Origin of the sequence: Agrobacterium sp. SORGH_AS_0745 (assembly GCF_030818995.1) — a bacterium.
Lineage (GTDB): Bacteria > Pseudomonadota > Alphaproteobacteria > Rhizobiales > Rhizobiaceae > Agrobacterium > Agrobacterium tumefaciens.
This window is the reverse complement of record NZ_JAUTBI010000001.1, coordinates 837397-922500: the sequence shown is the minus strand read 5'-3', so window position 1 is coordinate 922500 and position 85104 is coordinate 837397. Positions and strand designations below refer to the sequence as shown.

The window sequence follows — 85104 nt, the reverse complement described above, 5'->3', positions numbered from 1 at the left end:
CCACCAATCGCTAGCGCGATTGGTGAGGTTATGTCTTGAGGCTGTCGCGGCTTTGCCGCTGCGCTCCAGACGGGCCGGCCAATGATGGCCGACGGCCGACCGGCCTGTGTGGGTGGATTGATCGGTGAGTTGAATATCCTTTTGAAGAAATAAAAGTTTGCATCTTCTGCTAAGGAAGATGCCTGTTCTGAATACATTGTGAAGAGAAGATATGTCTGGAAGCGTCCAGGTGTTTTGGGTTTATGCCTGAAACGTCCGAGACCAATCCTTGTGAAACCATGTGATGGCTTAGTCGGCCGGAATTGGTGGAGGGGTTGGAGGTAGGAAGGATCGCTTGTCCGAGGCATTTTTGTTGTTGGAGCATTTGCTCCTCTGATGGGAATGCTGGATTGATGTTGCCTGACCGCGCATCACCGGATGATATCTCGAGAAGCTGGTCTTAATGATACGACCTCGAAGTGCACCGGCGTGCCTTCAAAGAGGATTGTATCGAACACGTCGATGTCATCAGGAGATGATCTGGTTGTAAAAGGTAACCGGATTTTGCTGGTTTGCGGCTACCGAGAGGTGACCGTATGGCCGGATTTGGAACCCCTTCGAGCGCAAGCGAGGAGGATCAAGAATTCCAAATCAAGCAAATATGGATGAGCATAGACAATGAGAACGAAGAAGTGAATTAAGGGCATTTGGTGGATGCCTTGGCATGCACAGGCGAAGAAGGACGTGATACGCTGCGAAAAGCCGTGGGGAGCTGCGAATAAGCTTTGATCCATGGATCTCCGAATGGGGCAACCCACCTTAAATGCTTGGAAAATCCAGTCTGTTTTATGAACGGCCTGGGTTTCCAAGCATTGTTATAAGGTATCTTACTTTCGAATACATAGGGGTAAGAAGCGAACGCAGGGAACTGAAACATCTAAGTACCTGCAGGAAAGGACATCAACCGAGACTCCGTAAGTAGTGGCGAGCGAACGCGGACCAGGCCAGTGGCAATGATGAATAAAGCGGAACGATTTGGAAAAGTCGGCCATAGAGGGTGATAGCCCCTTACGCGTAGAACAGTCATTGTCCTTGAGTAGGGCGGGGCACGTGAAATCCTGTCTGAACATGGGGAGACCACTCTCCAAGCCTAAGTACTCGTGCATGACCGATAGCGAACAAGTACCGTGAGGGAAAGGTGAAAAGCACCCCGACGAGGGGAGTGAAATAGAACCTGAAACCGGATGCCTACAAACAGTCGGAGCCCGCAAGGGTGACGGCGTACCTTTTGTATAATGGGTCAACGACTTAGTGTAACTAGCAAGCTTAAGCCGGTAGGTGTAGGCGCAGCGAAAGCGAGTCTGAATAGGGCGATTGAGTTAGTTGCATTAGACCCGAAACCGAGTGATCTAGCCATGAGCAGGCTGAAGGTTGGGTAACACCAACTGGAGGGCCGAACCCGTATCTGTTGCAATAGATTGGGATGACTTGTGGCTAGGGGTGAAAGGCCAATCAAACTCGGAAATAGCTGGTTCTCCGCGAAATCTATTTAGGTAGAGCGTCGACCGAATACCCTCGGGGGTAGAGCACTGGATGGGCTATGGGGACTCACCGTCTTACTGATCCTAACCAAACTCCGAATACCGAGGAGTACTAGTCGGCAGACACACGGCGGGTGCTAACGTCCGTCGTGAAAAGGGCAACAACCCTGACCTCCAGCTAAGGTCCCCAAGTCATGGCTAAGTGGGAAAGGATGTGAGGATCCCAAAACAACCAGGATGTTGGCTTAGAAGCAGCCATCATTTAAAGAAAGCGTAACAGCTCACTGGTCTAAATAAGGGTCTTTGCGCCGAAAATGTAACGGGGCTAAAGCCATGCACCGAAGCTGAGGATGTGACAGTTGTAGTGACTGTTGCGTGGTAGCGGAGCGTTCCGTAAGTCTGTGAAGGCGGACCCGTGAGGGCTGCTGGAGATATCGGAAGTGCGAATGTTGACATGAGTAACGATAAAGGGAGTGAGAGACTCCCTCGCCGAAAGACCAAGGGTTCCTGCTTAAAGTTAATCTGAGCAGGGTTAGCCGGCCCCTAAGACGAGGCGGACACGCGTAGTCGATGGGAACCACGTTAATATTCGTGGGCCTGGTGGTAGTGACGGATCTCGTGTGTTGTACATTCTTACTGGATTGAATGTGCGGCGAAGAGGTTCCAGGAAATAGCTCCACCGTATAGACCGTACCCGAAACCGACACAGGTGGTCAGGTAGAGTATACCAAGGCGCTTGAGAGAACTATGTTGAAGGAACTCGGCAAATTGCACGCGTAACTTCGGAAGAAGCGTGACCCCATTTTACGCAAGTATGATGGGGTGGCACAGACCAGGGGGTAGCGACTGTTTATCAAAAACACAGGGCTCTGCGAAGTAGCAATACGACGTATAGGGTCTGACGCCTGCCCGGTGCTGGAAGGTTAAAGGGAGGGGTGCAAGCTCTGAACTGAAGCCCCAGTAAACGGCGGCCGTAACTATAACGGTCCTAAGGTAGCGAAATTCCTTGTCGGGTAAGTTCCGACCTGCACGAATGGCGTAACGACTTCCCCGCTGTCTCCAACATAGACTCAGTGAAATTGAATTCCCCGTGAAGATGCGGGGTTCCTGCGGTCAGACGGAAAGACCCCGTGCACCTTTACTATAGCTTTACACTGGCATTCGCCAAGGCATGTGTAGGATAGGTGGTAGGCTTTGAAGCAGGGACGCCAGTTCTTGTGGAGCCATCCTTGAAATACCACCCTTATCTTCGTGGATGTCTAACCGCGGTCCGTTATCCGGATCCGGGACAGTGTATGGTGGGTAGTTTGACTGGGGCGGTCGCCTCCGAAAGAGTAACGGAGGCGCGCGATGGTGGGCTCAGACCGGTCGGAAATCGGTCGTCGAGTGCAATGGCATAAGCCCGCCTGACTGCGAGACTGACAAGTCGAGCAGAGACGAAAGTCGGTCATAGTGATCCGGTGGTCCCGTGTGGAAGGGCCATCGCTCAACGGATAAAAGGTACGCCGGGGATAACAGGCTGATGACCCCCAAGAGTCCATATCGACGGGGTTGTTTGGCACCTCGATGTCGACTCATCGCATCCTGGGGCTGGAGCAGGTCCCAAGGGTATGGCTGTTCGCCATTTAAAGCGGTACGTGAGTTGGGTTCAGAACGTCGTGAGACAGTTCGGTCCCTATCTGCCGTGGGTGTAGGAATATTGACAGGATCTGTCCCTAGTACGAGAGGACCGGGATGGACGTATCTCTGGTGGATCTGTTGTCCTGCCAAGGGCATAGCAGAGTAGCTATATACGGAATGGATAACCGCTGAAGGCATCTAAGCGGGAAACCAACCTGAAAACGAGTGTTCCCTATCAGAGCCGTGGAAGACGACCACGTTGATAGGACGGGTGTGGAAGCATGGCAACATGTGAAGCTTACCGTTACTAATAGCTCGATCGACTTCTTCGTTCCCATTGTTCATGCTCATCAAAGACGAGCATCATCTGTTCTGTCCTGACGCGCATAGCGCTCCGGACGGGCCGCGCCACAGGGCGCGACGACCTCTGGTCTGTATGGCAAACATACGGGAAAGGTCGCAGAAAGACGTGTTAAATTAAATGAAGCGCAAGCTTCCCAGCTTCTCGAAACAACACTCATGTGAAAACATGAACTGTGTTGCGTTTTGCCGACCTGGTGGTTATCGCGGGGCGGCTGCACCCGTTCCCATTCCGAACACGGCCGTGAAACGCCCCAGCGCCAATGGTACTCCGTCTCAAGACGCGGGAGAGTAGGTCGCTGCCAGGTCTGCAAAACGCAACAAATATCTTCTCAAGCAAACTCTTCGGCCCAGCCGATACAAAGGGCCGCTCAAAGCGGCCTTTTTGCATTGCGGAACATGAAAACATAAGGAAAACGCAACGTGCGTCCCTTAAAGGAGACAAATCGCCTTCGGCAATTTGCTCCGGAACTATACATCACAGCGTCCCTGTGATGCAGTCGCGATAAATCCAATACGGATTTACGCTGGTCGCGATAAATCCCATAGGGATTTACGCTGGTCGCGATAAATCCAATAGGGATTTACGCTGGTAACGCGGGGTGGAGCAGCCCGGTAGCTCGTCAGGCTCATAACCTGAAGGCCGCAGGTTCAAATCCTGCCCCCGCAACCAATATCTTCAAGACTATCAACAACAAAGCCCTCCCATCCCCGAGGGCACTTTGCGTTTAGGGCCTTGGATACCGCAAATGACTTGCTGGTGGTACAGCCCCGTGGGGCTCTGATGGCGTGCAGCGGTCGATCCATTACGCACACTCGAGCTTCGCGAACTCAACGGGCTCACGGCCCCTATTCATTGAACACCTCCATCAAAAGTTCTTCTGACCCCATCAAACAGCCTATCGTGCTAGGTCTAAGGCAGCCGAAAGTGACCCCGATCGTGCGGGATTACCGGGTGGCTTTGGACAATGCCGAGTACGCTTATGGACCTGCCAAAGATAAAGACGCTGATTGATTTTGTCGGACGAACGAACGTCACCGAACTCATGGTGACAGAGAAAAGCGTAACTGTGCGGATATTCAAAACCGCACCTCGAACAGAGACTGGCAGCAATGTCTCGGTCAAAGCCGAGGATGACGCCCTGATCGATCAGTCGGAGTCGATCCTTCCTGCCACCATATCGGCGACCTCCGTTCATGCTCCGATTTTTGGCGTTTTGCATCGCGCTTCCGCGCCAGGACAACCTTCATTTGTCGAGGCTGGAGATGTGGTCGAAGAGGGGCAGGCCCTCTTCATTATCGAAGCCATGAAAGTCTTCAATAAAATTGTTGCGCCACGCGCTGGCCGGATCACCTATCTGACGGAGGTTGATGGTGGCGAGGTTGAGGCAAATGATTTGCTGGCGGAGATCGCGTAATGGCGGAAGGTCTCAATACCACATCGGATATGCCGGGTTTCGACACGGTCCTGATTGCCAACCGGGGTGAAATTGCTGCACGCATTCAGCGCGCCTGCCGCGAATTGGGCTTGAAGACCGTGGCCATCTGCTCTGAGGCGGACAGGCAGGCTCTATATGGTCAAACGGCTGATACCTTCCTTTGTGTTGGCCCGGCGAATGCTGCCAAGAGCTATCTCAATCAGAATGCCATCTTAATCGCTGCCCGTCTGACGGGTGCGGGTGCGATCCATCCCGGTTATGGATTTCTGTCCGAAAATGCCGCCTTTTCTCAGGCTGTCGAAGATGCCGGTCTCGTATTCATCGGTCCGGACGCAAGGTCGATCTCCACGATGGGCGACAAGATCGCTGCCAAACGGGCAATGATTGCGGCCGGTGTGCCATGTGTACCTGGACCGGATACAGCGCTTCCCGAGGATGCCGCAACGGTTGAGCGTATCGCGAATGAGATCGGCTATCCAATCATCATCAAGGCTGCGGGTGGTGGTGGCGGGCGTGGAATGCGAGTAGTGCAGGAAGCTGCCTTGCTTCATGAAGCCATTACCTTGACGGGGGAGGAGGCGAGGCAGGCTTTTGGCTCTGCTGTCCTCTACATGGAGAAGTTTCTCCAGCATCCCCGTCATATCGAGATACAGGTCTTGTGCGACACGCACGGCAATGCCGTCTGGCTTGGTCACCGCGACTGTTCGATGCAACGTCGTCATCAAAAAGTGGTCGAAGAAGCGCCAGCGCCTGGAATTTCGGTCGATGTGATCCAGCCGGTTGGTATGGCTTGCGTCGAGGCTTGCCGACAGATTGGCTATCGCGGGGTGGGAACTTTCGAATTCCTGTTTGAAGACGGCAAGTTCTATTTCATCGAGATGAATACGCGCTTGCAGGTCGAACATCCCGTCACGGAAATGACGAGCGGCATCGACATCGTTCAGGCCCAGATCAAGGCGGCGCAGGGTAAGCCTCTGGACTTTCGGCAGGCAGATGTTGTCTGCGACGGACATTCTTTCGAATGCCGGATCAATGCCGAAGATCCTGATAAGTTTCTCCCCTCGGCAGGCATCGTGACCGATCTTGTGCTGCCGGAAGGAGAGGGGATTCGCGTCGATACGCATATCCATGTCGGCTACCGGGTGTCACCCTATTATGATTCCTTGATCGCCAAGTTGATCGTACATGCGCCGACCCGTGCTGAAGCCATGGTTAGGATGCGCCAAGCGCTTGCGGGTACACGGGTGGAGGGTATTTCGACCAATCTTCCGCTCCTGCGCGCCCTGTTTGAGGACGACGCTTTTGCGCAGGGCGAAACAGACATTCACTATCTTGAACAATGGCTAAAAGAACGGAGCGCAGCATGAGCAGGCCCGACTTTAGCGACCCCGTCTTACTCACAGCTTTGACCGATATGCTGACGGATGCAGGCGTGGATGGCGTGGAAATCACGACGCCTGAGGGTCAGGTACGCATTATTGTTTCTGCTTCGGCAAGATCTGCAATTTCCGTCGCTGGCACTGTTTGCTCACCAAAGGCCGCTGTTTCGAAAGTGGTGGCAAAAGCGCCGATTGCCGGTCTCTTCTGCTCTTCTAAGCCTGCTCTGCCTGCAAAAACGCAAAATCTTCCGCGTTTGGTTGCTGCAGATGACGTGATTGGATTTATCCGGATCGACCACATTCTCATCCCCGTTGTCGCGGGTCGTAACGGTTCGCTCGTCAATCAGCTTGCCGTGCAGGATGCTCTGGTTGGTTTTGGTGATCCGCTGTTCGAAATCGAGCTTCAATCATGATTGCGACATCGAACACTCTAGCAACTCGTCACGAAATCCAGCCCGTCATAAAAGGCCAGGCGCGCGTTTCGTTCATAGGCTCCCGGTCATTCTTGCTCGAAGCATCCGGCGAATTTGATCTGCCAGCACAACGCTGGATCTGGGCGCTTTCGCAAACGGTAAATGTCTGGGCAGGTGTTGCGGAAGTCATTCCCGGCATGACGAACCTTTTGGCGATTTTTAAGGAAACGCCTGAAGATCCAGAGTTCATCGTGTCCCAGTTGCTCGATGCCTGGGATAAAGCAGCCAGTCTGGATATTGTCGGGAAGACAGTTGAAATACCGGTACATTATGGGGGCGAATACGCTGCCGACCTTCCAGCCCTCTGTGATTTTTCAGGGCTGAGCGACCGCGAAGTCGTGCGGATTCACCATGAGGCGACCTACCGCGTCTTCGCGCTTGGGAGCGCGCCGGGCTTTGGTTATCTGCATGGTCTTGATGCGCGCATCTATATGCCCCGAAAAACCGTGCCATCGATCAAGATGGAAAAGGGTTGCGTGACGATCGGTGGAATGCAGACGGGTGTGGCGATGTTGACCGGACCGAATGGGTGGAATTCCATCGGTTACGCCGATTTGCAGATGTTCGATCCCGCCTCTTCTGCGCCAGCTCTTTTGGCACCCGGAGATACGGTTCGCTTCATACCTACAGGGATCGAGCTATGATCGAAATCATCGAAACCGGCCCCTTCAACACCGTGCAAGACCTCGGTCGCCCCGGTTACCGTGACATCGGGGTTTCTGCTGGCGGTGCCATGGATCCTCTGTCGCTCAAGATCGGCAATATTCTGACCGGTAATGCCGCAGATGCTGCCGTCATCGAGGTCCAGACTTTTCCATTCAAATTGCGTTTTACGAAAACAGCAACATTTGCCGTTACCGGGACGGATGGGCGCCCGTTGCTTGACGGGAAAGAGCTGCTTTCCTGGTGCGCTCATATCGGCAAGGAAGGTCAGATACTGGAACTGAGGCAGCCGCCGAAACTCGCCCGCGCTTATGTCGCGGTTACGGGCGGGGTGGACGTTCCGGTTTTGATGGGATCTCGAAGCACGGCACTGCGCGGCAGTTTCGGCGGTCACGATGGGCGACCGCTTGCAAAAGGTGACAGGCTGGAAATAGGGGCTTCCGCCGATCTTTTACCACTACCATCAAACGGGCTTGGTGTAGTTGAGCCTTCCGTGGCTTTGAGCGATATTTTTCCGCCTGTGGTGGACGGCGTTTTGCCGATACGTGCTATTCCGGCCGGTGAACAAAAGCTGTTTGCCAATGATGGCGAGGAATTCTGGAGCCAGATCTGGCGCATATCCTCCCGCAGCGACCGGACCGGTTACCGGCTGTCGGGTGATCCTATAAAACCGACGGAAACCATCGAAATGCGTTCCCACGGTGTGATGCCGGGCGTTGTACAGGTGCCGCCAGGTGGCGAGCCGATCATCCAGATGAGCGATGCAAATACGGCGGGCGGTTATCCAAAGATTGCCGGCGTGATCGAAGCCGACCTGTGGCGGTTAGGACAGGCACGCCCGGGTGGGAAGATCAAATTCGTGAAGTCCAATCACGAGGAAGCGCGTGTGGCCGAGCGGGCAGTTGCGAAATACGTCGATGATGTTCGCCAGACCTCACAAATGGTCAAGCGAGCGCTGAATGCGATGGGTTGACGGACAACCAGGGAGCAAAGGGAGGAAACGATGAAGATCGATCTGAACTCCGACATGGGCGAAGGCTTCGGTCCTTACCGGCTCTGTGACGACGAAGCGATGATGAAGATCGTATCGTCGGCTAATATTGCCTGTGGTTTTCATGGCGGCGAGCCAGATACCATGGCGCGAATGGTTCGCCTTGCCAAAGAAAATGGCGTTGGCATTGGCGCGCATCCGGGATTGCCTGATAGGGCAGGCTTCGGCCGACGCGAAATGCCCTTTCAGCCGGATGAGTTGAGACAGCAGATGCTCTATCAGCTCGGGGCCTTGATCGCGATTGCCAAAAGCGAAGGCGTCGAAGTGGGGCACTTCAGTTTTCATGCGGCCATGGGCAATATGGTCAATCGCGACCCGGCGCTTGCCGATATGATGATGAATGCCATTTCTGCCGTTGATCCGAAGCTTGTGGTGTTCGTAACGCCGGACAGCGAAATCGAGAGAGCGGCAAAACGCGCTGGATTGAAGACCCTGGCATTGTTTTTGGCCGATCGCGCCTATGACGCCAAGGGAAGCCTTGTCGCGCGGGGTCTTCCCGGCGCGCTGGTCAAGGATGAACCATCGGTGCGCGCCCGTGTCCGCCGGTTCCTGACCGATGGCACGGTCAAAGCCATCGATGGCACGATCATCACAATGCCGGCTCGCTCCATCCTCGTCCACAGCGATACGCCCGGTTCACTGGAGCTGGCGCGTATCGTGCGTAGTGAAATCAGCGCCTCCGGCGCAACGCTCGCGCCTGCCGCAGAACTCGCGTCTTAATGGGCCTCTGGTTGGCCCGTTCTCTAAATCTTACTGAAAGATCATGCAGATGCCCTCTACATCAGACCGCCTGAAAAACGTTTCCATCTCCGCTTCCGCCGCCATGACCCAACGCGCCAGAGAGCTGGCCGCGCAGGGTGTCAAGGTGGTCAGCCTCTCCTCAGGTGAACCGGACTTCCCGACGCCTGCTCACGCAATCGAGGCAGCGCACGAAGCAGCCCTTGGCGGGCAGACGAAATATCCACCGATGGATGGCACGCCTGCGCTGAAAGCCGCGATCGCCAGAAAGTTCAAGCGGGACAATAATCTGACCTACGATGCCAGCCAGATCATCGTTTCCGCAGGCGGCAAACAGGTAATTTTCAACGCCATGCTTGCAACCTGCAATCCCGGCGACGAGGTCGTTATTCCCACCCCGTCATGGGTCAGCTATGCGGATATCGTCAAATTCGCAGGGGGTGTTCCCGTCGCTGTGCCGTGCGTCGAACAAACCGGTTTCAAACTGCGTGCCGAAGATTTGGAAGCTGCGATTACGCCACGTACGAAGTGGCTCATTCTCAATTTTCCCAACAACCCCACCGGCGCCGCCTGTTCCCGCGCGGAGATGAAAGCAATCGCAGAGGTTATGCTGCGTCATCCCCATGTCTGGATCCTGACTGACGATATTTACGAGCATCTTGTCTATGATGGCTTCGAATTCGGCACAATTGCCGATGTGGAGCCGCGGCTTTATGACCGCGTTCTGACAATGAACGGCGTGTCGAAGGCTTACGCCATGACGGGATGGCGTCTGGGCTATTGCGCCAGCGGCTCGAAGGAACTTATCGCCGCAATAAGCAATGTAAACGGTCAGAACGGCGGTGGCATTGCCACTGTTTCGCAGGCGGCAGCGATTGCAGCGCTGGACGGTCCCCAGGATCTTCTTAAAGAACGCGCCGCTATCTATCGCGACCGTCGCGATTTTGTTCTGAGCAAACTCGGCGAGATTGACGGTTTGCGCTGCCATAAGCCGGAAGGCGCTTTTTACCTCTATCCCAATATGTCTGGGCTTATCGGCAAGACCACCAAGGGCGGACGCAAAATCGAAGGTGATGTGGATTTTGTGATGGCGCTGGTGGATGAGCATCACGTGGCAACGGTACAGGGCGCCGCCTATGGTATGAGCCCATACTTCCGGATCTCCTATGCAACGAGCATGGAGATGTTGAGCGAAGGTTGCGCCCGCATTGCGCAGTTCTGCCAGGATATGCGTTGATCCTGAAAACGATCCTTTGGCTCGGCTGCCGGGCCAAAGGATACTCTAAAGTTTCAATTTTTCCGTCAGTTCCACCAGAATATCCTTGACGGCAAAAGCCGGCTCAGACAGCGAATTCTGGTCGGACATGCAGAGCGACAGTGTTTCTTCGATCCGTGGCGACAGCAGCCGGCAAATAAGTGGTTCGCTCGTTTCCGAGACGATCCGGTTGGCTATCGCTTTTGGCATGATGGTTGCGCCGAGACCACTGGCAACGGCGCGGGCAAGCGTCCTGACGATTTCCACTTCCGCGACGACCTTCAGATTGATCCGGCTGCGGGTAAATGCCGTGTCTACAGCGCGCCGGACAAAATTATACGCGGGTGGCATCAGCATGGGCATGCCATCAAGCGCGGCGATCGGCACCGGTTTTGAATCCGCTTCGATTGCGAAATCGCGATGTGCGACAAGATAAAATTCTTCGCTGAGCATGGGCTCGAATTTTACGCCCTTGATTGGTCCGACCCCATGGATCAAAGCCAGTTCCAGACGTCCATTCATGATCATCTGGCTATAGGTTTGTCCCACACTTTCCGTCAGGTGGATCAATATCCCCGGATGTCGCTTGCGCGTTTCCGCCAACAGTTCCACGGAAAGCGTTGCAGCGCTGCTGAATGGGACAAGACCGACAGAGACGCGTCCCGCAATTGAGTTACCCGCCGCCGATACGTCGACCTGCGCCTGTTCCATCTGGCGCAATATGATCTGTGCATGGCGGTAAACGGCATGTCCCGCATCCGTCATCGTCACGCCCTGCTGGCTGCGGATGAGCAATTTCTGGCCGAAATGATCTTCGAGCGCGGCTAGTTGCTGGCTGAGTGCCGGTTGCGCCAGATGCAGAATATCTGCGGCGCGCGTGATGCTGCCACTGTCTACGATGACGATGAATGATTTGAGACGTCTTATATCCATGCTTGGCGCAGCTTACAGGCTCGCACGCGTTTTGCAATCTGGGCGCCAGAGCGGAAAGCTCCTGCCTGGAACAAGAACATCCTGGAATCCCGTCTCTAATTGCCTGTTTGCGGGTCTCCATAAAACTTACTTATTACTCCAAAAATAATCGGTCTTAGGCAAGCAGGGAAAGCTTCGCTAGTGTTGATGGTAACAAAAAAGGGGATCAGAATGCCATTCTCCGATTACAAGACCGCTTTGGTCACCGGTGCTTCATCCGGTATCGGTGCCGCTGTCGTCGAGCGGTTTTGCCGCGAAAACATTGAAGTCCACGCGGTTGCCCGCAGCGCCGGCGCCCTGAATGAACTCGCCGAACGCACCGGCTGCATACCGCACGCGATCGACGTTACCGATCGCGCTGCAATTGCCGATCTTGCAAACAAGGTGCAGTTCGACATTCTCGTGAACAATGCCGGCGTCGACAGGCCGAAGAAGTTCCTTCAGGCTGATGCGGAGGATATCGACCTTTTGATCGATGTGAATCTCCGTGCCGTTCTCCACATCTGCCGGCTGATTGTTCCGGGCATGGTGGAGCGTGATCGCGGGCATGTCGTCAATATCTCGTCCATCGCCGGAAACTATAATTTCGGCGGCAACTCGACCTATCATGCCGTTAAAGCTGGTGTCGCCATGCTTTCGAACCAGTTGAGGCTGGATGCATTCGGCAGACGCGTCCGCGTAACGGAGATCTGCCCCGGCCGCGTGGCGACGGATATCTTCACTCACGTTCACGGCAACGATCCGAGCGTGCGCGAGCGCTTCATCGATGGTTTCGAGTTGCCGAAAGCGGAAGATATTGCCGACGCGATAGCCTTTGCCGTCGCCGCGCCAGTTTCCATGAATATCGGCCATATGGAAATCACCCCGACATTGCAGGTTATGGGCGGACTTCAGACGGCCAAACCGCAGACTGGGGCGCAAGCTGACGCAGCGAAGGAACAAAAGCCGTGAGCGGTTTCGACCTGTCGGCAATCCTGAGCGACCCGCAGTATATTGCAATGCTCTGGCACGGATTGCAGATGACCTTCGTCATCTTTATCGGGTCCTGGTCTCTCGCGATGACGCTTGCGCTGGTCCTGTTATGCGTGCGGTTTTCATCGTCGCGTTTTGCTGATCGCGCCGTGGCGGCCTATGTTTCCTACCACCGCAATGTGCCCACACTCGTGCAATTGATGCTGTGGTACTTCGGGATATTCACGCTCCTGCCTTCAGGTTTGACGGACTGGCTGATCGGTCACAATGCCGAAGCGATCTTTGCCGTGGTGGGTCTTGGTCTCTGTCAGGCAGCCTATTTCAGTGAGGATCTGCGTTCAGGCCTGCGCTCCGTCAGCCCGGGACAGATGGAAGCGGCCAAGGCATTGGGCCACGGTTATCTCTCCGCGATGCGCTTCATCATCATGCCGCAAGGCGTGCGCAATGCCCTGCCGCCGCTCATCAATCACAGTGTCTCCTTGTTCAAGAACAGCAGCCTCGCCCTCATTATCGGCGCTTCCGAATTGACGCATGCCATCAAGGAAATTGAAAATCTCAGCTTCCAGACCTTCGAGATCTATCTTGTCGGAACTGTTCTGTACCTCTTCTTCTCGCTGTTGATCATGGGTGCCGGTGCGTATCTTTCGATGCGCCTTGATCCGGCGTGGAGGGCACGCGGATGATCGGCGACATGATTACCATCGTTCATGACAACTGGTTGCTGCTGCTGATCGGGCAATATCCGAACGGCCCGCTTGGAGGGCTTGCGAACACGATCATCCTGTCTGCCCTTGCCATCGCACTGGCCTTTCCTGTCAGCATCCTTATGGCGATGGCGCGCCTGTCCAAGTGGCGGCTCCTGCGGTGGCCGGTCACGGGGCTGGTCTATGTCACGCGCGGCGTGCCTTTGCTCATGCTCATCCTGTGGAGTTATTTCCTCGTTCCGCTCTGGACCGGCGCAGACGTGCCGAGCTTCGTCATCATGTTGACGACGCTTGTCATCTATCAGGGCGCATTTCTCAGCGAAGTCGTAAGAGCGGGTATTGTCGCTCTTGGTGCCGGGCAGATGGATGCGGCGAGAGCGCTTGGCCACAGCTATCTCGGTGCAATGCGCTTCATCATCTTGCCGCAGGCGCTTTACAACATGATCCCCAGCATGATCTCGACATTCGTCGCCACGATCAAGGATACGACGCTCGGTTACGTCATCAACGTACCCGACCTCACCTTTGCGGCAAGTCAGGTCAATAATCAGCTTCTGACCCAACCATTCCAGGTCTTCCTCATCCTCGCGGTTGTCTACTACGCCATTTGCTGGAGCTTGACGTATCTCGCAAATGCCGTCGAGCGGCGTATCGCCAAACGCCGTGCCGGTGTGGTCGGTCGCCGGCAACAGGCATTGCAGGCGCAGGCGAAAATCATAACGGAGCAGCCATGACAAACACGGCATCATCAACACAGCAGACCATCCGCATTTCCAATGTCTGCAAGAGTTATGGCGACTACGAGGTTTTGAAGAATGTCGACGCCGAAGTCGCGCGGGGCGAGGTTATCGTCATCTGCGGCCCTTCCGGCTCCGGCAAATCCACATTGATCCGTACCGTCAATCGTCTCGAAGAGATCAACAGCGGATCCATCACGCTCGATGGGCAGGATATTCACGCGGCAACCAAGACAAAGGAACTCAATCTTCTGCGCAGCAGAGTTGGTTTTGTGTTCCAGAATTTCAATCTCTTTCCGCACCTGTCTGTTGTCGAAAATGTCACGATTTCCCCGATCCGGGTGAAAGGCGTCGCACCTGATGTTGCCCGCCAGAAAGCTTTGAAGCTTCTGGATCGGGTAGGCCTCTCCGACAAGGCCGGGGCCTATCCGGGGCAATTGTCTGGCGGTCAGCAGCAGCGCGTGGCAATTGCGCGTGCGCTGGCCATGGAGCCGCCCGTCATGTTGTTCGATGAACCGACAAGCGCTCTCGACCCGGAAATGGTTGGAGAGGTGCTGGCCGTCATGAAGGGGCTCGCGGCAGAGGGCATGACCATGCTTTGCGTGACCCACGAAATGGGCTTTGCCCGTGAAGTTGCCGACCGCATCTGGTTCATCGACGCCGGCGAAATTCTCGAAAAAGCGACGCCGGAAGAGTTTTTCACAGCACCACGCCATCCGCGCGCGCAGCGGTTCCTTTCCGATCTGCGCCACTGATACCAATCAATCATAAGAGGAGAACTGACCATGAACTGGAAATGCCTGACACTTACCGTTGCACTGGCTGGAACCGCTCTCGCGTCACCAGCGGCGGCTGATCAACTCGATACGATCATGGCGAACAAGGTGCTTCGTTGCGCAACCTTTGCTGATGTCGTGCCATTCGCGGCACCCGATCCGAAGACCCGTGAAATGGCCGGTTTTGACGTTGATCTTTGCAACGCGATCGCCAAGGAACTGGGCGTGAAGGCCGAAGTCAAACCGGTGTCGGTGGAAGCCCGTGTGCCGGAAGTCAAGCTTGGCCGCGTCGATATCACCGTCGCCAATCTCGCCTACACACAAAGCCGCGCCGAGCAGATTCAGTTCAGCGATCCCTATTATCTCGCCAAGGAAATGCTCATCGTGCCGGTTGATGATGCCGGCAAGAAGAAGTCGGATTACGAAGGCCAGCGTGTCGCCTCCACCAAGGGCTCGACCTCTGAAATGTCTATCAAGCTCAACAAGTCCGAGCCGCTGACCTTCCAGGATACTGCCTCTGCCTATCTTGCCGTTCAGCAGGGCAAGGCGCGGGGTATGGTGGCCAACACCATGACCACCACCAAGTTCGTCAATGAATCGAAGACCAAGGGCAAACCGATGCGCATGATCGAGGAGCCTATGCTCTATCAGCCGATCGGTGTCGGCATGGCAAAGGACAATCCTGCCCTGACAGCGAAAATCAATGAAGTGCTGCGCACACTCGACGCCTCCGGCGAGATAAACAAAATCTGGGACAAGTGGCTTGGCCCGAATACCGAATACAAAATGACCCGTACGGACAAGGTCGTCCCGCTCTCCGAGCTGAAATTCGACCCGATCCCCTGATCCCGCCTGGCTTCAAGCCACGGCAACGATTGACACATGACAATTAAACTCAATGCGAGTGGCGGGACGTTCCCGCCGCCAGCCTTACCGTGGGAGGTTTTATGATCCACATTAAAGATATAGCAGAACGGCCAAGCAAGGCAGACATCGAAGCCCTTTCGAAGTTTTCGCCGGCAACCATCCACGAGGCACAGGGTCGCAGGGGCGCACTTTCCTCCCGCATCAAGCCTGTCGATTACCGCATGAAACTGTGTGGTCCCGCTTTTACCGTCAAATGCGCGCCGCGTGACAACATCATGTTGCAGCTGGCCATTAATTACGCCAAGCCCGGCGACATCATCGTGGTTTCAGCTGGTGAGTACGAAGAGGCTGGTTCCTTTGGCGACGTGCTGGCAAATGCCTGCCTTGCAAAGGGGATCGGTGGTCTGGTGACGGATACCGGTGTGCGTGACACCTTGCAGCTTCGAGACCTTGGCTTCCCTGTATTCTCGTTCAGCGTCTGCATCAAGGGTACCGTCAAGGAAACGATTGCCGCAGTAAACGATACGATCATCATTGGCGATGAGATCGTCAATCCCGGCGACATCATTGTTGGCGATGCGGACGGTTTGGTGGTTGTGCGTCGTGCTGACGCTCAGGAATCGGCACGTCTTTCGCAAATTCGCGAAGATGCTGAAGCGGGCTTCATTGAAGCTTACAAGCAGGGCAAATCCGTTATCGAGGTTAGCAATCTGGAGCCCGTCCTGAAGGCAAAGGGGCTTGTCGTCGATATCTGATTTTTGTGTGGTGCAGCGAGGCGCGTTTGGCGTTTCGGGACTTTTAAAACCGTCGCAACCATAGCTACAATCAATGCAAACAAAAGCCCTCCCCCCGCGGAGGGCTTTTGGCTTCACGTCTGACGAGACCATCGAACTCCAGGAAGCCCCAAGGGCGGCCCTTCTTGCCCGCTGCGTGGCCAAGGATCCAGTATCGGCGGATCGCGGTTTTTTATGCGTTCCGAGCTATGAAGATACGTCCGATCGTGTTGAGTAGAATCTGTGCAGCCAGAATGGCGGTTGAGCCGGTGTGATCGTAATCAGGCGCGACCTCGACCAGATCAATGCCGACGATCTCGCCACGCTTTGCAAGACCTGCAATCAGTTCCAGTACCTCGTAATAGATGAAGCCGCCATGGCTCGGGGTCCCGGTTCCTGGCGCGATGGACGGGTCGAAGCCATCGATATCGATCGAAAGATAATAGCGCTTGCCCGCGGGGATGCGCTCCACTACGGCGTCCACGCCGAGTTTGCGGATCTGGCGCACGGAGAGAATATCCGAGCCCTGGGAGCGGGCATAGTCGTATCCTTCCTTTGCGGTGGAGGAGACGTTGCGGATACCGAGCTGGGTCATTCCGGTGACCCACGGTTTTTCCGAGGCGCGGCGCATGGGGCTGCCATGTCCGAAGCGGACGCCGTGACGCTCATCGACGAAATCCAGATGCGCGTCGATCTGCACCAGATGGATCGGCTCCTGATCGCTGAAGGCATTGATGCAGGGGATATTGATGGAGTGGTCTCCGCCAAGCACCACAGGCAGTGCGCCGGCTTTAAGGATCTTGCGGACGCCGAACTCGATATTCGCGTGGCTGTTCACCGTATCGGTATGAACAATGTCGGCGTCGCCTATATCGACGATCTTCACGCCTTCCAGATATGTGACGTCGTCCTCGTGATCGTAGGCGCCCGCGTGGCCGAAGGAAAACAGGGTGGAGGCCTCACGGATGCTGCGCGGCCCGAAGCGGGCGCCGGGGCGCCATTGCGTCCCAAAATCGAACGGGGCACCGAGAACCGCAACATCCGCGTCGATCGCGTCCCAGTTTTCAACGTAGGGACTTTTGGCAAAGGTGGAAATACCGACGAATGGCAGGTTCAATCGTCCGCCGTCATAGCCGTGGGCAGTCATGAAAATGTCCTTTCAGATATCAAAGTGCGCGCTCGCGCCAGGTTTGCAGAAATTGTGAAAGGCGTTCGCTCTTCGGATTACTGAAAAGCGTCTGCGGCGCGCCTTCCTCAACGATCTTGCCGTCATCCATAAAGACGACACGGTTGGCCGCATGCGCGGCAAAACCCATTTCGTGCGTGACGATGACCATGGTCATTCCTTCCGCCGCGAGCGTCTTCATGACGGAAAGCACTTCACCGACAAGTTCGGGATCGAGTGCGGAGGTCGGTTCGTCGAACAGCATGGCGCGGGGGTTCACCGCCAGTGCGCGGGCGATGGCGACGCGTTGCTTCTGCCCACCGGACAGGCCGTCGGGTCGGCGGTCAGCGAAAGCGGCAAGCCCGACTTTATCCAGCATGGCGCGGCCGCGCTTTATCGCTTCGGCCTGGGGAAGACCATGGACGAGCCTGAGCGCCAATGTCACGTTTTTGATGACGCTCATATGCGGCCACAGATGAAAGTGCTGAAAGACCATTCCAAGCGGGCGGCGCGTCTCTGCCAGTTCTTTCGGACCGGCGCGTTCGCGGCCAAGCGGGGTTTCACGCCAGCCGATCAGGCGGCCGAAGACATCGACATCACCCGCGTCATAGGGATCGAGAAATGCAAGCGAGCGCAGAAGCGTGCTCTTGCCCGATCCCGAAGGTCCGATGATGCACAAGACATCACCCATATGAATGTCGAGATCGATGCCTTTCAGAACGGTCTTGTCACCGAACCGTTTCTCCAGGCCGCGCGCGGAAATAACAACTGTTCGTTCGCTCATGTCAGGAGCCTTCGGTGGAAAGGCGGCGTTCGAGATAGAGGCCGAGCCGCGACAGGATTTCGACGATTGCCCAGTAGAGCAGGGCAATGGTGAGATAAGGGGTTACGACCGCGAAGGTGATCGAGCTGATCGTACCGGCGACCTTGGTCAGCTCGCTGAGCGTGATGACGGACAGAACGGCGGATTCCTTGACGAGATTAATGGCCTGGCCGACGGAAGCCGGCAGCGTCAGTGCCAGCGCCTGCGGCATCTGGATGTGGAGAAAGGTGTCGCCGGAGGTAATGCCCAGCATTCCCGCCGCTTCGATCTCGCCTCTTGGAACGGCATTGAAACCGGCGCGGAAAATCTCCGCAAAGGGGCCAGCGCCATAGAGGCCGAGACCGACGATGCCGGCGGCATAGGGGCTGAGGATCAGCCCCAATTGCGGGCCGCCATAATAGAAAAGAAACAGGATCAGCGCGAGCGGTGCGCCGCGGGCAAACTCCACATAAAGCCTTACCGGCAGGGAGATGGCCATGTACCGCGACCGTAGCGCCGCAGCCAGCACGATACCGATGATGATGGCCAGTGCGATACCCGCAATGGAAACTGTCAGTGTTGTGAACAACCCGGCCGCATAGAGAGGAATATCGTTCAGGAAGCCGGAAATCATCGCGTCGCTTCCTTTGTCAGGTGCCGTTCGACAAGGAGGCCTATTCCCGCAAGCAGCGCTCCAACAGCGACATAAAGCAGGAGAGCCGAGAGATAGGCGTCGAGTGGCCGGAAGGTGGTGGCTGCATATTGCTGGGCACGGCGCGTCAAGTCGGTGACGGCGATGACCGAAACGAGTGAGGAGTTCTTCACGAGAGCCTGTATCTCGCCGACAAGTGCCGGCAACATCGTTCTGAAGGCCTGAGGCACTTCAATGTGCAGGAATGTACGACCTGCGGAAAGGCCGAGCATGGCGGCGGCTTCCCGCTCTCCCTTTGGAATGGATTGCAGGCCTGCCCTGTATATCTCCGACTGGAAGGCGGCTGTGTTTAGCGCCAGCGCCAAAGTTGCGGCAGCAACCGGCGTCAGATCCAGCCCCAGAAGTGGCAGGACGTAGAAGACGATCAGCAGCTGGACTAGAATGGGCGTGCCTCGCCAGAAGGAGATGTAGAGACCGGATGCCAGGCGGGGCAGGCGGCCGCTGCGACCGCAGGCCGCGAGGAGAAGGGCCAGCGGCGCTCCCAGAAAAAGCGCCGAAAGGCTGACGGTCAGCGTGGTGAAGAGGCCGTCCAGAAGAACCGGCCAGATGGCAAAAGATATCTTGTCCATGACCGGTTCGACCTGCCGGTCACTCAGTCGCCGGCAGAGTGGCGGGCAGCTCCATCTGCGCGCCGAACCATTTCTTCTGGAATTCGGCCAGTTTGCCGGATGCATTGAGCTTTGCCAATTCACTGTCCATGAAGGCATTTAGTGTCGCACTGTCAGTATCGTTGCGGCCCGCCCATGAGAAATAGGTCTTCGGTCCGAAGGTCGGCAGAACGACTTCAAAAGCATCCGGCCGCTGGCGTGCAGCTTCCAGAAGGTTTGGAAGCGAGTTGACGACGGCGCGCAGGCGCCCGGCACCGAGGTCGGCATAAGCTTCCGAGAAATCCGTGTAGCTGGAGACCGTCGTGGCATCCTTGCCGGCAGCCTTAAGTTCGGCGGAAAACGTCTCAAGCGCCTTGAGCTGCGCGGAGCCCGCCTGCGAGCCGACGGGCTTACCCGCGATATCTTCCGGCTTGGAGATCTCGGCATCGCCCTTGCGTTTCAGGATTGCCATCGTCGCATCGGCAACGGGTGCTGAGAGCTTGTAGGCCTTCATGCGTTCCGGCGTCACGGTGACCGAGGTCACGACATAATCGAAGCGGCTGGCGGCAAGGCCTGGCAGGATGCCCTGCCAGGGCAGATCGAGACGCTTCAGCTCAACGCCCGGCAAGGCTTTCATGACTTCTTGCATGATGTCAGCGGAATAACCGACGATCTTGCCGTCCTCGACAAATTCGAACGGCGCAAACCGGGCCTCGGTTGCGACAGTGAAAACCTTATCGGCCTTGATCTTTTCCAGAAGATCGGCGGCATGGGCGGATGCGCCGAGGCTGACGGCGAAAGCTGCGCAGAGTGCGAGAGATTTCAGAGTGGGCAGGTTTTGCATGGTTTCGTTCCCTTATTGGTTTGTGATTGGGGAGGAGGAAACCATGGACATTATTCCAGAAAAATAGGAAACTGATGGAGTTTATATTTGTAAAATTGATGTAACGGTTCCCATGCAGCTCGCGCAATCCGACCTTCGTTCTCTCGCCGTCTTCCGCGCCGTCGTGGAGCACAAGAGTTTTCTCGGCGCGCAAATCACGCTCGGGCTGAGCCAGTCCGCTGTCAGTTTCCATATCAAGGCGCTGGAAGACAGGCTCGGTTTCAAGCTGTGTCGGCGAGGGCGATCCGGTTTTGAATTGACGGATCGCGGCGCGCTCGTACATGAGCGTTCGAAAGTGCTGTTCCTGGCGCTGAACGCCTTCGAAAGCGATATCGGTACGCTCAAGAACCGTATTACCGGTACGTTGCGACTGGGACTTGTGGACAACACGATTACCGATCACGACCTGCCCATTCACCGGATCATCGCCCGCATCAGCGAAAAGGCGCCGGAAGCACGTATCGAGCTGGTGATCGACACGCCGGACGCCCTGTTGTCGGAAATTGCCAATGGCGGCCTGGACATCGCACTTTTACCGGAAACGCTGCCGTATCAGGGCCTGAAGCTTTCGCGCTTCAGGGAAGAGGCGCATTCACTGTATTGCGCGAAGGGACACCAGCTCTTTCATCTTCCCGATGCCGAACTTTCCGTCGAGCGCATCGAATCCTTCGATTTTGTCGTGCGGCCCTATGCCAATATGCGTGAGCTGCAATATTTTCCGCAGGCACGGGCGCGCGCTTCGGCCTCCAACATGGAGGCGCAGGCGATGTTCGTGATGTCCGGCCACTATGTTGGGTATCTGCCTGATCATTATGCGGATGATTGGGTCCAGAAAGGAATTTTCCGGCCGTTGATGGCAGCAAAGACCCGTATCCAGTCCACCTTCGTTATTGCCACGCGGTCCGCTGAAAAGCCGTCGACGGTGCTCGATTTCTTCATTCGCGAACTCGCCGGTTTCGCATCAGAGGCGTTTCACAAGAACGCGCGCAAGGCGTAGAGCATACGCCGCTCATAGCCCCGTCGCCGCGAACGCCTACGTATGTTCCAGAGGGGCAAGTTTGATCTCGGAAGAAATTGCCTTGCCGATGGCATCGCTGTTCGCTATCCATACTTCAATAATTCAAGGATTATTGAAGTATGGATCAGCATCAGGCTCTTTCGGCATTTGCTGCCCTCTCTCAGGAGACGCGCCTCGCGATCGTTCGAGCACTTGTCGTTGCCGGTCCTGACGGACTGGCCGCCGGTGCAATCGCCGAGCGCATGGGCGTCTCGGCGACGAACGTGTCGTTTCATCTCAAGGAACTGGAGCGGTCTGGCCTCGTCTCGCAACGACGAATATCGAGGTCTATCCTTTACAGCGCCAGCTACGACACTTTGGCCGAGCTTGTGAAATTCCTGGTAGAAGACTGTTGTGCCGAACATCCGGCGATTCTGGAGAATGTCGAGCGAAGCGATGGATGCGCCAGTCCGGCCGGCACTTCCTCCGATGGGGGCAATATCGTTGCATAATTCGAAAGTACCCGCTGGCATCGTCTCAGCGCTTGGCCTCACGCAGATCATCGGTTACGGCACTCTCTATTACAGTTTCAGTATTCTTGCCCCCGGCATGGCGGAAGACCTCGGCCTGACATTGGCGGAGGTATTTGGCGTCTTCTCGGTGTCGCTATTCATCGGAGGTCTGTCGGCAACCTATATCGGCAGGCAGATGGATAGGATCGGAGCCGCCACGGTGATGACGGTCGGCTCAGGCCTTGCGGCCTTGATGCTGTCGCTCTGTGCCTGGTCACCGTCAGTCGCAATCTTTGCCGCTGCCATCATCCTGCTCGAGGTATCGTCCGGAATGGTGCAGTATCAGGCCGCATTCGCGACGCTGGTCGAAAGCGATCCCAGAACCGCATCCCGGAGCATCACCTACCTCACGCTGATCGGCGGGTTCGCATCGACGATCTTCTGGCCGATCTCGGCCGCGCTTTCCGAATGGATGTCGTGGCGTGAGATCTATCTGGTCTTTGCAGCGCTGAACCTGTTCCTTTGCATGCCTCTACACGTCTGGATCATGCGCGTCGGCAAGACCGGACCGAATGCGGATGCGGCCGTCCCTCGCGAAGCCATAATCGGAGCAATCCCCCACGATGCGCGCCGCCGAAGCATGATCATGGTGTCGTTCGCCTTCGCGCTTCTCGGATTTACGCTTGCCGCGATCCTCGCGCACATGGTGCCGATGCTCGGTTCCATCGGGCTAGGTGGCGCGGCAGTAGTTATAGGATCTCTGTTCGGTCCGGCACAGGTCGCAAGCCGCCTGATCAACATGGTCTTCGGAAAGAACCTGTCGCCGCCAGCGCTTGCCGTCCTGTCGGCGGTGCTGATCGTGTTCGGCATCCTGATCTTGCTGGCAACGCGAGACTGGCTACCGGGGGCAGTCGCGTTCGCAATCTGCCTCGGGCTTGGGTCAGGCATCAACAGCATCGCGCAGGGCAGCCTGCCACTCTATCTGTTCGGATCGGAAGGGTATGGCGCGATCACGGGCAAGATGGCGGCAGCTCGACTGGCGCTCGGAGCCGGGGCACCCTTCGCGTTCGCGGCGTCCATGGAAAACTTTGGCCTGAGCCTGTCACTCATTGGAAACGCATGTCTCGGCGCGGTCAGCATCACGGCATTCGTTGCGGTGGCAGCATCCTGTCGGCGGCCAGCCACCGCAACAACCTAGGTCGTCAGATCGACTTCAGGGAGACCCGCTTCTCCAACTCGACCGCTTCTTCCTTCCGCTCGCTGAAGCGGTCGGTCAAATAGGCCGAGGCATCGCGGGTCATGATGGTGAACTTCACCAGCTCCTCGCAGACATCCACCACCCGGTCGTAATAGGGAGACGGCTTCATCCGTCCGCTAGCATCGAACTCCTGATACGCCCTTGCGACCGACGACTGGTTGGGGATGGTGATCATCCGCATCCATCGCCCGAGGATACGCATCTGGTTCACAGCATTGAAGGACTGGCTGCCGCCGGAAACCTCCATGACGGCGAGCGTCTTGCCCTGTGTCGGGCGAACAGATCCGAGCGAGAGAGGAATCCAGTCGATCTGCGACTTCATGATGCCGGTCATCGCGCCGTGGCGCTCGGGGCTTACCCAAACCTGCCCTTCCGACCATTGCGAGAGCTCACGCAATTCCTGCACCTTCGGGTGGCTCACCGGTGCTTCGTCGGGCAAAGGCAGGCCCTTCGGATCGAATATCCGAACTTCGCATCCAAGCCGTTCGAGCAGCCGCCCTGCTTCGAAGGCAAGCAAACGACTATAGGATACCTCGCGTAGCGAACCGTAGAGGATCAGAATGCGGGGCTTATGTGTCGAAAAGGCCGGACGCAGAGCATCGAGATCAATCGCGTGCAGGTGCTGGCCCTCAAGTGCGGGGAATGTGTCAGGCAATGCGCTTTCCTTCATCATCGAGGACCTGTTCGCCGTCTTCTTTGGTAAACGGCCCCTTGAATGCGTCTGCCGGAAGTATATCCAGAACCACTTCCGAGGGGCGCGACAACCGCGTACCCATTGGGGTGATGACGAATGGCCGGTTGATCAGGATTGGTGTCTCGAGCATGGCATCGATCAACTGGTCATCGGTCAGTTCAGGATATCCAAGCCCAAGCACCGTATAGGGCGTGCCCTTCTCGCGGATCGCCTCGCGGACGGTCAGCCCGGCGTCGGCGATCATCTTGACGAGTTGCTCGCGGCTCGGCGGGGTTTTCAGATACTCGATCACAGTGGGTTGAATACCGGCGTGCTCAATGAGTGCGAGGGTGTTGCGCGAAGTGCCGCAATCCGGGTTGTGATAGATGGTGACGTCCATGCTCATTGCCTTTCGGTAATTGTGTTTCGAGAAACGGCTGGGGCCGCCTCGTACCAATCCTTCGAGCGGTTCACGATCCAGACGACCGAGAGCATGACTGGAACCTCGATGAGGACACCGACGACGGTTGCCAGTGCTGCGCCTGATTGAAAACCGAACAGGCTAATAGCGGCCGCAACCGCGAGTTCGAAGAAATTGCTTGCACCGATCAGTGCCGACGGACCGGCAATGCAGTGCCGTTCGCCGCTCATCCGGTTCAGAAGATAGGCGAGCCCGGAGTTCAGATAGACCTGGATAAGGATGGGGATTGCAAGCAAGCCGATGACGGCTGGTTGGGCGATAATCTGCTCGCCCTGGAAGGCGAAGAGAAGAACCAGTGTTGCAAGCAGCGCTAGCAGCGAAATCGGCTGCAGCCTTGCGAGAATGCGATCGAGCATCCGTGACGTTCCGTCCGCCATGAGCCGGTGCCGGATGAACTGCGCGAGGAAGACGGGCACGACGATATAGAGGGTAACGGAGAGGACGAGCGTGTCCCACGGAACGGTGATTGCGGACAGGCCAAGCAAAAGGCCGACAATGGGAGCAAAGGCGATGACCATGATCGCATCGTTGAGTGCGACCTGCGAGAGCGTGAACAGTGGTTCGCCGCGTGTCAGGTTAGACCACACAAAGACCATTGCAGTGCAGGGCGCTGCGGCAAGAATGATCAGTCCCGCGATATAGGAGTCGATCTGGTCAGCGGGAAGATAGGGGCGGAACAGCCAGCCGATGAAGAGCCAGCCCAACAGCGCCATCGAGAACGGCTTGACGGCCCAGTTGATGAACAGCGTGACGCCGATACCCCGCCAGTAGGTGCCGACCTGCGTGAGAGAGCGGAAATCGATCTTCAGCAGCATCGGAATGATCATCAGCCAGATCAGGATTGCGACCGGGATATTCACCTTGGCAATCTCGGCCGCGCCAATGAGCTGGAAGACGCCGGGCAGCAAATGGCCGAGGGCGACACCGACGATGATGCACAGAAACACCCAGACGGTTAGGTAACGTTCAAATGTGGACATCAGGCGGACTTTCCCGCGTGTGGAGTGCAGCAGGGCGTCAACTCGGCGATCAGCGGAGCGCAAAGCTCTGCCGATCCACCACAACAATCTTTCAGGAGAAACAGCGTCATGTCGCGAAGCTGTTCTATCTGCGCGCGATACATGATGATTCTGCTCTGGCGTTGCGATGATACGAGGCCCGCGCGTGACAGAACATTCAGATGCGCGGACATGGTGTTTTGCGGCACCACCAGCGCGCGCGCGATGTCACCCGCCGGCAAGCCTTCCGGTGCGTGCCGCACAAGCAGCCGAAAAGTTTCGAGACGGGTTGGCTGCGCAAGCGCCGCCAAAGCGAGAATAGCCTGTTCTTGTTCCATATATCCAGATTAATGGAAATATAGGCATAGTCAATGTGTTTTTGCGGGTGTTACCAAACACCACAAACTCCAGGGAATCATTTTACGAATATCGACAGAAACCCATTTCGGGCCGGTTTTTAGTGCGGGAAAATCGTCGGCCCAGTCGCTTCGGCGACTTGGTATTATTGTACATGCGAGTCCGCCTGCATGAGTGGGACGCCACCCATGCAGGCTTGCTTCAAGGCATTGCGGACGAAACCGGCAAGCGTTCTGTTCGGCTCACGCGCCCGAACGGTCTCTCTGTTCGCGCCATACGGCGAAAGCCTTCTGGTGTTCGTCCTTCGTGCAGGGATAAAGACCGATGATGGTTGCGCCGCCCTTCACCTGTTCGACCACGAAATCCTCGTAAGCGGTCATTTCCACCGCTTCTGTCGCGATTTCGTCGGCAATTCCGGCGGGGATGACGATGACGCAATCCGCATCGCCGACAATGATATCCCCGGGGAAAATCGGGGCATCGCCGCAGCCAATCGGGCCGTTGATTTCAATTGCTTCGTGTTTCGTGAGGTTTGTAGGGCTGGATGGTCGGGTGTGGTAGGCTGGAATATCCAGCTCCGCAATCGTCGCAGCATCGCGGAAACCGCCATCCGTAACGACGCCGGCAGCACCGCGCACCATCAGGCGGGTGATAAGAATATCACCAGCAGATGCGGCGCTCGGGTCTTTGCGGCTGTCCATGACCAGTACGTGGCCGGGCGGGCAGGTCTCAATGGCGACGCGCTGGGGATGTGCTGGGTTGCGGAATTCCACCAGCTGGTTGCGGTCTTCGCGGGCGGGCATGTAACGCAGCGTGAATGCAGGCCCGACCATGTTCGCGCCCTTGTGGCCAAGCGGGTGGACGCCCTGAATGACCTGGTTGCGCAGGCCGCGCTTGTAGAGTGCGGTTGCGAGGGTGGCGACGGAAACCGTCATCAATTTTTCCCTGGTTTCTGTATTCATCTTATTCTCCTCGAATAGCGTGAGTGTCTGCACATCAGTTTTTGTGGATCGGTTCGTCTATGAAAACGCCGCCCTGGTATTTCGCGATTGCGGCATCCGGATCAGGGCGAGGGACATCCCGTTCGATATCGGCCCGGAAGCGTGCGGCATTATCCCGCCGCTGCCAGCCGAGAAAATCGACGTGGGAATTATCCCACCAGCTGTCGTCATTGGCAGAGACGCCCCAGATGACCAGGCAACCGAGTTTTGGCGCGTGAAATACGGCCTCTACCAGGGAGACCAGATCGTCATGGCTGAGCCAGGTGGATAACATGCGCCAGTTGGTGGGCTTCTCTTCGCAGGAGCCAATGCGGACGATGGCCGTTTCCTGTCCGAATTTGGAATGGTAGAGGCTCGCCATTGCCTCGCCGAAAATCTTCGAGACGCCGTAAAGGCCATCCGGCAAAAACGGCGTCTGCGGCGATAGCTGCTCACCCTGCGGATAATATCCGATGGTGTGGTTGCTGGAGGCAAACAGGATGCGTGGCATGCCAGCAAGCCTTGCTGCCTCGTAAAGATTATAGACACCGCGCAGATTGGCGGCCTCGATGGGATCGTAAGCCTTTTCGACGGAGATGCCGCCGAGATGGACGATGCCGTCGCAATCCTTCACCAGCGCATGGACGGCGCCACCGTCCTCCAGAGAGCAGCGGATGATCTCTTCATTCGCTGCCGCCGCACCCATATCAACCACATCCGAAAGGCGGATGATCTCCGCGAGGTGGCCGAGCCTGCCGCGCAACATGCTGCCCAGCTTGCCGCCGGCGCCCGTAATCAGCAAACGTTTCATCATTTTGCGCGCTCCCGTCTCAGAATATGTCGGGTTCGCCAGCGGTGCGGCCGAAATCCGTCTGCAGGAAATCGAAATCGCATCCGGCATCCGCCTGGGTAACGTGTTTCGAGAAGATGTAGCCATAACCACGCTCGTAACGCGGCGGCGGCGCCTGCCATGCGGCCCGACGCTGGGCGATCTCCTCTTCGCTGACCAGCATGTCGAGACGGCGCTGGGGCAGATCGAGCCGCACGATATCGCCGGTCTTCAGCAGGGCAAGCGGCCCGCCGACGAAGCTTTCCGGCGCGACATGAAGAACGCAGGCGCCATAGGAGGTGCCGGACATGCGGGCATCGGAGATGCGCACCATATCGCGGTGACCCTTCTTGATCAGCGCCTTGGGGATGGGCAACATGCCCCATTCGGGAAAGCCTGGGCCGCCAAGCGGGCCCGCATTACGCAGAACCAGAACGTGATCGGGCGTCACATCCAGATTTTCATCGTCGATTGCCGCCTTCATCTCGGGGTAGCTATCGAAGACCAGCGCCGGACCTTCATGGAAATGGAGTTTCGGATCGCAGGCGGCGGGCTTGATCACAGCACCATCCGGGCAGAGATTGCCGCGTAGAACGGCAAGCGATCCTTCAGCGTAAACAGGGTTATCCAGCGAGCGGATGACGTCGTCATTATAGACCCGCGCGCCTTCGAGGTTTTCGCCCATGCTGCGGCCGGTAACGGTGAGCACGGAACAGTCCAGACGGCTTTCGATCTGCTTCATCAGGGCTCGCAGACCGCCCGCATAATAAAAATCCTCCATCAGGTAATCTTTGCCGGAGGGGCGGACATTGGCGATAAGCGGCGTCACGCGGCCGAGTTCGTCCAGCTCGTCCAGCGTCATCGGTACACCGGCGCGGCGCGCCATGGCAATCAGATGCACGACGGCATTGGTGGAACAACCGGTCGCCATGGCAACGATGGCCGCATTCCGAAACGCGGCCGCAGTAAGAATACGATCCGGGGTCAGCTCCTCGGCCACCATTTCCACAATGCGACGGCCACAGCCTGCCGACATGCGCTGGTGTTCGGCGTCCACCGCCGGGATGGAGGAAGCGCCGGGCAAAGTGAGACCGAGCGCATCGGTGATTGCCGTCATGGTCGATGCCGTACCCATGGTCATGCAGACGCCGGCGGAGCGGGCAATGCCGCCCTGCACGCCGCGCCATTCTTCATCGGTCACGTTACCGGCCCGGCGCTCGTCCCAGTATTTCCAGGCATCGGAGCCGGAGCCCAGCACCTTGCCGGCATAGTTGCCGCGCAGCATCGGCCCGGCTGGAAGATAGATCATCGGCACGCCGGCCGAGATCGCTCCCATGACGAGGCCGGGGGTGGTCTTGTCGCAACCACCCATCAGCACCACGCCATCCAGCGGATGCGAACGGATCATTTCCTCCGTCTCCATGGCGAGCATGTTGCGATAGAGCATGGAGGTCGGCTTGGTGAAACTCTCATCGACCGAAAGCGAGGGCATCTCGACCGGGAAGCCACCTGCCTGTAGGACGCCGCGCTTCACATCCTTCACACGTTCGGGAAAATGCGAGTGACAGGTATTCAGCTCCGACCAGGTGTTGAGAATGCCGATGACGGGTTTGCCGGCAAAATCCTCCTCCGAATAGCCAAGCTGCATCATGCGTGAGCGGTGGCCGAAACTGCGCAGATCGTCAGGCGCGAACCAGCGGGAGGAACGGAGTTTTTTGTCGGTCATGTCAAAGGTCCTGCTTTACGGGGGCGTGGCGACGAAGGCTTAGTCCTGCTTCAGCGTCTGCCCGCTTTTCGTATCGAAGAGGTGGATATGTTGGAGCGGCGCCGACATGCGGATGACTTCGCCAGCCGATGTCGATGTCTGCCCCGCAAGATGCAGGGTGACGTGGCTGCCGTCACCGAGGTTGCCATAGAGATAGGATTCCCCGCCGAGCTGCTCTGCCGTGCGCACGGACATGGTCACCGCACCATCCGGTGTGGGCTGCACATGGTTGGGGCGAATGCCGAGCGTGACCTTCTGGCCGGGTGCGTAGGAAAAGCCGCTCTGCGGCAACGGGATCAATTCGCCGGTCGCGATTTTAAGGGACGGCTGACCGTCTGCTACTACTTCGCCGGCGAAGAAGTTCATCTTCGGCGAACCGATGAAGCCTGCTACGAAAAGGTTTGCGGGGCGATTATAAAGATCGAGGGGAACGCCGAACTGCTCGAGCTTTCCGGCGCGCAGCACGGCAATCTTGTCGGCCATCGTCATGGCCTCGACCTGATCGTGGGTCACATAGATCATGGTATTGCCAAGACGCCGATGCAGGCTGGAGATCTCGCCGCGCATATCCACGCGCAGTTCCGCATCGAGGTTCGACAGCGGCTCGTCAAACAGGAAAACCCGCGGTTCGCGCACGACAGCGCGACCGATCGCGACGCGCTGTCGCTGGCCGCCCGACAGATCCTTCGGCCGCCGCTCAAGCAGCTGGTCGATCTGCAGCATCTTGGACACCTGTGAGACCTTCTCGACGATGTCTTTTTTCGGCGTGCCGATATTTTCCAGGCCGAAGGACAGGTTTTCCCGGACCGTCATATGCGGGTAGAGCGCATAGGACTGGAACACCATGGCAAGCCCGCGATCGGCAGCCGGAACCGCGTTCACCACGTCGCCGCCGATGACGATATCGCCGCCGCTCAGCTCTTCAAGACCGGAGATCATGCGCAGCAGCGTCGATTTTCCGCAACCGGACGGGCCGACGAAAACACAGAACTCACCGTGCTTGATATCGAGATCGATACCCTTGATGACGTCGAGGGCGCCATATGTTTTTTTGACCTGACGAAGCTCTATACTTGCCATTGTGTCATTCCCTCCCTTGAGGATCATTTTCCGCCGGTCGATGCGATGCCGGTGGCGATATATTTTTGCAGGAACATGAAGACCAGCGCGATTGGCGCCAATGTCAGCACCGTCATGGCCAGCAGGTTGCTCCACTCTGTCGTCATTTCTCCCTGGAAGGAGTTGAGCGCCAGTTGCAGGGTGAAATTGTCGTTGCGCGTCAGCACGATAAGCGGCCACAGGAAGTCGTTCCAACGCCACATGATGGCGAGGATGGCCAGCACCGCTAGCGCCGGTGCAGACAGTGGCAGGATGATGCGCCAGTAGATTTTCCATTCGCTGGCCTTGTCCATGCGTGCCGCATCGAGGATTTCATCCGGGATGGTCAGCATGTATTGGCGCAGCAGAAATACCCCTGTCGGTGTGGCCGCTCCTGGAATGATCACACCCCACAGGCTGTTGATCATGCCGAGCTGGCTGGTGATGAGAAAAAGCGGAACGAGCACGACGGTCTGCGGGATCATCAACGTTCCGACGACGAGTGCCAGAACCACGCCTCTTCCCTTGAAGCTGTATTTCGACAGTGCAAAGGCCGCCATGGAGTTCACGATCAGCATGATGACGGTCGACGTCACGGTGATGAAGGTCGAGTTCCAGAAATAAAGCGGAAAGTTGAAGCGCTGGAAAAGCTCGGTGTAGTTCTCCGTCGCCAGTGCAACCTTCTCGGCCGGGCGCAGCTCGTTGAACGGCATCTTCATGACTTCGCCGGGCTTTGCCGGATCCACCACCTGGGCGACGAGCCCGACGCGCCTGATCATGCCGAGCTTGCGGCCTTCCTTGTCGACAAAGGCCGGCAAAGGTGCGGCCTGACCGTCAATGACCACCGTTTCCTGCGCATAGGGAAGCAGGCGCGGCGGAAACCGCTGGAGGTCGGCTTCCGTCTTGAAGGAGGAGAGAACGAGCCAGAGAACGGGTCCGAACATCATCAGAACGGCAACGCCGAGATAGGCGTAGGACAGCCAGTCGGTCCAGTGCAATTTGCCGTTTCTGCCGCGTGTGCGGGTTAGAAATGCGCCAATCCTAGCCATCGACTTTGCTCCTGTTGGCCCGGAATTGCAGGGCAGTCAGCACCACGAGAACCACGGCAAGCAGCAGCGAAGCGGCCGCGGCCAGTCCGAAGTTGCGGGGTGTTCCGGCAAAACCAGTCTGATAGATGAATTGAATGATGAAGGTCGTCGCAGAACCCGGCCCACCGCCGGTAAATGCGAAGACTTCATCGAAGGTCTGTACGCCCTTGATGAGGGACAATACGAGAACCACGAGCATGGTCGGGGCGAGAAGCGGCATTGTGATCCGGCGGAAAATCCGCCACGGGCTTGCCTTGTCCAGCTGTGCCGCCTCATAGACGTCACGCGGAATGGCTTGAAGGCCGGCAAGCAGGATGAGCGTGTAAAAGCCCATATGCGCCCAGACGGACAGGAATACCGACCATCCAAAGGCAAGGTTGGCCTCCAGCAGCCAGTCCACCGAACCGATGCCGAGGGAATCGAGCGCAGCGTTCAGGACGCCGAAACGCTGCAATATCCACTTCCATATCAGCGCCACGACCACCGGTGAAAGCAGCACGGGAAAGAAGAAGACGGCGCGGAAGAAACCGCGTGCCCTGATGTCACGATTGAGCACGACCGCCGTAATCAGCGAGAAGCCCACCATGAACCCGACCTGCAGCACCACGAAGAAAAGCGTGTTCCAGACGGAGCGCCAGAAAAGATCGCGCTGACAGGAATTGGGATCGAAATAGTTCTGGCACGAGAGAAGGACCGAGAAGTTTTCGCCGCCCACGGAAGGACGTTCCGACAGCAGGATATGCTCGCTGCCGGTCACTGAATAAGCCATGTTGAGAACGATCGGCAAAAACGCGAAGACCGCAAACAACAGGAGGTTGGGCGTCAGAAACACCCATGCGATGCGCCGATGCCCGAGCATTTTCTGCAAGAGGGCGAAAGGCAGCTCTATGATGCCCATGACGGGCGCAAGAAGTCTGTACATTGATGGTCCTCCTTCGATCCGGCGCGGCGCGGCAAGGCCGCGCCGGAAGGCGATGGATCACTTCGCCTGTTTCAACGCTTCCTCAAGATCGGCCTTCGCACGTGTCATGGCGTCGTCAACCGAGCTTTCGCCAACAATCGCCTGCGTGACGCGCTGGACGGAGATGTTGAACATCGCACGGTTGTTCTTGTAGCCCTGATAGGCGTAGGCGATGGGGCTGATACCGGGGACCTGATCCAGCCACGCGTTCATGGCCTTCTGGGTCGCCGGCGTTGCGCCGGTGTAGTCGATAGGCTTTGCGCCGACGGCCTTGTGAGCCGGGACGTTGCGGGTACGGACGGTGAAATCGAGGTAATTTTCGTCCTGCGCGAGGAAGTTCAGAATATCCGCGACGATCTTGGGGTTCTTGGTCTGTTTGAAGCCCACGATACCCGTTCCGCCCGGCATGCCGGTGCATGCGGCCGGTCCGCATGGCTGCGACACGACTTCCCAGTCGAAAGCATCGCCGACCTGACTGTCGAAGCGCGCTGTCTGCCAGCTGCCGGAATAATAATAGACGAGCTGACCGTTGATGAATTCCTGCGCCGCATCGCGGTAGGTGTTGCCACCCTGACCGGCCCAGACGTCGCGCGCCATGGTACCGTCCTTGTTCCACTCGACGAATTTCTTCACGAAAGTGGTGAAGCCCTCGTCGACCAGGATCGGCTTGCCGTCGGCGTCGAAAAGTTTCGCACCGTAGGAAATAGCCGGACCGGCGATACGGTGACCGGAGCGGTCGATCGCCATGGGGTATGGCGAGCCGGTGGCCTTGGCCACTTCATTTGCTGCCTTCGCCCAGTCGTCAAAAGTCGCATCCTTGCCGGGAACGGCGACTTTCGCCTGATCGAACAAGGTGCGGTTGATGAAGGCGCCGGTAATGGTAAGCTGCGTCTGCATACCATAGATGCCCTTGTCGTCCGGGCCGCTACGATACCATTTCAGCACGTCGCCGAAATTGTCCTGCCAGTATTTCGCATCCACGTAGGGCGTCAGGTCGAGATAATAGCGATTGAGGCCGCCAAGATCGGTGACGGTTGCGAAATCCGGGCCGCTGCCGCCAGCGAGCTGCACCGGCAGGCCTTCGAGAAGCGCCTTGTAGGGCACGATATCCGTAACGATCTTGACGTCAGGATGCTGTTTTTCGTAACGCGACAGGATGTCCTTCAGGACTTCGCAGCCGTTGCCGTCATAGGCGCAGGTGAAGCGAACTTCCTGTGCCTCAGCGGCACCGGCAAAAGATGCCGTCCCGAGGGCCAAGGCAAACGCCAGGCTGTATTTTCTGCTCATCTGGTTTCCTCCCTTTAGATGATTATGCCGTGGCGGACGCGCGCGGAGCCCAACCCTTGAGCCGCTCATTGTCAGCGGTCAGCGGCAGGCGAACGGCCGTGCCTTCCTGTACCGATGTGTAGATCGCGGTTACGAGTTCGATGGACTGCAAGCCGTCCGTAATCGTCACTTCCTTGCCCGCGCGACCCTCCATCGCATTGGCAATCGCCTCGACAAAACCGGTGAAGCCGTTTTCGCCATCTTTAACCGTTGCGAGGACGGCGTCGATCTGGTCCTGCGTGGTCGGCGCCCGCGCCGTAAAGTGCCATTTATCTTCCGCCGGACGATAGGGCAGCGTTCCGCTTTCGGCCGTGAAGCCTTCGAAGCAGAACCGCAGACGGGACGTGTCGTCGGCTGCACCAAGCGTGACCGAGCTGGTGGCGAGCGCGCCGCTCTTCATGCGGAAGCTGATGGCGGCGCAGTCTTCCGTCTCGATCCTGTTCACCCGGGTGTCGGCCATGGCGAAGACCTGTTCCACCGGACCTAGGACATGGCACAGAAGGTCGTGGGCATGGATGGCGTGACCGAGGATCGCGCCGCCGCATTCACCCTTCCAGGTGCCGCGCCAGGGAATGTCGTAGTAGCTCGCGCCACGGTTCCAGTGAACTTCCGAGCTTGCCACATAGGCTTTGCCAGCAAGTCCGGCGTCGATGAGGGCGCGCAGCTGCCGTAGGGCGGGACCAAAACGATACTGGAAAACCGGAAAGACGCGCCGTCCGGTCTTCTTGACAGAGTCCATCAGCGCATTTGCTTCCTCCAGCGAACGCACCAGCGGCTTTTCGCAGACCACGTCCTTGCCGGCCGCGTGGGCCTTCAGCATTACGGGGAAATGCAGATGCGGCGGCAGGCAGACGTCTATGAGCGAAATGCTTTCATCGGCGAGGACTTCTTCGAGATCCGCCGTGATGCGGATGGAAGAATTTTCGCCAGCCACCGCCCGTGCCCGCTCCACATCAAGATCGCAGATCGCCTTGACGGTGAAACGTTCCGGCAGCGCCAGATAACCGGTGAGATGCTGTGCGCCGATACCGGCGCCGATAATGGCGACGCCGATCATGCTGCGGTTCCTTCAGCCTTGGCCTGCGCCTGAAGCGAGAGGTCACAAACCTTGAAGACGTGTTCCTGCGTCATGGCAGTTTCCGTGCGGTTGCGGATATCGTCGCATACACGGGCGAAGTAGGGCAGGCCGGCACCGGATGCGTCGATATATTCGCAACGGTCGCCATTGACGAGGATCAGACGGTCTGTGCCCTCGGTGTTGCCGACATCGACGTATTTGCGCAGTTCGATGTAACCTTCGGTACCGAGGATCGTCAGGCGGCCATCACCCCATGTCGGCAGTGCATCGGGTGTGTACCAGTCGACGCGGATATACCCATGGCCCTTGTCGCCGCGCAGCACGACTTCGCCGAAATCCTGCAGGCCCGGATCGCCCGGATTGGCGTAATTGGCAACGGTGGCAGATACGATCTCAACCTCGGTGGAGCCGGTAAAGAACATGAACTGGTCGATCTGGTGGCTGGCAATATCGGTGAGAATGCCGCCATAGGCCTCGCGTTCGAAGAACCATGTCGGGCGAATTTGTCGGTTCAGGCGGTGCGGACCAAGGCCAACCGTCTGGATGACGCGGCCGATGGCACCCTGTGCAACCAGCTCGGCGGCTTTCGTGACGCTCGGGACTTCGAAGCGCTCGGAAAAATCGACGGTCCAGATTCTTTTGGTCTTGGCAACGGTCTGGCGCAGGCGCTCAAGCTGGTCGAACGTGGTGCAGCCCGGCTTGTCGGACATGACGTCCTTGCCCGCTTCCATGGCAGCGATGGCAAGATCGGCACGCTTGGACGGAATGTCGGCAATGATGACGAGATCGATGGTTTGGTCAGCCAGCAAATCCTCCTTGGAGGCAGCACGCGGCACGTCCGGGAAGCGCTTTACGAAACCTTCAACCACGTCCGGCTCGCCTTGCGTCCACCAGCCCGCAAATTGCGCACCGGCATCCAGCATGTTCTGCGCCATGCCGAAAATGTGCCTGTGCTCTATGCCGAGAGCCACGAACTTGATTGGTTTACTCATCCTGCAGTTCCACTTCCTTGCCGGTTTCGGCTGAGTTGATGATCGCGTCGATCAGTCTGTGAGACAAAAGAGCTGCTTCACCGGTGACGACCGGCGGGCGCCCTGAAGAAATGGCGTCGACGAAATCGTCGAAAACGCCCTGATGCCATTCATGCGTGAAAGCCATAGGATCGGCGCCGCCGCCGGTGCCGGAAGCGGCACCACCGAAGGTTTCCTGGCGGCCGTCGCGCCAGTCGACATGCAGCAGGCCGGATGCGAGCCGCAGGCTTGCCTTGTCGAAATGGAGTAGAATGGATTCAGGCGCACCGGGAAAGCTTGCGGTGCTCGCGACGAGCGAGCCGACGGCGCCGTTTTTGAAACGAAGGCCGGCCGATACGTAATCCTCGGTTTCCATCTTGTGAAAACGCGTCGTTGCCGCCATGGCCTGCACGCGGGCCACGGGGCCTGCAAGGCTCAGGGCCAGATCGATCGTGTGGATTGCCTGCGATATCAGAACGCCGCCGCCGTCACGCGCAAGCGTGCCGCGTCCCGGCTCATCATAATAGGCCTGGGTACGCCACCACGGCACCGAAATCTCGCAAAGGCCTAGTTCGCCGAGCGTGCCGGATGCGACCAGTTCGCGTGCCTTTTGCGATGCGGCGCGCATGCGGTGCTGGAAAATGATACCGAGCGTTACACCCGCATCGCGGCAGAGCGCTACCAGATCGGCCGCTTCCCGCGTGTTGCGGGCGACAGGCTTTTCGAGAAGAATGTGTTTGCCGGCTCTTGCAAGCGGACCGACGATATCGGCGCGGGCATTGGGCGGCGTTGCGATGATGGCGAAATCGACATCCCGGTCACGCGCGGCTTCCTCGAATGACGCGTATACGGCAACGTGGTGACCGGTGTGTTTTGCCGCTTCCGAAGCCAGCGCTTTCGCGCGGCCGGAGCCACCGTCGACAATCGCTTTCAGGCGGATTTTTTCAGGGCTTGCCGCACAGGCAAGCACGTGCGTCTTCGCTACCATTCCGGCACCAACGATGACGCAGGTCTTGATATTTTGCATTCGGGAGCCTCCTTCCCATGGCCATTCAATTGCATACCGGTATGCCGGTTGTCAACACACCAGTGTTCCGGTATACCGGTTACAGAGAAAGACATTTGGAGAGCGTATGCCAAAGATCCCGATGACAGGCGGCACGGTGCCGATGATGGAACGACTGGATTTCAACCGACCGGTTGTGGACCAGATCTATTCGGCGCTGAAATCTGCCATCCTTTCGCGGGAGCTGTTTCCGGGCCAGGCCGTGTCGGAAAACGAGATTGGCCAGTCCTTCAACTCCAGCCGCACCCCGGTGCGCGAGGCGTTGAGCCGGCTGCGAGATGACGGTTTGATCGTCACCCTGCCGAGCCGCGGGACCTATGTCTCCAGACTGTCGGACAAAAATATCCGCAGCGCGCAGTTCATTCGTGAGGCGCTGGAGGTTGCCGCTGCCCGCAGGCTCTGCCAGACCGGCATCCCGGCCGAAGCGGACCAGGAAATCCTGCATGCGCTGGAAGGCCAGCGTGTGGCGATGGAGCTTGGCGACAAAAAGGCCTTCCGTATCCATGACGACCAGTTCCACAGCGCCCTTGCCGCCGCAACCGGCCTCGAAAGGCTGGAGACCCTGTTGATCCGGGAAAAGGCTGGGCTAGACCGCCTGCGAGCGCTGGCGATTACCGACGAAGCACACATGGCCAGACTGCTGACGGAGCATGAGGCCGTCTACAATGCAATAAAGGCGCGTGAGGAGGAGAGCGCGGTGGATTATCTGCGCCAGCATCTGCGCCGCGTCCTCGGCATTCTGTCGCAGATCTTCGAAGCACATCAGGAATATTTCGAATAACGCCACGCTGCGCAATTCAACGGTTCAGACAGAAAATGACAACAGCAAATTTCGACAACGCGCCTGCGATCGATCAGGCAGGACTCCTGTGCGACGAAATCAGCATTCTTGCGGAAAGCCCGGTGTGGGACGAAAAACGTCAGGTCCTGTTCTGGTGCGACATTCTTGGCAAGAAGCTACGTTCAGCTGGGCTGGGTGGCGTCCAGTATCGTGAATGGACGTTCCCGGAAACCGTCTCCAGTCTTGGGCTCTGTCAGAGCGGTGATCTGATTGCCGCTTGCGGGATGGATATACTCATCCTCAATCCGGAAAGCGGCGCGCGGCGCACCCTTCATTCCATTCCCGCACCTGAAGGCATCGCCTGCCGGCTGAATGACGGACGTGTCGGTCCGGATGGAGCTTTCTGGGTTGGTACCATGCACAATGTCCCGCTCTCGCAGATGCAGCCCCATGGAGAGCTCTGGCGTATTACGAATAACGGGGCCGAACGTATCCAGACCGGACTGACATGTCCCAACGGCCTCGCTTTTTCGCAGGACGGTTCCGTCATGTGGCAAAGCGATTCCGTGCAGAAATGGATACGCAGGCGGAATTTCGACAAAACCAACGGTGTATTTGATGAAGGTGTGCTCGTCGCACAAATGCAGGAAGAGACCGGAAGGCCCGATGGTGGATGTCTTGACATAAGCGGCCGATATTGGAGCGCGGGTGTCTCTGCCGGCGTTTTGAACATTTTCTCGGAAGACGGCAGTCAACAGATCGGGACGGTAAGGATGCCTGTTCCGCATCCAACGATGCCCTGCTTTGGCGGGCCGGATTTCGGCTCGCTTTTCGTGACATCGCACCGCCATAACATGACGCAAGACAGGCTGAGCGAGGTACCTCTTTCCGGTGGCGTTTGGGTCATTCCGTCCGACATCAAGGGCTTTCCCGCATTCCGTTTTGAGGATGGCAGGTGAAGCCCAAATCGTAAGTCTTTGATCTTTGTTGCCCAACGCAAGTGATGGGTTTCGGCCAGTCTACGTCAGACAAATTCGTCCTGTTGATCCTGTAGTCTGGCCGTAATCAGCATCGCTTCCGCATTGGTAGATATTGCGGTCGAGATCAGCGTGTTCCGTGCTTTTCCTGCAAAAGCCGGATGGTGAGGTGCTGCAGCAGAATGATGGTCTTGGCGTCGCGAATATCGCCGCGGCTGATCATCTGCATAGCGTCTGGCAGAGCGATTTCCAGCACGTCTATGTCTTCTCCCTCGTCCGCGGAGCCGCCGCCTGTGCCCACTTTATGGTTCTCGGCATATTCGCCGTAGAAAAAGGCGAGGTATTCGGTGACCGATCCGGGGCTCATATAGATATCGAACAGATGGGTGAGTTCGGAAACCTCATAACCGGTCTCCTCCATCAGTTCCGCACGCATGCGCGCTGCCGGTTCAGCGCCTTCCAGCAGCCCCGCCGGTGTCTCGATCAGCGACTCGAGGCCGCCGTTCAAGAGAACCGGCAAACGGAACTGGCGGGTGAGCAAAACATGGTCGTTTGCGGAGTTGTACAACAGGCATGTCGCTCCGTTGCCGCGATCATAAGCCTCCCGGGTCTGCCGTTGCCAGCTTCCGTCCCTTAGCTGAAGTTCATACTCATATTTGGTCAGCCGTCCCCAATCTTCCGCCAATACGCGTTGCGAAATCGGGCGGTAAACACTGCTATTCATCAAGTCACCTCGTCATTATCTGTCTTTTCAAAGGCCGTGCAGCCGGCCTTCGACTTGCGTGCGTGTCTCGCCGCCGACCCATATCTGGCCGGTATCATCGCGGGTCAGGTAAATGCGGCCTTGACGGCCAAGACGTGTGCCCTGGGCGGCGACATAGTCTTCCGCGACCACGCCTGTCGCAAACAGCCATTGCGCCAGCGAGGCGTTGAGGCTTCCGGTGACAGGATCCTCGGCGATGGCGCCCAGATGATCGCTGAAGAAGGCGCGAACCTCGAAGGCGGCTTCGCCGCCATTTGCGTGCGGACCAACGACGCCAACGTCAATGCGGCCGGGCCAGCTGCGGACCGGCTCAAGGGCAAGCACCTTCTCAGCCGATGCCAGCCTGATCCCCAACCAGCCGGGGCCATTGTCGATCCATGCGGCATCAACGATATCGCGTGTCTCTATTCCCAGCAGCTGCCGGGCCTCTTCCAGCTCTGCGGGTGTCGGCGCGCCGGAACGGATAAGGGGCGGAGCGGCAAAGGAAAGTCGACCATGCGCGTGCCGGATCGTCACCAGACCGGCACCGCACTCCTGAACGATGCCCATTTCGCTTTTGGGCAGGCCGTTTTCGGAAAGCCAGGCATGGCAAGTGCCGAGCGTAGGGTGTCCGGCAAAAGGCATCTCCCGGTCCAGTGAGAATATCCGGACACGGTAATCAGCCTGGGGGTGGGTGGGCGGCAGCAGAAACGTGGTTTCGGACAGATTGAACCACCGCGTCAATCGCTGCATGTCATCCGTGGTCAAGGTGTCTGCACCCGTGACGACCGCCAGCGGATTGCCAGAAAGCGGGCCGGAGCCGAATACATCGATCATATGGATAGCAAAGGTCATGGCATCGTTCTTTCAGTTCGGATCAATTGTCGGCGCGCACTGTCTACTGCGTAATCCGTTCCAGCACGCGGCTCAATGCCCGCTTCAATGCGCTCGAACCGCCATAGCCGTCAAAGTCCTGAAGAACCTGCTCGTTCAGGCCACCTTTGGTGGCGAATTCGCGGCTGAGATCGGTAAAGTCCGTGTCCTTGCCGGCAAGCAGCGCCACTTCGGAGAGGCCGGCGAAGAGGGGTGCAAGATAGGCGCGGCCCTTTTCTTCCGGCAGGCCGTTTTCGGCCAACCACTCCGTCGTCTGTTGCAGAATGCCGAAATAGGTTGCCATCAGGGCGCTTGCGGCGGCGAGAAGGTCGTATTCCGCCTTTGTTTCACATTCCACCGCATTGCCGAGCACGTTGAAGATCGCGGCGGTATCCGCATCGGAGGGGTAAACGGCCGTGACGCCTTTGCGGCGGGCGACAAAAGGCAGCGGGATCGCCTGGGTCAGGCACACATCCGCGCCGATCCAGTCAAGCAGTGCCTGTCGACCGGTTGCGGCAACGACGCTTATGACCTTCTGCCCCTTGCGAAACCGCAGCGGCCGGATGACGTCCTCGGCGATCTGTGGGCGGATGGCCAGAACGACGGTATCGCAGCCGTCGACAATCGCCTGATTGTCGCTGGAGACGATCACCTGCGGGAAATCGGCGGCAAGCCTGGCCGAGATATCCGCGCTGCGTTGGGACACCATGACATGCGGCACGGCGGCAGGCGTGCTGAGGAGCCCCCGCACCATCGCATCGGTGATAGCGCCGGTTCCGATAAAGCCGATTTTCTGGGGAAGGGACATGATGACTCCATTGCATTGATAGGAAGGACGATACATCGGTACGGTTGACGCAGGAAGGCAATGAAACAATCTCGAGATTGCCGGGGGCTGGCATATCTGCCGAAGAAATGGCGTGGCAACCGGATCGGCCACTTCACATACCCTTCAAATCTCTCCGAACCAACGGGCTGCTGCCCTTGCGAATTTCTCCTTGTCCGGAACAGACTCCGTGGCCCAGGCGACGATACCATCGGGGCGCACCAGGACTGTGCTCAAGCCCAATTGATCGATGGCATTGCCGGCGACATAAAAGATCCGGCCGTTCCAGCGGCCTGCCAGCGCTTCAAGCGATGCGTCCGCGCTAAAATTCAAAAGCAGACCTTTGCCCTCTCTCAGAAGTTCGCCGGTCCTCCTCCCGTCCCCCAGTGCGAAGTCCGGAACGCTGCAGCCCACCAGCGGATGGTTGCCGCCTAGCTCATAGCGGAGGGAAATGCCCCATACGCGCTCGGCGAAATATGTCGCGCCATCGCGGGTCTCGATGAGATCGCGGATAATGGCTTCCAGCGCCCGTGTGCTCCGGCTTGGGCGCATCAGTGCGACCTGGGCGCGCGACCAGTCAAGGACCTGTGCACCCACTGGGTGTCGCTCACAGTCACGGTCGATGTTCCCGGAAAGCGGCGGCCAGTGTGCGCAGCGCCTCACGGGATCTGCTGTCGGTAAGGGTCGAGAACATCACGATCTCGGTGGAAGGCAGCGGCGGGAGGCTGAAACGCTGGCTGACCTCGATTGTACCGGGTGGCGCCAGGCGGCAGGAGAATGCCGAAATGGCGAGACCTGCCGAAACGGCCGCGGTCACCATCGATGAGGTGCCGCCAAGAAAGACTTCCGTCCACGCGATGGCGGCGGAATCAAGAGCACGGGCGGCGATGTCGCGTACACCGCAGGCGGGCGAAAGCGCCGCCAGTCGCAGCGGCTCGCCCTGACGATGCTCGAATTGCGGGGCTGCGAACCAGCCGAAATGCTCTGGCCCGAGCACTTCGCCATCACGCCTGTCATCCTCGCGCCGGATGATTGCAGCATCGATCTCGCCGCGGTCGAAGGCATCCAGCAACGTGCGGGAATTGTCCATCCGCACTTCTATCGTCAGTCCCGGATCGTGCGCGTTGAGCCGCGCCAGCAGCGTTGGCACTTCCGGCCCGGCAACATGGGCGGCGATGCCAAGGCCAAAGCGTCGGCGCGTGGAAAAAAGCCCTGCCATGGCGCGATCGTGCGCGGCAAGGAATTCGCGCGCTGGTGTGAGAAACACGGCGCCTTGCGCGGAAAGCCGCACCGAACGCGGCGTCCGCTCAAGAAGCCGCTGGCCGAGCCGGTCTTCCAGCCGCTTGAGCTTGACGCTGATGGCACCCTGCGTGGTTCCGAGCATTTCGGCAGCGCGGGTGAAGCTCTGCAGATCGGCGATGGTGACGAAAGCCTGAACGGCATCCACATCCAGAGTGGTCACTTTTAATAATCCAAATTTGTTGTCTCTAAAATATCCAAGCATCCAATTCAGTTATGGTCAAGCTTTCACTAATTTGCCTTGGACTCTGCAAAACACGGATCGAAGCGTGCATGTCTTCTGATGCTTCAGTCCGAATCACGAAAGGCTGAAGAATGACCCTTGCCGTTACCGCCCCAACCCGGAGTAGAAGTGCCATTGCGCTCGCTGCCGTCTGTCTCTCCGCTCTGATGTTCGGGCTGGAAATCTCCAGCGTGCCGGCGATCCTGCCGACGCTCGAGCAGGTGCTGCACGCGGATTTCCGGCAGCTTCAGTGGATCATGAACGCCTATACGATCGGCGTGACGATGGTGCTGATGGCAACCGGCGCGTTGGCCGACCGCTTCGGTCGCAAACGCGTCTTCATCGCGACCATCGTCGCTTTCGCCATTTCCTCCCTCGCCTGCGGCATGACTGAAAGCGTGGCGGTGCTGATCGGCGCACGTTTCCTTCAGGGACTAAGCGGTGGAGCGATGCTGGTATGCCAGATCGCCATTCTGTCACATCAGTTCCGCACGGCCCGCGAGCGTGGAATGGCTTTCGGCTGGTGGGGTATTGTCTCCGGCGTCGGGCTGGGTTTCGGGCCGATCATCGGCGGAGCCATCGTTGCGCTGTGGAGCTGGGAGTGGGTATTCCTCGTTCACGTGGCTCTCGGCATCCTGACACTGTTCCTTGCCGCAAGCGGTGTGGAAGAATCGCGTGATCCGGATGCGACCCGTCTTGATCTTGCCGGTATCGCCACACTCTCGGTTGCCGTGTTCTGCCTTGCGTTTTTCATCACCCAGGGACCGGAACTCGGCTTTGCCAGTTCAAAGGCACTTCTGATCCTTGGTCTATCAGTCGCGAGTTTCATCGCCTTCGTGATCGTCGAAAAGCTCACGCCAAGGCCGATGTTTGATTTCTCCGTATTCCGCATCCGGCCATTTTCCGGCGCGATTATCGGCTCGGCGGCGATGAACATCAGCTTCTGGCCGTTCATGATCTATCTGCCGATCTGGTTTCAGGCGGGCCTTGGTTATGACAGCGTCACCGCCGGTCTCGGTCTGCTTGCCTATACGCTGCCAGCGCTGGTCGTACCGCCGTTGGCCGAGCGTCTGTCGCTGCGTTATCAACCCCGTCTTGTCGTCCCGGCCGGGCTGTTCACCATCGGTCTCGGTTTCATGCTGATGAAACTTGGCAGCAGTGTCGCAGATGCGAGCTGGCTCACCATGCTGCCCGGCTGCATCCTGTCCGGTGTCGGGCTTGGCCTCACCAACACGCCGGTCACCAATACGACAACCGGTGCCGTTCCCGCTGCCCGTTCCGGCATGGCCTCCGGCATCGACATGAGCGCGCGAATGATCTCGCTTGCCATCAACATCCCGATCATGGGCTTCATTCTGGTTGAGGGCGTCTGGTCGTCGCTTAGGGCCAACCTGCCGTCCGGCGCGGATCTGCCCGCCCTGCGTTCGCTCGCGGAGAAGATCGCGGCGGGAACCGCGGGATCGTCGGTGGAGCGTGTTTCGGATGCACTCGTCCATCAGGCACTCGCAGACGGTTTCGGTCTGGTCATGCTTTATGCCGGCATCAGTGTCTGGTTGCTCGCCGCTCTGAGCTTTGTGGTTTTCGGCCCGGCGCGAAAGCTTGCCCACGGTTAGTGGTGCCCTGGCGCTGGGACGATAGTCAGGCGGATTTCAGGATTTGCAGTCCTGCCGAAGGTTGGGCGGCCGCAGTCTCCTCGCGGCTCCAGCGGCCAAAGGCGGAGCGGCCCAAAATCGCAATCGACGTATCCTCCTGCGGCGCATGGACCAGCACCGTCTGGATGTCGCGGAAATGTCGTTCGAGGCCCAGTTCGCTACCAAGACCTGGATTGCCGATGCCGCGCACTGCGATCTCGACGGCATCACGCAGCTGCCGGCCGGCAAGCAGCCTTGCCCTGATGAATCCTTCCGCATCGCCATTGTTGTTTTCGAGCGTGCCGAAAATGATCTGGCGGGCGCCTGAGACCAGAAGATCGATTTCGCCTGAAAGCGTTATGAAACGTTCCGTGCGGGCGATGGGATGGCCGAGATTGGCCGGCACACGCTCATGCGCGAAGCGGATGAACTTGGCCTGAGCGGCTTCTGCTACGCCGAGGTAAAGCGCTGTCAAAGCCAGCGTGAGTGCCGCATGCGCCCGGTTGTCCTGCTGGGCGACCGATGGATCGACGAGGTCGATGACGTTTTCCGCCGGGATTTCGACATTGGCATATTCGACATCGTGCGATCCAGTAGCGCGCATGCCGAGGCTCTGCCAGTTCTCGATGACCTTGATGCCCGGCAACCCATTCGGCACCACGAATGTTCCCACCCGCGCCGGCGTTTCGTCAGTATGCGCCCAGACGAGGAAATGCGTGAGACCATATGCGCCCGTCACGAAGCGTTTTCGGCCCGTGATAGACCAGCCATTGTTTGTCCGGCGGGCGAGCGTCGCGGGCAGGCCACCGCGCGCCGGCGACCCCAGCTCCGGCTCGACACGCGCGGCATTGAGCAGCAACGGCCGTTGTTTGGCGTCCGTCAGAAGCCGCCGATAGAGATCTTCGGGCCAGTGGTTTTTCGCGGCCTGGGCGAGATGTGTAAAGATCGTCATGGCGCTGATCAGCGCCACGGAAGGATCGCCCCGGCCAAGTGCCGCCAGAATTCGAGCAGTATCGGCAAGCGTCGCTCCTTGGCCGCCATAACGTGTCGCAACCGTGCTTTCGAGGAGGCCGTTTTCGTGAACGGCACGGATACCCGTCCAGGGAAACTGGCCAGTCTGGTCCGCATCCGGTGCGGCCTGTTCAAGGATGCGAGCGGTTGCGTCTAGGACAGTTGGGTCATGAGACATGCGTGGTCGAGGCTCTCTGTCTGTGGGGAATACCATTTCCCCATCAGGGGCGATTGGCTCCGTCCGCACTTCAAAAAAATGCCCGGTCAGGCGACCGGGCCGGATCGCGGCATCATGCAGCGGTCTTTTTCTTCGCATCTTCCCGTTCGCGAATGCCTTCGCGGACAAGCGGCAGGATGTAGCGGCCATAATCCACCGCGTCGTTGTAATTGTCGTAGCCGCGGATCGAGATCAGGTCAGCGCCAAGATCGATGTAGTCGAGGATGGAATCCGCAATGGTGCGTGGCGAACCGACCAGCGCAGTGGTGGCGCCGCTGGCATTGGTGGCGGTGACCGTCGGATACCAGAGGGCGCGATCATGCACATCGCCGCGTGCGGCGATTTCCAGAAGCCGTTGCGAACCGACATTGGCCGGGCGCGGCGCGTTGAGCGGTGCGCGTGTTACGCCTTTCTGGCGGTTCTCGTTCAACCGATCCAGAGTTCTGTGAGCCTTTTCCCAGGCAAGCTCGTCCGTCTCGGCGACGATCGGCCGGAATGTGACCCAGATCCGGGGGCGATCCGTGCGGCCCGCTTTTGCGGCTTCCGCATAGACCCGCTCGATCTGCTGCTTGGTTTCGGCAAGCGGCTCTCCCCACAGGCCGAAGATATCGCAGAGCGAACCACCGATGCGATAGGCGGCGTCCGAGGAGCCACCGAGCGAAATCGGAATAAGCCCGTTTGTGGGCCGCACCGCGCTGCGGAATTGCTTGAACTGGTAATATTTTCCGTCGAAGTCGAAGGGCTCTTTCGAGGTCCAGGCCAGGCGCAGGATGCGGATATATTCCTCTTGGCGCTCATAGCGTTCTTCCTTGTTGAGGAAGTCGCCTTCACGCGCCTGTTCTTCATCGCTGCCGCCGGCAATGAAGTGCACCACGACACGTCCACCACTCAACTGATCGAGCGTCGCGAGCGACTTGGCCGCAACTGTGGGATAAACCGTGTTCGGCCGCAGGGCGACGATGATCTTGATGTTTTTCGTGTGCGCGAGCACCGTGGCGCCCAGCGTGAAAGGATCGAAAGACGATGAGGAGTAGGGGATCAGCGTATAGTTGAAACCGTAATCATCAAGGGCGCGGGCATAGCGCTCCAGAAAAACAGGATCCACAGGTGCGTCTGGAACGGGGTTTAGATCGTTCGATGCATTGGGAAAGCTTACGCTGATAAATTCCGCGGACATGGGCGCTCCTTCAGGTTCAATGCAAGCATGTTAGGGCGCGGCGTAGGAACGAGGAAGACAGGTCTTTCTTTTTCTATCGAATATGTAGAAAATATTCCCTGTGACGGCCTTCGATATAGGACCAGCAACCGCCGCCGCGTTTCCGTCTTCAAGTCGCGGCCACGAAGTGGCAATCGCTCGGTGCCCTAACGGTTAAAAGGTGGGCGACCAGCCCAGGCTCGGAGCCACCGTGTCCGCCAGATCGGTCAGCAGTTGTATGTTTTCGGCGAGACCGAAGGCAGGCGGCAAAAACAGTACGACCTCATCGGCTGCTGCAAGGCCCGGATCGTTGAATACCGATTCCAGCACCTGATCGGGCGTGCCCTGGAAAACGGGCGAAATTTGAAACCCCGCTGGCTGGGCTGCCTGTTCGAGAGCGCCTTTGGGGCGAGATGCGGCAATACCCTTGGTACGCCGCTCCAGATCATAGGCGGCGTATTTTTCGCGAAGCTCGGCTGTGGTGCCAACCAGGATGGAGGCGGCGACGGCGACCGACGGCGGTTCCGTTGTCCATGTCTTTCGCCATGTGGAACGGAAGGCCTCGATGATTCGGGCCTGATATTCCCCGAAGCTCTCGCCTTCTGCCTGATCGTGCTGGACGGTTCCCGAGATAAGGCCGATGCCGAGTTCCGCCGCCTGCACAGCCGAAGCAATGCTTGCTGCACCCTGCCGGATGCGCGAACGCAGTGTCGGGCTATGCGGCGTGACACGCAGTGCCGTGCCCTCCGGGTTGGATTGGCCGCCTTCGACACGGTGCAGGACATCGCCAGCGATTGCCGAGAGGAAGCGGGCCTGACGACGCCTGGCCTCTGTGCGGGCATCGGTGTCGACCGTGCCGAATACCGCGTCAAAGGCGGCGTTTGCGCCGGTCGAAATGGCAAGTTCCAGTCGCCCATCAATCAAAAGATCGGTCGTGCCGGCCGCCTCGGCAAGCAGGATCGGATCCTGATAGCGCATGGGGATGACCGCAGAACCGAGCGTAATATGCCGGGTATGCTGGCCGGCAGCGGCGAAGAACGGAAGTGGCGAGGACAGATAGTGATCGAAATGCCGCTGATAGGCCCAGCCGGACTGGTAGCCCAGTTGTTCGGCAACCTTGAACAGTTCGATACCCTCACGCAGCCCCTGCGCCGGCCCGGCATCGTCGCTGAAGGATACACGGGTATTGAAGCCGAGCCGCTGTTTGGGGCGGAAGGACGTAGACGCAGTATCGATGGGTGCAGCGATGGTCATGCGATCTTTTCCTTATCGTGAACCCGCCGGGGCAGCGGCTGTGGCGCACGGGCGATGGTTGCGGCACCGGATGGGATCGATTCCAGCAGCGACGCGGTATAGGGATGCTGCGGATTGTCGAAGATATCGACGACCGTTCCATGTTCGACGATACGCCCGCGCTGCATCACCGAAACGGTGTGGGCGAGCTGGCGTACCAGTGCCAGATCATGCGACACGAAAACATAGGTCAGGCCGAGCTTCGCCTGCAGCGAGAGCAGCACATCGACGATGTCTGCCTGGACGCTGACATCAAGTGCGGAGGTCGGCTCGTCGAGCACGATCACATCCGGTCGGAGAACCAGCGCCCTTGCAATGGCAACGCGCTGGCGCTGGCCACCCGAAAGGGCCGTCGGCTTGCGGTTGAGAAGGTGTTCGCTCAAGCCCACATTGGCCAAAGCCTCACGAACAGTTTCGAGCCGTTCCGCACGGGTTCCGATCTTGAAACGATCAAGCGGCTCGCGCACCAGCTGTTCGACGCTCCAGGTGGGATCAAGCGAGGTAAACGGGTTCTGGTAAACGAACTGAAGATGGCGCCATGTTGAACGCAGCGACGTGCGGGAGCGACCGGTCAATTCTTCGCCGGCTACCGATATCGTGCCGGTGTCGGGTTCCTCGAGGCCAAGCAGCAGCCGAATGGTTGTCGTCTTGCCAGAGCCGGACTCGCCAACCAGCGCATGGGTGGTACCTGCAGGCACGTTGAAGGAGACGTTGTTGACCGCCGTCAACACCCTGTCGCCGACCCTGAAATTCTTGGTGACGGCATTGACCGCGATCTTTGGCGTCGTGGTGGACTCTGCCTTCAGCAGACGGAAACCCGGATCGCGCAGCCGGGCGTAGCGATCCGGATTGAGTGCCGGCACGTCCGCATGCAGCTTCCTTGCATAGGCAGAGGCCGGTGCGGAAAACACCGATGCGGTGCTTCCGGCTTCCTGAACCTTGCCACCCTTCAGGACTACCAGCGAATCCGCCCGTTCGGCGGCGATCGCCAGATCGTGTGTGATGAGGAGCAGGCTGATATCCAGCTCGTGCTGCAACCGCGAGAGCAGATCGAGGATCCGCTTCTGGATCGTCACATCGAGCGCAGACGTTGGCTCGTCTGCGACCAGAAGTGACGGGCGCGGCAGAACCGCAAGGCCTATGAGCACCCGCTGCAACATGCCGCCGGATAATTGGTGCGGGTAGGACTCGTAGACAACACCCGGGTTGTCCAATCCCACCTGCGCGAAGGTCTCGAGAATGAGGGCCTTGCGGATCGCCTTGTCAGGCTCGTCGAGAAGTGCGGCCGCCTCCATGGCCTGCGCGCCGATTGTCCGCACCGGATTGAGCGAATTGCCTGGATCCTGCGGGACAAAGCCGATGGCGCGTCCCCGCAGCGGTCGGAAGCTGCGCTCTGGCAGTCCCAATATCTCCTGATCACCAAAGGTGACGTGGCCGGTGGCATGTCCCCCGCTTGGCAAAAGCCGCAGGACCGCACGGGCGATTGTCGATTTGCCGGAGCCGGACTCGCCAATAAGGGCAAGGCTCTTGCCACGGCCGAGTTCGAAACCGACATTGCTGACGACCTCCTGGCCTCCATAGGCGACCGAAAGATCGTTGACCCGGAGAAGCGGGACAGGAGCCTGCTGCGGCTGCGGTCTGGCCGCAAAGGTAACGGGGCGGGCGATAGTGGTGGTCAGTCTGTCTTGCGTAGCCATCGGCTGATCCTGTTTACAGAGAGGACGGTCGCGATTGTGACGAAGGCGGGGGCGTATACGAGCCACGGCCATTTGAGGTAATCCTTGCCGATCGAGATCAGCAGGCCCCAGTCGGAGGCGGGCGGCGGGTCGCCGTATCCGAGAAAGGCAAGGCTTGCGATCACGAGGATCGACTCGCCGAACTGCAACACGGCAAGCGGCAGCACCGAGCGCGACGCGTTAGGCAGAACGTGGCGCAGAAGGATGAACCAGCGCGAGCCGCCGAGCAGGTACGAAGCCTCCACGAATGTCGCCTGTCTGGTCTTGATGACCTCCGCACGCGTGACGCGGGCAAAGACCGCCACGGCGGAGACGCCGGTGGCGATGGCGGCATTGATGGTCTCGAAACCGATGGCGGTGACCACGATCACCGCCAGCAGAAACTTTGGAATTGCCAAGAGCACATCGACCAGCCGGGCAAGTGTGATATCGACCCAGCCGCCGAGAAAGCCCGCAAGAAGCCCGATGAGACCGCCAGCGAAGACGCCGATCACGACCGCGACGAGTGCGCTGGAGACGGAAGAGGACGTGCCATAAACGACGCGTGCATAGACATCGCGGCCGAGGTGGTCGGTGCCGAACCAATGCGCAAGACTTGGGCCGAGCAATTTGTTCGTCGGCACCCCGACGACCGGGCTGTGACTGGTAAACAGGCCGGGCGCCAGTGACCAGGCGACGACGAGCGCGATAATGGCGAAGGACAAGGCGACGGTCAGCGGTATCCGCAGGCCTGTCAGCCTGTTTGCAGGGGTCGCACCCGGCAGGGAAGCGTTCGAGGCGAAAGTCATGGTGTCACCGCCTTGGTGGTGGTGGAGGAATCCTCTGTAATGGCCAAGCGAGGCTTTCGCGCGCCGAGAATTTGCACGCGTGGATCGAGCAGGGGATAAAGAAGATCGGCAATCAGGTTGACGAGCACGAACACCACGGCTCCCAGCGAAACGATCGCTTGCAGGACGGGCAGGTCCTGCGTGCTCACGGAGCGCTGCACCAGGCTGCCGAGACCGGTTCGCCCAAAGACAGACTCGGTGATGAGTGAATTGCCAAGCAGTTCACCGACGGTGATGGCGATCACGGTGACGACGGGCAACGAGGCAGGCTTGAGCAGATGCTGTGCAAACAGCCGCGCCTGTCCGATGCCGCGGCTGCGGGCGACGGCCGCGTATTCCTGTTCTGCCTCCCTGTCGAGGTTCGCTATAAGCACCTCGGCGATTTGCGCAGAGAAAGGAATTCCGATTGTGATTGCGGCAAACACCGTTGCCCAGAAGCTATCTGGTTCGATAACGCGGAAGAGGCGCAGCTGAAAGCCGAAGAGATGGATCAGTATCAGACCAATCACAAAATTCGGTGTCGAGAGAAACAGCGATGGGAAAGCTCTTAGCAATCCCTGGCCGTAGCGCTTTGGTACCACCTGGGTTCCGTAAGCAACGGCCATTGCCAGAATCAAGGCGACGGCAAGTCCCGTGGATGCAAGGATCAGTGTCGATGGCAGCACTTCAGCGATGAGGGTCGCCACCGGCCGGTTGGAGCGCATCGACATGCCCAGATCACCAGTCAGAAACCCCGACAGGGACGACCACAGCTGCACGAGAACCGGTCTGTCGAGGCCCTGCGCGGCGATGATTTCCGCGATCTCCTGCTCGGTAAACCCGTTTTGCGGGTTCCTGAGCACGCTGGTGATCGGGTCGCCAGGCAGGATACTGACGACCACGAAGGTGAAGACATAGGCCAGCAGTATGACGACGACCGCCTGGCCAAGCCGCTTTGCGGCGTAGGTTAGGTAGGCATTGCTCATGCCGGTGACCTCCTTCAACGTTGCCTTGTTGTGCGCGTCAGTCGCTGATGGAGGCGGTGTAGTAGCTGGCATAAGCCACGCCGTTATACACTTCGCCCTTCAGCTTCGGGGACTGCACGTAGATCCGCTGCACGATCTGCGTTCGCGGAATGAAATAGCCCTGCTCAAGGACATATTTCTGCAGCTCATCGAGAAGCGGGCTGCGCTCGTCGACAGAGCCGGCGCCGGCGATCTTGTCGCGCAATCCGTTGAGCGTCGCGTCACGGTCGTCAAGGGCGAACCAGTTCTCGCCATTGTTGGCGTTGGTGAGAATGCTGGCGACGGTGCCTGCATCGATGAAGCTGCGCGTCACCTCATAGGTCGGGATGGCCGCACCGCCGAATTTGACCTTTTCACCAAAGGTCACGACGTCGTAAGCGCGGATAGCGACTTTCCAGCCGAGCTTGCCGAGTTGCTGGGCGATGAGTTCATCGACCGACTTGGATGTCGCGAGATAGGGATTGGAGTGGATCGTCAGCGACAGCGGTTTGCCGTCTTTGGTCCTGATACCATCGGCACCCTTGACCCAGCCCGCCTCGTCGAGCAGCTTTTCGGCCTTGGCGGGATCGTAAGCGAGAAGTGCGCTGTGGTCGGTCGCGCCCGGCACGTTGCTTTGGATGAAGGACGTGGCGAGCTTCCAGTCTGGCGTATAGACGGTGTCGATGATTTCCTGACGGTTCACGCCGGCCTGCAGCGCCTGGCGAACCTTCACATCATCATAGGGCGGAAGCTTGGTGTTGACCGCCCAGCCGTTGACGAAGCCGAGATAACGCGGCGTTGCGACGGTAAAGCCCTCTTCGTGCAGTGACTTCAGCTCCTGCGGCGAAGCATTATAGGCGACATCGGCCTGGCCGGACTGGACCGAGGCGACACGCAACGACGGTTCCGACACCAGCTTATAGGTGATGGAATCGAGGAAGGCCGGGCCGGTGTGGCCAACGGCGGCAGGACCCCAATTGTAATCCTTGCGCTTGACCAGCTTGACGTAATCTCCCTCCTTCCAGGATTCGACCACATAGGGGCCGCTGCCGGAAGTCTTGCTGAGATCGGCCTGCTGGGTGGCGGGCTGGGCGATGGTCTTCGGCGAGATCAGGATCGAGCCGTGGTAACCGAGCGTCGGAATAAAGCCGAGCGTCGGCTTCTTGAAGAAGACCTTCACCGTGGATGCGTCCACCGCTTCAGCATGGTCGTAGGTCTTGGGGAAAAGACCGATCGGGTTGATGCCTTCGCTCTTGCGTCCGGCATACCAGATGTCGAGATTGGCGACGACCGCCGCTGCATCCAGCGGTGTGCCATCGGAGAAGGTCACGCCGTTTTTGAGGTGAAGCGTGAATTCGGTGGCATTGTCGTTCTGCTCCCAGCGCTCGGCAAGCCAGGGGCTGACCTTACCGTCGGCATCGACATAAAGCAGCTTGTCGGCGACATGGCCCCAGATATGGCCCTGAAAGCTGGAAATGGCGCTGTTGTTCGGGATCCAGGTGTCGCCGAGAGAATCGATGAGGAAGGTAATGTCGCCGCCATTGCGTGGGGTATCGGCTGCCTCAACCGGAGCAGGCCCCATCGTCGTCAGAAGCGCGATTGCCCCTGCGAGAGTGGTGGTCAGCAGACCCCGACGGGAGAAGGAAAAAAGCGAAGAACGTATCGTCATTAAGAAATCCTGATTGGTCGCGTTGTTTCTTGTCTTTGTGATTTCAGGAACTATCGCCGCTCTGCGCCGGTCTTTTGCGGCCACACGAAAGGCTTCACACGACAGCGTTGCCGGTGGTTTCAATGTCCTGAAATCGGGAAAAATGTGCCTGCTTTACCTCTTGGAGGGTCCGACCGATGTTACGGCTTAGCCGTTACTTTCAGCCATTGACGGCTCGTTCGATCGCAGGCCGTGCTTGCTGATACATCGTGCGGTCATGACGCGGTCCCTTGTTTCGAAATTCGGTTCTTGATGTCTAACGTAGCAGGGTGGCCAGAAGGAGAAAGACCAGTTGTTCTTTTTCTATCGAATTAATGGATTATTTTGCCGCGGTTTCCGAAGGTGGTAGGATCAGCTTTTCCGACGCCCGAAATACGTTGGCGGTGCGATTTTTCAGGCAGTGCCGGAACACCCGTCCCCCACTTATTTTGCAAATGCCATCTTTTCGAAAATCCGCACCGGAGGCGCCTCACCGGCAAAACGTTCCACCTCCACTCTGGTAATCTGACCGGTCGATCCCTGCGCCAGTTTCGAGGTGCCGATGTCGCGCGTCAGGATGTTCGGATTGCCGTGAATGCACGTCGCTTGCTCTGCATGCCGGTCATGCGGTTCGAACCACGCACCCGTTGCCAGCTGCATCACGCCGTTGCGCACATCCGTGCTCAGGACGGCTGCGGCGAGGCAGCTGCCACGACTGTTGAACAGCCTGATGATATCGCCATCGGCAATGCCCCGGTGGGCTGCATCTTCGGGGTTGATGCGCACGGGTTCCCGGCCCTTAATCTTGGTGGAGCGGCTGAAAGCGCCATAGTCGAGCTGGCTGTGCAGACGCTGATGCGGCTGATTGCACACCAGATGCAGCGGATAGAGCGCTTCGTCTTCCGGTTTCGTCCTGCCGGGATACCATTGCGGATGGCCGCCGCAATCGTCATAGCCGAAACCCTCGATCGTCTCGGAGAAGATTTCGATTTTACCGGATGGTGTCTTCAGAGGGAAGGCTATGGGATCATCACGGAAGGCACGCGCAGGCCCTCCGTCATCCGGCTTGAGCGGCAGACCTATCTCTCCACGTTCCCAGAACGTTTCGAAATCGGGAGCCTCGTACCCACCGGCGGCAAGCGCCCCACGCGTTGTTTCATAGAGGAAGGCAAGCCATTCCCGGCTGCTGCGACCTTCGGTGAAGGTTTCGAATTTGCCGAGCCGGCGCGCGATCTCGGAGAAGATTTCATAGTCGTCGCGCGCCTCACCAACCGGTTCGATCAGCTTTTTCATCGCGATCATCAGAGGATCGCGGTCGGCGGCGCCAATGTCGTCGCGCTCCAGAGTTGTCGTCGCCGGCAGCACGACATCGGCATGCCGCGCAGATGATGTCCATGCGGTTTCATGCACGATGATGGTCTCGGGCCGTCTGAACGCTGCCCGTAGCCGGTTGATATCCTGATGGTGGTGGAAAGGGTTACCACCCGCCCAGTAAACCAAGCGGATATCGGGATAGTGCATCCTCTGGCCGTTATAGTGAAATTCCCCACCCGGATTGAGCAGCATGTCGGCGATGCGCGCGACCGGAATGAAATCCGCGACCGGGTTTTTGAACTGGCTAAGTGTCGGCAGGGGAACGGCCAGCAGGTTCTTGCCGACATTGCCCAAAGCGCCGAGGGAATAGGAATATCCGCCGCCGTCGAGGCCAATCTGACCGAGCATGGCGGCAAGAACGATCCCCAGCCAGACGGGTTGCTCACCATAATCGGCGCGCTGAAGCGAATGGCTGACAGTGATCAATGTTCTCGCGCGCGCCATGGTGCGGGCGAGTTCCCTAATAGTTTCCGTGCCGATGCCGCAGAGCCCGGAAGCCCATTCGGGGCTTTTCGCCACACCATCGGTCCGGCCGAGCAGGTAGTCTTCGAAACGCTGATAGCCGACGGCATAGCGGTCAAGAAACGCACGATCGTGCAGGCCCTCGGTGACGAGAACATGCGCAAGTCCGAGCATCAGCGCGACATCGGTACCGGGTATGACCGGCAGCCACTCCGCATTGAGGTCTTTCGGAAAATCGTCTTTTAGCGGGCTGATCAGCACGAATCGCGCGCCGCGTGCACGTGCGCCATTCAGCTTCTGTGGCACGATATGCACGCTGTTGCCGCCGCCATGCACGTCCGTATTCTTGATCGCCATGCCGCCGAAGGCGACGATCAATTCGCTGCTGCGCTCGATTGCATCCCAGGTAACGCTCTTGCGGTCGAAATGATCGTAGGGTCCGAGCACATGCGGAATGATGACCATCGCCGCGCCGGAACTGTAGGTGTTGACGGAGCGCACATATCCGCCAAGCGTGTTCAGAAAACGGTGGACCTGGCTTTGCGCGTGATGGAAACGCCCGGCGCTCGACCAGCCGTAGGAGCCGCCGAACACGGCCTGTGGGCCGTAATCGCCGTAAACCCTTTGAAGCTCCTTCGCGACGAGGTCTGCCGCCTGCGGCCAATCGACCTCCACATAGTCGTCCGCCCCGCGTATCTGCGCGTTGCCCGGTTTCCCCTCCAGCCAGCCGCGCCTGACCGCCGGACGCCGGATGCGCGCGGCGCTATCGGCGATTGCCGGCAGATTGGCGAGCAAGGGCGAGGGGTGTGGATCGTCCGGATGTGGACGGATATCGAGCTTGCCATTCCGGTAGCTGCCGGAAAAGGCGCCCCAGTGGGAGCTGTGGGTCTTGTAATTATCCATCTGCGAAATCCCGCACGGTCAAAGCGTTTCTCGGCGGCTGGGCAAGTCTTGGCTCGGCAGGATCTTGCCCGGATTCATGATGCCGGCCGGATCTATGGCGTTTTTGATGATCGCCATGAGGTCCACCGCGTCGCCGTGTTCCTGCCGCAGATAAGCGATCTTGCCGGTGCCAACCCCATGCTCGCCGGTGGAAGTGCCGCCAACCGAGATGGCGTGCTGCACCATCTTTTTGTTGATTGCCGCCACCTCGTCGAGTTCGGCTTGATTTGCAGGGTCTACGGCGAAGACCACATGATAGTTGCCATCGCCGACATGGCCGAGAATGGCGGCGGGCACGCTGCAGTCGCGTAGCAATTCCCGGGTCCTGACGATGCAGCCGCTCAACTCGGATACCGGCACGCAGACATCGGAAGACCAGCCCTTGGCGTTCGGGCGCTGCGAGACCACGGCGTAAAACGCGTTGTGGCGCGCCTTCCACAGGCGGTTGCGGTCCTCCGGCGCATTCGCCCATTCGAAATCCCTGCCGCCATTGTCTTCCACTATGGCAGCGACCATCTCGACCTGTTCCTTCACGCCAGCAGGCGAGCCGTGGAACTCGAAGGCGAGCGTGTCCTCGACCTTGAGGGAAAGACTGGAATAGGCGTTGACGGCCTCGATCAGGCCACGGTCCATTAATTCCATTCTCGCAACTGGAATGCCGAGCTGCACGACCGTAATGGCTGCGGCAACTGCCTGTTCGACGCTTTCGAAGGAGCAAAGTGCAGCCGAGATGGTTTCGGGAATTCCGTAGAGTCGCAATGTCACTTCCGTGATGATGCCGAGCGTCCCCTCGGAGCCGACGAACAGCCGCGTTAGGTCATAACCTGCTGATGATTTACGCGCCCGCCCGCCGGTGCGGATGACCTGGCCGTTCGGCAAGACGACTGTCAGCGACAGCACGTTTTCTCGCATTGTGCCGTAACGCACGGCGTTTGTGCCGGAAGCGCGGGTTGCCGCCATGCCGCCGATGGACGCATTGGCGCCAGGATCGATCGGAAAGAACAGGCCCATGTCGCGCAGATGTGTGTTCAGTTGCTCGCGCGTGACGCCGGCCTCCACCGTGCAATCGAGATCCTCGGCGCTGATGCGGACGATTTTCGACATGCGCGACAGATCGACGGAGACACCGCCACGCACTGCCGTCAGATGGCCTTCGAGCGAAGTGCCGGTGCCGAAGGCGATGACGGGAACACCTTCAGCGGCGCAAAGCCGCACGGCTTCCGCCACATCATCCGTGCTCTCGGCGAAAACGACGGCATCCGGGATCGCCGGCGTGTGGTGGGATTCGCCACGGCCGTGTTGTTCCCGCAATGCCTGCGCGGTGGAAAAACGCTCGCCGAAACGGTTGCGCAAAGAGTCCGAGAGAGCGGGAGGCAGTGCGCTCATCGCGATACTCCGCGCGAGGAGGGCGGGAAAAGAGACATGAGAAACTCCACGGGAATGGTCTGGAGAGAGCCATGGCCGGGTTGCGGCCACGGCGTGACAGTCACCCGGTTTTCGGCGGGGATCAGGCGGCCAGTTTTTCGCCCTTGAGATGACGTTCGAGGAAGGGCAAGCTGTCCTGTCCCCAATACAGTTCGTCCTCGTAGCGGAATGTCGGAAGCCCGAACACACCGGCTGCCTTTGCGGCCTCATAATTGGCTTTCCGGATGGCTTCCACGGCATCGCTTCCGCCGCGTTCGTCCAGCGCCGCACCGTCGAAACCGGCCTTGTCAGCGATTGCGCGGCGAACTTCGGCATTGCCGATATCTTCGCCGCCTTCCCAGAAAGCTTCCTGAAGCGCCTTGGTCAGCCTCAACCAGTCCTCGCCCGCATCGATCGCGGCAATGACCATGAAGCCGGCCGGCGTGGGATCGGAAAGGGCGGCGCGATTGTCGAAGTTAAGGGACTTGCCGCGCAACGCCGCCCATCGCTTCAAATCCTTCGTCCAATAGGCGCGGCGCGCTTCCGGACGGTTGCGTGAGTAGATGGCGCCATTATCCTCGATCAGCGGGATGACATAGGGCCGTATCGTGGCGTTGTGCTCGTTAGCGAGCGCGGCGAAAGGATCCAGGCCGAGAAAGGCCCAGGGGGAGCCGATGCCGAAGAAATAGTCGATGGTCTTGGTCATATCTTGTCTCCTGAGGATATCTTGCCGGTGGCGAGATCGAACACCGAGAGCGCACAGTCCCGGGCGATGAGTACGGCATGCGGATCGCGCCCGACCGCGACGGTGGCAAGTGCGCCTTCGTAAAGAAGCGAAAGGTGGGAGGCGGCCTGATCCAGTCGCACCCCCGCTTTCGACATGACGGTCTCGAAAATATCCCGCACCATTCTTTTGTGGGTTCGAGCCACGGTGACGACGCGTTCGGAATCGCCGTGTTCGGCAACCGCGAGTGCAAAGGCACAGCCCCTGAATTCAGGGCTGTCGGCCTTCTCGTAAAGCCGCTCGAAAATCACCTGCAGCTGGTCCCTTGGATCAATCGTCGCCGTCAGAACATCCTTCAGCGAGCGAATGACACGATCGTGGCGATCCTGAAGATAGGCCGCGACAAGATGATCCTTGGACGGAAAATGCCGATAGAGAGTAGCTTTTGCGACCTTCGCTTCTTCGATGATGCGGTCGATACCGACCGCCCGGATACCTTCGGTATAAAACAGCGCTCCGGCGGCGGTGAGAATCTGGTCTGGAATGGCTTCTCTCATTTTATCGCTTCAGCTTGGTGGTTTCATGGGAAGAACAGGTCGCACGCATCATTGCGCGGCGGCGAGACCGGTTTTGTCGCGCTCGTGGAGCTGCCCGACAAAAGAAAGGATCGCGTCAAGCGGCACCGCCCTCGAGAAGCCGCCCTGATGCGCCAGCCTGCCGCCAAGAGACTGGATAGCCTCGTTATACGGTGTCGCGACGTTATGCAGACGGCCGAGCAGCACAATCTCACCGTTGAGAAAATCGACCTCGCTGGAAGCGCCTCTGGCAAAGCTCTGCCAGGTCGATTGCTGGCCGGGCTGAATGCCGCTGTTTTGAGCGATGCTCCAGCCTGAAATATCGACAGCCCGTTCAGAGGGAGAGGCGAGATTGTAGCCTGCTACCTCAAGCGTCTGGCGGGCTTCATTGACCAGCGCTTCGGCGATCGATGCTCGCAGATCGTCTTCTCCGTCGAACAGATCCAGCGCATTGCGGACGTTATGAAGCAGTTTTGCCGATTTCCAGCGGCGGATATCGCTGCTGGTTTCCGCAAGATAATTGGCGCGTGTGAGGTCTGCGGCAATCTCCTTCGCCGTTTCGTCGGAACCGGCCGGGAAGCGCCCGATCGTGACCACGCCGACCTGCGGATTGCCGGCCGCCGCAACCGCGCCGGTTTGTGTAAACCGGGCAGGGGTCAGAATACTGGCGCCGTAGACATTGGCGAAGGTCCTGAGCGCCAGCGCTTCCGTCGCCAGACCGTTCTGAAAGGTAACCACCGGCAACTGCGTGGCTGTTAGACCTTCCACGCCGGATACCTGTCGCCATGACCAGTCTGCCAGAGTGGCTGCCGCATCCTGCGTTTTGACGGTCAGCAGCAGGATATCGTCGGGCGCCAGGTCCGGCGGAGCGGATACGTCGAAGGCGTTCAGCCTTATTTGCTGCGTGCCTGAGGGGCGTTGGTAGCTCAGCCCCTGTTCAATGATGGAGGCAATTTGTGCGCCGCGTCCGACCAGAGCATATTTGATGCCGGAAAGCTCGAACTGTGCGGCAAGGCTCGCGCCAACCGCGCCTGCGCCAATGATAACGTATCGTGTCACCTTTTCCTCCAATTCAACCGGGCCGATAATGCGCCAGTATCAATTGCAGCGGTGCAGTTTGCTGGATCGATACGGGATTTCGCTCAACATCGGTCCTCCCTGACGGCGACCAATGATGACAGCTAAACTAGGCATGAGGAGCGCCTCAAGAAAGACAGGTCGTTCTTTTTCTATCTATTTTATAGAAAATAATTCGGCGTAGGGAAAATTTGCGATCACCTTATTCCCGACAGCAGTCCTGGCGCGGTGAACCGTGGAATAAGCCCCAACGAAGCACACCGTCAGCGCGCATGGGAGAGCATCAACTCGCCGGGATTTTTCAGGAGGCCGCCTTGAAGAGAACCGTGACGACGGTTCCGCCGTCCTGTCGCGGATCTATCTGCAAATCGCTGTCATGCGCCCTTGCGATCGCTCGAGCAATCGACAGGCCGAGGCCGGTGCCACCGGTCTTACGTGCACGCGACGGCTCTGTGCGCCAGAAGAGTTCGATGCCGTGTGCCTCGATGCCGGGGGGAAAACCCGGCCCCTTGTCTTCGATTGTTATGAAGGGACGTCCTTCCCGGACTCCGGTCGAGCAGAAGAGGCTCTTCCCGCTCGCCGCATAGCGGCGTACGTTATCCATCAGGATGAGCAGTAGCTGTTGAAGGCGTTGAGGGTCGCCGCTAATGGGAGCCGTCTGCAGCGACATATCGAGACGAATTCCTGCCTCTTCGAGAAGAGGCCGTGCCGCCTCCGCCACGGCCGCGCATTCGGTAGCGAGATCGAGTGGCCGCATCTCCGTAACGAGACTGTTGGTTTCTGCCAGCGAAAGCGTCCGCAGATCGTCGACGAGACGCGCAAGTCCTTCCACATGGCCGATGAGGTGGCGAATGGCCTGCTTGTCGAGCGGAAAGACGTCATCGGCAATGCCGTGTAAACGGCCTTGCAGGATGGTCAGCGGGGTGCGCAGCTCGTGGGCTACCGCCATGGTGTTGAACTTCAACCGGCGCTCCATCATCTGAAGCTCCTGCGTCAAAGTCTCGAAACTGTCGACCAGAAATCCGACTTCGGCGATGCGGCTCGCCTTGATCTTTGCGCCTCCGCTGAAGTCGCCGGTCGCCATGCGCCGCGCCGCGTCGGCAAGTTCGCCGAGAGGTGCTGCAATGCGGCGGGAGATGAAATAACCAAGCAAGCTGCACAGGAAGACACCGAGCAATCCAAAGAGGAACACCGATTTGAGAAGTTCGCTATCTGCCTGGTCCTCCAGGCCCGGTAAAACCTCGATAAGGGCCTGAAGCTGGCTCTGATCCGGCATCACGCCCCGGTCAATATCCGAGAAAGCCTTGGCGGCATCAGGCGACAGTTGGGCAAGGATGCGCTCCTCAATGGTGTCCGAATACCAGGAAACGCCGAAATAGACCAACGCAACCGCAAAGATGAGCATTGTGGTGATTGTGATCGCCGTCATCGTGCGCAGGCGGAGCCGCCGGAACCTCATGATGTCTGCTCCCTGGCAAGCCGGTAGCCGATGCTGCGCACCGACACCAGATAACCGCCAGCACCGTGATCCGTCAGTTTTTTACGCAGATTGGCGATGTGCGTATCGACCGTGCGTGCCAGCGCATCGCTTTCCGGCAGGCAGGCATCCAGAAGATCGGCCCGCTGAAAGGCATAGGTGGGGCGACGCGTCATATGGGCAAGAATTCTGAATTCGCTGAGCGTCAACGGCAGAACGGTTCGTCCCGCATCGCTGCAAACAGCCGCGATGTAAGCTTCGGTATCTATTTCGATGGCGCCGAAACGCAGGATCCCTCCGCCAGTTGGCTGACGCGAGCGTTTTAGAACGGCATTCACCCGGGCGACCATTTCCTGCGGGTTGAAAGGTTTGACGATGTAGTCGTCGGCACCCAGGCGCAGACCGGTCAGCTTGTCCATATCTTCGGCAAGGGCGGTGACCATGATGATCGGTGTATCACGCTCCCGCCGTATGCGTGTCAGCACATCGATGCCATCGAGCTTCGGTAGCCCGATGTCGAGAAGAATGAGATCCGGCCGCAGCATGGAGAAATGCGTCATGGCCGTCTCGCCATCCCCGGCTCTAACGGTTCTGTATCCGTCACGAATGAGATAGGCGTCCAGAATCTGCATGATGTCGGGGTCGTCTTCGACGATGAGAATGAGCCCTTTGTCCATGCTGACCTTACGAACTTACTGATATTACCGCTTTATTGCCGGGACGCTAAGCCGACGCAAAGCGCCGGGCAAGAGCCGTCTCACGAGATAGATGCGGCAGGCACGCTTTTCCTCTCAGTCTTGGGACTTCCTCCGCAGAACCTTGACATTTCTACGGAAGAAAGCTGGCTATGCACCAGTATCTCTCCCATAAGACCGAACAGAAATGGCCAGGCCGGCCCGAAAAACCGAAGTTCCGCTTTGCCGTCATCCCCACGGCGCGCCAGACTTTCGCATGGGTTTCCGGCAGCCCATCTCTGCTCGCGCTTTCGACCACGCTTGCAATGATGGTCTTCTTCACTGTCAGGCCGGATATCGATCTTGACGCCAGTCGCTGGTTCTGGACAGATGGTTTTCGTCTTGGCGAGGATCAATTCCTGATTTCCGTCCGCGATCTGAACCGCGCACTTCCCGCCATTTTATTGTCCACGCTTGTCTGCCTGCTCCTTGCCACGCCATTTGTCTCCGGCGTGCGGCGTGCCATCCGCCCTCACAAACTGCTACTTGTTCTCACCTTTTATGCGCTTGGGCCGGGTGCGACCGTGCATGTGCTGAAAGACCTGTTCGGACGTGCCAGACCGCGGCATATCAGTGAATTCGGGGCGGATTTGTTTTTTACGCCCGTTCTTTCCCTCGATGGCAGCTGTTCGCGCAACTGCTCCTTTCCATCCGGCGAAAGCGCGTCGGCAATCGCCCTGCTGGCGTTCATCATCTTCCTGCCGGAAAAATTCCGCCTGAGCGCCACGGCGATCTTGATGCCGTTCATCGTGCTTTGCTCCCTAAACAGGGCAGCTATGGGCGCACATTTTCTCTCCGATGTCCTGATTGCATGGCCACTGATGCTCGCCGTGTTCCTCTCACTGCATCGGCTGTTCACGAAGCATGCGGACACAATCGACACTGCGTTTCTGCGCTAATTCATGGGAATACGGCATAGCGCCGAACAAAGGTCATGCCCCGAGCAATAAATTTGTGTTCGGGGTTCGTCCGCCGCCTGCTCAAATCGCACATGCCCGTGCCTGTGGTCTGGTACGGGCATGTGCAGACGGTGACTGCCTTATTTCACCTGGGCGACGACCAGCTTGCCATCCGCACGTTCGGCGATGAACTCGATGTTCGCGCCTTCCTTGAGCTTGGCGAGCAGGGCATCGTCCTTGACTCGGAACACCATCGTCATGGCGGGCATGTCAAGGTTCTTCAGTTCCTCATGAATGATGGTGACTTTCTTGGCGGTGGCGTCGACCTTCTTCACCGTACCCTTGGTGAATTCCTGTGCGAATGCGCCAAAGGGGGCTGTAAGCAACAAAGCGGCTGCAAGGGTAATTTTAACGATCGTCTTCATGGTCAGATTCCTTTTTTCGATTGGTTACTTGGCCGAAACTTTGAGATCGCCGCGCATGCCGGCCTCGTAATGTCCGGGCTTCAGGCAGGCGAATTCGAACATGCCGTCATTGGTGAATTTCCAGATGATTTCGCCGCTTTCGCCTGGCGCAAGGCTGATTGCGTTCGGATTGTCGTGTTCCATCTCCGGGGCCTTTGCCATGGCGGCCTTGTGCTCCAGATTTGCGCTCTGTTCGTCGAGAATGAATTCATGGTCCAGCTCGCCGACATTCTTCACGGCAAAGCGAACGGTCTTGCCCTTCTTAAATTCGAACTTGGCGGGCGTGAACAGCATCTTGCCATCAGGCGTTTCCTTCATGGTGACCTGTATGGTCTGGGTTACCTTGGATTTGTCGCCGGGTTCGCCGATCGCCATCGCTTCATGGCCGCCGCCGTGGGTGCCCGATGCGAAGGCGGGTGTGGCAAGAGCGGTGAGAAGCAGTGCAAGTTTCAGTCTGGTCATCGAATTTTTCCTTGGTTCTGGTGGGGATATGGTCTGCACGATCAGCCGTGTTTCATCGGTTTCGGCGTTATCTGTGTTTTCGGATCATTGGTCTTTTCGGTATCCGGCACGTCGCCGGTCCATTCCCAGGCCTGGGTACCGGGCGGGTTTTGGTACCAGCCGGGATCTGAGTAATCGCCCGCGGAGATGCCTTCGCGGACCTTCACCACGGAGAACATGCCGCCCATTTCGATGGGGCCGTGCGGACCCCAGCCGGTCATCATGGGAACGGTGTTCTCAGGGATTTCCATCTCCATCGCGCCCATATCGGCCATGCCGGCTGTACCCATCGGCATGTATTCCGGCCGCACCTTGCGGATCTTTTCGGTGACGGTCTTCTTGTCGACGCCGATGAAGGTCGGGACATCGTGTCCCATCGCATTCATCGTGTGGTGCGACTTGTGGCAATGGATCGCCCAGTCGCCGACATATTTGGCGTCGAATTCATAGGCCCGCATGGCGCCGACGGGGATGTCGATGCTGACCTCCGGCCACCGGGCCTCGGGCCGCACCCAGCCGCCATCGGTGCACGTCACCTCGAAATCATAACCGTGCATGTGGATCGGGTGGTTGGTCATGGTCAGGTTTCCGACCCTGACACGCACCCGGTCGTCCTTGGAGACCACCAGCGGATCGATGCCCGGAAATACCCGGCTGTTCCATGACCACAGATTGAAGTCCGTCATGGTCATGATTTTCGGAACGTAGGAGCCGGGATTGATGTCGAAGGCGTTGATCAGGAACACGAAGTCGCGATCAACAGGCATGAAGGTCGGGTCCTTTGGATGGACCACGAAAAAGCCCATCATGCCCATCGCCATCTGCACCATCTCGTCTGAATGCGGGTGGTACATGAAGGTGCCGGACTTCACGAGATCGAACTCGTAGACGAAGGTCTTGCCAACGGGGATATGCGGTTGCGACAGGCCGCCGACACCGTCCATGCCTGATGGCAGGATCATGCCGTGCCAGTGGACCGTTGTATGTTCCGGCAGCTTGTTGGTCACGAAAATCCGCACCCGGTCGCCTTCTACGGCCTCGATGGTCGGGCCGGGTGACTGGCCGTTATAGCCCCAGAGGCGGGCGGTCATGCCCTCCGCCATCTCGCGTTCCACCGGCTCGGCGACAAGGTGGAATTCCTTGACGCCATTGTTCATCCGGAAGGGCAGGGTCCAGCCGTTGAGGGTGACGACCGGATTGTAATCGGGACCGGTAGTGGGCTTGACGGGGGCTTGCGTTGCTGCCGTTTCCATCACGGCTGCTTCCGGCAGGCTGCTATTCGATGTCTTTGCCCAGGCCGCCGTGGAGACCATTGCGGCGCCGACGCCCAGAAAGTTTCTTCTATTGAACATGGTCGTTTCCTTTCTCAGTGTCCGCCACCGCTGCCGCCACCAGTGGCGGCAACTTCGGTCTCCGCGCCTGCCGTACCCGCGCCACCGCCGTAGATGGCGGGCGCAAGGCTGGCTTCCGCGAGCCAGAAGTCACGTTTGGCATTGATGGCGAGCAGGTTCGAATTGACCTTTTCGCGGCTGTCGGCGAGCAGTTCGAAGGTGTTGGTGAGCATGCCGTTATAGGTCAGCAGCGACTCCTCCTCGATCTTGGTCCGCAGCGGCACCACGCTGTTGCGATAGTGCCGGGCGATGTCGTAGTTCGAGCGATAGGCCTGATAGGCGGAGCGGGCTTCGGAGCGGATATTGACCGCTTTTTCGGCCAGCAGGTTTGCTGCGCGCATATAGGCGAGTTCGGATTCCCGCATTCTTGCCCGACCGGAATCGAAGATCGGAATGACGAATTCCAGCTCGGCATTGCCGGTCGTCTGTTTGTGTTTTTCGCCGTCTTCAAGTTCGCGTTCGGTCTCGAAGCCGGAACGAAGTTCTAGATCGGTAACGTATCGGGTGGCTTCTGTGAGTTTGAACGACCGGGCGGTCGATTCCAGATCGAGCTTCGCCATCTGCAAATCCACCCGGCGCTGCAGCGCCTCAGCCTCGATCATCTCACGTTTGGCCAGATCCTTTGGAAGCTGGGGCAGGCGGTTGGGGATGGAGTAGTCTATGTCCGCGCCCCACAGGCCCATCAGCCTTGTCAGTTCCTCCTTCGCAAGCCGGGCTTCAAGCCGCGCCTTGGCGATCTGGCCGGTCAGTTCGGCATAGAAGACCTGCTCGCGAGCCTGGCCTTCCTTGTTCAGCGAGCCTGCTTCGCCAAGCCTCCTCGCAAGTTCCGAGGCGGCATCCGCGGCTGTCTGGGCCTGAGCCAGCTGGCCGACATTTTCCCAGGCAGCAACCGCCGTGATCCAGGCGCGGCGGGTATCTGCCGCCAATTGCAACGTCTTCAGCGCGGCTGCGAGCTGCGCCTTTCGGAAGCCGGTATCGGCAATCTCGACATTCTGTTTGAGCGTGGCCAGTGCCAGAATATTGGTGACGATCACACCCTCGATCGCCTTGTAGGCCCGGAGCCCCGGAGTGCCGATCCCCGTCAATCCGATGCCGACCCTCGGATTGACCAGCATGGTCGATTGCCAGGCGGTTGCGGCCGATTCACCCAGATCGGCATAGGCCGCCTGAAGGCCCTTGTTGTTGAGGAGCGCGACCTGAACTGCCGTCTCGACATCGATTGTTTTCGCTGACATCAGCGATTTGACGCGGGTTGCGGTTGCCTGCGCCTCGGCCCGGTTCTGTATCCAGACAGTCTGCTTTCCTGTCGCCTCGGTCGCCCTGGCCGAAACGGTGGTGAAGCCTGCGTTCTTCGAGGTGTAGTCGGCGGCCGTGACGCAGCCGCCAAGAACGAGCGGGACGGAAAGGACGGCCGTGAGTTTGATCACGCGTAGCGTCATGATGCGTCTCCTTTCGGAGCCTGCGCATCGTTCTGGTTTCGCCAGGGCTTCGGGTCCACCGGAGCACGGTGCGAGTAACCTGTGACCGGTGTCTTATAACGCAGAGGGGTGACGCCGAGCGACGGGTTTGTCGCGTCTTCATACGAGGCGGCCTCGTTCATCGAGGATGTGGCTGTGCAGCCGCCCAGCAAAAGGGGCGCTGCAACCACGATGTAGATAGGGTTCATGGTAATTTCCGAACAGGAGATGCAACGGCGCGACGGCGCTAAAGCCGTTCACGCACGATCATTGCCCGAGAGGCGGGCTTTGCCTGTTCAGATATTCGGTGGACGGTGAAGCAGCGGGATCTGGCCCACGGTCTTGCTGTCGTCAAGGAAGGAACGGATGGAATTGACGACTGGTCCGCCAAGGGCGTCATGCGCAATCAGCACCGCCATGCCGAGACAGAAATCGTTGCAGCATTCCTGCTTCACGGGCTTTTTGACGCCGCTGTCGTGGTCTGCCGTATCCATATTATGGTGGTCGCTGGACATCATGGCCGAACCGCCATGGTCCATCATCGCGCGGTGATCCATCATCATGGCGGATTGGGTGGTCTGCATTTCCGCGGTATCGGGACCATGCATTGCGGCATTGACGGTGGAAACGCTGTATCCCGCCAGTGACAATATCATCACCAGTCGAAACAGCAGTGCCGTCAATTTCGATGTTCGCAACATCCCACGCATGCCCTGTAGAAGAGCCGCAGTCCTGAAGTTTGTCAATGGATATCGCTCATAACCATCAATAAATAGCACGTCTGCCGGTTCTTAAACCTCACACTGTCTCCATAAAGGCATCGTCGAGAATGAGGAGTTTACGTGCCTGCATGCGGGCATATTCCTCGTAAAAGCCCGTGGAGATCCAGAGAGCGGAACGCCCCTTCCGTCCGCTCCAGCCGATGCCGCCGATCAGTTCGGCCGCGCCAAGCTTGCGCCTGACATGGATTCGGGAAAGGGAGAGCGATGCCGCCAGTTGCGATGCTGTTTTCACATCCGTCAGGTGTCTGCCCTGTTCTGTCGGCTTTTCCCAGTCGATCCCGGCGATCAGGCGGTCCATCAGCAGCCCGCCCGCGTCGAACCAGTTGAAGATGCGCGCACTTCCGGCATTGCAGGCGAAAGTCGTCCACGCGCCGTTATGGCTAATCGAGCGATATGCGTCACATCGCGCACGGAATCGATGAGCCTGCTGTGTTCGCCGTTCAGCGCGTTGAAGAGCGCCCGGAACGGCCGGGAGAAGGCGGTCTTGTCGGCGTAACGCGTGGCGAACAGGTCATCGGCCGGTCGGCCAAGCATGACTTCGTCGTCGACGGGGATCTTGAGCATCTTGTAGTGAAAATCCGCCTCACCGCCCGGTATCGCGTCATAGGGCAAGTCCGAATAGTTGATGGTGAAATCACCACCGCTAACGGCATGGATCCTGTCTCGGCCGGCATGCAGCAACCCCGAACCCTTCACCTGCAAGCCAATGCAGAGGCTGTCGCCGGCAATGCGGGCAATATCGGCTTCCGTGCGGTTGACCCGGTAAGAGGAAGCGCGCATTTCGCTTACGACGGCGCCTGCAACAGAGCGCGCCTGAAACGACCCGCTGAAGGCCTGGCGGCGATCCGGCGCAAGCTCGATGGTTACGCCAAACAGGCTTTTGCCGCGCACTTCGCGCCATTGGTCGAAGCGGTGCTCGGGCTGAAAATCCTCGGTTGCGAAACGGATGATGGTGTTCGTGGCTTGCTCCCCCCAGACGAGCCATGGCCCCCCGGCTTATTGTTCGGTTGCGCCAAACCCAAGATGGACGAGCGGATAGGGACGTCCCTGCCCGTCGAGGTCGGAGCGTCCCGTCGGCTTGAAACCGAGCCGGCGATAAAAGCCCATGGCCTGCGTATTCTGTTCGTTGACATCGGTGGTCAGCGCGGGGTGTGTGGCAAGTGCTGCCTGCACGAGCGCCTTGCCGATGCCTCTGCCGTGATAATCCGGATCGATGAAAAGCGCTTCCATGTGCCCTTCATGCAGAAACATGAACCCGAGAGGCTTATCCGACGCATCGACGGCGAGCATCAAAGCGGCCTCGGGAAGAAAAGCCGTCACTTCTTCCTCGATTGCGGCGCGATCCGCTCTGTGAAGAAAATCATGGGTATCGTCTACGGCCTTACGCCATATTTCAAGGATGCGGGCCGTGTCGCGAGCGTTGGCGGAACGAAGTGTGATCATGCCTCACCTTTAGCAATTGCGGCGTTTTTGCGCCATGGGTCTTTTCCGCAAGGCGTTTTCCCACTCGCTAAATCCCCGCAGCCAAACGCCGCAGTCTTACCCCGCATATTTCTTCGACCTCCGGTGACTGACGTTTTTCTCGAAAAAAGTTCTTGCAAAAAGGTCCGATAAAAAAATAGATAAAAATAAGTTCTATCTATTTATTTGAAGGGAAAATCGCCGGATGGATCAGATTGTTATGGAAATTGAACAAAATCAGGCGCCAGTCCCCTCAATCAAAGTGGATTCTTCACTCGAAGAAGCAAAAATTATCTATAATTTACCATTTAATGACCTCCTGTTCCGGGCGCAGCAGGTGCATCGTCGCCATTTCGATGCCAACGCCATCCAGATGAGCCGGCTTTTATCGATCAAGACCGGCGGCTGCCCGGAGGATTGTGGTTATTGCAGCCAGTCCGCCCGCAATCCAACAGGTCTGAAGGCTTCCAAACTCATGGAGGTGGAGCGAGTTCTGGCAGAGGCGCGCAAGGCGAAAGAGGGCGGGGGCGACGCGCTATTGCATGGGGGCGGCGTGGCGCAACCCTAAGGAGCGCGACATGGAGGCGGTGGTGGCCATGGTCGAAGGCGTCAAGTCGCTCGGCATGGAAACCTGCATGACACTCGGCATGCTGACGCCGGAACAATCCGAACGTCTCGCTCACGCCGGGCTAGATTACTACAATCACAACGTCGATACGTCGGAGCGGTTCTATTCGGAGATCATCACCACCCGCACCTTCGAGGATCGGCTGGAAACGCTCGCCAATGTTCGTGATGCCGGCATGAAGGTCTGCGCCGGCGGCATTCTCGGCATGGGAGAAACGGTCGAGGACCGTATTTCCATGCTGGTAACCCTTGCTAATCTGCCGGTTCCGCCGGAAAGCGTGCCGATCAACATGCTGATCCCGATCCCCGGCTCGAAGCTTGCCAAGGCCGCTCCGGTTGATCCGATCGACTTCGTCCGCACCATTGCGCTTGCGCGCATCCTCATGCCCCGTTCGCATGTGAGGCTTTCCGCCGGACGTACCGAAATGAGTGATGAGACGCAGGCGCTCTGTTTTCTGGCCGGGGCGAATTCCATCTTCGTCGGCGAGACGCTGCTGACGGCGGATAATCCGGGGGAAGATCACGATACGGCGCTGTTCCGGCGGCTGGGCCTGAAGCCGATGGCGTTGCAAACGGCGGAAGCGGGAGAGACCCGGTGAATTCGTCGGCGCTCTCCGCCTATGAGCTGAAGCTTGCCGGTCTGCACCGCAAGTCGCGCCTGCGGGCGCTAGCGCCCCGGCAGGGTATCGACTTCACCTCCAACGACTATCTCGGGCTTGCCGATGCACCCCGGCTGAAGGCGGCGATCACTGACGCAATCGAGAGCGGCGTGCCTGTGGGTGCCGGTGGTTCGCGGCTGCTTCGCGGCAACCATCCCGAACATGAGGCGCTTGAAACGGAGGCGGCGGTATTTTTCGGCGCTGAGAGGGCGATCTATTTCGGTAGCGGATTTGCCGCCAATGTCGCACTTTTTTCCGCACTGCCGCTGCGGGACGACCTCGTTCTCTACGATGCGCTGATCCATGCCAGCGTGCATGACGGCATTGCCGCCGGCAAGGCGAAGGCGGTCGCTGTGCCGCATAATCAGGTTGAGGCATTCGAACGGGAAATAAACCGATGGCGGCAGGCGGGCGGCAAAGGTCGCCCGTGGATCGCGGTGGAGAGCCTCTATTCCATGGATGGTGACCGGGCGCCGGTTGCGGCCCTTGCCGACCTCGCCGGGCGACATGGCGGCTTTCTCGTCGTCGATGAGGCGCATGCCACCGGCGTGTTCGGGCCGGGCGGGCGCGGCCTGGCCGCTGAACTGGAAGGTCGCGGTAATGTCGTGGCGCTGCACACCTGCGGCAAGGCGCTTGGTCTTTCCGGCGCGCTTATCAGTCTGCCTGCGGTTCTTGCCGATTACCTCACCAACCGCGCCCGCGGTTTCATCTATTCGACCGCGCCGTCACCGCTGATGGCGGCGGCTGTGCGGGAGGCCTTGCGGATCGTCGCCGACGAGCCCTGGCGGCGCATCCGTCTGGAAGAACTGATAAATTTGGCCAGCGAACAATTACGATCCGGGCTGGGCGTGACGCCCGGCGGCTCGCAGATATTGCCGGTGATGATTGGTGACAATGCGCGTGCACTGAAGATCGCCACGCGTATGCGAGACGGCGGCTTCGACGTGCGCGCTATCCGCCCGCCAACGGTGCCGGAAGGCACGGCACGCCTGCGCATATCCATTACGCTCAATGTCGAGGAAAGCCAGATCGCCGATATGGTCGGGCTGCTCGCCTTCGCCATGGAGGAGGAACGATGAGCCTCCGTTTCATCGTCTCGGGCACCGATACGGGTATCGGTAAGACGGTTTTTTCTGCGGCGCTTACTCACGCATTGCAAGCCCATTACTGGAAGCCGGTGCAATCCGGGCTCGAGGAAGAGACCGACAGCGAGGTGGTGGAGCGGATGGGTGGCGTGCCGCGCGCGCGCATCCTGCCGGAGGCCTATCGCCTGAAAATGCCGGCCTCACCGCATCTTTCGGCCCGCTTCGACAATGTCACGATCGAGCCCGAGCTTTTGCTGCCGCCGGAAACCGATGGGCCGCTGGTGATCGAAGGGGCGGGCGGTCTGCTGGTGCCGCTGACCGACACATTGCTGTTTGTCGATATTTTCGCCCGCTGGCGAATTCCGCTGATCCTGTGCGCCAGAACCTCACTCGGCACCATCAACCACACGCTGCTGTCGCTCGAGGCGCTGCGGCTGAGAGCCATTCCGGTGCACGGCGTGGTCTTCATCGGTGATGAGAACCGGGAAAATCAGCGCATTATCGCCGATATAGGTCGAGTTCGCTCGCTTGGCCGCTTGCCTCGCATACCGGAGATGACTGCCGAGGCGCTGCACGATGCATTCGCTCAACAATTCGATCTCGCTGATTTCCTGGAGGTGCCGGCATGAGCCGTTCCCGCGTCTGGCATCCTTTCACCCAGCACGGGCTGGAACCGCCGATGAAACGCATCGTCTCGGCGGAGGGCGCCTATCTGGTCGATGAGGATGGCCAGCGGTTGTTCGATGCAATTTCATCCTGGTGGGTCATCACTCACGGCCACCGGCACCCGGCAATCATGTCCGCCATCCGCGCAGCGACCGAGACCTTCGACCAGATCATTTTCGCCGAGTTTTCGCACGAGCCGGCCGAAACGCTGGCCAAAGGGCTGATCGAACTCGCGCCTGCCGGCTTGGAACATGTGTTTTATTCCGATAGCGGTTCGACCTCGGTGGAAGTGGCGCTGAAAATGGCGCTCGGTTATTTTCACAATTGCGGTGAAAAGCGAGATCGCATCGTGGTCATGGAGCACGGCTACCACGGTGATACGATCGGCGCCATGTCGACGGGCGAACGCGGCGTGTTCAATGCTGCGTATGAACCACTGCTATTCGGCGTCGACCGACTTGCTTTTCCGGAAGCGGATTGTGAGCAGGAGACGCTCGACATGTTCGAGAGCTTTTGTCGTTTGGGCCGAGTCGCCGCCTTGCTGATCGAGCCGCTTATTCTCGGTGCCGGTGGCATGAAGATTTACCGCGCGGAAGTTCTCGCCGGACTGAAACAAATTGCCGAACGCTACGGTTGCCTTGTCATCGCCGACGAGGTGATGACGGGCTGGGGCCGGACAGGAACCATGTTCGCCTGCGAGCAGGCGGGAGTTTCACCGGATATTCTGTGCACCTCCAAGGGGCTGACCGGTGGCTCCCTGCCGTTGGCAGCGACCTTGTGCAGTGGCGAAATCTTCGACGCGCACTTCTCGACCGATCGCCGCAAGACCTTTTTCCATTCGAGTTCCTACACCGCCAATCCGATTGCCTGCGCTGCCGCTGTCGCCAATCTGCAGGTTTGGCGCGATGAGCCAGTGGTACAGCGCATCGGTCAACTGCAAGAAGTGCTGCGCGACAATCTCGGGCGATTTGCGGATGACAGGCGCTTCACGAACATGCGCCAGATTGGAACCATCGCAGCGCTTGACCTCGTCGTGCCCTCTGGCGGTTATCTCGCGGAGGCGGGGCCACGCATGCGGCAATTGTTCCGCGAGCGCGGGCTCATCATCCGCCCGCTCGGCAATGTGCTCTATCTGATGCCGCCCTATTGTTCGACGGCGCAAGACCTCACCCGCGCCTTTGACGCCATGGACGAAGTGGCCTCGATCGTGACTGAAGCCGCTCCGGGAGAACCCGGCGCGGCCGCGATCAAAAACCGTCTCCGAAAGGCCTGACAATGCAGACCCGTTCTTCCCGCATGGCTGGCTTCGGGCATGCCGTGCCAGCGCGATGTGTCCGCAACGCCGAGATTGAGACGCGTCTTGGGCTGGAGGCTGGCTGGATAGAGCGTCGGACGGGGATCCGCACACGTTATTGGGCGCAAGAGGGCGAGACGCTGAGCGGCCTTGCCGAAAAAGCCGGCCGCATGGCACTGGAAAACGCGAGAATTGGCGCCGAGGATATCGCACTGACATTGCTTGCGACGTCCACGCCAGACCATCTTTTGCCGCCTTCGGCCCCGCTGCTTGCGCACCGGTTGGGCCTCACACAATCCGGGGCGATCGATCTTGCCGGGGCCTGTTCCGGTTTTCTTTATGCGCTCACTCTTGCGGATGGTTTTGTCCGCACCCACGGCCGCGCGGTGCTGGTTGTTGCCGCCAATATCTTGAGCCGTCGTATCAATCCGGCGGAAAGGGCAACTGCGGTTCTGTTCGCCGATGCTGCCGGCGCCGTCGTGCTTGTCCCCTGCCGGGATGCGCAGCGCGGCCTTTTGTCTGCCGATCTCGTTTCGGATGGGAGCGGTTACGACCTGATCCAGATCGCGGCGGGCGGCAGCAGCCAGCCTTTTTCCAATGATACAGAGGCTGAAGATACCCTTATGACGATGCGGGACGGCCGCGAGGTCTTTTCCCATGCCGTCGCAACAATGACGCAGACCTCACAGCGCGCTCTGCAACGCGCAGAAATGACGGCCACCGATATCCAGCGGTTCGTGCCGCATCAGGCCAATGCCCGCATGTTCGATGCCGTCTGCGGCAATATCGGCATCGACCGGCAAAAGACGGTACGTACAGTCGAAACCTTCGGCAACTCTTCTGCCGCCACTATTCCGCTTTCGCTTTCCGTTTCCAATGCTGAGCGGCCCATCACGGAGGGTGAAACGCTGTTATTGACGGCGGCAGGGGCGGGGATGACTGGGGGGGCGGTGGTGTATCGAGGCTAAGGCCAGCTGGAGACGGAAATGTCTTAGTCGGATCGAGCCGCGCGCACAACGTTGGCAGATATAGGCAGAGCGCGGTGATGCAGCTCAAGTGCTCGAAACAATTTGATTTTGTTTGGAGAAATTTGGCTGGGGAACCTGGACTCGAACCAAGATTAACGGAGTCAGAGTCCGTCGTTCTACCATTGAACTATTCCCCAAAAGCCCGAAGCGGGTTACCGCGTTCGCTTTGGTGGGTCGTCATATAGATGATTTCTTGCGGGGCGCAAGTCGAAAAAATCGAAAAATGCGTTTTCGTCGCTCTTTTGCGTCTGTCTCCTGCGTCAGAGTCGCGCACGGGTGGAGCGTGGGGTGGAGAGCAGAAGGCTGGTCTCGCTGCCGGTAATGCCAGGGACAAGGCGGATACGGCGGAGCACCGCGTCGAAATCGCTGAGAGTGGCGGCGTTAAGTTCTACGATCAGGTCCCAGCGGCCGTTCGTGCTGTGGATTTCGGATATTTCCGGGAAACCGCCGAGAGTGCGGATGACGCGGTCCGTCACATGTCCTTCAATCTCGATCATCATGATGCCGCGGATCGCCGCCTCCACCGCATCGGCACGCAGGATGACGGTGTAACCGATGATAGTGCCGTCATTTTCCATTTTTTCGATGCGTGAGCGTACCGTTGCGCGCGAGGTTTCCGTCTCGATCGCCAGATCGGAAATGCTGCGTCTGCCGTTATGCCTCAAAAGGGTCACGAGCCGTTCGTCGAGATCATCCATTGGTAGCCATTCTGATAAATAGATTTGACCAAATCGATAGCCTATTTCGATAATATTGCCAATATTTGATGTTCATTCCGCCATGTCTGTGTGGTTTAGTGAGGTTATCGGTTGATGAAAGCGAGGGCTCAAATGGATATCAGGCTGATCGGTGCGCCGTTGCAAATCGGAGCCGGGCAATTGGGGTGTGAGATGGGGCCGAGTGCGTATCGCATCGCCGGTCTCACGCGGGCGCTCGAAGATCTGGGCCATCGGGTGGTGGATACCGGCAATGTGACGCCGGCGCCGCTGAGGGAGTTTAGCCACCCCAATCCGGCGGTGCATCATCTCGCTGAGACGGTGGCCTGGACCGAGGCGCTGACGGAGGCCGCCTATCGAGAAAGTGCTGCCGCCGTGCCGATCTTTCTTGGCGGCGACCACGCAATTTCCGCGGGAACCGTCGCCGGCATGGCGCGGCGGGTGGCGGAGAGTGGCCGGCCGTTTTTCGTGCTCTGGCTCGATGCCCATACTGATTACCACACGCTTGAAACGACGCGCAGCGGTAACCTGCATGGCACGCCGGTCGCCTATTTCAGTGGTCGCGACGGATTTTCGGGTTACTTTCCGCCGCTCTCCCATGCAGTTCCTGAGGAAAATATCGGCATGATCGGCATCCGCAGCGTCGATCCAGCCGAGAGAGCCGCACTGGAAGACAGCGGCATCACCGTTCACGACATGCGCTCGATAGACGAGCATGGTGTCGCGGTTCTGCTGCGCGCGTTCCTTGCGCGGGTGCAGGCGGCAAACGGCCTGTTGCATGTCAGTCTCGATGTCGATTTCCTCGAACCGTCGATCGCGCCTGCGGTCGGCACCACGGTTCCGGGTGGGGCGACGTTCCGTGAGGCGCATCTGGTGATGGAGATGCTGCATGATAGCGGGCTTGTGTGCAGTCTCGATCTCGTGGAGCTTAACCCGTTTCTCGATGAGCGCGGCAGGACGGCGACGCTGATGGTCGACCTGGCTGCCAGCCTGATGGGCAAGCGGGTTATGGACCGCCCGACGCGGGCCGGCTAAGGGGGATGATGCAATGACGATTATACCGAACCTTAATATCGTACCTTTCGTCAGCGTCGATCATATGATGAAACTCGTGCTGCGCGTGGGGATCGATACGTTTCTGCGCGAACTTGCCGACGTCGTGGAAGAGGATTTCCGCCGCTGGGAAAGTTTCGACAAGACGCCGCGCATCGCATCGCATTCCCAAGAGGGCGTCATCGAGCTGATGCCAACCAGTGATGGAACGCTGTATGGCTTCAAATATGTGAACGGCCATCCGAAAAACATGAAGGAGGGCCGCCAGACGGTGACTGCTTTTGGGGTGCTTTCCGATGTCGGCAACGGCTATCCACTGCTCCTGACCGAAATGACCATTCTGACGGCGCTGCGCACCGCTGCTACTTCGGCTGTCGCTGCAAAACACCTAGCCCGCAAAAATGCCCGCTCGATGGCCATCATCGGTAATGGCGCGCAGAGCGAGTTCCAGGCGCGGGCCTTCAAGGCTATTCTTGGCATCGACACGGTGCGGCTTTTCGATATCGACCGGACCGCCAGCGAAAAATGCGCCCGCAATCTTGTCGGGCAGGGCTTTACCATCGAAATTTGCGATAGTGCGCAGGGCGCAGTGGAAGGTGCAGATATCATCACCACCGTCACGGCTGACAAGCAATATGCGACAATCCTGACCGACAACATGGTTGGCCCCGGCATTCACATCAATGCCGTCGGCGGCGATTGTCCCGGCAAGACGGAACTGCACCGGGACATTCTGCTGCGGTCGGACATTTTTGTCGAATACCCACCGCAGACGCGCATCGAAGGTGAAATCCAGCAATTGCCAGCGGACTACCCTGTCACAGAACTATGGCAGGTCATATCGGGTGAAAAGCACGGGCGGGTAAACGACAGGCAGATCACGCTGTTCGACAGCGTCGGTTTCGCGACCGAGGATTTTTCGGCGCTGCGTTATGTGCGCTCGAAACTGGCCGCCACCGGGCTTTACACGGAGCTGGATCTGCTGGCCGATCCGGATGAGCCGCGCGACCTGTTTGGAATGCTGTTGCGCTGCGAGGCGGCTCTCGCCTGAGAGGACGTTCAACCGGAATGACGTCAGCCAGCCCGCCTGCGTTCCCTGCGGGCAACGGCATGTTCCCGCCAGATGGTGAAGAGACCGGCGGCGATCACGATTGCAGCACCCAGAACCATGTTGGATGTCACGACCTCGCCATAGATGGTGACGCCGATGATGGAGACGAGCACGAGCTGGTAATAGGAAAACGGCTGCACCGAGGCCGCATCCGCCAGCTCGAATGCCTTGATCAGGCAATAATGGCCGCTCATGCCGGTAATGCACAGCGCCAGCATCCAGCCCCAATCCTGGGGTGCAAGGCTAACCCAATAAAACGGACCCACCAGCGTCAGCGCTGCCGCACCGGCCACGCCGGTATAAAAGAAGCTCGTCATCGCTGAATCGCTCTTGCTGCCAAGGCGGGTCAGGACGCTGTAGAGCGCAAGCATGAAGGCGGCGATGAAAGTGATCAGCAGGCGGTTGTCGAACCCTTCGCCATCAGGTTTCAGAATGACGAGAACGCCGACGAAGCCGACAAAAATGGCGCACCAGCGCCGCCAGCCCACATGTTCGCCAAGCAACGGCACGGACAGTGCGGCGACGATCAGCGGCGCCGAAGCGAGGATGGAGTGGCTGTGCGCCAGCCCGACAACGGCGAAGGAGAAAATGGAAAAAACAATCTGCACGGCAAGAAGGACGCCGCGGCTGATCTGCAGCCACGGACGGTTTGCCATGACAGCGCCCCGAATGCCGCCAGAGGACCTTGCAGCCATCAACAAAACGAAGACGGCGAAGGCCCAGTATCGAAGCATGGCGACGAAGACGGGCGGATAAGAACTGCCAAGATGTTTGGATATGCCATCCTGCGCTGCAAAGATCGTGAATGCTATGAGCGCATAAAGATAACCGGTCTTGGGTGATGGCATAAATAAACCACTGTCCGGCTGTTGCCGGCAAAAAGAGGATTCGGCGTGAATAAGGTGAATAGCAGCCATATGGTCTGGCCGTATCTTGTCAGACAACCTTATTTTCCGAATAGCTGCCATGCAAGTCCGAAGACTGCCTCTGCCCGGTCAAGTTCACGGGTGGCGCCGATGCTGGCGAAAGCTTTGCGAATAGCTGTTTTCCTGTCCGCCATGCGTTAACGCACCGCGGACAGGATGTCGGTTACGGAGTGATTTCCGCGTCGATCAGCCGATCGTCACGGCCGCCTTCGAGGTGACGGATTTCAGCGCAGCGTCGGCCAGTTTCAATGCGATCAGCCCATCCTTGATGGAGGGTGACGGAGCTACATTGTTTTCGATGCAATCGATGAAAGCGGTAATTTCCGCCGCGTAGGCCGCCGTATAACGCGTCATGAAGAAATCATGCAGCGGCGGGCGGGTGTAGCCCTCAGCATTGGCGATCTCGATGGAGACCGGCCGCTGGTTCTCGGCCGCAGCCGAACCGAGCGAACCATGCACTTCGATACGCTGGTCATACCCATAGGTCGCGCGTCGCGAATTCGAAATGCTGGCTTGCCTGCCGCTTTTCGTCGTCAGAATGATGCTGGCGCTATCGAAATCGCCGAGTGCACCGATCTCCGGATTGACGAGAACGGAACCGGTGGCGAATACGCTTTCCACTTCCTCGCCGAGCAGGAACCGCGCCATGTCGAAATCATGAATAGTCATGTCACGGAAAATGCCGCCGGAAACCTTGATGTATTCGGCTGGCGGCGGGCCGGGATCGCGGCTGGTGATGGTCACCATTTCGACCTTGCCGATGCGGCCATCCTCGATTGCCTTGTGCACGGCCTGAAAATGCGGATCGAAACGCCGGTTGAAACCGAGCATCACCTTTGCACCGGTTTCCTCAACCACCTTGGCGCAGGCTTCCGCACGGGCCACATCCAGATCGACGGGTTTTTCGCAGAAGATGGCCTTGCCGGCACGGGCGAAACGCTCAATCAGATCGGCATGGGTGTTGGTCGGCGTGCAGATGATGACGGCGTCGATCGTCTTGTCAGCCAGAACCTCGTCGATTGTGCTGACCTTGCACTGCGCTTCGCGGGCGATTGCTTCCGCAGCACCGGCAACGGCGTCCACAACGGCCACCAGCTTCGCACGGCTGTCGGTGGTGATCGCCTTGGCGTGGACCTTGCCGATCCGTCCAGCGCCGAGCAGTGCCAATTTCGTAACCATCTTTCCTCCGGTTCCTCACACCCGTCTTCCACTCCCGGAAAGACAGAATATGAACGCAAACAATGTTTCGATATGGAATATATGTTCTATTTTGCTAGATCGACATCGGAGGCGTGTCAAGCGTTTTGACGACGGGCAGGGCAGCGGAAATCATCTCTTCGGGAGGTTGCGCAGCACGGGTGAGCGCTGCGTTGAGAAAGCGTTGAAACGGGAATAAAGTCCTGACCGGCAGTCAGTCGACAGAGGGTGCGAGGACCTCCTGTTGGGGAAGCGCATAAACCTCGACCGGGGTTTCAAGGCCGCGCAGAAGCCATGGGCCGAGATTGTCCAGCTTGTCCTCGTGTCCGGCCATACGGACAAATTCTTCGGAAAACAGGACGTTGCGGCCGGTTTCCTTGGTCAGGGTTTCAAGCCGTGATGCGATGTTCACGGCCGGACCGATGACGGTAAAATCGAGGCGGGTTTTCGAGCCGATATTGCCATACATGACATCGCCAACATGGACGCCGATGCCGTAACCCAGAGGGTCATGGCCTTTCTGGCAATTGATGTCGTTGAGGGCAACGAGACTTTTCTGTGCGCTGGCAATGGCTTTCAGCAGGTTTTCACAAGCCTGTGGATCGCTGAGCGGGAAAATCGCCAGCAGCCCATCGCCCATGAATTTCAGGATTTCACCACCGAATTCCTCGATCGGATCGCACATCGCGTCGAAATAACCGTTCAGCAATTCGATCACATCATCGCGCGGCCAGAGGTCGGAAATATGGGTGAAGTTGCGCAGGTCGCAGATCAGGATCGCCGCGCCGACCGTTATGCCGCTGCCGCGCGTCGTTGCGCCATTGAGGATTTTTTCGCCCGCATGCGGCCCGACATAGGTCTCCAGCAGGGTGCGCGTCATGCGGTTTTTCAGGCGAATTTCGCTGACCAGCGCGAGCGCCGGTAGCAGGTTTTTCAACGCAAGGACTTCCGCTTCCAAAAAGCCACCGGGCCGATCGCTGGAAAAAGTGGCGACATGGCGCTTGCCGAACGTATGTTCGATCGGCCAGGCGAAATAATCCGTCAGCCCGTCGGCGCGCAATTCCTCATAGATCGGATAAGCGGATGGCTCGATTTCGTCGCCGGTCAGCCGGTGGCGGATTTCGGTTGCGCCCTGATGGATGTCGTTGATGGGGCTGTTCAGATATTCGGGCGAGCTCTCCGCCCCATAGCCATAGGTGGTGATCTCGGCCGACGATATGCCGGCCTTCCACAGGATGCGCGCGCCAAGCCATTGCGGGTGACGAATGCGGAAGGCAAGTGCGCCCCGCGCTATGGAAATTCCACTTTCGCGCAACCTGCTACACAGCTCGAAGAATATCTCATCGATAAAGCGCTCGTCCTTTGTGCCGGTGACGAGCCAGTCGAGAATTTCCGTTTTCTCCGTTGGCCACAATTCATCCAATGCTGAAGAAACCCGTTCTTCGGTGTTAAGGCTGAGTGTCATGGCAGGATTCCGGAAATTATTGGTGCTCTCGCGCAGGCGGGCCACATGGCGAACATGTCCCGTGCGGACATCATGTGGTGCCGGATAACGGAAATGTTAAGAGAGCGGAGCGGAAAATGTTCCGGAGAGACTTGTAGCGTTCAAACCGCTACGCGCGCCGCCCGGATGTTGCGTGAACATCGTCCCCGGCGGCGCTGAGATTTGGTTCGGATCGTTGTGAACGATCAGATAACGGTTTCGACTGGAATATGCAGGGCGGCGGCAACGCGCCTGATGCGCAGAGGATCGCTGTCTGAGCCGTCTTCCAAGGCGCGGATTTCATTGGCTGTCAGGCCGCAGGTGATGGCAAGCTGATCGACCGTATATCCGGCGAGATTGCGCGCCATCAGGACTTTTCGGGCGAAAGGAGCATCTGTTTCCTGATCGGAATCGAGTTGTGAGACTGAAATTGTCATTTTTTGCATCTCCCTCATGGTGGACACTTTAATGCGGATGGCAAAGAAAGGTTGCCGGAGCCGAATGCGACCGCGTTACCGGAGAAAAATCGTGTTGCAACGCAGCGAGAACATAGCCGCTTCATCCACCTACGCAATAGTTAAATTTTGTTAAGATTCGTGATCGCAGGATTCCTGCGGGATTCATCGCAGGAACAAGGGGTTGAGAAAAATACTATTTTTCCGGGGTTTAGGCGGATGAAGACTAGCGGCTTGTGCTACAGCATGCCCCAGGCACGGAAGCGGCCGCGGCCCGTAACCTCCCTCAACTCCAGTTGATTGGCGAGCCCTATCGCGCCCTGCGGCGTGGTGCCGAGTTCCCTGACGATCATGGCCGCCGAAACCACCGGCCGGGAGACGACAAGCTCCACCAGCTCTGGAAGACGCGAAGACGAGCGTCGGCCGGCCAGCTTGCGCATCATGCGTTCTCTGGCGTGGGTCAGCCTGTCATGTTCCTTCATGCTGGCCAGCGCCGCCTCGTAAAAGCTGTCGAGAAGGGCGACTAGGCGTTGCGTCTGGTTTCTGGCGTGCCGGCGCTCGCGCGGGACGGCACGAAGACCAGCGCTGAGCGCCGGCAGGTGGTCGGGAGAGACAGCCCCGTCGCGCAGAAAAGCGGCGGCCATGAGCCTGCCGAGCCAGGGGCTGCGTTGCAGAACCTCGATCATATTCCAGGCATCCAGCAGGATTGCGGTGCGCAGGATCGGGGGCAACTCCTCCGTCTGGCCAAGGACCTGCCGCCATTCCTTCAGCCTTTCCTCCTCGTCCCAGTCGGGATCGTTGATCATCGGATGGGCCTCTTCCCGATGTGTCACCGGCGCAAGGGTGGTGCCGGCGGTGATCGCGTCCAAAGTCGCGGCGCTTCGCGCCAGAAGTGCGTCCAGCTCGGAAAAGGCCCCGTCCAGCGGTGTCTCGCCTTCTGCATCAGCCTCTTCGTTGCCGGAATGATCCACCGTTTCCGGGGCAAATGCCGTCGCGTCGGCGGCAATTCCCATTCTTCCGCGCAGACGGGAAAGGCCTGGTGCAGTGAAGGCCCAGCCTGGCGCGTTTGAAAAAATCAGCCGCCTTGAGCGGACGATCCGGTGCGCCGCCGTCATTTCATGGGTTGGCGCCCGCACATCCATATGGGCGTCATGCAGGACCAGATCTTCCATATGGACAAGTTCGCCATCAACCCACATGGAGGAAATCGCGTCGGTAAAGTCCTGCCTTTCGATGAAGCCGTGTTTCATCGGCGACCGGCTTATCCTCTCATCCAGTCGTGCCAGCGCTTCACCCGCGCGCGCGGCGGGGATGAGAAGCTTTTCGATATGGATGTCCGATGTATCGTAAATCATTGATATTTTTTAGTTTGAGCACGGCCGGGTGACAAGGCGTATTAGAATGGTCCGGCGCAGAAGATGGCGAGTAGACGCTGCCATTGCCATGCTGCGATGCGGCGTAAACTTGCGCATTGCAATATGGCGGGTATATATCCCCTCCGAGAGCGACAAATTATCACACCTTCCGTTCGCCCTTCCACCTCCAGGCGAGATGAATTGGAGTTTACCGTGAATATTATGGCAAATGGTCCCGCTACGGCACCGGATCAGAAAACCCGTTTGAAATCCATTATCGGCGGATCGGCGGGCAACCTCGTCGAATGGTACGACTGGTACGTTTATTCGGCCTTCACCCTTTATTTCGCGCCGGTGTTTTTCCCTTCCGGAAACCAGACCGCCGAATTGCTGAGCGCGGCCGCCGTTTTTGCCGTCGGATTTCTGATGCGGCCCATCGGTGCGTGGTTCATGGGAACCTATGCCGACCGCAAGGGCCGCAAGGCCGGCCTGACCTTGTCCGTTACCTTGATGTGCCTCGGCTCGCTGTTGATCGCAATTACACCCGGCCACGAGACGATCGGCATTGCAGCGCCTGCCATTCTGGTGTTTGCCCGCCTGCTGCAGGGCATCAGCGTCGGCGGTGAATATGGCGCCAGCGCGACCTATCTCAGCGAAATGGCCGGCAAGAACCGTCGCGGCTTTTTCTCCAGTTTCCAGTACGTGACGCTGATTTCCGGCCAGCTTCTGGCGCTGGCGGTGTTGCTGGTTCTGCAGCGGGTTCTGACACCCGAGCAGCTCGGCGCCTGGGGCTGGCGCATTCCCTTCTTCATCGGTGGCGTTCTTGCAATTGCGGTGTTTTACATCCGTCGCGGCCTTGCCGAGACGCAGTCCTTTGAAAATGCCAAGGCGGGCAACGCGGACAAGCCGAAATCGAGCGGATGGGCGCTGTTCAAGCATTATCCGCGGGAAGCGATGATGGTCATGGCGCTGACATCAGGCGGCACGCTCGCCTTTTACGCCTACACGACCTATCTGCAGAAATTCCTCGTCAATACCTCCGGCTTCAGCAAGGAAAGCGCGACCGAAATCACCACGGCAGCCCTCTTTGTCTTCATGCTGTGCCAGCCGATTGCCGGTGCACTGTCGGACAAGGTGGGTCGCAAGCCGCTGATGGTCGGCTTCGGCATTCTTGGAACGCTGTTCACCTATCTCATCTTCACGACGCTGGCGACGACAACCGACCCGATCATGGCTTTCGCTCTCGTTCTGGTTGGCCTGTTGATCGTCACCGGCTACACTTCCATCAATGCGGTGGTGAAGGCGGAAATGTTCCCCGCCCACATCCGGGCGCTCGGTGTGGCTCTGCCCTACGCGCTGGCGAACACGATTTTCGGTGGAACGGCAGAATTCGTAGCCTTGAAGTTCAAGCAGATCGACCACGAAAACTGGTTCTTCTGGTACGTTACGATCATGATTGCGCTGTCGCTGGTAGTTTATGTGAAGATGCGCGATACGCGCGACCATAGCCATATTCACGAGGATTGAGCGGCCACAATAATACCAGCGAAAGCCCCGCCCCCTGGCGGGGCTTTTTGTTTTCAGCGCATTCCGGCGTCTTCGACCGGAAGCACGATGCGGGCCTCAAAACCGTCCTGTCTGCCGGGTGCGGGGGAGGATAGCACGAGTTCGCCGCCAATCTGTTCCATCAGGCTTCTGACGATAGCGAGGCCAAGCCCGGTGCCATCAGCCTTGGACGGGCCTCGGACAAAGCGCGTCGTCAGTTTGGGAAGAAGCGCTTTGTCGATCGCCGCGCCGGAATTGACGATAAGGATCGTACCGTCCTCTTCGGCCAGTATGTGCACCGGGCTTTCCGCCGGACTGTGGATCAGGGCGTTTTCGAGTAGGTTGCGGATGATGATGCCGAAGGCATCCGTGCCCAGCTTGCAGTTCAGGCCGCCTTCGCAGCGATTCGTGAAGCGGATGCGGGACGTGCCGATCGCCGTTCTGCTCATATCGTCGATGATGAGCTCGAGAATGGGGATGAGGTCGGTCGCCGTGTCTGTTACCCCGATCCTTGCTTCCGCGCGCGACATCTGCAGCAGTTTTTCGGCGAGATGGCCGAGATGCATCAGGGCTTTCTCGATATTTTCCACGCGCGGTGCAAGTTCAGGCGGAATATCGGCGTGCAGCCGCTGCGCCTGCGCCAGCGCGCCGGCAATCGGCGTGCGCAATTCATGGGCGCTGTTGGCGGTGAACTCCCTTTCCGCTTCGATTGTCGATCGCAGCCGCCTCAGCAGCAGATTGACCGAGCGGGCAATCGGGTGAAGTTCAGCCGGAAACGGCAGGGTTTCCAGTGGCGCGAGATTGCCGCCGTCTTTTTTCCCGATCTCGTCGCGCAAGGTCTGTATCGGTTGCAGGGTTTTGCGCACCACGAAGATAACGGCAAAGATGCTGGCGGGGATAAGAATGAGAACGGGCAGCAAAATTGCAGTGCCGGCTTCCTCGATTGCCTCACGC

The 85104-nt window shown here is 58.7% G+C and carries 79 protein-coding genes, 3 tRNA genes, 2 rRNA genes and 4 pseudogenes (2 of these 88 cut by a window edge); 32 read left to right on the top strand and 56 right to left on the bottom strand.

Features of this window, described 5'->3' with window-relative positions:
- The 11 genes from QE432_RS04155 to QE432_RS04105 form a co-directional block, all read left to right on the top strand.
- Positions 1–6 (top strand) — tRNA-Ala (locus QE432_RS04155) (it extends 70 nt beyond the left edge of the window).
- 659 nt (positions 7–665) lie between these two features.
- Positions 666–3472 (top strand): 23S ribosomal RNA (locus tag QE432_RS04150).
- 221 nt (positions 3473–3693) lie between these two features.
- Positions 3694–3808, top strand: a 5S ribosomal RNA gene (gene rrf / locus QE432_RS04145).
- Between the two features lie 288 nt (positions 3809–4096).
- Positions 4097–4173: transfer RNA gene (locus tag QE432_RS04140), tRNA-Met, on the top strand.
- 310 nt (positions 4174–4483) lie between these two features.
- The gene (locus QE432_RS04135; protein ID WP_306623404.1) at positions 4484–4918 is read left to right on the top strand and encodes an acetyl-CoA carboxylase biotin carboxyl carrier protein; all 435 of its coding nucleotides are present in this window, start codon (positions 4484–4486) and stop codon (positions 4916–4918) included.
- Positions 4918–6306, top strand: a complete 1389-nt coding sequence (gene accC / locus QE432_RS04130; protein WP_306623402.1) for an acetyl-CoA carboxylase biotin carboxylase subunit — start codon at positions 4918–4920, stop codon at positions 6304–6306. Before QE432_RS04135 ends, accC begins: the two co-directional genes overlap by 1 nt.
- Positions 6303–6731: an acetyl-CoA carboxylase gene (locus QE432_RS04125; protein ID WP_112681632.1), complete on the top strand. Its 429-nt coding sequence runs from the start codon at positions 6303–6305 to the stop codon at positions 6729–6731. Before accC ends, QE432_RS04125 begins: the two co-directional genes overlap by 4 nt.
- Complete coding sequence (gene pxpB / locus QE432_RS04120) at positions 6728–7435, top strand: 5-oxoprolinase subunit PxpB (protein WP_112681631.1); 708 nt, start codon at positions 6728–6730, stop codon at positions 7433–7435. Before QE432_RS04125 ends, pxpB begins: the two co-directional genes overlap by 4 nt.
- The gene (locus QE432_RS04115; protein ID WP_112681630.1) at positions 7432–8427 is read left to right on the top strand and encodes a biotin-dependent carboxyltransferase family protein; all 996 of its coding nucleotides are present in this window, start codon (positions 7432–7434) and stop codon (positions 8425–8427) included. The genes pxpB and QE432_RS04115 overlap by 4 nt, the downstream gene beginning before the upstream one ends.
- 30 nt (positions 8428–8457) lie before the next feature.
- Positions 8458–9225, top strand: coding sequence for a 5-oxoprolinase subunit PxpA (locus QE432_RS04110; RefSeq protein ID WP_112199404.1), 768 nt, complete (start codon positions 8458–8460; stop codon positions 9223–9225).
- A gap of 49 nt (positions 9226–9274) precedes the next feature.
- Positions 9275–10480, top strand: coding sequence for a pyridoxal phosphate-dependent aminotransferase (locus QE432_RS04105; RefSeq protein ID WP_065703391.1), 1206 nt, complete (start codon positions 9275–9277; stop codon positions 10478–10480).
- A 45-nt stretch (positions 10481–10525) separates the two neighbouring features.
- On the opposite strand, the gene nac is transcribed toward QE432_RS04105, so the two are convergent.
- Positions 10526–11431: a nitrogen assimilation transcriptional regulator NAC gene (nac, locus tag QE432_RS04100; RefSeq protein WP_003518016.1), complete on the bottom strand. Its 906-nt coding sequence runs from the start codon at positions 11429–11431 to the stop codon at positions 10526–10528.
- Between the two features lie 210 nt (positions 11432–11641).
- Here nac and QE432_RS04095 point away from each other — a divergent pair, with 210 nt between their 5' ends.
- From QE432_RS04095 to QE432_RS04070, 6 genes are all read left to right on the top strand, one after another.
- A complete protein-coding gene (locus QE432_RS04095) occupies positions 11642–12421 on the top strand; it encodes an SDR family oxidoreductase (RefSeq protein ID WP_112681639.1) in 780 nt (259 codons plus the stop codon).
- Entirely contained in the window at positions 12418–13125 is a 708-nt protein-coding gene (locus QE432_RS04090) for an amino acid ABC transporter permease (RefSeq protein ID WP_003518018.1), read from the top strand. Before QE432_RS04095 ends, QE432_RS04090 begins: the two co-directional genes overlap by 4 nt.
- Complete coding sequence (locus QE432_RS04085) at positions 13122–13880, top strand: amino acid ABC transporter permease (RefSeq protein ID WP_003518019.1); 759 nt, start codon at positions 13122–13124, stop codon at positions 13878–13880. Before QE432_RS04090 ends, QE432_RS04085 begins: the two co-directional genes overlap by 4 nt.
- A complete protein-coding gene (locus tag QE432_RS04080; RefSeq protein WP_003518020.1) occupies positions 13877–14638 on the top strand; it encodes an amino acid ABC transporter ATP-binding protein in 762 nt (253 codons plus the stop codon). Before QE432_RS04085 ends, QE432_RS04080 begins: the two co-directional genes overlap by 4 nt.
- A gap of 30 nt (positions 14639–14668) precedes the next feature.
- Positions 14669–15505, top strand: coding sequence for an ABC transporter substrate-binding protein (locus QE432_RS04075; RefSeq protein ID WP_019566615.1), 837 nt, complete (start codon positions 14669–14671; stop codon positions 15503–15505).
- A 101-nt stretch (positions 15506–15606) separates the two neighbouring features.
- Positions 15607–16281 (top strand): 4-carboxy-4-hydroxy-2-oxoadipate aldolase/oxaloacetate decarboxylase, encoded by a 675-nt coding sequence (locus QE432_RS04070; protein WP_003518022.1) that lies wholly within the window; start codon positions 15607–15609, stop codon positions 16279–16281.
- A 211-nt stretch (positions 16282–16492) separates the two neighbouring features.
- Here the strand turns inward: QE432_RS04070 and speB are convergent, their stop codons facing one another.
- The 5 genes from speB to QE432_RS04045 are packed head-to-tail and all read right to left on the bottom strand — an operon-like array spanning position 16493 to position 20409.
- Entirely contained in the window at positions 16493–17446 is a 954-nt protein-coding gene (speB, locus tag QE432_RS04065) for an agmatinase (protein ID WP_013761977.1), read from the bottom strand.
- Between the two features lie 19 nt (positions 17447–17465).
- Positions 17466–18248: an amino acid ABC transporter ATP-binding protein gene (locus QE432_RS04060; RefSeq protein ID WP_003518027.1), complete on the bottom strand. Its 783-nt coding sequence runs from the start codon at positions 18246–18248 to the stop codon at positions 17466–17468.
- Between the two features lies 1 nt (position 18249).
- The gene (locus tag QE432_RS04055; protein WP_174046115.1) at positions 18250–18900 is read right to left on the bottom strand and encodes an amino acid ABC transporter permease; all 651 of its coding nucleotides are present in this window, start codon (positions 18898–18900) and stop codon (positions 18250–18252) included.
- Positions 18897–19547 (bottom strand): amino acid ABC transporter permease, encoded by a 651-nt coding sequence (locus QE432_RS04050; protein ID WP_306623397.1) that lies wholly within the window; start codon positions 19545–19547, stop codon positions 18897–18899. Before QE432_RS04050 ends, QE432_RS04055 begins: the two co-directional genes overlap by 4 nt.
- Positions 19548–19566: 19 nt before the next feature.
- Positions 19567–20409, bottom strand: a complete 843-nt coding sequence (locus QE432_RS04045; RefSeq protein WP_003518033.1) for a transporter substrate-binding domain-containing protein — start codon at positions 20407–20409, stop codon at positions 19567–19569.
- A gap of 112 nt (positions 20410–20521) precedes the next feature.
- Between QE432_RS04045 and QE432_RS04040 the strand changes: the two genes are divergently transcribed.
- The 3 genes from QE432_RS04040 (at position 20522) to arsK (ending at position 23155) form a co-directional block, all read left to right on the top strand.
- Entirely contained in the window at positions 20522–21445 is a 924-nt protein-coding gene (locus tag QE432_RS04040) for a LysR family transcriptional regulator (protein ID WP_003518035.1), read from the top strand.
- A gap of 140 nt (positions 21446–21585) precedes the next feature.
- A complete protein-coding gene (locus tag QE432_RS04035) occupies positions 21586–21957 on the top strand; it encodes an ArsR/SmtB family transcription factor (protein WP_080849903.1) in 372 nt (123 codons plus the stop codon).
- Positions 21935–23155 carry an arsenite efflux MFS transporter ArsK gene (arsK, locus tag QE432_RS04030; RefSeq protein WP_113473244.1) on the top strand — a complete coding sequence of 407 codons (1221 nt, stop codon included), beginning with the start codon at positions 21935–21937 and terminating at the stop codon, positions 23153–23155. The genes QE432_RS04035 and arsK overlap by 23 nt, the downstream gene beginning before the upstream one ends.
- A 4-nt stretch (positions 23156–23159) precedes the next feature.
- On the opposite strand, the gene arsH is transcribed toward arsK, so the two are convergent.
- The 14 genes from arsH to QE432_RS03960 all read right to left on the bottom strand — a co-directional run bounded on the left by arsH (position 23160) and on the right by QE432_RS03960 (position 36886).
- Entirely contained in the window at positions 23160–23888 is a 729-nt protein-coding gene (gene arsH / locus QE432_RS04025; RefSeq protein ID WP_112392108.1) for an arsenical resistance protein ArsH, read from the bottom strand.
- Positions 23863–24288, bottom strand: coding sequence for an arsenate reductase (glutaredoxin) (gene arsC / locus QE432_RS04020; RefSeq protein WP_003518039.1), 426 nt, complete (start codon positions 24286–24288; stop codon positions 23863–23865). The genes arsH and arsC overlap by 26 nt, the downstream gene beginning before the upstream one ends.
- 2 nt (positions 24289–24290) lie before the next feature.
- Positions 24291–25349 (bottom strand): ACR3 family arsenite efflux transporter, encoded by a 1059-nt coding sequence (arsB, locus tag QE432_RS04015; RefSeq protein WP_111804758.1) that lies wholly within the window; start codon positions 25347–25349, stop codon positions 24291–24293.
- Positions 25349–25705 (bottom strand): ArsR/SmtB family transcription factor, encoded by a 357-nt coding sequence (locus QE432_RS04010; RefSeq protein WP_003518041.1) that lies wholly within the window; start codon positions 25703–25705, stop codon positions 25349–25351. The genes arsB and QE432_RS04010 overlap by 1 nt, the downstream gene beginning before the upstream one ends.
- 261 nt (positions 25706–25966) lie before the next feature.
- Positions 25967–26686, bottom strand: coding sequence for a ribonuclease activity regulator RraA (locus tag QE432_RS04005; protein ID WP_003518042.1), 720 nt, complete (start codon positions 26684–26686; stop codon positions 25967–25969).
- 34 nt (positions 26687–26720) lie between these two features.
- Positions 26721–27518, bottom strand: coding sequence for an NAD-dependent epimerase/dehydratase family protein (locus QE432_RS04000; RefSeq protein WP_025595272.1), 798 nt, complete (start codon positions 27516–27518; stop codon positions 26721–26723).
- Between the two features lie 16 nt (positions 27519–27534).
- Positions 27535–29259 carry an L-arabinonate dehydratase gene (araD, locus tag QE432_RS03995; RefSeq protein WP_019566605.1) on the bottom strand — a complete coding sequence of 575 codons (1725 nt, stop codon included), beginning with the start codon at positions 29257–29259 and terminating at the stop codon, positions 27535–27537.
- A 39-nt stretch (positions 29260–29298) separates the two neighbouring features.
- On the bottom strand, positions 29299–30378 hold the full coding sequence (locus QE432_RS03990; RefSeq protein WP_025595271.1) for an ABC transporter ATP-binding protein: 1080 nt from the start codon (positions 30376–30378) through the stop codon (positions 29299–29301).
- Between the two features lie 23 nt (positions 30379–30401).
- Positions 30402–31445 carry a carbohydrate ABC transporter permease gene (locus QE432_RS03985; protein WP_003518047.1) on the bottom strand — a complete coding sequence of 348 codons (1044 nt, stop codon included), beginning with the start codon at positions 31443–31445 and terminating at the stop codon, positions 30402–30404.
- Complete coding sequence (locus tag QE432_RS03980) at positions 31438–32406, bottom strand: carbohydrate ABC transporter permease (protein WP_003518048.1); 969 nt, start codon at positions 32404–32406, stop codon at positions 31438–31440. Before QE432_RS03980 ends, QE432_RS03985 begins: the two co-directional genes overlap by 8 nt.
- Before the next feature lie 57 nt (positions 32407–32463).
- A complete protein-coding gene (locus QE432_RS03975) occupies positions 32464–33732 on the bottom strand; it encodes an ABC transporter substrate-binding protein (protein ID WP_019566604.1) in 1269 nt (422 codons plus the stop codon).
- Between the two features lie 22 nt (positions 33733–33754).
- Positions 33755–34828, bottom strand: a complete 1074-nt coding sequence (locus QE432_RS03970) for a Gfo/Idh/MocA family protein (protein ID WP_060642177.1) — start codon at positions 34826–34828, stop codon at positions 33755–33757.
- The gene (locus tag QE432_RS03965; RefSeq protein ID WP_019566602.1) at positions 34825–35841 is read right to left on the bottom strand and encodes a Gfo/Idh/MocA family protein; all 1017 of its coding nucleotides are present in this window, start codon (positions 35839–35841) and stop codon (positions 34825–34827) included. The genes QE432_RS03970 and QE432_RS03965 overlap by 4 nt, the downstream gene beginning before the upstream one ends.
- Positions 35834–36886 carry a Gfo/Idh/MocA family protein gene (locus tag QE432_RS03960; protein ID WP_112681621.1) on the bottom strand — a complete coding sequence of 351 codons (1053 nt, stop codon included), beginning with the start codon at positions 36884–36886 and terminating at the stop codon, positions 35834–35836. Before QE432_RS03960 ends, QE432_RS03965 begins: the two co-directional genes overlap by 8 nt.
- A 106-nt stretch (positions 36887–36992) precedes the next feature.
- Here QE432_RS03960 and QE432_RS03955 point away from each other — a divergent pair, with 106 nt between their 5' ends.
- The gene (locus QE432_RS03955; protein ID WP_003518055.1) at positions 36993–37706 is read left to right on the top strand and encodes a GntR family transcriptional regulator; all 714 of its coding nucleotides are present in this window, start codon (positions 36993–36995) and stop codon (positions 37704–37706) included.
- 35 nt (positions 37707–37741) lie between these two features.
- A complete protein-coding gene (locus QE432_RS03950) occupies positions 37742–38665 on the top strand; it encodes an SMP-30/gluconolactonase/LRE family protein (protein WP_065658759.1) in 924 nt (307 codons plus the stop codon).
- 145 nt (positions 38666–38810) lie between these two features.
- Here QE432_RS03950 and QE432_RS03945 read toward each other — a convergent pair whose 3' ends face one another.
- The 5 genes and pseudogenes from QE432_RS03945 to QE432_RS03925 all read right to left on the bottom strand — a co-directional run bounded on the left by QE432_RS03945 (position 38811) and on the right by QE432_RS03925 (position 42586).
- Positions 38811–39407 (bottom strand): NUDIX domain-containing protein, encoded by a 597-nt coding sequence (locus tag QE432_RS03945; RefSeq protein WP_065658758.1) that lies wholly within the window; start codon positions 39405–39407, stop codon positions 38811–38813.
- A 27-nt stretch (positions 39408–39434) separates the two neighbouring features.
- Positions 39435–40280, bottom strand: a complete 846-nt coding sequence (locus QE432_RS03940; protein ID WP_306623392.1) for a PhzF family phenazine biosynthesis protein — start codon at positions 40278–40280, stop codon at positions 39435–39437.
- A 43-nt stretch (positions 40281–40323) separates the two neighbouring features.
- Positions 40324–41106 carry a pyrroline-5-carboxylate reductase gene (locus QE432_RS03935; RefSeq protein ID WP_112391181.1) on the bottom strand — a complete coding sequence of 261 codons (783 nt, stop codon included), beginning with the start codon at positions 41104–41106 and terminating at the stop codon, positions 40324–40326.
- Positions 41107–41250: 144 nt separating this feature from the next.
- Positions 41251–41736: pseudogene (locus QE432_RS03930) on the bottom strand (aromatic-ring hydroxylase C-terminal domain-containing protein); the annotation flags it as partial.
- A gap of 1 nt (position 41737) precedes the next feature.
- A complete protein-coding gene (locus QE432_RS03925) occupies positions 41738–42586 on the bottom strand; it encodes a LysR family transcriptional regulator (RefSeq protein WP_162691730.1) in 849 nt (282 codons plus the stop codon).
- Positions 42587–42738: 152 nt separating this feature from the next.
- On the opposite strand from QE432_RS03925, the gene QE432_RS03920 reads away from it, so the two are divergent.
- The gene (locus QE432_RS03920; RefSeq protein ID WP_306623390.1) at positions 42739–44259 is read left to right on the top strand and encodes an MFS transporter; all 1521 of its coding nucleotides are present in this window, start codon (positions 42739–42741) and stop codon (positions 44257–44259) included.
- 25 nt (positions 44260–44284) lie between these two features.
- Here the strand turns inward: QE432_RS03920 and QE432_RS03915 are convergent, their stop codons facing one another.
- The 14 genes from QE432_RS03915 to QE432_RS03850 all read right to left on the bottom strand — a co-directional run bounded on the left by QE432_RS03915 (position 44285) and on the right by QE432_RS03850 (position 61938).
- Positions 44285–45466: an acyl-CoA dehydrogenase family protein gene (locus QE432_RS03915; RefSeq protein WP_306623388.1), complete on the bottom strand. Its 1182-nt coding sequence runs from the start codon at positions 45464–45466 to the stop codon at positions 44285–44287.
- 112 nt (positions 45467–45578) lie between these two features.
- The gene (locus QE432_RS03910) at positions 45579–46682 is read right to left on the bottom strand and encodes an LLM class flavin-dependent oxidoreductase (protein WP_003518064.1); all 1104 of its coding nucleotides are present in this window, start codon (positions 46680–46682) and stop codon (positions 45579–45581) included.
- Positions 46683–46874: 192 nt separating this feature from the next.
- The gene (locus tag QE432_RS03905; RefSeq protein WP_035199857.1) at positions 46875–47954 is read right to left on the bottom strand and encodes an LLM class flavin-dependent oxidoreductase; all 1080 of its coding nucleotides are present in this window, start codon (positions 47952–47954) and stop codon (positions 46875–46877) included.
- Entirely contained in the window at positions 47951–49690 is a 1740-nt protein-coding gene (locus QE432_RS03900) for a dipeptide ABC transporter ATP-binding protein (protein WP_035199859.1), read from the bottom strand. Before QE432_RS03900 ends, QE432_RS03905 begins: the two co-directional genes overlap by 4 nt.
- Positions 49669–50517 carry an ABC transporter permease gene (locus tag QE432_RS03895; RefSeq protein WP_013762004.1) on the bottom strand — a complete coding sequence of 283 codons (849 nt, stop codon included), beginning with the start codon at positions 50515–50517 and terminating at the stop codon, positions 49669–49671. The genes QE432_RS03900 and QE432_RS03895 overlap by 22 nt, the downstream gene beginning before the upstream one ends.
- Entirely contained in the window at positions 50514–51521 is a 1008-nt protein-coding gene (locus tag QE432_RS03890) for an ABC transporter permease (RefSeq protein WP_003518071.1), read from the bottom strand. The genes QE432_RS03895 and QE432_RS03890 overlap by 4 nt, the downstream gene beginning before the upstream one ends.
- Positions 51522–51558: 37 nt before the next feature.
- Positions 51559–53208: an ABC transporter substrate-binding protein gene (locus tag QE432_RS03885; protein ID WP_003518073.1), complete on the bottom strand. Its 1650-nt coding sequence runs from the start codon at positions 53206–53208 to the stop codon at positions 51559–51561.
- Between the two features lie 462 nt (positions 53209–53670).
- Complete coding sequence (locus tag QE432_RS03880) at positions 53671–55965, bottom strand: molybdopterin guanine dinucleotide-containing S/N-oxide reductase (protein ID WP_035199861.1); 2295 nt, start codon at positions 55963–55965, stop codon at positions 53671–53673.
- Between the two features lie 18 nt (positions 55966–55983).
- Positions 55984–57390 (bottom strand): FAD-binding oxidoreductase, encoded by a 1407-nt coding sequence (locus QE432_RS03875; RefSeq protein WP_019566586.1) that lies wholly within the window; start codon positions 57388–57390, stop codon positions 55984–55986.
- 121 nt (positions 57391–57511) lie between these two features.
- Positions 57512–58114 (bottom strand): 2-hydroxychromene-2-carboxylate isomerase, encoded by a 603-nt coding sequence (locus QE432_RS03870; protein WP_019566585.1) that lies wholly within the window; start codon positions 58112–58114, stop codon positions 57512–57514.
- Positions 58111–58689 carry a TetR/AcrR family transcriptional regulator gene (locus tag QE432_RS03865; RefSeq protein ID WP_004431568.1) on the bottom strand — a complete coding sequence of 193 codons (579 nt, stop codon included), beginning with the start codon at positions 58687–58689 and terminating at the stop codon, positions 58111–58113. Before QE432_RS03865 ends, QE432_RS03870 begins: the two co-directional genes overlap by 4 nt.
- 48 nt (positions 58690–58737) lie before the next feature.
- Positions 58738–59766, bottom strand: a complete 1029-nt coding sequence (locus QE432_RS03860) for a ketopantoate reductase family protein (RefSeq protein WP_035199867.1) — start codon at positions 59764–59766, stop codon at positions 58738–58740.
- 319 nt (positions 59767–60085) lie between these two features.
- Complete coding sequence (locus QE432_RS03855; protein ID WP_035199868.1) at positions 60086–61243, bottom strand: ATP-binding protein; 1158 nt, start codon at positions 61241–61243, stop codon at positions 60086–60088.
- A complete protein-coding gene (locus tag QE432_RS03850; protein WP_004431575.1) occupies positions 61240–61938 on the bottom strand; it encodes a response regulator in 699 nt (232 codons plus the stop codon). The genes QE432_RS03855 and QE432_RS03850 overlap by 4 nt, the downstream gene beginning before the upstream one ends.
- Before the next feature lie 170 nt (positions 61939–62108).
- Between QE432_RS03850 and QE432_RS03845 the strand changes: the two genes are divergently transcribed.
- Positions 62109–62894: a phosphatase PAP2 family protein gene (locus QE432_RS03845; RefSeq protein WP_035199869.1), complete on the top strand. Its 786-nt coding sequence runs from the start codon at positions 62109–62111 to the stop codon at positions 62892–62894.
- 140 nt (positions 62895–63034) lie between these two features.
- Here the strand turns inward: QE432_RS03845 and QE432_RS03840 are convergent, their stop codons facing one another.
- The 9 genes and pseudogenes from QE432_RS03840 to QE432_RS03800 all read right to left on the bottom strand — a co-directional run bounded on the left by QE432_RS03840 (position 63035) and on the right by QE432_RS03800 (position 68932).
- On the bottom strand, positions 63035–63319 hold the full coding sequence (locus QE432_RS03840) for a copper-binding protein (protein WP_004431579.1): 285 nt from the start codon (positions 63317–63319) through the stop codon (positions 63035–63037).
- Between the two features lie 24 nt (positions 63320–63343).
- Positions 63344–63820: a cupredoxin domain-containing protein gene (locus tag QE432_RS03835; protein WP_004431582.1), complete on the bottom strand. Its 477-nt coding sequence runs from the start codon at positions 63818–63820 to the stop codon at positions 63344–63346.
- Between the two features lie 41 nt (positions 63821–63861).
- Entirely contained in the window at positions 63862–65211 is a 1350-nt protein-coding gene (locus tag QE432_RS03830) for a multicopper oxidase family protein (protein ID WP_004431584.1), read from the bottom strand.
- Positions 65212–65225: 14 nt separating this feature from the next.
- Positions 65226–66689 (bottom strand): TolC family protein, encoded by a 1464-nt coding sequence (locus QE432_RS03825; protein ID WP_065703365.1) that lies wholly within the window; start codon positions 66687–66689, stop codon positions 65226–65228.
- A complete protein-coding gene (locus tag QE432_RS03820; protein ID WP_019566580.1) occupies positions 66686–66916 on the bottom strand; it encodes a hypothetical protein in 231 nt (76 codons plus the stop codon). The genes QE432_RS03825 and QE432_RS03820 overlap by 4 nt, the downstream gene beginning before the upstream one ends.
- Before the next feature lie 87 nt (positions 66917–67003).
- Positions 67004–67417 (bottom strand): hypothetical protein, encoded by a 414-nt coding sequence (locus tag QE432_RS03815; protein ID WP_035199873.1) that lies wholly within the window; start codon positions 67415–67417, stop codon positions 67004–67006.
- Positions 67418–67505: 88 nt separating this feature from the next.
- Positions 67506–67823, bottom strand: a pseudogene (locus QE432_RS03810) (hypothetical protein); the annotation flags it as partial.
- Positions 67817–68380: pseudogene (locus QE432_RS03805) on the bottom strand (AraC family ligand binding domain-containing protein); the annotation flags it as partial. The pseudogenes QE432_RS03810 and QE432_RS03805, both read right to left, overlap by 7 nt.
- 105 nt (positions 68381–68485) lie before the next feature.
- Positions 68486–68932 carry an acetyltransferase gene (locus tag QE432_RS03800; RefSeq protein WP_035199874.1) on the bottom strand — a complete coding sequence of 149 codons (447 nt, stop codon included), beginning with the start codon at positions 68930–68932 and terminating at the stop codon, positions 68486–68488.
- A 238-nt stretch (positions 68933–69170) separates the two neighbouring features.
- On the opposite strand from QE432_RS03800, the pseudogene bioB reads away from it, so the two are divergent.
- The 5 genes and pseudogenes from bioB to QE432_RS03775 all read left to right on the top strand — a co-directional run bounded on the left by bioB (position 69171) and on the right by QE432_RS03775 (position 74249).
- Positions 69171–70176 (top strand): annotated as a pseudogene (bioB, locus tag QE432_RS03795) (biotin synthase BioB).
- Positions 70173–71315: an 8-amino-7-oxononanoate synthase gene (locus QE432_RS03790; RefSeq protein WP_035199877.1), complete on the top strand. Its 1143-nt coding sequence runs from the start codon at positions 70173–70175 to the stop codon at positions 71313–71315. The pseudogene bioB and the gene QE432_RS03790 overlap by 4 nt, the downstream one beginning before the upstream one ends.
- Positions 71312–71950, top strand: a complete 639-nt coding sequence (bioD, locus tag QE432_RS03785) for a dethiobiotin synthase (RefSeq protein WP_035199880.1) — start codon at positions 71312–71314, stop codon at positions 71948–71950. Before QE432_RS03790 ends, bioD begins: the two co-directional genes overlap by 4 nt.
- Entirely contained in the window at positions 71947–73260 is a 1314-nt protein-coding gene (locus tag QE432_RS03780) for an adenosylmethionine--8-amino-7-oxononanoate transaminase (protein ID WP_035199882.1), read from the top strand. Before bioD ends, QE432_RS03780 begins: the two co-directional genes overlap by 4 nt.
- 2 nt (positions 73261–73262) lie before the next feature.
- The gene (locus QE432_RS03775; protein ID WP_306623383.1) at positions 73263–74249 is read left to right on the top strand and encodes a beta-ketoacyl-ACP synthase III; all 987 of its coding nucleotides are present in this window, start codon (positions 73263–73265) and stop codon (positions 74247–74249) included.
- Between the two features lie 123 nt (positions 74250–74372).
- On the opposite strand, the gene QE432_RS03770 is transcribed toward QE432_RS03775, so the two are convergent.
- Positions 74373–74446, bottom strand: a tRNA-Gln gene (locus QE432_RS03770).
- A gap of 123 nt (positions 74447–74569) precedes the next feature.
- Positions 74570–75007, bottom strand: coding sequence for an Lrp/AsnC family transcriptional regulator (locus tag QE432_RS03765; protein ID WP_004431612.1), 438 nt, complete (start codon positions 75005–75007; stop codon positions 74570–74572).
- A 132-nt stretch (positions 75008–75139) separates the two neighbouring features.
- Here QE432_RS03765 and rocF point away from each other — a divergent pair, with 132 nt between their 5' ends.
- On the top strand, positions 75140–76060 hold the full coding sequence (rocF, locus tag QE432_RS03760) for an arginase (RefSeq protein ID WP_025595246.1): 921 nt from the start codon (positions 75140–75142) through the stop codon (positions 76058–76060).
- A gap of 13 nt (positions 76061–76073) precedes the next feature.
- Entirely contained in the window at positions 76074–77129 is a 1056-nt protein-coding gene (locus QE432_RS03755) for an ornithine cyclodeaminase (protein WP_035199886.1), read from the top strand.
- A 23-nt stretch (positions 77130–77152) separates the two neighbouring features.
- Here QE432_RS03755 and QE432_RS03750 read toward each other — a convergent pair whose 3' ends face one another.
- From QE432_RS03750 to QE432_RS03730, 5 genes are all read right to left on the bottom strand, one after another.
- The gene (locus QE432_RS03750) at positions 77153–78037 is read right to left on the bottom strand and encodes a DMT family transporter (RefSeq protein ID WP_035199888.1); all 885 of its coding nucleotides are present in this window, start codon (positions 78035–78037) and stop codon (positions 77153–77155) included.
- Between the two features lie 264 nt (positions 78038–78301).
- Entirely contained in the window at positions 78302–79294 is a 993-nt protein-coding gene (gene iolG / locus QE432_RS03745; protein ID WP_004431628.1) for an inositol 2-dehydrogenase, read from the bottom strand.
- Positions 79295–79526: 232 nt separating this feature from the next.
- Positions 79527–80777: an adenylate/guanylate cyclase domain-containing protein gene (locus QE432_RS03740; RefSeq protein ID WP_035199889.1), complete on the bottom strand. Its 1251-nt coding sequence runs from the start codon at positions 80775–80777 to the stop codon at positions 79527–79529.
- Positions 80778–81001: 224 nt separating this feature from the next.
- Positions 81002–81232 carry a helix-turn-helix domain-containing protein gene (locus tag QE432_RS03735; protein ID WP_004431634.1) on the bottom strand — a complete coding sequence of 77 codons (231 nt, stop codon included), beginning with the start codon at positions 81230–81232 and terminating at the stop codon, positions 81002–81004.
- Between the two features lie 257 nt (positions 81233–81489).
- Positions 81490–82605, bottom strand: a complete 1116-nt coding sequence (locus tag QE432_RS03730; protein WP_035199890.1) for an RHE_PE00001 family protein — start codon at positions 82603–82605, stop codon at positions 81490–81492.
- A gap of 222 nt (positions 82606–82827) precedes the next feature.
- Here QE432_RS03730 and QE432_RS03725 point away from each other — a divergent pair, with 222 nt between their 5' ends.
- A complete protein-coding gene (locus tag QE432_RS03725; RefSeq protein WP_306623935.1) occupies positions 82828–84132 on the top strand; it encodes an MFS transporter in 1305 nt (434 codons plus the stop codon).
- 53 nt (positions 84133–84185) lie between these two features.
- Here the strand turns inward: QE432_RS03725 and QE432_RS03720 are convergent, their stop codons facing one another.
- On the bottom strand, positions 84186–85104 hold the 3' portion of the coding sequence (locus QE432_RS03720) for a sensor histidine kinase (RefSeq protein ID WP_035199893.1). Its footprint extends 428 nt past the window's final position; the window shows 919 of its 1347 coding nt (coding positions 429–1347); its start codon lies off the right edge, out of view; it ends in the stop codon at positions 84186–84188.

Coding starts and splice junctions, on each gene's coding strand:
- QE432_RS04135 (WP_306623404.1), top strand. CDS start 4,484: ATGGACCTGCCAAAGATAAAGACGCTGATTGATTTTGTCGGACGAACG.
- accC (WP_306623402.1), top strand. CDS start 4,918: ATGGCGGAAGGTCTCAATACCACATCGGATATGCCGGGTTTCGACACG.
- QE432_RS04125 (WP_112681632.1), top strand. CDS start 6,303: ATGAGCAGGCCCGACTTTAGCGACCCCGTCTTACTCACAGCTTTGACC.
- pxpB (WP_112681631.1), top strand. CDS start 6,728: ATGATTGCGACATCGAACACTCTAGCAACTCGTCACGAAATCCAGCCC.
- QE432_RS04115 (WP_112681630.1), top strand. CDS start 7,432: ATGATCGAAATCATCGAAACCGGCCCCTTCAACACCGTGCAAGACCTC.
- QE432_RS04110 (WP_112199404.1), top strand. CDS start 8,458: ATGAAGATCGATCTGAACTCCGACATGGGCGAAGGCTTCGGTCCTTAC.
- QE432_RS04105 (WP_065703391.1), top strand. CDS start 9,275: ATGCCCTCTACATCAGACCGCCTGAAAAACGTTTCCATCTCCGCTTCC.
- nac (WP_003518016.1), bottom strand. CDS start 11,431: ATGGATATAAGACGTCTCAAATCATTCATCGTCATCGTAGACAGTGGC.
- QE432_RS04095 (WP_112681639.1), top strand. CDS start 11,642: ATGCCATTCTCCGATTACAAGACCGCTTTGGTCACCGGTGCTTCATCC.
- QE432_RS04085 (WP_003518019.1), top strand. CDS start 13,122: ATGATCGGCGACATGATTACCATCGTTCATGACAACTGGTTGCTGCTG.
- QE432_RS04080 (WP_003518020.1), top strand. CDS start 13,877: ATGACAAACACGGCATCATCAACACAGCAGACCATCCGCATTTCCAAT.
- QE432_RS04075 (WP_019566615.1), top strand. CDS start 14,669: ATGAACTGGAAATGCCTGACACTTACCGTTGCACTGGCTGGAACCGCT.
- QE432_RS04070 (WP_003518022.1), top strand. CDS start 15,607: ATGATCCACATTAAAGATATAGCAGAACGGCCAAGCAAGGCAGACATC.
- speB (WP_013761977.1), bottom strand. CDS start 17,446: ATGACTGCCCACGGCTATGACGGCGGACGATTGAACCTGCCATTCGTC.
- QE432_RS04060 (WP_003518027.1), bottom strand. CDS start 18,248: ATGAGCGAACGAACAGTTGTTATTTCCGCGCGCGGCCTGGAGAAACGG.
- QE432_RS04055 (WP_174046115.1), bottom strand. CDS start 18,900: ATGATTTCCGGCTTCCTGAACGATATTCCTCTCTATGCGGCCGGGTTG.
- QE432_RS04050 (WP_306623397.1), bottom strand. CDS start 19,547: ATGGACAAGATATCTTTTGCCATCTGGCCGGTTCTTCTGGACGGCCTC.
- QE432_RS04045 (WP_003518033.1), bottom strand. CDS start 20,409: ATGCAAAACCTGCCCACTCTGAAATCTCTCGCACTCTGCGCAGCTTTC.
- QE432_RS04040 (WP_003518035.1), top strand. CDS start 20,522: ATGCAGCTCGCGCAATCCGACCTTCGTTCTCTCGCCGTCTTCCGCGCC.
- QE432_RS04035 (WP_080849903.1), top strand. CDS start 21,586: ATGGATCAGCATCAGGCTCTTTCGGCATTTGCTGCCCTCTCTCAGGAG.
- arsK (WP_113473244.1), top strand. CDS start 21,935: ATGGGGGCAATATCGTTGCATAATTCGAAAGTACCCGCTGGCATCGTC.
- arsH (WP_112392108.1), bottom strand. CDS start 23,888: ATGATGAAGGAAAGCGCATTGCCTGACACATTCCCCGCACTTGAGGGC.
- arsC (WP_003518039.1), bottom strand. CDS start 24,288: ATGGACGTCACCATCTATCACAACCCGGATTGCGGCACTTCGCGCAAC.
- arsB (WP_111804758.1), bottom strand. CDS start 25,349: ATGTCCACATTTGAACGTTACCTAACCGTCTGGGTGTTTCTGTGCATC.
- QE432_RS04010 (WP_003518041.1), bottom strand. CDS start 25,705: ATGGAACAAGAACAGGCTATTCTCGCTTTGGCGGCGCTTGCGCAGCCA.
- QE432_RS04005 (WP_003518042.1), bottom strand. CDS start 26,686: ATGAATACAGAAACCAGGGAAAAATTGATGACGGTTTCCGTCGCCACC.
- QE432_RS04000 (WP_025595272.1), bottom strand. CDS start 27,518: ATGATGAAACGTTTGCTGATTACGGGCGCCGGCGGCAAGCTGGGCAGC.
- araD (WP_019566605.1), bottom strand. CDS start 29,259: ATGACCGACAAAAAACTCCGTTCCTCCCGCTGGTTCGCGCCTGACGAT.
- QE432_RS03990 (WP_025595271.1), bottom strand. CDS start 30,378: ATGGCAAGTATAGAGCTTCGTCAGGTCAAAAAAACATATGGCGCCCTC.
- QE432_RS03985 (WP_003518047.1), bottom strand. CDS start 31,445: ATGGCTAGGATTGGCGCATTTCTAACCCGCACACGCGGCAGAAACGGC.
- QE432_RS03980 (WP_003518048.1), bottom strand. CDS start 32,406: ATGTACAGACTTCTTGCGCCCGTCATGGGCATCATAGAGCTGCCTTTC.
- QE432_RS03975 (WP_019566604.1), bottom strand. CDS start 33,732: ATGAGCAGAAAATACAGCCTGGCGTTTGCCTTGGCCCTCGGGACGGCA.
- QE432_RS03970 (WP_060642177.1), bottom strand. CDS start 34,828: ATGATCGGCGTCGCCATTATCGGCGCCGGTATCGGCGCACAGCATCTC.
- QE432_RS03965 (WP_019566602.1), bottom strand. CDS start 35,841: ATGAGTAAACCAATCAAGTTCGTGGCTCTCGGCATAGAGCACAGGCAC.
- QE432_RS03960 (WP_112681621.1), bottom strand. CDS start 36,886: ATGCAAAATATCAAGACCTGCGTCATCGTTGGTGCCGGAATGGTAGCG.
- QE432_RS03955 (WP_003518055.1), top strand. CDS start 36,993: ATGCCAAAGATCCCGATGACAGGCGGCACGGTGCCGATGATGGAACGA.
- QE432_RS03950 (WP_065658759.1), top strand. CDS start 37,742: ATGACAACAGCAAATTTCGACAACGCGCCTGCGATCGATCAGGCAGGA.
- QE432_RS03945 (WP_065658758.1), bottom strand. CDS start 39,407: ATGAATAGCAGTGTTTACCGCCCGATTTCGCAACGCGTATTGGCGGAA.
- QE432_RS03940 (WP_306623392.1), bottom strand. CDS start 40,280: ATGACCTTTGCTATCCATATGATCGATGTATTCGGCTCCGGCCCGCTT.
- QE432_RS03935 (WP_112391181.1), bottom strand. CDS start 41,106: ATGTCCCTTCCCCAGAAAATCGGCTTTATCGGAACCGGCGCTATCACC.
- QE432_RS03920 (WP_306623390.1), top strand. CDS start 42,739: ATGACCCTTGCCGTTACCGCCCCAACCCGGAGTAGAAGTGCCATTGCG.
- QE432_RS03915 (WP_306623388.1), bottom strand. CDS start 45,466: ATGTCTCATGACCCAACTGTCCTAGACGCAACCGCTCGCATCCTTGAA.
- QE432_RS03910 (WP_003518064.1), bottom strand. CDS start 46,682: ATGTCCGCGGAATTTATCAGCGTAAGCTTTCCCAATGCATCGAACGAT.
- QE432_RS03905 (WP_035199857.1), bottom strand. CDS start 47,954: ATGACCATCGCTGCACCCATCGATACTGCGTCTACGTCCTTCCGCCCC.
- QE432_RS03900 (WP_035199859.1), bottom strand. CDS start 49,690: ATGGCTACGCAAGACAGACTGACCACCACTATCGCCCGCCCCGTTACC.
- QE432_RS03895 (WP_013762004.1), bottom strand. CDS start 50,517: ATGACTTTCGCCTCGAACGCTTCCCTGCCGGGTGCGACCCCTGCAAAC.
- QE432_RS03890 (WP_003518071.1), bottom strand. CDS start 51,521: ATGAGCAATGCCTACCTAACCTACGCCGCAAAGCGGCTTGGCCAGGCG.
- QE432_RS03885 (WP_003518073.1), bottom strand. CDS start 53,208: ATGACGATACGTTCTTCGCTTTTTTCCTTCTCCCGTCGGGGTCTGCTG.
- QE432_RS03880 (WP_035199861.1), bottom strand. CDS start 55,965: ATGGATAATTACAAGACCCACAGCTCCCACTGGGGCGCCTTTTCCGGC.
- QE432_RS03875 (WP_019566586.1), bottom strand. CDS start 57,390: ATGAGCGCACTGCCTCCCGCTCTCTCGGACTCTTTGCGCAACCGTTTC.
- QE432_RS03870 (WP_019566585.1), bottom strand. CDS start 58,114: ATGACCAAGACCATCGACTATTTCTTCGGCATCGGCTCCCCCTGGGCC.
- QE432_RS03865 (WP_004431568.1), bottom strand. CDS start 58,689: ATGAGAGAAGCCATTCCAGACCAGATTCTCACCGCCGCCGGAGCGCTG.
- QE432_RS03855 (WP_035199868.1), bottom strand. CDS start 61,243: ATGAGGTTCCGGCGGCTCCGCCTGCGCACGATGACGGCGATCACAATC.
- QE432_RS03850 (WP_004431575.1), bottom strand. CDS start 61,938: ATGGACAAAGGGCTCATTCTCATCGTCGAAGACGACCCCGACATCATG.
- QE432_RS03845 (WP_035199869.1), top strand. CDS start 62,109: ATGCACCAGTATCTCTCCCATAAGACCGAACAGAAATGGCCAGGCCGG.
- QE432_RS03840 (WP_004431579.1), bottom strand. CDS start 63,319: ATGAAGACGATCGTTAAAATTACCCTTGCAGCCGCTTTGTTGCTTACA.
- QE432_RS03835 (WP_004431582.1), bottom strand. CDS start 63,820: ATGACCAGACTGAAACTTGCACTGCTTCTCACCGCTCTTGCCACACCC.
- QE432_RS03830 (WP_004431584.1), bottom strand. CDS start 65,211: ATGTTCAATAGAAGAAACTTTCTGGGCGTCGGCGCCGCAATGGTCTCC.
- QE432_RS03825 (WP_065703365.1), bottom strand. CDS start 66,689: ATGACGCTACGCGTGATCAAACTCACGGCCGTCCTTTCCGTCCCGCTC.
- QE432_RS03820 (WP_019566580.1), bottom strand. CDS start 66,916: ATGAACCCTATCTACATCGTGGTTGCAGCGCCCCTTTTGCTGGGCGGC.
- QE432_RS03815 (WP_035199873.1), bottom strand. CDS start 67,417: ATGCGTGGGATGTTGCGAACATCGAAATTGACGGCACTGCTGTTTCGA.
- QE432_RS03800 (WP_035199874.1), bottom strand. CDS start 68,932: ATGATCACACTTCGTTCCGCCAACGCTCGCGACACGGCCCGCATCCTT.
- bioD (WP_035199880.1), top strand. CDS start 71,312: ATGAGCCTCCGTTTCATCGTCTCGGGCACCGATACGGGTATCGGTAAG.
- QE432_RS03780 (WP_035199882.1), top strand. CDS start 71,947: ATGAGCCGTTCCCGCGTCTGGCATCCTTTCACCCAGCACGGGCTGGAA.
- QE432_RS03775 (WP_306623383.1), top strand. CDS start 73,263: ATGCAGACCCGTTCTTCCCGCATGGCTGGCTTCGGGCATGCCGTGCCA.
- QE432_RS03765 (WP_004431612.1), bottom strand. CDS start 75,007: ATGGATGATCTCGACGAACGGCTCGTGACCCTTTTGAGGCATAACGGC.
- rocF (WP_025595246.1), top strand. CDS start 75,140: ATGGATATCAGGCTGATCGGTGCGCCGTTGCAAATCGGAGCCGGGCAA.
- QE432_RS03755 (WP_035199886.1), top strand. CDS start 76,074: ATGACGATTATACCGAACCTTAATATCGTACCTTTCGTCAGCGTCGAT.
- QE432_RS03750 (WP_035199888.1), bottom strand. CDS start 78,037: ATGCCATCACCCAAGACCGGTTATCTTTATGCGCTCATAGCATTCACG.
- iolG (WP_004431628.1), bottom strand. CDS start 79,294: ATGGTTACGAAATTGGCACTGCTCGGCGCTGGACGGATCGGCAAGGTC.
- QE432_RS03740 (WP_035199889.1), bottom strand. CDS start 80,777: ATGACACTCAGCCTTAACACCGAAGAACGGGTTTCTTCAGCATTGGAT.
- QE432_RS03735 (WP_004431634.1), bottom strand. CDS start 81,232: ATGACAATTTCAGTCTCACAACTCGATTCCGATCAGGAAACAGATGCT.
- QE432_RS03730 (WP_035199890.1), bottom strand. CDS start 82,605: ATGATTTACGATACATCGGACATCCATATCGAAAAGCTTCTCATCCCC.
- QE432_RS03725 (WP_306623935.1), top strand. CDS start 82,828: ATGGCAAATGGTCCCGCTACGGCACCGGATCAGAAAACCCGTTTGAAA.